Here is a 112759-nt window from a genome sequence, read left to right on the forward strand (position 1 = left end):
GCCGAGTCGCTCCGCGACGCACAGCAGACGCGCGACGACGTCGCTGTCGCGCTCGCCGATCCGGCGGCCACCGCCCGGCTGGTCGCATGGCTGCCGCTGGTCGCGATCGTGCTCGGCGTCGCTCTCGGGTTCGATGTGATGACGAGTGTGACCCAGCCCGCGGGCATCGCCTGTGTCGTCGCTGGGTTCGCGCTCATGCTCGCCGCGCGGCGCTGGAGCAGGCGTCTGGTCGATCGGGCGCAGCCCCCGGCGACGCTCCCCGGCGTCTCGTCCGACACGGTCGCGATCGCGCTGTCGAGCGGGGCTTCGGTGGAGCGCGCACTCGCCGTCGTCGTGGCATCCGGGGGAGGCGACCCGGATGACGTCGTGCGCGACGTGCTCGCGCTCTCGCAGCGCTCCGGCGCCCCCGCGGTCGAGCTGTTGCGAGCGGCCGGTGCCGACAGTCGGCGTCGCGCGCGCACCGACGGGCGCCTCAGCGCCGCTCGGCTGAGCGCGCGGCTGCTGCTGCCGATGGGGCTGTGCACCCTGCCGGCTTTCTTGCTGCTCGGCGTGGCGCCGATGCTGCTGTCGGTTCTCGCCGGCTCCGCGCCGGCTCTGGCGAGCCGATGAGCGCGCCTCGTCCGTCCGTGCGTTCGCGCCTCCGTTTTCCGATCGTGCCCGCCCCGTCCGCAATCCTGCGCAAACCGAAGGAGTCGTCATGACCATCCGCACCCCGAACGCCCCGGCCGACCGCCGCGGGTTCCCGGACCTGCCCCCGCTCACACGCCGCCGTGCTGCCGCGCTGTTCGACGACGAGGACGGCGCGGCCACCGCCGAGTACGCCGTCGCGACGATGGCGGCCGTCGCCTTCGCCGGCCTGCTCGTCATGATCATGCGATCCGATGAAGTGCGCGGCATCCTCACCGATCTCGTCCGGCGTGCGTTGACGGTGGCGTGAGCGTGCGTGGCGATGACCGCGGGGCGGCGGCCGCCGAGTTCGCGGTCGTCGTCCCCGCCGTCCTGCTCGTGGTCGCCCTCGCGGCCGGGACCCTCGCCGCCGCGGGCCGTCAGGTGCGACTCGAGCAGGCGGCGGCGCAGGCAGCCCGGCTCTCCGCGCGCGGCGAGGCGGATGCCCGCGTCGCCGGCATCGTCTCGACCGTCGCCGGGGGAGCGGTCGATGCCGTTTCCATGGAGGGCGATCTCATCTGCGTGACGGTGTCGGCTCCGTTGGGGCTCGCGGTGCCGCTGCCCGACCTCACGGCGCGCTCGTGTGCCCTCTCCGGGGGTGGCTGATGTCGGGCGTTGCCGCGGTGGCGGGCGTGCTGGGCGTGACGGCGGTCCTCGCCGTCGCCGGATCGACGATGAGCGTCGCTGCGATCGGCGCAGCGCGCGCCGCCGGGGCCGCGGATGCGGCGGCGCTTGCCGCGGCCGACACGGTGTCGGGAGGTGTGTCCGGTGTGCCCTGCGACCGCGCCGCCGAGGTCGCCGTCGCTGCCGGGGGCAGCCTGTCGGCATGTGACGTCGACGGACCCGTGGCGACGGTCCAGGTGAGTGTCGGCGTCGGAGTCCTCACCGCGAGCGCCCGAGCGCGCGCCGGCCCCGACCCCGCCGCGCGGGACCCGTGACATCGCCGGCGTCGCGAACCGGGTGACGACGTGACCGTCGACTCGAGCGCGAGGACGTGCGCTTACGACCCAGCGGCCCCCTCCGGAACGGAGAGGGCCGCTGCGCGATCGTCGGGTGATCAGCGTCGTGCGGTGGCGCGACGGCGGCGCGCGACCAGCACGCTGGCTGCGCCGGCGAGGGTGAGGGCGAGCGCGGCGAGCCCGATTCCTGCGGGAACGGTCGCATCCGACCCCGTGGAGGCGAGTGCGCGTCCGCTCGTCGTCGTGCTTGCCGTGGACGAGTCAGCGCTGCCGGCGTTCGCGCCGGATCCGCCGGTGTTGCCCGCTCCGGCGCCGGTGGAGCCCGTGCCCGCGCCCGAGTCGCTCGCCGGCGTCGGGGTGAAGCCGACGCTCGCGACCGTCGTGCCGTTGAAGGTCACGACCGCCGTGTGCGCCTCGATCGAGAGGTTCTTCGGCAGTGTCACCGTCGCCGAGAACGCACCCGAGCCGTCGGTCGCGGCAGTGCCGACGACGGTCGGTGTCGAGTGGATCTCGAGGGCGAAGCCGGTGGTCGACGGGGCGAGGCCCTTCGCGGTGAGGGTGACGGTGGCGCCTGGGTGCAGATCGCCCGTGATCGTGACGGTGCCTGCGTGCTGTGCGGGGTCGTTCACGGTGACCGCGGTGGACGGCGAGACCGCCGAGACCCCGACGGAGTTCCGCGCCACGACGGTGGCGGCGTAGTCGCCGGGAGCGACGTCGAAGAACGTGTACGACGTCTCCGTGCTCGCCACCTTCGCGACGATCCCGCTGCCGAGCGAGACCGTGTAGCCCGTCAGGGCCGAACCGCCCGACTCGGGCGCGGTCCAGGTGACGGTCACCGCACCTCCGGTCGGAGCCGACCCGATCTGTGCCGCCGTCGGAGCCGCCGGTGTCGCCGGTGCGATGGTGGTCGGCAGACCGTGCGTCGTGCGGTACTGCGTCATGTAGGCGAGCTTGCCGGGCTTGCTGTCGGAGTACGGCTTGATGAGCTTCGCCCACTCGCCCTTGTCGGCCTTCTTGCCGTCGTTCCAGGCCGTCAGCACGCTCAGGTCGCCGGCGGTGTAGCCCGACTGAGTGTCGACCACGGTGCTCTTTCCGAGCGCGACCTGGGCTTCGGAGATCTGCTTGACGAGAGCGACCGAGGCATCCTGGTCGTTCTGGTTCCAGCGCAGCACCGGAATGTCTGCGCGGGTGCGCAGCCACGAACCCCAGTAGAACTCCTGGAAGGGCACGTCGCCGTCGGCGGTGTAGCCGATGTCGCGGGCGAAGTAGAGGATGCTGCGGTAGCGGTCGTCCTGGAAGTTCTTCAGGCCCACGCTGGTCGGCAGCTGAGCCGGCGTGATCGGGTTGCCGTCGACGTCGCGCAGCCACGTCCACTTCTGCGCGGTCATCGCTGCCCAGAAGTCGCCGTCGGAAAGACCCGAGAGGTTCCCGAGCACACGCAGGCGCACGTGCACGTCGGGACCGCTGTCTTCGAAGAACGAGGTGAGGGTGTGGTGGCCGTCGGTGAGGTACAGCACGCCCTTCGGTCCGATCACCACGGTTTTCATCGGTTCGATGGTCGCGGCGGTCTCCGACCCGACCGGCACCGTGCAGGTGAAGGTCGAGGGAGTGAGCAGCGTCGGTGTGGTGGTCTTCGACACGGCGGCGACGCCGCCCTGACCGTTGGCCTCGCACCAGTCGTCGAACTTCTTGTTGTTCGCGTCTTTCGACAGTTGCGTGTCGTAGCGCCCGAGCTTGTAATAGACCTCGTCGTAGCCGAGCGACGGCTGCGTCGGGTGCACGTCGCCGATCCGCACGTCGAGCAGCGAGTCGACCGGGGCGCACAGGGCGCGTGCGTCACCCGAGACGCAGCTCGGATCTTTCACGTCGGTGGGAGTGGACGCGGCGGATGCCGGGGCGGCGAGGGCCACGGAGGCCCCGACCGCGAGGATGCCGATGAGGGCGGACGCGAGGGCGCGCGGCGAACGAGGGAGGGGCACGGTGTCTCCAAGCACGGGTAGAGGCAGGTCGGTGTCGATTGTCGGATCGCGCGCGTTCCAGCAGGTGGCTTCCCGGTGAACGCGGAATGAACGGGCGTGAGTGCCGCCGCGACACGCGGCCGACGAGATGCCCAGAGCGAACCGACGGCACCTCACAGGCTCCTCCCCTGTGACACGTGTGTATGGTGTGCAACGAAGAAAGGACGCCACGTGGCTGCTGTGAAGACTCCTGCGGGCAAGAAGCTCGTGATCGTCGAGTCGCCCACGAAGATGCGCTCGATCCAGGGATACCTGGGCGACGGGTACGAGGTTCTGAGCTCGGTCGGGCACATCCGCGACCTCGCCGACAAGAAGGACATCCCCGCCGAGCTGAAGAAGACCTCGGTGGGCAAGTACTCCATCGACATCGAGAACGGCTTCACTCCTCTCTACGTGGAGAGCGAGCGCGGCAAGAAGACGGTGGCCGAGCTCAAGCGCGCGCTGAAGGGCGCCGACGAGCTCCTGCTCGCCACCGATGAAGACCGCGAAGGCGAGGCGATCGCCTGGCACCTGCTCGAGGCGCTGAAGCCCAAGGTGCCCGTCAAGCGCATGGTCTTCCACGAGATCACGAAGGATGCCATCCGCGCCGCCGTCGACAACACGCGCGAGCTCGACCTCGCCCTGGTCGATGCGCAGGAGACCCGGCGCATCCTCGACCGGCTCTACGGCTGGGATGTCTCGGACGTGACCCGCCGCAAGGTCGGGCAGGGCACGTCCGCCGGCCGTGTGCAGTCCGCCGCCACCCGCCTCGTCGTCGACCGCGAGCGCGAGCGCATCGCGTTCGTCTCCGCCGGCTACTGGGACGTCGAGGCGCTCGCCTCGCCCACGGGGCGTGCCGCCGCGGACGGCTTCAGCACACGCCTCGCGCGCCTCGACGGTGCGCCGCTGGCGCGCGGCACCGACTTCGACGACGCCGGTCAGCTCAAGAAGGCCGTCGTCGTGCTCACCGAGGCGCAGGCCCGCGAGCTGGTCGCCGCCCTCGAGGCCGCGGCCACGGCATCCGTCGTCTCGGTCGAAGCGAAGCCCGGTACCCGCAGCCCCAAGCCCCCGTTCACGACCTCGACCCTCCAGCAGGAGGCGGGACGCAAGCTCTCGATGAGCGCCAAGCACGCCATGGGCGTCGCGCAGCGGCTCTACGAGAAGGGCTTCATCACCTATATGCGCACCGACTCGACGGCGCTGTCGACGCAGGCCGTCACTGCGGCGCGCACGCAGGCCGTCGCGCTCTACGGCGATCGCGCCGTGCCGGCGAACCCCCGCAGCTACCGCAACAACAGCAAGAACGCGCAGGAGGCGCACGAAGCGATCCGCCCGTCGGGTGACACCTTCCGGACGCCGTCGTCGGTGGCATCCGAGCTCGACCGCGACGAACAGCGTCTGTACGACCTCATCTGGAAGCGCACCGTCGCCTCGCAGATGTCGGATGCCAAGTACGAGACCACCACGGTCACGCTCGAGGCCGACGCCGCGGGGCGCGTGGCGGCGTTCACCGCGTCGGGCACGGTGTACACGTTCAAGGGCTTCCTCGAGGCGTATGAAGAGGGCCGCGACGAGAAGCGCACCGACGATCACAAGGCCGACGATCAATCGCTCCCCGCGCTCGCGGTCGGCGATGTGCTGAACCTCCACGACATCGAGCCCAAGGGGCACGCGACGAGCCCCAAGCCCCGGTACACCGAGGCCTCGCTCGTCAAAGCGCTCGAAGAGAAGGGCATCGGGCGCCCCTCGACCTTCGCGAGCATCATCGACGTCATCATCAACCGCGAGTACGTCACGAAGCGCGGTCAGGCGCTCGTGCCGAGCTGGCTCGCCTTCAGCGTGGTGCGTCTTCTCGAGGAGCACTTCGCCGACCTCGTCGACTACGACTTCACGGCTGCCCTCGAGGACGACCTCGATGCCATCGCGCGCGGCGAGCAGCAGCGTGTCGAATGGCTGCAGGAGTTCTACTTCGGCTCCGACGGCCACGTCGGACTGCGGAACATCCTCGACAACCTCGGCGAGATCGACGCGCGTGAGATCAACGCGACCCGCATCGGCGACGTCGCCACGCTCCGCTTCGGTCGTTACGGCCCGTACCTCGACGTGCCGAACGAGGACGGAACGACCCGCATCGTCAACGTGCCGCGCGAGCTCGCGCCCGATGAGCTGACGCCCGATAAGGCGCGCGAGCTCATCGACGCTCCCGTCGCGGGCGATCGCGTGCTGGGGCAGAACCCCGAGACCGGGCGAGACATCGTCGTGAAGGACGGGCGGTTCGGTCCCTACCTCGAAGAGGTGCTGCCGCCCGAGCCGGAGCCCGAGCCCGCCCCCGAACCGGTCGAGGGGGCGCCGAAGAAGCGCGTCGCCAAGAAGAAGGTCGAAGCTCCCAAGCCGCGCCGTGCGTCGCTGTTCAAGAGCATGTCTCCCGAGACGATCGACCTCGACACGGCGCTGAAGCTGTTCTCGCTGCCGCGCACGGTGGGAGTCGACCCCGAGACCGAGACGCCGATCACCGCACAGAACGGCCCGTACGGCCCCTACCTGAAGAAGGGCACCGACTCGCGGTCGCTCTCGAGCGAAGATCAGATCTTCGACATCACGCTCGATCAGGCGCTCGAGATCTACGCGCAGCCGAAGTACGCGAACCGCGCCGCGACCTCGCTCAAGGAATTCGAGGCCGACCCCGTCAGCGGCAAGCCGATCCGCATCAAGGACGGCCGCTTCGGGGCCTACGTCACCGACGGCACGACGAACGTGACGATCCCGCGCGGCCAGACCGCCGACGACATCACGTTCGAGATCGCCGTGCAGATGCTGGCGGACAAGCGTGCCAAGGGCCCGGCCCCCAAGCGCACGACGCGTCGCACCTCCACGACCGCCCGCAAGCCCGCCGCCAAGAAGTGACCGCGGCCGGCGTGCCGGACGCGGCACCGACCCCGGATGCCGCGCCGGCGGGTGGCCTCTGGGTCACCTTCGAGGGCGGCGACGGCACGGGCAAGACCACCCAGGCGACTCTGCTCGAGACGTGGCTGCGCGAGCAGGGGCGCTCGGTCGTGCGCACGCGCGAGCCGGGCGGGACCGAGGTCGGGGTCCTGATCCGCGACATCGTGCTGCACCACCGCGGCGAGGTCGCCCCACGCGCCGAGGCGCTGCTGTACGCGGCGGATCGCGCCCACCACGTGGCGACCTTCGTGCGTCCCGCGCTCGAGCGGGGCGACGTCGTCATCCAGGATCGCTACCTCGACTCGTCGGTTGCGTACCAGGGGGCGGGGCGGGTGCTGGATGCCGGCGAGATCCGCGATCTGTCCCTGTGGGCCGCGGAGGGTGCGCTGCCGGATGTCACCGTGCTGCTCGACCTCGACCCGGCATCCGCTCGTGCCCGGCTCGATGCCGCGGACAAGCCGTTCGACCGGCTCGAGGCCGAGAAGAGCGAGTTCCACGAGCGCGTGCGCGCGGCGTTCCTGCATCTTGCCGACGCCGAGCCCGCCCGCTACCTGGTGCTGGACGCCGCGCTTCCCGCCGACGAACTCGCCGCCGCGATCCGCAGCCGGGTCCTCTCGCACCTCTCCTGATCCGCGCGCCGTTCGCGTCCGGGGGAGAGGGAGGTGTCGGTGCGGGCACGTAGGCTGGGGGACATGATTGCGGACGCTCCGGTCGCCGCCGGGGAGAACTCCCGGGCGGCGCTTCCGTGGGGCGAGGTCTGGGGCCAGGACGACGCGCTGGCCCAGCTCGAGGCCGCCGCGAGCGATCCTGCGCAGCTGGCCCATGCCTGGCTCATCACAGGGCCCGCGGGCTCGGGCCGGTCCACCCTGGCATCCGCCTTCGCGGCGGCCCTCATCGCCGAGCCGGGCGACGAGGCGGCGATGCGGCAGGTGCTCGCCGGCACGCATCCCGACCTCACGGCGCTGCGCACCGAGGGCGTCATCATCTCGATCAAGGACGCCCGATCGCTGGTCGAGCGCTCCTACTTCTCGCCGTCGCTGGGTCGCTACCGCGTCATCGTGATGGAAGATGCCGACCGTATGGTCGAGCGCACCTCCAACGTGCTCCTGAAGGCTCTCGAAGAGCCACCGGAGCGAACCGTGTGGATCCTCTGCGCCCCCAGTGAGGCCGACCTGCTGCCGACGATCCGTTCGCGCGTGCGCACCCTGCGCCTGCACGAGCCGGACGTGCCCGACGTCGCCCGGCTGATCGTGGCTCGCACCGGCGTCGACGAGGCGACCGCCGAGCAGGCCGCGCGCCTCTCGCAGCGTCACATCGGCATGGCGGTGCGTCTGGCGACCGACGCCGACGCGCGAGCGCGACGGGAAGAGACGCTGCGCGCCGTGCTCGCGGTCCGCGGCGTCGGTACCGCGGTCGAGACGGCGGCACGCATCGTGCAGCTCGCCACCGACGATGCGAAAGCGCTGACGGCGGAGCGCGACGAGGCGGAGCGCGAGTCGCTGCGGCGCACACTCGGCATCGCTCCCGGCGCCGCCGTGCCCCCCGCGGTGCGCGGACAGCTGAGCGCGCTCGACGACGACCAGAAGCGGCGCGCGACGCGCAGCCTGCGCGACGGCCTGGATCGCATTCTGACCGATCTCGAGTCGATGTTCCGCGACACCCTCATGCTGCAGTTCGGACAGGGCGACGACCTCATCAACCGCGAGCTCGCGACCGAGATCGCGGCCCTCGCCGCCGCGTGGACGCCCCAGCGCACCCTCGTCGTGCTCGATCAGATCTCGGCGACCCGCACCAACCTCGAAGGCAATGCCGCGCCGGCGCTCGCTCTCGAGAGTCTGATGGTGACGGTCGCGAGCGGAAGGACCCCGTGAACGCTCTCCGACGCACCCTGACGGCCGTCGCGGCGCTCGCCGTGACGGCGACGATGCTCTCCGGATGCCTCTACGCCGCCATCCCGCCGGAATCGGCGGCCTCTCCGGCCGCGAGCCGCGAGCCGGACGTCGACGGAGCGCCGGCCGGGTTCGAGGACCTCTACGGGCAGCAACTGGATTGGTCGCCGTGCTCGGGCGTGGGGTCGGGCAGCTTCGACTGCACCACGGTGACCGCTCCGCTGGACTGGAACGACCCGAGCGTAGGCACGATCGATCTCGCCGTGATCCGCCGTGCCGCGACGAACGGCGACGCGATCGGGTCGCTGCTGACGAACCCGGGCGGCCCGGGCGCGAGCGGCTACGACCTCATCGCGAAGTCGGCGTCGTACGCCGTCGGCTCGGCGCTCTCCGACGCCTACGACGTCATCGGGTTCGACCCGCGCGGCGTCGGGCGTTCGACGGCGGTGCGCTGCTTCGACGGCGCGCAGATGGACTCCTATCTGTTCGACATCCCGAGATCGATGCGCGGCACGGATGCCTGGCGCACCGAGCTCACGGGGCGCAACAAGGCGTTCGCCGCCGCGTGCGACGCGAACTCCGGAGGCATCCTCCCGTACATCACGACCGACAACGCCGCGCGCGACATGGATCTGCTGCGCGCCGTTCTGGGTGATGCGAAGCTCAACTACCTCGGCTACTCGTACGGCACCTTCCTCGGCGCGACGTACGCGAAGCTGTTCCCCGAGCGGGTCGGTCGGCTCGTGCTCGACGGTGCGATCGACCCGTCGGTGTCGGGTCTCGACGTCGGCACCACTCAGGCGATCGGTTTCGAGTCGGCCCTGCGTGCCTACATGGCGGACTGCCTGGCGGGATCGAGCTGCCCGTTCTCCGGTACGACCGATCAGGCGATGGCAGGCCTCGCAACGCTGCTCGCGAACGTGGATGCCCGGCCCCTGAAGGCATCCGACGGGCGGCTGCTGGGTGCCGATTCGCTCATGACGGCGATCGTCGCCGCGCTCTATTCGCAGGACAGCTGGAGCTTCCTCACGAGCGCGCTGTCCGACGCGCTGTCCGGAAAGGCCGACACCGCATTCCGACTCACCGATTTCTACTACGCGCGCGACGGCGCCGGCATGTACAGCGACAACTCCACCGAGGCCTTCCGTGCCTACAACTGCATGGACTACCCGGTCGACACGTCGCAGGCCGACAAAGATGCTGCGACCGCGCTGATCGCGCAGAAAGCTCCGACGATCGCGCCGTACTGGGACGGCGTCGACCCGTGCGAGACGTGGCCCTACCCGCCCACGGGCGTGCGCGAGCGCATCACGGCCGACGGGGCGGCGCCGATCGTCGTGGTCGGTACGACGAACGACCCCGCCACGCCCTACGCATGGTCGGTATCGCTGGCGCAGCAGTTGTCTTCGGGCGTCCTCGTCACTCGCGAAGGCGAGGGGCACACGGGGTACAACAAGGGCAACTCATGCGTCGACGCCGCGGTGGAGGACTATCTGCTGGACGGCACCGTGCCGCAGAACGGGTTGACCTGCTCCGAATGATCGGTCTCGGACGGCTGGGCTCGATCGCCCCGCCGGGAGCGCGGTGGGGCCGGCCGGGGAACCGCCGCGTGCGTCGCCCGGACGTCGAGTCGAGTCGCGGTCAGCGGCGCAGGACCCGGCGCGCCAGCGTGTTCCCGACGAACTGGACCGCCTGCACGATGATCACGATCACGAGCACGGCCGACCAGGTCACCCACGGGTTGAACTGCTTGGAGCCGTAGTTGATCGCGAACTCGCCCAGGCCTCCGGCCGAGACGGCGCCGGCGATCGCCGTCATGTCGACGAGGGCGACGACGACGAACGTGTAGCCGAGGACGAGGGGACCGAGGGCCTCTCGTGGGATCAGTCGGAAGAGGATGCGCGAACGGCTGGCACCCGCGGCCCGCGCCGCCTCGATGATCCCCGGGCGCACGGTCAGCAGGTTCTGCTCCACGATGCGGCTGATCGCGAACAGAGACGCGATCGTGATCGCGAAGATCGCGAACGGCACGCCGGTGCCGGGAACGCCGATGCCGCGGGCGATCGGCTGCAGCGCGAGCAGCAGGATGATGAAGGGGATGGGGCGGAACGTGTTGACGACGACGTTGAGGACGCCGAACACGACGCGATTCGGGAAGAGGCTTCCGGCGCGCGTCGCGTAGAGCGCCATCCCGAGGACCAGTCCGCCGATGCCGCCGAGAACGAGCGCTCCCGAGGCGACGACGAGCGTCTCGATCGTCGCCTCCCACATCACGGGGAGAAGTTGGATGAGCCTATCCACGGGTGTCCTCCTCGGTCAGGGATGCCATGGCTGAGGCGGCGGCGATGGCACGCGCGACGGCATCCGCGTCGCCCGTGACGGCGAGGGTCAGGTGTCCGAAGACGCGCCCGCGAACGTCGTTGATGCCCCCGTGGATGACTTCGACGCGCACACCGTGGGCCGCGAGGGCCGCGAAGACGTCGGCCTGGGCGGAGGTGCCTTCGCGCATGTCGAGGGTGACGATGCGGCCGGGGTGGCGTTCGCGGAGTACGGCGAGATCGTCCCCCGAGGGGACGTCGTCGATGATGCTCGACACGAAGCGGGCGGTCGCGGGCTGCTGCGGTGCGGAGAGGATGTCGAAGACGCTGCCCTCTTCGATGATGCGTCCGTGCTCCATCACGACGACACGGTCGGCGAGGGTGCGGACGACGTCCATCTCGTGCGTGATGACGAGGATCGTGATGCCGAGCTCGGCGTTCACGCGCTGCAGCAGGGCGAGGACCTCCTGCGTCGTGTCGGGATCGAGGGCGCTCGTCGCCTCGTCGGCCAGCAGGATGCGCGGGCTCGTGGCGAGCGCGCGTGCGATGCCGACGCGCTGCTTCTGGCCGCCCGAGAGCTGTTCGGGATAGCTGCGCGCCTTGCCGGCGAGGCCGACGAACTCGAGCAGCTCGGTGACCCGTGCGCGGATCTCGGCGCGGGGACGACCGGCGACTTCGAGGGGGTAGGCGACGTTGCCGGCCACGGTGCGCGAGTCGAACAGGTTGAACTGCTGGAAGATCATGCCGATGTCACTGCGCAGGCGCCGCAGCTCGTGCTCGCCGAAGCGTGTGATGTCGCGTCCGTCGATCTCGACCGACCCCGACGTGGGCGTCTCGAGGGCGTTCACGAGGCGCAGCACCGTCGACTTGCCGGCGCCGGAGTAGCCGATGATGCCGCAGATCTCGCCCGCGGCGATCTCGAGTGTGACGTCGTCCACGGCCACGACGGGCGGAGCGCCCTTCGAGGGCGCGGGGAAGGCTTTCGTCACGCCGCTGAGGCGGATGAGGGTCATGGCATGTGTTCCTTCGCTGACGCGCGGATGCGGCCCGCTCCGTGGAACGGGCCGCATCCGCGGATGCTCACTTGTGAGCGCGGATCTCGTCCTCGGTCTTGGTGAGCGAGGCGACGAGATCGGAGACGGGCGTCGTGACGAGCACGGCGCTGCCGCCGGATGCCTTCAGCACGCCGTCCTGCACGTCCTTGGTCTGCTGGTAGATGTCGACGAGCTTCTTGTACGTCGGGTTGTCGGCGTCCTTCTTCTTCGCGGCGAAGATGTTGACGTAGGGGAACGCCGAGGCGGAGGTCGGGTCGTCCTGGGCGAGGCGCTGATCGTCGGTGAGGCCGGACTTGGCCACGAAGTCGTTGTTGACGACGGCGCCGGCGTAGTCGGGCAGCGACGAGGCGGTGAAGTCGGCGGCGACGGCCTGGACCTTGACCTTCGAGCTCGGCTCGATGTCGGCGACGGTGGAGAAGATCGAGCCGCCGTCCTTCAGCGAGATGAGGCCGGCCGACTGCAGGACGAGCAGTGCACGCGCCTGGTTGGACTCGTCGTTGGGGACGGCGACCGTCTCGCCCGACGGGATGTCGGCGGCGGTCTTGTACTTCGTGGAGTACAGGCCGAGCGGGTAGATGGCGGTAGCGCCGATGGGCTGCAGGTCATCGTTCGCGGCGACGTTGTAGGTGGCCAGGTAGATGATGTGCTGGAACTGGTTCAGGTCGAGCTCGCCCGCCGACAGAGCGGGGTTCGGCTGGTCGTACGAGTCGAAGTTCACGATGTCGACGGTGATGCCCGCCGCGGCGGCGGCCTTCGTGTACGTCTCCCAGTAGGGGTCTCCGGCGCCGACGACGCCGATGCGGACGGTGCCCGATGCGGCCCCGTCGCTCGAGGACGGGTTCGTGGTGCCTGACGCGCAGGCGCTGAACAGCAGGGCGAGGGGGACGGCCAGCGCGAGCGCAGCCAGGGTCTTCTTCTTCGACATGTGATGCTCCTTGGTTGTGTGGGCACCGCACAGCGCAGAAGCGGATTCCTCCGGCGACCCGCGCTCGCCTCATCGCGGTGCCTCCTCGACGCTACGGGGGAGGGGCGCTCGGTCCGAATCGAGGGTGTAACACGGCGACGCGGACGGACGAGACGTGCGTGGTTCGCGGCATCCCCGTCGACCCTGTAGGATCATTCATCGTGCATGGCGCTCGCGTCGCACGCCGCCCTAGCTCAGTCGGCAGAGCATTTCACTCGTAATGAAAAGGTCAAGGGTTCGATTCCCTTGGGCGGCTCGGTAAGAAGAAGGGTCCCGGACGGGGCCCTTCTTCGTTTCTGTCGTGGTGGCACCTCGCCGCCGGGAGTGTTCAGCGGGCGCCTGGATAGACTGGCGCCGCCATGTCCGCCTCTTCGCCCGCCGTCGTCGATGCCCTCATCGAGGTGTTCACCTGGGTGGGGCTCGGCGGGGCGTTGGCGCTCGGCGTCGTCGCGGTGATCGCATGGGCGGCGGACGGTTCGTGGCTGCCGGCGGATGCCGTCGTCGATCGTGACGAGGGTCGGACGTACGTGCGCTGGTTCGATGCGGACGGTGATGCCAACAGCGCGGTCGCGAGTCCGGCCGACGCCGCGACTCTGGAGGGGCGCGAGACGGCGCTCATCTGGTATCGACACGGATGGACAGGGCGCATGCGCCTGCACCGGCGGTCCGCCGGGCTGCGGATGCTCGTGCTGTCGGCCGGGGGCATGCTGGCTCTCGGTGCGCTGTGTCTGATCGCCGGGTGGGTGCTGTACTTCGCGCGAGGCTGAGCCCGCGGCGAAGGTCGGGCCGAACATGGCTTCCATGACGGGCATATAACTAGATAAGCTAGCGACATGACTTCTCGTGTCGACACCCCCACGCGCTGGCTGCGCATCGGCATCCCCGTGCTGCTCGTTCTCATCTGGCTCGTCGGCGGGTCGATCGGCGGCCCGTACTTCGGCAAGATCGACGAGGTCGCCACGAACGACCAGTCGAGCTTCCTTCCGTCGTCCGCCGAAGCCACGAAGGTGCAGGAGCGGCTGACCGAGTTCACCGGCGGCGACACCCTGCCCGCCGTCGTGGTCGTGACCGGCGACGGGGCGCTGACGGATGCGCAGCGCGCCGACATCGGCGAGCTCGCCACCGCGATCGGCGTCGTGCCGGGTGTCGGCGAGCTCTCGCCCGCGATCCCTTCGGAAGACGGCGAAGCGGTGCAGCTGTTCGTCCCGATCTCGACGAGCGGCGACGTCGCCGACACCGTCGCCGAGGTGCGTGCTGCGGTCACGGATCACCTCGCCGACGGGCTGCACGCATGGGTCACCGGGCCCGCGGGCTTCACCGCCGACCTCGTGAAGGGGTTCCTCGGCATCGACGGGCTGCTGCTCGCCGTCGCGCTCGGCGCCGTGTTCGTCATCCTCGTGATCGTCTACCGCTCGCCGCTGCTGCCGGTGCTGGTGCTGCTGACCTCCACCTTCGCGCTCTGCGTGGCGCTGCTCACCGTGTGGTGGCTCGCCAAGGCGGGAGTGTTCGTGCTGAACGGTCAGGTGCAGGGCATCCTGTTCATCCTCGTGATCGGCGCCGCGACCGACTACGCCCTGCTCTACGTCGCGCGCTTCCGCGAGGCGGTGGGGCAGGGAAGACCCCGATGGGATGCCACGAAGAAAGCCTGGCGCGGCGCGTTCGAGCCGATCCTCGCCTCGGGCGGCACGGTCATCGCGGGGCTGCTGTGTCTGCTGCTCAGCGACCTCGCGACCAACCGCGCCCTCGGTCCCATCGCCTCGATCGGCATCGTCTTCGCCGTCCTGTCGGCGCTCACGTTCCTGCCCGCGCTCCTCGCCCTCGTCGGTCGCGCTGCGTTCTGGCCGTTCGTGCCGAAGCCGGGTGTCGTCGGTGACCCGGGCGATGCCGCCGAGGCGCTCGTCACCGATCCGAACCGGCCTGTTCGCGGGCTGTGGGCGCGGCAGGCCCGCCTCATCGCCCGGCGCTCGCGCCCGGTGTGGATCATCACGACGATCGTGCTGCTCGTGGCATCCGCGGGAATCCTCCAGCTGAAAGCCGACGGCGTGCCGCAGAGCGACCTGGTGCTCGGTGCCTCCGAGGCGCGCGACGGTCAGGACGTGCTGGGCCAGCATTTCGCCGCCGGCTCGGGCAGTCCCGCGTACGTCATCGTTCCCCAGGACCGGGTCGCGTCCGCCGTCACCGTGCTGCAGGATGCCGCCGGCATCGCCTCGGTCGCGGCGACCGCCGCGGGGTCTCCCTCGGGACAGGCCGCCGTCTCGGTCGAGAGCGGCCTGCTCGTGTACCGCGCGGCCGGCGCGCCCGGCGGTGCCGCCCCCGAACCCACCGTCGTGAACGGCGACGTGCTGCTCGTGGCGACCCTCTCGGATCAGGCGGATTCGCTCGCCGCCGAGAACACGGTGCGATCCCTGCGGGCGGAGTTCGCGTCGCAGCTGGGCGACGGGGTGGCCCTCGTCGGCGGTCCGACGGCGATCGACCTCGACACGAACGACACCTCGATCCGCGACCGCACGGTGATCATCCCGGTGATCCTCGGCGTGATCCTGCTGATCCTCATGCTGCTGCTGCGCGCTGTGATCGCGCCGGTGCTGCTGATCCTCAGCGTCATCCTGTCGTTCGGTGCCGCGCTGGGGGTGAGCGCCGTCGTCTTCAACGGCGTCTTCGCCTTCCCCGGGGCCGATCCGGCGGTGCCGCTGTACGGGTTCGTCTTCCTCGTGGCGCTGGGCGTCGACTACAACATCTTCCTGATGTCGCGCGTGCGGGAAGAGTCGCTGCGCCACGGAACGCGCGCCGGCATCCTCCGCGGTCTCGTCGCGACAGGTGGGGTGATCACCTCGGCAGGGCTCGTGCTGGCCGCGACGTTCGCCGCCCTCGGGGTGATCCCGATCCTGTTCCTCGCTCAGCTCGCCTTCATCGTCGCGTTCGGGGTGCTTCTCGACACGTTCGTCGTGCGCTCTCTGCTGGTGCCGGCGGCGGCATACGACCTCGGCCGCGTCATCTGGTGGCCGTCGCGGCTGGCGCGCGCCGAACGCGCAAACCCTGTGTCGGAGGGGGAGTCGCGGCGTAACCTCGGGGTATGACCAGGGCACTTTTCATCGTGGACGTGCAGAACGACTTCACCGAGGGCGGCGCGCTCGGCGTCGACGGGGGTGACGCGATCGCAGCCGGCATCACCGCGCACCTCGCCGTGCATGCGGGGGAGTACGACGTGATCGTCGCCTCGCGCGATTGGCACGATCCGGATTCCGACAACGGCGGCCACATCGTCCTCGACGGTGCCCCCGACTTCGTCGACACCTGGCCGGTGCACTGCGTCGCCGGCACGCACGGTGCCGACTACGACCCGGGTCTTCGGACGGATGCCGTGACCCACCATGTGCGGAAGGGGCAGGGCGTTCCCGCGTACTCGCTGTTCGAGGGGACGACCGAGGCCGGCGAGCGGGTGGCCGACATCCTCGCGGCGCACGGTGTCACCGAGGTCGACGTCACGGGCATCGCGACCGACTACTGCGTGCGCGCGTCGGCACTGGATGCCGTGGCCCACGGCATCCGCGTGCGGGTTCTCACGGATCTCGTCGCGGGCGTCGCGCCCGCCTCGTCGGAGCGTGCGCTCGCCGAACTCGCCCACGCCGGCGCCGAGCTGGCGGGTGCCGCGTGAGCGCGCCGGCGGGGTGGTACCCCGACCCGCAGAGCGGCGGCGCGGTCCGCTGGTGGGACGGTGCGCAGTGGACGGTTCACGCGCCGCAGGCGACAGCGCCGGTCGCATCCGGGGGATGGGTGGCGCCCGCTCCAGTGCGGGTCGACACGAACACCGTCTGGATCTGGCTGGCGATCGTGGCATCCGTGCTGCCGCTCGGGGGACTCTTCTTCATCGACTGGAACGGCTACATGAACACGATCATGCTGCCGAGCGCCACGCACAACTCCGGGGCATTCGTGTCCGGCATCGTGCAGTGGCAGGTGCGGATGCTGCTCATCTCGGGGCTGAGCTGGCTGTGGATGGGTGTGTTCATCCTGTTCTCCTGGCTTGACTGGAGGGAGCTCCGTCGCCGCGGCGTTCCGCTGCCGTTCTCGTGGGCCTGGTCGTTCTTCGCCCTGCTCGGCGGGGGCGCCGCGGTCTACGTGATCGGTCGCACCGTCGTGCTGAAGCGACGCACCGAATCGGGCGGCTGGGCGCCGCTGTGGGTGTGGATCGGCGCCACCGTGCTCAGCTGCGTCATCGTCACCGTGTGGATGGTCTCGGCGTTCGAGGCGATGATGGCGCACATGATGAGCATCTACTCCTGACCGGGCCGCGCCACGACGCTGCTCGCTGCGACGGGTGGCAGGAGGGCGTCGCGTCCGGCATCCACCCGCCACGCGCCGCAGGCGTCACAGTGGACGTAGAGGACCCACCCCTCCGAGGTCGCGTGGCGCGAGCGGGTGCTCCAGGCGTGCTCGTGGTCTCGCTCGTGAGAGGGGGCGAGTGGATGCCGGTCGGTGAGGCTGTCGAGTGAGGTCATGAGCTCACGATGATGTAATGGTCTTATGCATCTCAACCCTTACGGCGAATATGCGGTGCTTCTGGCCGCCTCGCTCGCCAACGACTGGCCGCAGGACCGCGATGCCATCGTCGACCGCACACGTAAGCACGGGATGACGATGGAGTTCACGGCGGCGGCGGACGACCATCGGCGGGTGCGCCGAGTCGTCGACGAGTGGCTGACCGTCGTCGACGCGCAGGATCCGCACGAGCGCGCCCGCCTGCTGAACCGGCACATGGTGGCCGCCGCCGCGTACCCGAGGCTCACCGATCACGACGACGAGGGCTGGCATCTGCACTATCGCGACGACGACGCCACCTCCCTTCCGGCGGTGCTCGCCGCGGTCTTCAGCGTCGGGACGGCGCTGCATCTGACGACCCGCGGGATGCAGCGGCTTCGCCGTTGCGCCGCCGGCGATGATCCGGGTGACCCGTGTTCCGCGGTGGTCGTCGACGTCACCCGCAACGGACGGCAGCGCTACTGCTCGGTGCGGTGCGCCAACCGCGCGGCCGTGCGGCGACACCGGGCGCGGAATGAAGAGGACTCTCGGCAACGCTCGATCGGACGGGCTCGATAGGATCATCGACCATGACGAGAGATGGACGGCCCTCCCGGTTCAAGGAGACACGTCTGATGTCCGGGCCCCACAACACCTACCTCGAGGGGTGTGACGAGGCGAAGGCGTTCGCGCGCCGCCTCACCTGGTGGCTCAACGGCGAGGGTGTCTCGGTCGGCAGCAACTACGTCGTCGACGTTCACCTCGACACGGCCCTGGCGCCGAACACCGTGCAGGTCGGTCCGGTGGGGCGCGGCGCGGATGACTGGCAGACGCGCGAGGTCACGGTCGGCGTTGAGCCCGATTCGTCGCCGGCTGACGCCGATCGGATCGCGATTGCGGCGATCACTCTCGGGGTCCGTGCGCTCGTTCCCGATCACGCGCCGCGGGTCGACGAGGCGGCGCACATTGTCGGGGAAAGCGGCGAGCGATGCCGCTTCCTCCACCGCGCCAAAGAAACCACGAAAGAGATCGTCGAGGTCACCTCGACGATTGCGGCACGGCCGCATCCGAGCCACGTGTTCATCGCCGTCACCGACAAGGCGACCGGGCTCTACCGCGAGAGCCCGCCGATCGCGGTCACCGTGTGGGATGACGCCGTCTACCTCGCGGGCAAGATCCGGCGGACGCGCACCGGCGTCGCGATCGATGCGCGCAACGGCTACCCGGCGCAGCTCGTCGCCGCAGCCACGGGCCCGCTCGAGTGGACCATCGACGAGCTCGTGCCGACCGAGCGCCCGCTGACCTCGTCGCTTCTCGTGTGGCGGTGAGCGCGCTCCGTCTTGAGGGGGAGGTGCCCGCGGATCCGGCGGCTTAGCGTCGAGAGATGGACATCTCGTCAATGATCATGGGCGCGTCGATCGCGTCCGTCGCATGGGTCGCGTTCGTCCCCTGGACGAAGCTCAGGCGGCTGAAGGAACTCGACGAGCGCGACGCCCGCACGAAAGGCGAGTGACTGCGCTGCGGTCGGGCATCGATGGGTCAGGCGCTCAGCGGCTGGATTGTGCTGATCGGCGTTTCGGTACGGGCGAGCGCGAGGTCGTAGCCCTCCTGCAGTCGGAGCCAGAACTGCGGTGTGGTGCCGAAGAACGCACCTAGGCGCAACGCGGTGTCCGCCGTAATCGCCTGCTTGCCGCGGACGATCCGCGAGACGCGTGCCTGATCGACGCCGATGCGCTTGGCGAGCTCGTACTGGCTCAGCCCGAACGGCTCGAGAAACTCCTCCAGCAGGATCTCACCCGGCGTCGAGAGATCGTCAGTGATAGTCGATGAATGCGACATTGTTCGCTTCCCCTCCGTCCCAGTCGAAGACCAGTCTCCATTGGTCGTTGACCCGGATGCTGTACGTGCCCGCCCGGTCGCCTTGCAGCTTCTCGAGGCGGTTTGAGGGTGGGATCCTCAGATCGTGGAGCTCCGCTGCCGCCTCGAGCATTTGGAGCTTGCGCACCAGACGCCTCCGGACGTCGGGTGGCACGCGTCGCGGTGCTGGACCACCGAGCCAGTATTCCTCGATGTCCCGATCCGCAAACTTCACACCGCCATACTAGCGTAGCGCGCAAGTATTGAGGAGGGGGCTGACGGGGCGGTCAGCCAGCACACGAATGATGATCCCTAAACGGGCAGCGCCCGATGAGGGGGCGGTCATGAGCGCTCTGAGCACCACCGTCGATGGATTGTGTGGCTGTCGTCGCGTGCGCGATGCAGATCGCGACACGAGCTGACGCTCGAGGTGCTTTGCACGGTCCTAAGATTGCGGACTACGCGGACCCGTGAGGACTACTGATCGATGCGCGTCGGGGCCTCTCGGCTTCGCCGCTGCCAGCGCGCGCCGTCTGCGTCGGTGAAATGAATCAAACCGCGATTCTCGTGGGCCTCCGCCGCGATCGGGGCGGCAGCGCCCGTAATCGGCACGTTGATCTGATTGCGCTGATGTTCGCTCAGGACGGGCGATTTCCCGATCCCCGTGGCGTCGTGATGCCCGGCGAGAATCGCCGACACCTCAATGTCGTAGATGGGTCGATCGCTGCCGTTGTGGAAGCTCACGGTCACGTACGCGTCGTAGCCATTGTGTGCGTAGCCCGCCGCCTCCACAGTGACCGCGCTCGCCTGCCGCTTCTCCCGCTCCTCCGTCGCGGCCTGGAACGAAGCCGGGTCTGCCCCGAGTCTTGTTGACAGTCGGGGTTTGGGGTGATCAGGCCGCTTCTGCGTCCTTGTAGATCATCTCAAACTCGGCGGGGGTGAGTTTGCCGAGGCCGCGCTGCCGGCGCCTTCGGTTGTACTTCGTTTCGATCCAGGTGACGATCGCGAGGCGGAGATCGGCGCGGGTGTCCCAGCGTCTCGTGTTGAGTACGTTCTTCTGGAGGAGACTGAAGAAGCTCTCCATACTCGCGTTGTCCCCGGCGCCGTAGGATCTGCCCATGGAGCCGACGAGCCCGTTGTTGCGGAGCAGGTTCTGGGTGCGTTTCGCGCGGAACTGGCCGCCTCTGTCGGAGTGGCAGATCGTGCCGTCAGGTGAGCGCAACGCGATCGCGTTGCGCATCGCCGCGCGGGCGAGAGATGACTTCATGCGGGTGTCGATGGAGTAACCGACGATCTTGTTCGACCAGACGTCTTTGATCGCGCAGATGTAGAGCTTGCCTTCTCTGGTCGGGTGTTCCGAGATGTCCCAGAGCCAGACCTTGTTCGGCCCGTCGGCGATGAACTCGTGCCGGATGACGCCGTGCTCGTCGACGACCGCGAGGAGGTCATCATGCGGCGCAGGTCCCGTGCTGCCGGGTTTGCTGCGCTTGCGGTGGTGCGACGCGTGGATGCCCGCGATCCGGCAGAGTCGGTGCACCCGGTTCTCGCTCGCGGAGATCCCGTGCTCGGACTCGAGCTCATCGGTGAGGAACCTGTAGCCGAGCGTGACGTCGTCGGCATGGAGGTCGTAGAGCACATCGATCAGGTGCGCGTCGTCCCAGTCCCGCTGGGAGACCGGGTCTTTGAGCCACTGGTAGTACCCCTGCCTGGACAGGCCGAGGACCCGCAACGCCACCGCGACCGGCACCCGCACGGGAGCACCGGCCGCAGCCATCTCGTGGACGAGCGGGAAGACTATTTTCCCGGCAGGTTCGCCTGCGACAGATACGCCGCGGCCCGCCGCAGCACCTCGTTCTCCTGCTCCAACAACCGGATCCGCTTATTCGCCTCACGCAGCTGCTTGCGCTCGTCGTCGGTCAGGCCGGCACGCTTGCCGTCCTCGACGTCGGCCCGCTTCATCCAGTTGCTCAACGAGCCTTCGGAGATACCGAAGTCCTTCGCGATCTGCGCCAGCGGCGCCTGACCCTTCCGGGCCACGGCCACGACATCATCGCGGAACTCTCGGGGATAAGGCTTTGCCACAAGAACATCCTTCCAGCGAGGACGAATCCTCACAGTTCAGATGTCAACCAAACTCGGGGCAGACCCAACGCGTCGCGGAGATCGGCGCCACGCCGTCGATCGGCACGGTCGGCGACAGCTATGACAACGCCCTGGCTGAGACGGTGAACGGCTACTACAAGGCCGAACTCGTCCGCGGACCCGCACGCTCGGGGCCGTGGAAGACGGTCGAGGACCTCGAGCTCGCGACCCTCGGATGGGTGCACTGGCACAACACGCAGCGCCTCCACGGGTACCTCGGCGACGTGCCGCCAGTCGAGTTTGAGAACGCATTCTATGCTGTCCCCAACGGCCGCAATCTGCTGGTCGGAATCAAATAGCGCGAGTCTCCATCAGACCCAGGGCGCTTCAAACATGTCGACACGCGCCGCCGCGTGCATTCGACGCGTTGAGAACCGCTCAGATGTTGTCAAACGGTTGTCACGGAGAGTTGTTCTCGAACACCGAATCGCTGCGATACCAGTGATTTCACGGGTTCTGAGGCAAAAAAGCGGTGGGCCCCGTGGGGCTCGAACCCACGACCCGCGGATTAAAAGTCCGATGCTCTACCGACTGAGCTAGAGGCCCCAAGAGTTCCAGAATACCGGTGCGCAGGCGTCGCGGAGCAACGTGGTGCACACAGAGGCGCGGCCGCCGACGTCTCACGTCGACGGCCGCGCCGTCCTCGCAGCTGATCCCGTGGCATCCACAGGACCAGGGTGGGATCACTGCTGGGGCATTAGCACCGTGTCGATGAGGTACACGGTCGCGTTGGCGGTCTGCACGCCACCGCACAGCACCTTGGCGCCGTTGACCATCAGGTTGTCGCCCGAGCCGGTCACGTCGACCTGGCCGCCTTCGACGGTCTTGTGCATGCCGGCGATCTTCGACGGCTCGATCTGGCCGGGCACGACGTGGTAGGTCAGGATCTTCGACAGCGTCGCGCTGTCGGTCTTCAGCGAGTCGATCACGGCCGGGTCGATCTTCTTGAACGCGTCGTCCACCGGCGCGAACACGGTGAACTCGCCGCCGTTGAGGGTGTCGACGAGGTTCACCTGGGGGTTGAGCTGGCCGCTGACAGCCGAGACGAGCGTCGTGAGCATGGGGTTGTTGGATGCCGCGACCGCCACCGGCGACTGCGACATGCCCTCGATCGAGCCTGCGCCGGTGGGAACGGCCTTCGCGTAAGCGGCGCAGGCGGAGCCGACGAGGTTCGCGGACGGGTCGTTTGCCATCGCCGACGGCGACGACATCGGCGTCTCCTTCTCCATGGCCGCGGGGCTCGACGACGTCGGCGACGACATCGACCCCGAGCAGGCGGACAGTGCGAACACGCCGGCGATCGTCAAGGTCAGAGCTGCGGTGATCTTCTTCTTGGTGCTGAGCATGATGCCCTCCGTTGATCGTGGACCGCGGGTGCGGCCTCGAGTCTTGTTCGGAGAGGTGCGCCGATCGGATGGGACGATCTTCGAGATTTTCTTGGACGGGCATCCGATCTGCCCGTCGACTCGGGGCTGCATAAAGAGGAGTGCGGTCGGCACGCGAGAGCCGGAGATTCGCGTGTACCGAGGATCGAGCGCTGTCGAGAACAATCCGATCCGGCGTCCGTCGCGAATGACTCCCGACAGAGACGAGGAGTCCATGGACGTCATCATCATCGGCCTGCTGGGCGGGCTCATCACGGGGATCTCGCCGTGCATCCTGCCGGTACTGCCGGTCATCTTCCTCACCGGGGGAGCGCAGTCCGCCCGGTTCGACCGCTCGTCCGGGACGGGCGGCGGAGGATCTGCGGCGCCCCTGCCGGCCCGCCGCAGCCGCCCCTACCTCGTGATCGCGGGCCTCATCCTGAGCTTCACCCTGGTCACCCTTGTCGGCTCGCTCGTGCTGGGCCTTCTGAACTTGCCGCAGGACGTCATCCGCTGGGTCGGCATCGGCGTGCTCGTCCTCATCGGCATCGGCCTACTGCTCCCGAGGTTCGAGCAGCTGCTCGAGAAGCCGTTCCAGTGGATCCCGCGCCGCGAGGTCGCCAACGGCGGCAGCGGCTTCGGGGTCGGCCTCGCTCTCGGTGCGGTCTTCGTGCCGTGCGCCGGGCCGGTGCTCGCCGCCATCATCGTGGCCGGCGCGACCGGCCGCATCGGACTCGACACGGTGCTGCTCACCGCCTCGTTCGCAATCGGCGTCGCGATCCCGCTGCTGGTCTTCGCCCTCGCCGGGCGCGGTGTCGTCGAACGCATCCGCGCCTTCCGCACCCGCGAGCGGGGGCTGCGGATCGCAGCCGGTGTCGCGATGCTGGCGCTCGCCGGCGGTCTCGTCTTCAATGTGCCGCAGCAGTTGCAGCGACTCCTGCCGGACTACACGGCCCAGCTGCAGCGCGACCTGACCGGCAACGAGGACGCCTCGCGCGCACTGGGCCTCGGCGGCCTCGTCACCGACGAGAACCGTTATCTCGACAAGTGCACGAACGGTGCCGACGAGCTGCAGTCGTGCGGCACGGCCCCGGCGATCCGTGGCATCCAGCAGTGGCTCAACACCCCCGACGGAGCTCCGGTCGACCTCGCGCAGCAGCGCGGCAAGGTCGTGCTCATCGACTTCTGGGCCTACTCGTGCATCAACTGCCAGCGATCGATTCCGCACGTGGTCGCGTGGGACAAGGCCTATCGCGACGCCGGGCTCGAGGTCATCGGCATCCACTCACCCGAGTACGCCTTCGAGAAAGACCCCGGCAACGTCGCCGCCGGCACCAAGGACTTCGGCATCACCTACCCGGTCGCCCTCGACAACAACCTCGCGACCTGGACCGCTTACCGCAATAGCTATTGGCCGGCGCACTACCTGATCGATGCGCAGGGCACCGTGCGGCACATCTCGTTCGGTGAGGGCAACTACGCGGCGACCGAGAAGATGCTGCGCGAACTGCTGCAGCAGGCGAACCCCGGTGTCACCCTGCCGGATCCCACCGAGGTCGCCGACGACACGCCGCAGACGGGAACCCTCACCCGAGAGACGTTCCTCGGGTCATCGAAAGACGTCAACTTCGCCGGACCCGGCGCGTACTCGTCGGGCGAGAACACCTTCTCGTACCCCGCCGACCAGCCGTCCGACACGTTCGCCCTCGACGGGCGCTGGAACGTGCAGACCCAGTTCGCGACGCCGGCAGGGTCGGATGCCGCGGGCATCCGTCTCAGCTATCGAGCGGCCCAGGTGCAGATGGTGCTCGCAGGCGAGGGAGCGGTGACCGTCCGCGCTCAGGACGGCACCACCACGACCATCGATGTCTCGGGAACGCCTCGCTCGTATCGGATCGCCTCGTCGAACGACATCACCACGGGCATCCTCGATGTCACGGTCGGCACCGGAGTCCAGGCCTACTCGTTCACCTTCGGGTGAGCGTCGGTGCGACAGGAGGTGCATCATGCGGCATGCTGTGAAGGATGGTCATCGACGGTGTGGAAGTGAACGAGCAGTCGCCAGCGCGCGATCACGCCGGCGACCTGCTCGTGCGGATCGCCGCGGGGGACCAGGGCGCGTTCGCCCAGCTCTACGACATGCTCTCGTCGCGCGTCTTCGGACTCATCCTGCGCGTCCTCGTCAACCGCGCGCACAGCGAGGAGGTGCTGCAGGAGGTCTTCCTCGAAGTGTGGCAATCCGCTGCGGCGTTCGCTCCGAACAAGGGGCAGGGGAGGACCTGGGTCATGACGATCGCGCATCGGCGGGCCGTCGATCGGGTGCGCTCCGCGCAATCCAGCGCGGAGCGCGACGAGAAGGCGGGACTCAGAGAACTCTCCACCCCGCAGGAGGATGTCGCGGAGCAGGTCGAACTGCGCATCGAGAGCCGGCGCGTCGCCCGTGCCCTCGAGGCCCTCACCGACGTGCAGCGCGAAGCGCTGACCCTGGCATACTTCGGCGGCTACAGTCAGAGCGAGATCGCCGCACTCACGGGAGCCGCTCTGGGGACGATCAAGACGAGGATGCGTGACGGACTGTCGCGCCTGCGCCAGGAGATGGGGGTGATGTCGTGAACGTGCATGAGTTCGCCGAGCTGTCGGCAGGACACGCCCTGGGCGCCCTCTCCGATGACGACGAGCGCGCCTACCTCGATGCGCTCGTCGAGCACCCCGAGTGGGCCGCGATCGCCGCATCCGACGATGAGACCGCCGCCGCGCTCGCCGAGGGCGTCGCGCCCGTTGCGCCGCCGCTCGCGCTGCGTTCGAAACTGCTCGCCGCGATCGCCGTCTCGGCGGACGAGGCCTCGGCGCCGGAAGGTGGGGCCGCGCGGGGCGAGGACGAGGTGGCGTCGGACGTCGCGGCCGGGGACGCGGCGACGGTCGTGATTCCTGGGGGTCCTGGCGGTTCTGCGGACTCGGGTGCTGCTGCGGACTCGGGTGCTGCTGCGGGCGTGCTCGGTGCGGGTGCGGGAGTGCTGGGTGCGGGCGTGCTGGGTGCGGGAGTGCTGGGTGCGGCGGATGCCCCGACACGCGCGGTCCCGGCCGATGCGGACCAGGGCGCGGTCTCGGGCACGGAGCCAGGCGCGAGCTCGGGACTGGATGTTGCCTCGGTGGACGGTGGCGAGATCGCGAGCTCCGCCGTGGAGACCGAGTCTTCGAGTGGGGTGACGCCGCCGCGCGAGGAGACGGGGACGTCCATGCTGCGGACGGCGTTCAGCGCCGTGGACGATGCCGACGACGACGCGGTCTCACCGGCATCCGATACGTCGTCGGTGACCGCCTCTCCTCCCACGGAGGTCGTCCAGGCCATCGAACGCCGCAACTGGAGTCGCGGTCTGTTCGCCCTCGTCGCGTCGATCGCGCTGCTGGTCGTGATCGGCTGGGGTGCGGGGTCGGTCGCGAACGTCTGGCAGCGCCCGCCGGCAGTGTCGGCGCTCGCGCAGATCGAGCAGGCATCCGACGCAGCGTCGGCACAGGCGACCTTCGACGGTGGTGTCGCGACGCTGCACTGGTCGTCGAGCGTCGGAAAGGCCGTCGTCGTCGCGCGCGGCCTTCCCGCCATCGATGCCGATCGCACGTTCGAGCTCTGGTACATCCGCGGTGAAACGCCGATCCCCGCTGGCACATTCGATGCGTCGGGAACCTCGACGACGGCGCAGCTGAGCGGCGACATGCAGCCCGGCGACACCATCGCCGTCACGGTCGAGCCGAGCGGAGGCTCGCCCGACGGTAGGCCGTCGACCGCACCGGTCTTCGCCATCGCCACCGCCTGAGCGGCGGGGGCCTGGCCTGGGGTGGGCAGTGTGGTTTCTTGGGGTCGGTGGGGCGGTGGGTCATCCGTTGCCAGCCGTGTCCCACTTTCTGTCGCTTGAAGGGTGTCTGAGCGGCAGAAAGTGGGACATGCGCCGCGAATGGTGGGACATGGCTGGCGGCGATGGTTCGTCGCCCTGGGCCCCGCGCGACGCAGGCATCCCACCTCTCACCTATGTCCCAGAATCTGTCGTCGAAGGTGCGCGGCGGCGACGGCTAGTGGGACATGCCATGCGGAAAGTGGGACATGCTCTGCCGATAGTGGGACATGGTCTCCCGCCGGTGCGGAAGTGCTGGGACAAGCTGCGGGCGCAGGCATCCCCGCACCCCGGCTGTGTCCCAGAATCTGTCGCGTGCGAGGGCCATGAGCGACAGAAAGTGGGACATGTCTTGCCGATAGTGGGACATGTTCGGCAGCGCCCCGCATCGGCGCCACAGCGGCGCCACCGCCAGCGTGGGGTCAGGCGTCGGTGGATGCCTCGGTGAGGCCGAGCACGTCGAGCAGCCACGCGAGCTCGAACGCCCGCTGGTGCCACGCGTTGTAGCGGCCCGACACGCCGCCGTGGCCGGCGACCATCTCGCACTTGAGCAGAGCGTCCGCGCCGACCGCGCGCAGGCGCGCGACCCACTTCGCGGGCTCGACGTAGTACACCCGGGTGTCGTTGAGCGAGGTCGCGGCGAGGATCCGCGGGTACTGGACGCCCTCGCGGACGTTCTCGTACGGGGTGTACGACTTCATGTACGCATAGACGTCGGGGTCGTGCAGCGGGTCGCCCCACTCGTCCCATTCGATGACCGTCAGCGGCAGCGACGGGTCGAGGATCGTCGTCAGGGCATCCACGAACGGCACGTCGGCGAGCACACCCGCGAACAGCTCGGGCGCCAGGTTCGCGACCGCGCCCATCAAGAGGCCGCCCGCCGAGCCGCCCTCGGCGACGAGCCGCTCGGGGGCGGTCACGCCGGTGTCGACGAGGTGGCGGGCGACGGCGACGAAGTCGGTGAAGGTGTTGCGCTTGTGCTGCAGCTTGCCGTCCTCGTACCACTGCCGACCGAGCTCGCCGCCGCCGCGCACGTGCGCGATGGCGAAGACGACGCCGCGGTCGAGCATCGACAGCCGCGCGACCGAGAAGCCCGGCTCGATCGAGTGCTCGTACGAGCCGTAGCCGTAGAGGTGCACGGGGCGGGCGACGCCTTCGCCCGGTGCGCCGAACGAGCGCTTCCAGACGAGCGACACCGGCACGCGGGTGCCGTCGGATGCCACCGCCCACTCGCGCCGCTGGTCGTAGTCCGCGGGGTCGTAGCCGCCCTGCACCGGCTGGCGCTTGCGCAGCAGGAACTCACCGGTCGCGACCACGTAGTCGTAGACCGTTCCGGGAGTGACGAACGATCCGTACCCGAGGCGGATGACCGGTGTCGCCCATTCGGGATTGCCGCCGGCGCCGGCGGCATAGAGGTCTTCGTCGAAGTGCAGCTCGTCGACGCGCCCCGTCTCGTAAGAGAGGATCCCGAGTCGGGCGAGACCGTCGCGGCGGTACGAGACGACCCCCCAGTCGCGGAAGGCCGACACGTCGAGCAGACGTCGCCCCGGCTCGTGAGCAAGGATGACCTCGCGCTGGCCCTGCGGGTCGGATGCCGAGACGCGCACCAGCTCGAAGTCGAGCGCGCCGTCGTTGTGGACGACGTACAGCACGTCCTCGCCGTCCACGATCGCGTGGGTCGTCGAGTACTCGACGCCCTCGCGGCGCGGCCAGATCGACCGGGGCTCGGCGCGCAGGTCGGATGCCGGGACGAGGTACTCCTCGGTGGTGATCGACGACCCCGCCTCGATCACCAGGTACTGCTCGCTGCGGGTGAAGCCGGCGCCGACCCAGTACCGCTCGTCGGGTTCGTGGAACAGGCGCACGTCGGCGGAGGCATCCGTGCCCACCTCGTGCAGCCACACCGTGTCGGGCCGCCACGCGTCGTCCACGGTGGTGTAGACCACGAACCGGCCGTCGGGTGAGAAGCAGGCGCCGGCCGCGGTGCCCTCGACGATGTCGGCGAGATCGTCGCCGGTCGCGAGGTCGCGCACCCGCAGGGTGTAGCGCTCGTCGCCCTCGACGTCGACGCCGTAGAGCAGGAATGCGCCGTCCGTGCTGACGTCGAAGCTGCCGAGCGAGAAGAACTCGTGCCCCGCGGCCTCGACGTTGCCGTCGAGCAGGACGACCTCACCGGGCACGTCGACACCGGGGGTGAGAGAGGGTGGGGTCCAGTCGTCGGCCGAGGCGAGCGGCGCGCGGCAGTGGATGCCGTACTGCTGGCCCTCGACCGTGCGTCCGTAGTACCACCACGCACCCTGACGGGTCGGCACCGATAGGTCGGTCTCGAGCGTGCGCGCGCGGATCTCGTCGAAGATCCGCTGGCGCAGCGGCGCGAGGTGCGCGGTGCGCTCCTCGGCGTACGCGTTCTCGGCCTCCAGGTGCGCGATGACCTCGGCGTCGTCCTTCGCGCGCAGCCACTCGTACTCGTCGACCACCTCGTCGCCGTGATGTGTGCGGACGGTCGGGCGGACGGCGGCGACGGGGCCGCCGATTTCGGCGATGCTCACCTCTCCACGCTAGTCGACCCACGGCGGGTGACGCCGTGTTCTCACGCCGCATCGGCGTCGTGCGCAGGTCGTGCGATGTGCGAGGATTTCTCTCGTCCGGTTGCCGGACCCTGAACACACGGTGAACTCTTCGTTCGCACCGCCGATCCCATCGGCATCCCCATTCGATACCCGACGGAAAGCGACCCGTGGAAACCGCTGCCCTCATCGTCGTCCTGGTGATCGCGCTCGCGCTCTTCTTCGACTTCACCAACGGCTTCCATGACACCGCCAACGCGATGGCGACCCCGATCGCCACAGGAGCGCTGAAGCCGAAGGTCGCCGTCATGCTCGCGGCGAGCCTCAACCTCGTGGGCGCGTTCCTGTCGACCGAGGTGTCGAAGACGATCTCGCACGGCATCATCCGCGAAGACCAGATCACCCCCCTGGCCTTCCTGCCGATCATCTTCGCCGGCCTCATCGGGGCCATCACCTGGAACATGCTGACCTGGCTGCTGGGCCTGCCCTCCAGCTCGTCGCACGCCCTGTTCGGCGGGCTCATCGGCGCGACGCTCGTCGGCGCCAGTCTGCAGGCGATCGACTTCGGCATGGTGCTGAGCAAGGTCGTGCTGCCCGCCCTGATCGCGCCGTTCACGGCGGGGGTGATCGCCTTCCTCGTGACGCGACTGGCGTACGCGCTGACGCGTCGCTACGACGACAAGCCCGACGGGCGCGACGGATTCCGCTGGGGGCAGATCTTCACGTCGTCCCTCGTCGCGCTCGCCCACGGCACCAACGACGCCCAGAAGACGATGGGCGTCATCACGCTCGCCCTCATCACGGCGGGCTGGCAGAACGCGGCGCACGCCGATCCGCAGCTCTGGGTCATCCTCGCGTGCGCGTTCACGATCGCGCTCGGTACCTACATGGGCGGCTGGAGGATCATCCGCACGCTCGGCAAGGGGCTGACCGACGTGAAGCCCGCTCAGGGCTTCGCCGCCGAGACCTCCACCGCCGCCACGATCCTCGCCTCGAGCGCGCTGGGCTTCGCTCTGTCGACGACGCAGGTCGCATCCGGCTCGGTCATCGGCTCGGGACTCGGCCGTCGCGGATCGACGGTGCGCTGGCGCACCGTCGGGCGCATCACGATCGGCTGGGTGCTGACGCTTCCGGCGTCCGCCGCCGTGGGCGCGGGCGCGGCCCTCGTCGTCGTGTGGTTCGGACAGTGGGGCATCCTCGTGGACGCGATCATTGCGGTCGTGATCATCGTCGCGCTCTTCCTGCGCTCACGGCGCAGCCACGTCGACTCCTCGAACGCGATGAGCGAAGTGGCCGACTCCGGCCTCGCGGTCAAGGTCACGCGGAACCCGCCGCCCACGCTCCGGCAACGGGCCGCGCGGCGTGCGGCCGAACGTGCCGACGCGCAGCGCAAGGGAGGATCGCGATGACCGTGCACGTCGATTGGACGGCCTTCGTCCAGGTGTTCGGCGCGGCGCTGGCCGGTGCCGTGCTCGTCGTCGGGTTCTATGCGCTGGGGCTGCGGATGCTGGTGCGTGCGGGCCGGGCGCCGGTGGTCGCGCCGGCGGAGTTCCCCGACGCCATCACCGTGATGACCGACAAGCAGATCCGGCGCGCGGCGAAGGCAGCCGAGAAGGCCGCCCGCAAGAGCCCCCTCAGTGACGGGCAGAAGCGCCTGGCGCTCGTCGCGGCGTACGGGTCGTTCGGGCTGTGCGGGCTCGCCGTTCTCGGCGGGCTGCTGCTCATCGTCGTGCGCTGAGTTCCCGCGCTGAGTACCCGCGCTGAGCCCCCGTGTCGCGGCGTCAACGCCGGAGGTGAGGGCGTCGGATGCCCGGCGTAGGCTCGACTCATGTCGACACCGTCGCCCGAGCTTCGACCGCAGTTCGGTGTGTACCCGCCCGCGCGCCGCGTGATCGTGCACCTGAGCGATACGCATCTGCTCGCCGCCGGTCGGCGGCTCGGCGACCGCTACGACACGGAGGCCAATCTCCGGGCGACGCTCGACGCCGTCGAGCGCACCGGCATCCGTCCCGACGCGCTCGTGTTCACCGGCGACCTCACCGATCTGGGCGAGCCCGAGGCCTATTCGGCTCTGCGTCGCGCGGTCGAACCGGTCGCCGATCGTCTGGGCGCGCCGATCGTGTGGGTCGCGGGCAATCACGACGAGCGTCCCGCGTTGCGGGCGAGACTTCTCGACGGCCTCGCGAGCGACGAGCCGGTGACGGGCGTGTGGGACCTCGGCGGCCTGCGGCTCATCGCGCTCGATTCCACGGTGCCCGGCTGGCACCACGGCGACCTCGACGACGAGCAGCTCGCGTGGCTGCGCGGCGTCCTCGCCGTGCCGGCGCCGCTGGGCACGATCCTCGCATTGCACCACCCGCCTGTGCCAAGCCACATCCCGTTCTTCGACATCCTGGAACTCCGGCGACAAGGCGCCCTCGCCGACGCGATCGCGGGTAGCGACGTGCGGGCGATCCTCGCAGGGCATCTGCACTACTCGACATCGGGCACCTTTGCGGGCGTGCCCGTGAGCGTCTCGTCGGCGACCTGCTATTCGATGAACCTGCAGCGGCCTCCGCACGAGGTCAATGGCATGGATGCCGGTCAGTCCTTCCACCTCGTCCACGTCTACGACGACACGATCACCCATGCGGTCGTCCCCGTCGTCGAGGCGGAGACGGCCGAGTTCTTCTCGGCGGAGTGGGTGGAGCGGATGGCGGCGCTCAGTCCGCAGCAACGGCTCGAGGCGTTCTCGCGCAAACGCTGACGCGGCATCGGGCGCCCGCCTTGACTTCGAGCGCGCTCGAAGTTCTACCGTGAAGGCATGACCTTGATCCACGACGGCGTCTCGATCGCCGAAGCCGCCGAAGCCACCGGCGTCTCGACGCACACGCTGCGTTATTACGAGCGCGCCGGGCTCATGCTCGTCCCCATCGACCGCGCGTCGTCCAGCCACCGGCGCTACACCGACGCCGACCTCTCGTGGGTGCGCTTCGTCGCGCGTCTGCGTACGACCGACATGCCGATCGCGCGCATCCGCCGCTACACCGAGCTCGCCCGCCAAGGCGAAAGCACGATCGCCGAGCGGCGCGAGCTGCTCGTGCAACACCGCGAGCAGGTACGCGCGCAGCTCGAGACCGTTGCCGCGAGTCTTCGCGCCATCGACCACAAGATCGACATCTACGACAAGGAGATCACCCACTCATGAAGACCACGACTCTCGGCTCCTCGGCATCCATCGAGGTCGGACGCGTCGGCCTCGGGCTGATGGGCATCAGTGCGTTCTACACCGGCGCGGGGCAGGACGACGCCGACGGGGCGCGCACCATCCTCGGCGCCCTCGACCGCGGAGTCACGCTGCTCGACACGGCGGAGATGTACGGCCCGCACACGAACGAGGAGCTTCTGGGCAGGACCCTCGAAGAATCGGGGCGGCGCGACGATGCGGTCATCGCGACCAAGTTCGGCATCCGCCAGGGTGGGCAGGGCGATCGAGTCCTCGACGGCTCACCCGAGAACGTCCGGCGTTCGGTCGAGGGGTCGCTGCGGCGCCTGCGCACCGATCGGATCGACATCTACTACCAGCACCGGATGGACCCCGCTACGCCGATCGAGGAGACGGTGGGCGCCCTCGCCGAGCTCGTCGCCGAGGGGAAGATCCGCGGGTACGGCCTCTCCGAGGCCTCCGTCCCCACGATCCGTCGCGCCCACGCCGTGCACCCCGTGACCGCGGTGCAGACGGAGTACTCGCTGTGGACCCGTGACCCCGAGGCCGAACTGCTGCCGGCGCTGAACGAGCTCGGCATCGGGTTCGTGCCCTACTCGCCCCTCGGCCGGGGGTTCCTCACCGGCACCATCCGTTCGCTGGATGCGCTCGACGGCGACGACTTCCGCCGCAGCAACCCGCGGTTCGCGGACGGCGCGCTGCAGGCGAACCTGGCGATCGTGGACGCCGTGGAGACCGTCGCCGCGGAGGTCGGCGCGACCTCCGCCCAGGTCGCCCTGGCGTGGCTGCTGGCGCAGGGGGAGCACATCGCCCCGATCCCCGGCACGCGCAAACTCTCGCGCGTGGAGGAGAACATCGGAGCCGCGGAGCTCTCGCTCACCGCGGAGCAGCTGGCCGCGCTCGGCGCGGTGGGCTCGCCGGTCGGCGAGCGCTACGCGGACATGTCGTCGATCGACCGCTGACCCGCACCTCCGACACGCACGCCCCCTCCGCCGAGACATTCCTCGGCGGAGGGGGCGTGCGTGTGCGACGTACACGGCGTACAGCCGGGACCGAGGTCGACGCGGGTAGGCTCGGGGCGACCACCCGAGGCGACGAGACCCACAAGGACTGCACTCATGGCACTGGACGCAACGACGCGAACCGAGACCGATTCTCTGGGATCCATGGAGATCCCCGCGGATGCCTACTGGGGCATCCACACCGCCCGCGCGCTCGAGAACTTCCCGATCTCGATGCGACCCATCTCGGTGTACCGAGATCTCGTCACGGCGCTCGCGATGGTCAAACAGGCATCCGCCCGCGCCAACCGCGACATCGGCGTGCTCGACGCCGACCACGCCGACCTCATCGACAGGGCCGCGCAGCGCGTCATCGACGGTGAGTTCCACGACCAGTTCGTCGTCGGGGTCGTGCAGGGCGGGGCCGGCACGTCCACCAACATGAACGCGAACGAGGTCATCACCAACATCGCGCTCGAGATGGCCGGGCACGAGAAGGGCGACTACGGCTTTCTCTCGCCGATCGACCACACCAACCGTTCGCAGTCGACGAACGACGTCTACCCAACCGCCGTGAAGATCGGTCTCAGCCTCGACCTCGTGAGCCTGCTCGACGAGCTCGACCTGCTGCGGCAGTCGTTCATGGGAAAAGCGGTCGAGTTCCACGACATCCTGAAGATCGGCCGCACCCAGCTGCAGGATGCCGTGCCGATGACCCTCGGCCAGGAGTTCCACGGGTTCGCCACGACGCTCGGGTACGACCACCAGCGCCTCACCGAGAACGCGAACCTGATGTTCCAGATAAACATGGGTGCCACCGCGATCGGCACCGGCATCACGACCCACCCCGCCTACGCGCCGGCCGTGCTCGCGCACCTGCGCGCGATCACGGGTCTCGACCTCGCTACCGCCGACGACCTCGTCGAGGCCACCAGCGACACCGGATCGTTCATGTCGTTCTCGTCGACGCTGAAGCGCAATGCGATGAAACTCTCGAAGATCTGCAACGACCTGCGCCTGCTGTCGTCGGGCCCGCAGGCCGGGCTCGGTGAGATCAACCTGCCCGCGCAGCAGGCGGGGTCGAGCATCATGCCCGGCAAGGTGAATCCGGTGATCCCCGAGGTCGTGAACCAGGTCGCGTTCTCGGTCGCCGGCGCCGACCTCACCGTCACGATGGCGAGTGAGGCCGGGCAGCTGCAGCTGAACGCCTTCGAGCCGATCATCGCGCACTCGATCTTCCAGTCGATCACCTGGATGCGCCGGGCGATGCGCACGCTGCGGGTCAACTGTGTCGACGGCATCACCGCCAACCGCGACCGTCTGGGTGCGATCGTCGGATCGTCGGTGGGGGTCGTGACCGCCCTCACTCCGTTCATCGGCTACGCGGCATCGGCGGCGCTCGCGAAGACCGCGCTGCTCACGCATCGCAACGTCGGCGATCTCGTCGTCGAGGCCGGGCTCATGTCGCGCGAACAGGTCGACAAGCAGCTCTCGCCGGCACGACTGTCGGGGCTCGAGGCGATCACGCAGGCCATCCCCGTCGTGCAGCCCGCCGAGAACCTCGTCGAGAGCTGACGGCGCGGCCACTGGCCCGCGCCGCGCGGTCGCGCTAGCGTCGGAGGGCCGGAGTCACCGGCGCCAACGCACTCCAGGAGGCCGACATGACCGACCCCAACACCCCGGGCCAGAACCCGCAGCCGACGCCCCCGACCCCGCCGGCATACGGCGAGTACGCCACGACGCCGCCGGCGGCACCGGATGCCGCGGCACCCGCGTACAGCGCACCGGCGTATGCGTCGGCGCCCGCCTACAACGGCAACGGTGCCCCCGGTGCCCCGATCCCGGGGAAGACTCTCGGCATCGTGGCGCTCATCGTCGCGATCTTCTTCAACGTCATCGGCCTGATCCTCGGCATCGTGGCGCTCGTCCAGAGCAAGAAGGCCGGCCACAAGAACGGGCCCGCGCTCGCGGCGATCATCGTGGGTGCGGTTCTGTTCGTGATCGGCGTCATCGTGCTGATCGCCGTCATCTCGTGGTTCGCGACGTCGGGCGCCGACCTCGTCACCCAGGTCAACGCGTGCCTCGACGACCCGTCGGGCTCGATCGTGTACCAGGGCGTGACGATGTCGTGCCAGGAGGTCCTGGAGCGCTCCAACCGCTGAGCCCCGCTCCATCCCTTTCGCCGAGCCGCTGCATCTCGGGCCGCCCTGATCCGGCGTTCCGAGACGTGGCGGCTCGGTCGTTCCGCCGCGGTCCCGCGAAGGGGGCGGTATGCCCGGGGGAGGGAATCAGCCGAGGATGCGGCAGTGCGTCGTCAGAGCGCCGATGCCGTCGACCCCGACGGTCACCGTCGAGCGGTCGCGCAGGAAGATCTGCGGATCACGCGAATAGCCCGCCCCGCCCGGGCTGCCGGTCGAGATGAGCGTTCCCGGCAGCAGCGTCGCCGAGCGGGAGAGGTGCGAGACGAGCGTCGCGACCGACCGGATCATCTGGCCGGTGCTGGCATCCTGCACCGTCTGCCCGTCGACGACCGCCCAGATGTGCAGATCCTGCGGGTCGGGGATCTCGTCTGCGGTGACGATGACCGGGCCGTTCGGGGTGAACCCGTCGAACGACTTGCACCGTGACCACTGCGCCTCGGAGAACTGGATGTCGCGGGCGGTGATGTCGTTGACGACGGTGTACCCCCACACGTGCGAGAGCGCATCGGAGATCGACACGTCTTTGCCGCGGCGGCCGATCACAACGCCGAGTTCGGCCTCGTAGTCCACTGCCTCGCTGAGGGTTCGCGGCCACGTGGTGGTCTCGTCGTGCGCCGACAGTGAGTTCGGCCACAACGTGAACACGGTGGGCGCGGTGTCGGCCTTCAGCCCCAGCTCGCTCGAGTGGGCCGCATAGTTGAGCCCGATCGCGAGGACGATCGGGGGAGCGTCGACCGCGGGTCCGTACGTGAGGCCGGCGAGCGGTACGCCCGGGGCCGCTGCAGAGCTCGACCGCACCCGCTCGAGCAGGGCGTCTCCGCCGTCGATGATGGCCTGCAGACGCCGAGGTGCGCCCTCGAAGAGGCTCCCGACCGCGATCGCCTCGTCGTCACGGATGACGGCGAGCTCGAACATCGTCGATTCGGGCAGGCGAACGTGGGCGAAACGCATTCGACCAGGGTAGTGGGTGCACCCCCGCCGGCGGCCGAAGCAGTCTTTGTGGTCTCGCAGCCGCACGCGCGGCGCGGGACGATCCGCGGATCGACGCGTTCCGCGGCTTTCAGGGGTTCGGGATCTGCGGCGCCGTGCGCACCGGACGGGCGTCGTCCGCGGCATCCACCGATCGCAGTCCGACCGTGATCAGCAGGATCGCGAGCCACAGTTCGAAGGCGAACACGGGCACCGCGGCCACGGCGGCGACGGCCCCGCTGAGCGGGATCACTCCCCAGAGCTGCGCCAGGTTGCTCGACAGAACGACACCGCCGCCGAGGGCGCCGAGCGCGGCCAAGGCCCGAGGTACCGCCCGGGTGTCCCACAGCAGCCATCCGAGCACGATCGTGTTGACGCTGATGACGAGCCCCTGGCCGACGAGGAACGCCGCCGCATGCACGGCCTCGGCGGGCGCGCTCCACGCGTCGCCTCCGCCGGCCAGCAGGGTGGCGAGCAGCGGCAGCGCGCCGGTGAGGATGACCGATGCCTCGACGCCGCGCAGCGCCGCGAAGGTCGCGGCACGTGTTGGCGCCGCTCTGCGCAGCATCGTCCACACCAGGATGCCGGTGCCCACGCATCCGATGGCGAGGGCGAACTCGAGGGTCACCCCGAGCGCCGTTGCGTCCGAGCGGAAGGCGGCCACGGCGGCGACCGAGCTCACGTGAGTCGTCAGGTACAGCACGCCGGCGGCGCGCGCAGAGCGGAGTAAAGGCGCGGACATGTCGGCTCCTCAGATCAGGTATACGGCGTATGCCGTCTGCTTCGGATGCTAGGTGTACGGTGTATACATGTCAACCCGAGCGGCTCGGATGCCACTGGATGCCGCCCGCATCGTGCGGGTCGCCGTCGAGCTGGCCGACGCGCACGGCCTCGAGGCGGCGAGCATGCGCGGCGTGGCCGAGGTGCTCGGCGTGACACCGATGGCGCTCTACAAACACGTCGCCGACCGGTCGCAGCTGGTCGACGAGATGCTCGATCTGGTGGTCGCCGGCATCCGCCCGACCCCGTCGGACGCGAACTGGACGACCGCCGTGCGCTCCCGCATCCTCGCCGCACGCGACGTGCTCACCGCGCACCCCTGGGCGCGCGATGCGATCGAGACCCGGACGCGCGCGACGCCCACCGTGCTCGCGCATATGGATGCCCTCATGGCGGCGATGTTCGACGACGGCCTCTCGGCCGACCTCGTGCACCATGCGATGCACGCGCTCAGCACGCGGATGTGGGGATTCACCCGCGACGTCCTGCCGACACCGCAGCCGCCCGCGGACCCCGTGGAGCGCGCGCAGGCCATGGCCGAGTTCGCCCGGGTCTACCCGGCGATCGTCCGCATGGCGACGACATCGCCGCACGCGGGTGACGCCTGCGACGACGACGCCGAGTTCCTCTTCGCCCTCGATCTGCTGCTCGACGGTGTCGACCGACTCCACCGGTCGGGATGGACGCGGCCCCGAGCGGGGCGCCTCTAGGCTGAAGCGCATGAGCTCCCTGCCGCCGCTCGCGCAGCCCGTTCAGAGTCCGCCGGCACCCATCGCGCCTGCGCCGGTGTCGCCGGCTCCGCTCGGGCTGCCGACGCCCGACCGTCGCGGTCGAACGGCGCCGGTCTGGCTGTTCGCGGTGCTCATCGTGCTGCTGATCGGGCTCGTTGCCTACCTTCTGACCTTCCTCGGTGTCGTCGCCTCGGTCGTCGGCATGATCCTCGCCCTCATCCCGCTCGCGGGCGTGCTGTGGGCGGTGCGGATCGTGGACCGCTGGGAGCCCGAACCGGCCTCTCTCGTCGTGTTCGCCGTCGCGTGGGGCGCGATCGCCGCCGTCGCCATCGCGTTGGGTGTGGACGTGCTGCTCGGCATCGTCCTGCCGGGCGTGGCCGACGACGGAATGCGCGACGCGCTGTCGTCGGTCGTGCAGGCGCCACTGGTGGAGGAGTTCGCCAAGGGCCTCGGCGTGTTCCTCGTCTTCGTGTTCGCGCGGCGGTCGTTCGACGGGCCGGTCGACGGCGTCGTCTACGGGGCGCTCGTGGCCGCGGGGTTCGCGTTCACCGAGAACATCATGTACTTCGCGACGAGCCTTATCGAAGGAGGGCCCGCCGAGACGGCGTTCACGTTCCTGCTGCGAGGCATCCTCTCTCCGTTCGCGCACGTCATGTTCACTGCGGTGACGGGCTACGCGATCGGCCGAGCAGCCCGCTCCGGTGCCGGCGTCGGTCGTGCGGCCCGCATCGGGCTGGCGGGCATGGTCGGTGCCGCCCTGCTGCACGCCCTCTGGAACGGCTCGGCGCTGTTCGCCGACTTCTTCCATCTGTACGCCACGCTGCAGGTGCCGCTGTTCCTGGGCTTCGTCGCCGGCATCCTCGCGCTCCGCCGCGAAGAGGCGCGACTGACCCACGACCGCCTCACCGAGTACGCGGCGGCGGGCTGGTTCACCGCCGCGGAGGTCGACATGCTCGCCACGCCGTCGGGCCGGCGTCGGGCGATCGCCTGGGCGCGCACGCTGCCGGGTGGTCGCGCGCCGCAGATGCGTGCGTTCATCCGTGAGGCGACCGCCCTCGCCGCCGCGCGCCAGCGCACGTGCACGGGGCGCGATGCGGGGTCGGTCAGCGACGAGCGGGCGTCGCTGTCGGGCGCCTGCGCCGCGCGTGCCGCGGTGCTGGCACAGACGGCGTCGCACGGCATCCCTTGACACCCCCGTCTCCGCGGGGACACAATGGTGGAAGAGACCAACTCAGCGCTCGGGAGACACGCAGGCATCGCCGCGGCACCGGGCGCTGAGTCTTTGTAGATCGGACGTTGGAGCTGTGCGCCGGGGGCGTGGTGCCCGTCGTTCACCTCCGCGTCACGGGCATCCGTGCTTGGATGGATGCCATGACTGAAGAGCGCACCAAGCCCGAATTCGACGCGCCGACCGGCCCCGCGCCCGAGGAGCTCGTCATCCGCGACATCGTTGTGGGCGACGGCGCCGAGGCGAAGCCCGGCGACACCGTCACCGTCCACTACGCCGGCGTCGAGTACGAATCCGGCGAGGAGTTCGACTCGTCGTGGGGTCGCGGCGAGTCCATCCAGTTCCCGCTGCGCGGCCTCATCCAGGGCTGGCAGGACGGCATCCCGGGGATGAAGGTCGGCGGCCGCCGCGAACTCGTCATCCCGCCCCACCTCGCCTACGGGCCTGCCGGGGGGCACTTCCTCGGCGGGAAGACGCTGATCTTCATCATCGATCTGCTCGCCGTCGGCTGAGCCCCGCAGAAACTTTTCCATTCGCGGGAATGGATTTCGAGGGCGTGCGTTGCACTCTCGCGAACCGCTTCCCCGTCACGAAGGACAGAACATGACCGACTCCACCTCGACCGTCGAGATCCCCGGCTACAAGGCCGGTACCTGGGTGCTCGACCCCGCGCACAGCGAGGTCACCTTCACGGTCCGTCACATGATGATCTCGAAGGTGCGCGGCGTCTTCGGCGTCAAGAGCGCGACCATCGAGGCGGGCGCGAACCCCCTCGACACGCGCGTGACGGCATCGGTCGACGTCGCCTCGATCGACACGAAGGACGAGGCACGCGACAACCACCTGCGTTCCGCCGACTTCTTCGACGCCGAGACCTACCCGACGATCGACTTCGCGTCGACCGGCGTGCGCTACGAGGGTGGCGACTTCCTCGTCGACGGCGACCTGTCGATGCACGGCGTGACCAAGCCCGTCACCTTCACGCTCGAGTTCGGCGGCTTCGGCACCGACCCGTGGGGCAACTACAAGGCCGGCGCGACCGCCACGACCGTCGTCAACCGCGAGGACTTCGGTCTGACCTGGAACGCGGCGCTCGAGACCGGTGGCGTGCTCGTCGGCAAGGACGTCACCATCACGCTCGACCTGCAGGGCTCGATCCAGGCCTGAGGCCTTCTGTCCCGACGGGGGTGGATGCTGCTGCGGCGGCATCCACCCCCGTCGTCGTTCCGGTGAGTCTTGCGGATGCGGCTACGGCTGCGGGTTCGCGGCGTCGTACGCGCGGAAGCGCGGGTGCAGTCTCACGAGCACCCCGACGAGGCCGACGATGATGAGGCCGCCGACGAGGGAAGGCACCCAGAGCGCGGTGAGGGTCGCGAGGGTGCCGGCGTAGAGCGCGCCGACGCGGGGTCCGCCGGCCACGACGACCATGAAGACGCCCTGCAGGCGTCCGCGCATGGTGTCGGGCACAGCGGACTGCATCATCGTCGACCGGTAGATCGCGCTGACATTGTCGGCCGCCCCGGTGACGGCGAGGGCGAGCATCGCGACCGCGATGAGGATGACGTTGGCGTGCGCGGTATCCACCGTCGCTGGTGCGAACCAGCCGAGCTGCGCGGCGACGAGCACGAGCCCGAAGACCGTCGTCGCGATGCCGAAGACTTGGATCGCGCGCGCGATCCCGAGTCCGTGACGACGCACCCGACCGATGGGCCCCGAGAACAGGCTCGACAGGAACGCGCCGGCCGCGATCGACGCGGTCAGCACGCCGGTCGTGATCGGTCCGCCGCCCAGCAGCACCGCCCCGATCGCCGGGAAGAGGGCGATCGGATGCCCGAAGGTCATCGCGATGATGTCGAGGATGTACTGCAGGCGGATGTTGGGTGCCCGCCGCAAGAAGCGCATCCCGTCGCGCAGCGACTCGAGTCCGGGGCGGACGATCTCGCCTTCGGGCCGGATGCCGGGAAGAGTCCACAGTCCGAGGAAGAGCGTCGTCATCAGCAGCACGTCGGCGGTGTAGGTCCATGCGTAGCCGGTGAACGCGACGAGCACGCCGGCGAGGGCGGGGCCGGCCATCACCATGATCCCGACGGTGATGCCCTGCAGCGCTGCGGCGGCGGGCAACAGGTCGCGGGGGAGCAAGCGCGGGGTGATCGCCGACTTCGTTGCCCCGACGATGGAGTTCGCGGCCGAGTTGATCGCGCTGAGCACGAACAGCCACGCGACGCTCTCGATCCCCGCCCACGCGAGGGCCGCGAGCAGCAGCGTCGACGCGAAGGTCACGGATGCCGCGAGCAGTGCCACGGTGCGGCGGTCGAAGGCATCCGCCAGCATTCCTCCGTAGAGGCCCGCGACGATCATCGGCACGAGCCCGGCGACGGCGACCATCGAGACCGCGAAGGTGTCCTGGGTGAGCTCGTACACGTGCAGCATGACGGCGACGATCGTCAGCTGGCCGCCGAGGCCGGCGAGCGTCGACCCGATCCACAGGCGCGTGAACGCCGGGCTGACAGAGAACGGGCGCAGGTCGATGAAGTGGTCACGGCGCAGCCGGGGCAGACGCCTCGGCGCGCTCATCGGTCGACCTCGATGCGCTTGATGCGCGACGCGTGCCCGCGCAGGATCGTGACATCGCGGGGAGGCACCTCGAAATGCGCGGCGAGGGTGCGGACGACGGCATCGTTCGCGGCGCCGTCGACGGCGCGCTCGCGGACGAAGACCGTGAGCGCCGCGTCGTCCGAGGCATCCGTTTCGACGAGCGGACCCTTGCGGCTGCCCGGCTTGACGCGGATCGTGTATTGCACCCGTCGAGCCTACGGCTCCGCCCGGTCGCCGAGGTCGTCGCGGGGCTGGTAGACTCGACCGGTTGCCGTTGGATCGGCCGCGGATAAAGAGAGCCCACGCATCAAGCGTCGGGCGCCGCGCAACAAGCAGAGAGGGGATCACCTATGGCACTGGAAGCAGACGTCAAGAAGGCGATCATCGAAGAGTACGCGACGCACCCCGGTGACACCGGATCCCCCGAGGTGCAGGTCGCGATGCTGACGCAGCGCATCAAGGACCTCACCGAGCACCTGAAGGAGCACAAGCACGACCACCACTCGCGTCGTGGTCTGTTCCTCCTCGTCGGTCAGCGTCGTCGCCTGCTGGGTTACCTGCAGGACATCGACATCAACCGCTACCGTTCGCTCATCGAGCGTCTGGGCCTGCGCCGCTAAGCACCGCGCGCCAGCGTTCAATCGCGCAGAACATTCTTGGAGAGCCTCCCCACGGTGTGGGGAGGCTCTCGTCGTTCTCGCCTGCGTCGGGCTCGGGCATCCGCCTCGCTCACGCGCGGTAGCGCGAGAACAGGCGATCGTGCGAGAACAGGACGATCGCGGAGTGGGACGTCCTGTTCTCGCCGGACGTCCTGCTTTCGCCGACGGATGCCAGGTGTACGGATGCCCGGCCGGCGGATGCTCCCGGCCGGTGGGGATGCCTCAGGCGCGGGCCGCGAGCAGGTCGCCGTGCCAGCGCTCGGCCACGTCGGGGTGCGCGCGCAGGCGGGACTTCAATGCGTTCTCGCCGTACAGCGCGTGGATCGGGTTGGTCGGGTCCTGCGTGACGCCGCGGGCCTGGGCGGCGATCTCCGCCGGTAGGTCGATGAGCGGCAGGCGCGAGTCGAGCGCCGGGTTGAAGAAGTACGGCACCGAGATGCGGTCGCCCGGAAAGCGCGGTGACACCACCCGGTGGTTCGTCGCGATGAGATATCCACCGGTCGCGTACTCGAGCATCTCGCCGATGTTCACGACGAACGCCCCCGGCACCGACGGGGCATCCACCCACTCGCCGTCCCGCTGCACCTGCAGGCCGCCTTTGCCGGGCTCGACCCACAGCAGCGTGAGGACGCCGGAATCCTTATGCGCGCCGACGCCCTGCTGGGGCTCGGGTTCGCGCGACCCGGGGTAGCGGACGATCTTCAGGAGCGTCGCCGGCTCGCCGAAGTGCTCGTCGAAGTACGACTCGGGGGCACCCAGTGCCAGTGCCCAGGCGCGCAGCAGCTTGCGCGAGACACCGGCCAGGTGCTCCTGCCATTCGGTGGCGACCTCGCGCAGTTCGGGCTGGGCGTCCGGCCACAGGTTCGGGCCGATGAGGCGGGCGTAGTCCGGGGCATCCGGAGCATCGATCGCGTCGCGCTCCGGGCCGATGTCGATCTGCTCGCGCCAGTCGACCTCGCCCTGCGTGCGCTCACCGCCGACGCGGGTGTAGCCGCGGAAGTGCGGGCTGTGCACGTTCTCGATCGCGAGCTTGTCGGCCTCGGGCAGGTCGAAGAACGCCCGCGCCGTCCGGTGCAACCTGCTCTCGAGCTCGGGCGTGACGCCCGTGCCGGTGAGGTAGAAGAATCCGACGTCGTGGGTGGCGGCGCGCAGGGCGTCGCGGAAGCGTGCGGCCTGCGCGGGCCCACGATCGAGGTCGGACAGGTCGAGGACGGGCAGGTTCGGCTCGGACATGCGACGAGGCTAGAGGGATGCCCGGCCTTCGTGCCGAGTGTTGCGCCGGATTACCGGGCGTCTGTCGAGTGCGGGTGTCGCCGCCGCCGGTCCTCGCGCCTGTTCGGTGGCTTCGCAGGCCGCGGGAATAGCCTGGACGACGGCGCGTTACATCAGATACATTCATCTGCATGGAATGGATGCCGCGGCATCCGGAAGGCGAAGATCATCGTGAGCGAGACCACCACCGGTCAGGCCGGTACCCCCGACGCTGCCGGCCTGACGCGGCAGATGCAGTTCGGCATCATGACGGTCAGCGACATCACGCAGGACCCGACGACCGGGCGCACCCCCAGCGAGGCCGAGCGCATCCGCGCCTCGGTCGAGATCGCGAAGCACGCCGAAGAGGTGGGGCTCGACGTCTTCGCCCTCGGCGAGCACCACAACCCGCCGTTCTGGTCGTCGTCGCCCACGACGACCCTCGCCTACATCGCCGCGCAGACCGAGAGCCTCATCCTCTCGACCTCGACGACCCTCATCACCACTAACGACCCGGTGAAGATCGCCGAGGACTACGCGATGCTGCAGCACCTGTCGGGCGGCCGCATGGACCTCATGATGGGCCGCGGCAACACCGGGCCGGTCTACCCCTGGTTCGGCAAGGACATCCGTCAGGGGCTGCCCCTCGCGATCGAGAACTACGCCCTGCTCCACAGGCTGTGGCGTGAGGACGTCGTGGACTGGGAGGGGAAGTTCCGCACACCGCTGCAGGGATTCACCTCGACCCCGCGGCCACTCGACGGCGTCGCGCCGTTCGTGTGGCACGGGTCGATCCGCACCCCCGAGATCGCCGAGCAGGCCGCGTACTACGGTGACGGCTTCTTCGCGAATAACATCTTCTGGCCGGCGGAGCACTACCAGCGCCTGATCGGGCTGTACCGCCAGCGCTGGGAGCACTACGGGCACGGCGCTCCCGAGACGGCGATCGTGGGCCTGGGCGGCCAGGCGTTCATGGCGAAGAACTCGCAGGATGCCGTCGCGCAGTTCCGCCCGTACTTCGACAACGCCCCGGTGTACGGCCACGGGCCGTCGCTCGAGGACTTCAGCCAGATGACGCCGCTGACCGTCGGCTCGCCCCAGCAGGTGATCGACCGCTACGCGGGCATGCGCGACCTCTTCGGCGACTACCAGCGCCAGCTGTTCCTCATGGACCATGCGGGCCTGCCGCTGAAGACCGTGCTCGAGCAGCTCGACTTCCTCGGCGGCGAGGTCGTGCCGGTGCTGCGCAAGGAGCTCGCGAAGGACCGCCCCGCGAACGTGCCCGACGCGCCCACCCACGCCAGCCTTGTCCGCGCCACGTACGGCGACGGGCACTCGCGTCAGGCCACCCCGCGCGCCAACCGCGGTGACAACCTCGCCGGCCCGTCGCCCTACCAGGACGCTCCGGCTGCCGCCGGGGCCGCGTTCGGCGCCGCGGCGATGGGCGGTGCGCGATGACCGCCGTGAGCGCCCCGCGGCGCATCGCCGTCGTCTCGGCGGGGCTGTCGAACCCGTCCTCGACCCGGATGCTCGCCGACCGCCTGGCGGCCGCGACGATCGCCGAGCTCGCCGCGAAGGGCATCGACGCGACCGTCGACACCATCGAGCTGCGAGACGTGGCGCACGACATCACCAACAATCTGCTCACCGGCTTCGCTCCGCCCGCGCTCGAGTCGGCCATCAACACGGTGGTCTCGGCCGACGCGCTGATCGCCGTGACGCCGATCTTCTCCACGAGCTACTCGGGGCTGTTCAAGTCGTTCATCGACGTGCTCGATCCCGACGCGCTGACCGGGATGCCGGTGCTGATCGGCGCGAACGCCGGTACCGCCCGCCACTCGCTCGCGATCGACTACGCGATCCGGCCGCTGTTCGCCTACCTGCACGCCGAGGCCGTCTCGACGGGCGTGTTCGCGGCATCCAGCGACTGGGGATCGTCGGCCGACCAGGTCGCGCCCCTGAGCTCCCGCGTGGACCGCGGCGCCCGCGAGCTCGCGGACGCCGTCGCGCGCCGCGAGCCCGCCGGCAGTGCCGATCCGTTCGATCCGGCGAACTACCTCGGCGAGGGGCGCAGCTTCGGCCACCTGCTCGGAGGGCTCGCGGGGGAGTAGGCGCTCTTCTCGAGGCGGCGCGCCCGGAGGTTCAGGCTCCGGGCGCGCCGTCTTCGTCATCTGCGGCGCCGACGGTGCGGAGGCGAGGTGCCGAAAAAGAGTGGGTTGTGCCGCACCTATGGTAGCGATAACATCGTGCCGAACCGGGGTTGGACCACGCCGGCCCGGGCACGAGCGCACGTCGAGCCGCGTCGGGCGACGCCAGCCAGAGCGGCTGCCGCGTCGCCTCTGCGGTGTGCCCGGGCGCCACCGCGCGACCACTCACCGAGGAGTTGAACATGACAACAACGTCACCGCCCCCATCGCCCCTGAGATCCCGCCGACGCGCGGGGATCGCCGCGCTGAGCATCGGGGCGCTGATCTGGTCCGCCCTCGCGGGGGCCGCTTCTCCTGCCCAGGCCGCGGGCACGGTTCCCACCGACGGGCTCATCGCCCAGTACGCCTTCAGCCAGACCTCCGGATCGACGGTCCCCAACACCGCGACCGGCAGCGGCCGCGTCGGGGATGCCACGGTGCGCAACGGTACGGATGCGCTGTGGAACGGCGACTCCCTCACCTTCATCGGCGGGGCGAAGTCGAGCACGACGGCGAACTGGGTGGAGCTTCCCGCCTCCATCCTCAGCGGCAAGAACTCGGCCACCATCACCACCGAGGTCGCGATCGACGCCTCGATGAAGTCGGCCTTCAACTTCCTGTGGAACATCGGCAACAACTCCAACGGGTCGTACTACTTCACCTCCGTCCGCGACAGTCCGCGCACCGCGATCACGACCAGCTCGGCCGGCGGCGAGGCCAACGCACGCTCCAGCCAGGCGCTCGACGCGAACCGGTGGTACAGCCTGACCTCCGTGATCGACGGCGACGCCGACACCATCTCGTTCTACGTCGACGGGGTGCTGGTCTCGACCGGACGCACGACACTGTCGCCCGCGTCGATCACGGATCAGTCGCTCAACGCCATCGGGCGATCGCCCTGGCCCGACCCCTTCTTCCAGGGCAAGGTCTCGACCTTCCGGGTCTACGACCGGGCGCTCCAGGCGAGCGAGGTCAAGGCGGTCTCCGACACCGACGCCGCGCTGCACGCCTCGTCGTTCCAGTCGAGCGTCCAGACGATCCTCAACTCGGTCAACCCGCTCACCATCGAGGTCGAGAAGCCCCGCCTGCCGGACTACAACGGCGCGGTGACCTGGTCGTCGACCGACCCCAACCTCGTCGTCGGCAGCGACGGCCGCCTCGCGACGGCCGCGGTGCCGCGTGCGGGTGAGCCTGACAAGACCGGCACGGTCACCGCCACCGTCCAGGTGCGCGGGGTCAGCGCGACCAAGACCGTGTCGTTCCGCCTCAAGGCGCCTGCGGCGAGCTCGGACACCTGGGGGAACCCCATCGTCCAGACCATCTACACCGCCGACCCGGCGCCGCTCGTCGTCGGCGACACGATGTACGTGTACACCGGTCACGACGAGGACAACTCCAACACGTATGTCATGAACGACTGGCACGTGTACTCGAGCACCGACATGGTCAACTGGACCGATCGCGGTTCACCGCTGAGCGTGTCGACCTTCGCGTGGGCACGTTCGGATGCCTGGGCCAGCCAGACGATCGAACGCAACGGCAAGTTCTACTGGTACGTGACGGTGACCGAGGCCGCCACGGGGCAGCGGGCGATCGGCGTCGCCGTGGGCGACACCCCGGTCGGTCCGTTCCGCGATGCCATCGGCAAGCCGCTGATCTCCCGCAGCGAGATCGATCCGACCGTGTTCATCGACGATGACGGCCAGGCCTACCTGTACCAGGGCAACCCCAACCTGTGGTGGGTCAAGCTCAACGAGGACATGATCTCTCTCGGCTCCACCCCCGAGCAGATCCCGCTGACCCACGAGGGCTTCGGCACCAAGGCCTCCGACCCGACCAAGACGGCGTACCAGGAGGGACCCTGGGTCTACAAGCGCAACGGCATGTACTACAACGTGTTCGCCGCGTCGTGCTGCTCGGAGTACATCGCGTACTCGACCTCACCGACGCCGACGGGCCCGTGGACGTTCCGCGGCACGATCATGCCCAGCCAAGGCCGCTCGTTCACGAACCACCCCGGCATCGTGGACTTCAAGGGCAAGTCGTACTTCTTCTACCACAACGGCGCGCTGCCGGGCGGCAGCGGGTACGGGCGCTCGGTGTCGATCGAGGAGTTCACCTACAACGCCGACGGCACCATCCCGACGATCAACATGACGACGGCAGGGGTGTCTCAGATCGCGCCGTTCGACCCGTACACGCGCCAAGAAGCCGAGACGATCTCGTGGGAGTCCGGCGTCGAGGTGTCGCCGACGACAGGCGGCGGTCTGCACGTCAGCAGCATCGACAACGGTGACTACATCCGCGTCCGCGGTGCCGATTTCGGATCGGGAGCGTCGAGCTTCACGGCACGCGTCGGCACGACCGGCGTGGGCGGAACGATCGAGGTCCGCCTCGGCAGCCGCACCGGCACGCTCGTGGGCACCTGCACCGTTCCGGCCGGAACGGCCGGGTCGACGCAGTGGGTCGACATCGACTGCCCGGTCGCCGGAGCGACAGGCAAGACGGACGTGTTCTTCGTGTTCCGCGGCGGCTCGGGTGAACTGTTCACCTTCGACTCGTGGCAGTTCGCGGCACCGCCCGCACTCACGGTCAGTGCCACGGCGGAGACGCGCTGCGTCGCCGGCAAGGTCGTGCTGGTGCCGCAGGTGGGCAACGGCGAGTCCGTGGCCATCGCGGCCGACGTCACGTCGTCGTTCGGCACGAAGAAGTTCGAGAGCGTCGCCGCGGGCAAGACCGTGTCGGCAGCGTTCTCGACGCGGCGGGGCTCGATCGACGCCGGCACCGTGACGGTGCAGGCATCCGTGACGAAGGATGGGAAGACGCTCACGCGCAGCGTCGACGCCGCCTACGCGGCGAAGTCCTGCGGCTGAACGAACAACGACAGGTGGCCCGTCGCGACGGCGGCGGGCCACCTGTCGTCGCGCTACGGAGCCGTCGCCTGCTGCGCCCACGCATACGCGGTCTCGGGGCGGCCGCGACTGCCGTATCGAGGAGCGCGCTCGAGTCGTCCCTCGTCGGCGAGGTGCTCGAGGTAGCGGCGCGCGGCGACGCGAGACATCCCCAGTGCGTCGCCCGCCTCGGTCGCCGACAACGGGCCCCCGGTGCGGACCGCCTCGGCGACCCGTGCGAGCGAGGTCGCCGACAGCCCCTTCGGCGGCAGCACCGTGCGGGCCGTGGGCGTCCGCGCACTGAGGAGGGCATCGATCTCGCTCTGCGTCGCGGGACCGCTCGCGCGTTGCGCCCGCGTGCGGTAGTTGACGTACTGCTCCAGGCGTTCGCGGAAGGTCGCGAAGGTGAACGGCTTCACGAGGTACTGCGTCGCCCCGAGCGCGACCATCTGGCGGACCACCTCGGCCTCGCGCACCGAGGTGATCGCGATGACGTCGACATCCGCCGTCCGTGCACGCACGTGGCGCACGACGTCGAGTCCCGTGCCGTCCGGCATCGTCACATCCAGCAGCACCAGGTCGATGCGCTCGCGGTCGGGCGAGTCCAGGATCGCCGAGACTGCGGCGCGCGCGCCGGTGCATTCGGCGACCACCTCGAAGCCCGGCACACGGGCGACGTACGACGCGTGCAGCTGCAGCGTCAGCGCCTCGTCGTCGACGAGCAGTACCCCGATCATGCGTCCTCCGTCGGCAGGATCACCCGGAACGTCGTGGGATCGACATCGACGGTGATCGTCCCACCGACATCTTCGACGACGGCGCGCACCAGCGCGAGCCCGACTCCGCGCCCCTCGGCGCCGGCGGGCTTGGTCGTGAAGCCGCGCTCGAACATCCGGGCGCGCACCTCGTCGGTCGGTGAGGCGCCCGAGTCGCTGACGTGCAGAGCCAGCTCGTCCTCGTCGGTGCGTCGCATCTGCACGCGCACCCAGCGCGGCGGCGGACCGGCCGCCGCGGCATCCAGCGCGTTGTCGATGAGGTTCCCGACGAGGGCGACCGCGTCGATCGGCGCGAGGGTCGAGGGCGGTGCGTCCGGAGCGATGGATGCCTCCCAGGCGATGCCCCGCTCGAGGGCCTGGGACGCCTTGCCGAGCAGAAGGGCGCCCACCGTCGGATCGCCCGCGGTGTACGCCGTGACCTGATCCACGAGCAGCTGGCTCTGTTCGGCGGAGTCGGTGAGGATGCCGACGGCCTCGTCGGTGCGCCCGAGCTCCAGCAGGGCCACCGCCGCGTGCATGCGATTGCCGTGCTCATGGGTCTGGGCGCGCAGCGCCTCGCCGAGGGTGCGCAGGGACTCCGCCGACGAGAGGGTGTCGCGGATCGCGCCGGCGGGCAGATCGCCCGCCACGCGACGCGTGGCGCGACGGGCCAGAGCCGCGCCGATGATGCCCGCGGCCAGGACGATGCCGCCGACACCGATCGCGACGAGCAGCCGGGGAAGGATCTGTGCGGACACGGTGTCGAGGGTCACGCCCACCGACACCCAGCCGACGAGGCGGCCGTCCGCCTCGATCGGAACGATCGTGCGCAGAGACCGGCCGAGCGTGCCCGTCGATTCCTCGGTCAGCTGGGTCGGCTCGGTCGGGATGGTGCCGACGTACGGTCGCCCGATCTCGTCGGGATCGCGGTGCGTGACACGGATGCCGCGGGCATCCATGATCGTGACGAAATCGACCCGGGCCTCGCTCATCACCCGCGTCGCGACCGGCTGCAGGGCGTCGGACGCCGCCGCATCGTCGCCGTCGGACAGCGCCGAGGCGACTGTGGGGGAGAGGGCGAGGGTCTGTGCGACGGCCTGGGTGACGCGCTCGGCTTCGGCACGCGTCGTCCGCTGTCCGTCCCAGATCAGGAGCACCGCTGTCAGCGCGGCGACCGCGACCGCCGACAGCAGCATCGCGACGAACAGCCGCGAGGCGGCGCTGCGCCGAGTCCTCGTCATCGCTCCTCCTCGTCGTCGCGTCGGTCCGCGAACAATACGACCACAATCCGGCGCGGGCGCCCAACCCCCGCACAGTGTCTGTATCCCGCCAACGGAGGCGGCCTCGAACAACGGCAGTTCACCAGGAGGACGATATGAGAATCGCACCCACCACCACGACGCGGCTTCCGCGGCTCTCTCGCCGCCGCGGCCCGGGCAGCTGGGACAAGCACACGTGGTTGTACGTCTCGGTGATCATCGCCGTCGCGGCAGGCATCTTTGTCGGCCTCCTCTGGCCGCAGTTCGCGACCGGTCTCGAGCCCATCGGGAAGGCCTTCGTCAACCTGATCAAGATGATGATCGCGCCGATCATCTTCTGCACGATCGTCGTCGGCGTCGGGTCGATCGCCAAGGCGGCCACGGTCGGCAAGATCGGCGGTCTGGCGCTCCTCTACTTCATGGTCATGACCACGTTCGCGCTCGTGATCGGTCTCGTCGTCGGCAACATCATCCACCCGGGCACGGGGCTCAACATGGCGGGCGCGCACTACGACGCCTCCTCGCTCGAGGCGAAGTCGACGACGGAGTTCCTCATGGGGATCATCCCGACGACGTTCTTCTCGGCGTTCACCGGGGAGAGCGTGCTGCAGGTGCTCTTCATCGCCCTCCTCGTCGGATTCGCGCTGCAGAAGATGGGCGACAAGGCCGCGCCGATCATGTCGGCCGTGAAGAACCTGCAGGCGCTCGTGTTCCGCATCCTCGGCATGATCCTCTGGCTCGCGCCGATCGGCGCGTTCGGCGCGATCGCCGCCGTCGTGGGCAAGACCGGGGGAGCGGCGATCGTGAGCCTCGGCATCCTGATGATCGCCTTCTACATCACGTGCGCCGTCTTCGTCTTCGGAGTGCTCGGCGTGCTGCTGTACGCCGTGACCCGCGTCAACATCCTGTCGCTCATGAAGTACCTCGGCCGCGAATACCTGCTGATCGTCGGGACGTCCTCGAGCGAGTCGGCTCTTCCCCGACTCATCGCGAAGATGGAGCATCTCGGCGTCTCGAAGCCCGTCGTGGGCATCACGGTGCCCACCGGCTACTCCTTCAACCTCGACGGCACGGCGATCTACCTGACGATGGCGTCGCTGTTCATCGCGGCGGGTATGGGCGTGCCGATGTCGATCCCCGAGCAGATCGGCCTGCTGGTGTTCATGGTCATCGCCTCGAAGGGCGCCGCGGGCGTCACCGGTGCGGGCCTGGCGACCCTCGCCGGAGGGCTGCAGGCGTTCCGCCCCGACCTCGTCAATGGTGTGGGCGTCATCGTCGGCACCGACCGCTTCATGTCGGAGGGACGCGCGGTGACGAACTTCACCGGCAATGCCGTCGCGACCCTCCTCATCGGCACCTGGACCACGCAGATCGACCGCGAGCAGGTGCGTCGCGTGCTGGCCGGCGGCGACCCCTTCGACGAGTCGACCCTCGCCGGCGACGACCATGGGGCGGGCGCATCCGCGCCGGTCGCTCCGACTCCCGCCGCAGAGACCGCCGGCATCCGCTGAGCGCGCCGCTTTTGCCACGCATCGCCGTTCGCGTCAGCGGGCGGCGATGCGGCCTTCGCGCACGAGATCGGCGAACACGGCGAAGGGCGCCGCGGCCAGCGACGGAGGTGTTCCCTCGGCCTCGGGGTGCCACTGCACCGCCAGGATCGGAAGTGTCTCGTGCTCGATCGCCTCGACGACGCCGTCGCCCGCGACGGCCGTGGCGACGAGTCCCGTGCCGAGGTCGCGGATGGCCTGGTGATGGCCCGACGCGACCGCGATGGTCTCGCCGTCGAGCTCGGCGCGCAGGCGCGATCCCTCGACGACCGAGACCGGATGCCACGCCCACTCCAGCTCGCCGCCCTCGCCCCCCGGTGTGTGCCCGACGTCGGAGTGGGGCATGTCCTCGACGAGTGTGCCGCCGAACGCCACATTCAGCACCTGCAGACCGCGGCAGACGCCGAGAACGGGGATGCCGCGCTCCACCGCCGCGGCCAGAACGCCCAGATCGAGGTCGTCCTGGGCGGGATTGACGTCATAGCAGGGTGCGGCGGTGTCGCCGCCGTAGCGGGCGGGATCGATGTCGCCGCCGCCCGGCAGGACGACGCCGTCGAAGCCGTCGAGGTCGGTGCCCCGCACGACGACGACGTCGAGGTCCTCGGCGCGGACGAGCGCCGCGACGTCGTCGAAGATCGCGTTGGCGAGCGCGACGCGGGGGTCGGCGCCGTCGGCATCGGAGAGGCGGGCGGGCATCGCGATTCGGGGAGGCATCCGACCATTCTCCCCCCGGTCGGCCGCATCGTCCGTCGCCGGGGTCGCCGTCGCCGGGAAGCCCGGTGCCCCGTCGTCGGCTGTGACGGCGCCCGGACCGGGTGCGCCCGCGTCGTGGTGCGCGCGGCGTGAAGGCGCTCGTCGCGCAAGGACGACGTCGATCGCGACGCCCAGACCGATGGCTACGACGATCGACACGATCACCGCGAGCAGGGGAGAGCCCGGGATCAGCGCTCCGATCACGCCGCCGATCACGGCCTGATAGGTCGCCCAGGCGAGCGACGCGGTCGCCGAGATCACGAGGAACCGGGCGTACGCCATGTGGGTCGCCCCCGCCGTGAGGGTCACCGCGATGCGGGCGAACGGGATGAATCGGGCGGTGAAGACGATCACCGCGGCGTTCCGGTGCAGGCGGACGCTCGCCCAGGCGAAGGCGGTCTGCGCCCGCGCCGTCCTCATCCACCCCCAGCGGTGCAGGCCGACCAGGCGCCCGGTTCCGTACCAGAGCGAATCGCCGGTGACGGCGGCGGCACCGGCGACCGCGATGACGGCCCAGAGCGGCGGCGACCCGGTCGCGGTGGCGAGGGCGCCGAGCGCGGTGACGGCCGCCTCCCCCGGTACGACGACGAGGATCGCGTCGAGGGTGACCAGGCCGAACATCGCCAGCAGTGCCCACGGGCCCTGCGCGATGTCCGTGAGCAGATCGGTCGGAGCCACGCCCTCTGGCTACCAGGCGGCGGTGAACGAGCGCTGTCCGACGGGTGGCCGGGCGCGCCAAACGACGCGCGTGCGACCGGATGATGACCGGTCGGCGAGCATCGCGTGAAATCACGTCGCTGAGGGCATTCCGGGGCGCTGTGCAGCGTGCCGGGGCGCCACCCTGGATCCGTGCGCATCGCGATCGTCACGGAATCGTTCCTGCCTCACATGAACGGGGTCACGGGCTCCGTCCTCCATGTCTCGGAATGCCTGCGCCGCTCCGGTCACGACGTCCTCGTGATCGCGCCGTCGGCCGCGCGGGGGAGCGGAGCGGTCGCGGGCACTGACCTGGCCCACCGGGTTCCCTCGGTCGCCCTGCCGAGCTACCCGGCGGTGCGCGTCTCGGCCCCGCACTCGGCGTCGCTCGTCCGGCGTCTGCGCCGCTTCGATGCGGACGTGGTGCATCTCGCGTCACCGTTCGTGCTGGGATGGCAGGCGCTCGTCGCGGCGGACGAACTGGCGCTGCCGTCGGTCGCCGTCTATCAGACGGACGTCGTCGCGTACACGCGTCACTATCGGATGCCGCAGGCCACCGCCATCGCCGAGAAGCACGTCACCCGGCTGCATCGCCGGGCGACGCTGACGCTCGCGCCGTCGCGCGCCGCCCAGACACAGCTGGAGGAGCTCGGCGTCGACCGGCTGGCGCTGTGGGGGCGCGGCGTCGACGGACGCCTGTTCCACCCCTCGCGGCGCGACGACGCGTGGCGCGGGGCGGTGCTGGCCGGCGGAGCCCCCTCCGACGAGACCCTCGCGGAGAGTCGTGTCGTCGTCGGCTACGTCGGACGACTCGCCCCGGAGAAGCAGGTCGAAGACCTCGTCGCGCTGAGGGATCTTCCCGGCATCCGTCTCGTGATCGTCGGCGACGGTCCCTCGCGCCCGCTGCTCGAGCAGCAGCTGCCCGAGGCGCTTTTCCTCGGCCACCTTTCCGGCGACGAGCTCGCCCGCGCCGTCGCGAGCTTCGACGTCTTCGTCCACCCCGGCGCGAGCGAGACCTTCGGGCAGACGATCCAAGAGGCGATGGCTGCCGGCGTGCCGGTCGTGGCGGTCGGCCAGGGCGGGCCGCTCGACCTCGTGCGCTCGAGCATCGACGGCTGGCTCTACCGTCCCGGCGACCTCGACGACCTCCGCGCGCGGGTCGCCGACCTCGCCGGCGACCCCGCGAAGCGGCGGGCGTTCGCCGCCGCGGCGGCCGATGCCACGCAAGGCCGCACCTGGGAGGCCCTCACGACGGCCCTCGTCGGGCACTACGAGCGTGCCCAGCGCCTGCGCCGGATCGACGATGTCCGCATGGCCCGTGCCGTCCCCCGCCCGGAACTGCCCGCAGCCCCTGCCGACGAGCGCCCGGCGTGGCGCCGTTACGTCGCCCTCGGAGATTCGGTCACCGAAGGACTGTGCGACACGTCGCGCGTGCCCGAGGGGACGTACCGCGGGTGGGCGGACCGGCTTGCCCATCTGCTCGCGCACTCGGGCGGAGCGGGCAACTTCCGCTACGCCAACCTCGCGGTGCGCAGCCGCCGCGTGCAGGACCTCCTGGTCGAGCAGCTGCCGGCGGCGGTGCGGCTGCAGCCCGACCTCGTCTCGATCCTCATCGGGGCGAATGACCTCGTCGGAAGCCGACGCATCGACATCCCGGCGCTCGCCGCCGCCGTGGGGGGCGCGGTGGAGAGTCTGCAGGCATCCGGCGCGGAGGTCCTGCTCGTCACCCCGTTCCTGCCGCGTCGCCGCCCCGCGATGATCTTCGCCCGCCGCTTCGCCCGGTTCAACGCGGAGCTGCGCCGCATCGCGAGCCGCACCGGTGCGACGCTGCTCGACCTCGACTGCCACCCCGAGATCGGTGCGCTCCACCTCTGGTCGGCCGACAAGGTGCACCTGCGCGCAGCGGGGCACCGCCTGCTCGCGTACCGAGCCGCCGACGCGCTGGGGGTTCCGGATGCCGGTGCCCTGAGCGGCCTCGACGAGCTCTTCCACGCCGAGGACGAACCGCCTGTCACCGGCACGTGGCTCCGCCGCGACGCGCTGCCGTGGGTGTGGCGACGACTGCGCGGACGCACCGCGGGCGACGGCGTCTCGGCCAAGCACGACGACTACGTCGTCATCCCGGGGCCCGGCTCCCGCGACCGCGCGCGCGCCGTCTGACCGCGCGACGGCCGCTCGGCGACCGCGCGCCCGGTCAGCCGGCGCGGCGGACCGCGTCGGCGGCCTCGACGAGAGCGAGGTGCGAGAGCGCCTGCGGCGTGTTCCCCGCCTGTCGGCGACCGGTGACGTCGTACTCCTCCGAGAGCAGGCCGACGTCGTTGGCGAGCGCGCACACGCGATCGAGCAGCGCCGCGGCATCCTCTCGTCGACCTGTCGCCGCATACTGCTGCACGAGCCACAGCGAGCACGCGAGGAACGGGTTCTCGCTGCCCGGGAGTCCGTCCACCGCGCCGGCGGTCCGGTAGCGCTGCACGAGCCCCTCGGTCAGGAGCGTCTGCTCGATCCGGTCGACGGTCGCCAGCATCCGCGGGTCGTCCGCCGCGCAGAATCCCACGGTGGGCAGGAGCAGCAGCGAGGCATCCACCTCGTCGGTCTCGTCGTGCTGCCGGAACCACCCGCCGTCTGTCACCGCGTGCGCGTCGATGTCGGCGCGCACCTCGTCGCGCAGGCGCTCCCAGGTCTCGACCGGCCCCGAGAAGCCATACTCACGCACGGCGCGGATGCCTCGGTCGAACGCCGCCCACACCATCGCGCGCGAGTGGGTGAAGCGGCGCGGCTCGCCGCGGATCTCCCAGATGCCCTCGTCCGGCTCGTCGAGGCGAGCCACGACGTGCGCGAGGAGCGCCTGTTCGAGCGGCCACGAGAACTCCGACTCGCCGAGCCCCGCGTCGCGCGCGGCATGCAGCGCGACGAGAACCTCTCCGATGACATCGGCCTGATACTGCTCGGCCGCGCCGTTGCCGATGCGCACCGGAGCCGCACCGCGATAGCCGGGGAGAGAGGTCAGCTCGCGCTCCTGCAGGTCGCGCTCGCCGCCGATGCCGTAGACGATCTGCATCTGCGCCGGATCGCCCGCGATCGCGCGCAGCAGCCAGCGCCGCCAGTGCGCGGCCGCGCGCACGAAGCCGTGCGCCACGAGAGCCTGCAGGGTGAGCGCCGCATCGCGCAGCCACACGTAGCGGTAGTCCCAGTTGCGCGAACCCCCGAACTGCTCGGGCAGCGACGTCGTCGCCGCGGCGATGATCCCGCCGGTGTCGCGGTGCGTGAGGGCGCGCAGGATCAGGAGCGACCGGGCGATCATGTCACGGTGCGGGCCGGTGGCGTCGATGCGCTCGGCCCAGTGCGCCCACCAGGCGTTCGTTCGGGCGAGGGCGTCGTCGACGTCGATCGCGGCCGGCGCGGGGCGGTACGAGGGATGCCAGGTGAGCACGGCATCCTCCCGCTCGCCGGCCGCGATGCGTACGGACGCCGTGTGCACGTGGTCGTCCGCCGTGAGGCGCGGACCGCGGATGACGAGGCTGTCGGGACCGGCGATCGCGATGAGTTCGGGCTCGTCATCGGTCCCGGCCTGGCGCACCCAGGGCAGGGCCCGCGCATAGTCGAAGCGCATGCGGAGGCGATGGACGAAGACGACCTCGCCCGAGACGCCGACGATCCGCCGCACCACGTCGATCCGCTCCGGGCCGTCGGCGGCCCTGTCGGCGACGGGCAGCACGTCGTGCACCTCCGCGACGCCGCTCGAGGTCGTCCACCGGGTGACGAGCGTGAAGGTGTCACCGTCGTAGTGGCGCTCCGCGACGGCGCCCTCGTCGTCGGGGCGCAGCTGCCACGACCCCTGGTCGTCGTCGCCGAGCAGAGCGCCGAACACCGACGGCGAGTCGAACCGGGGGACGCACAGCCAGTCGATCGCCCCCTCCCGTGACACCAGCGCGGCGGTGCGGCAGTCGCTCAGCAGGGCGTAGTCCTCGATCTCAGCGGGCATGCAGGCGATTCTCGCAGGCCGCGGCGATACGGTGACCTCATGTCCGAAGACACGGTCCTCGTCGTCATCGGCGCGAACGGCGACCTCGCCTCGCGTCTGCTGCTTCCCGCTCTCGGCGAGCTCCTCGCCGACCACCCCGAGCATCGGCTGCATCTCGTCGGGGTCGGGTCATCGGGCTCGACGGATGCCCGCTGGCGGAAGATCGTCCGCACGGCCTTCACCGCGGCGGACGCCGCGGACGCGCTGGGCGCCTCGGTCCTCTCGACTCCGTACGTGCGCGCCGACGCCTCGACGGCCGACGGCATGCGGACACTCCTCGCCGCCCTCCCCGAGGGGCGCGTGGTGCTCTACTTCGCCGTGCCTCCGCAGATCGCGGCGTCCGCCTGTCGGGCGCTGCGCCCGCGCGACCTGCCGACGGGCACGATCCTCGCCCTCGAGAAGCCGTTCGGCTCCGACGAGGAGAGCGCACGAGAGCTGAACGATGTGCTGCAGGCGCTTCTGCCCGAGCGCCAGGTGTTCCGCGTCGACCACTTCCTCGGGCGATCGACGGTGCTGAACCTGCTCGGGGCGCGTTTCGCCAACCGGTTCGTCGAGCCGGTGTGGTCGGCGGAGCACATCGCCGAGATCTCCGTCCGCTTCGACGAGACCCTCGGTCTCGAGGGGCGCGCCGGGTACTACGACCGGGCGGGCGCGCTGGAGGACATGATCCAGAGCCACCTGCTGCAGGTGCTCGCGATCCTGACGATGGCGGCGCCGGCGACACTCGGCGAACGGGACGTGCGTGACGCGACCGGTGCGGCGCTGCGAGCGACGCACGTGTGGGAGGACGATCCGGTGCGCTTCTCTCATCGCGCCCGGTACACCGCCGGCGAGGCGGCGGGTGAGCAGCTGCCCTCGTACGTCGACGAGCCGGGCGTCGACCCGGCGCGAGAAACCGAGACCCTCGCCGAGGCGACCTTCGAGGTGCGCGATGCGCGCTGGTCAGGCGTGCCGATCACGCTCCGGTCGGGCAAGGCGCTGGGTGCGCCGGCGATGGAGATCGTGGCGAAGATGCGTCGTGTGCGGCACTTGCCGGAGGGATTCACCGGTCCCGAAGAGCCCGACGAACTGAGGTTCGGTCTCGGGCCCGATCGGCTGTCGCTGTCGATCAACGTCAACGGGGGGCGCGACCCGTTCGCGCTGCAGCGCGCGACGCTCACGACCGACCTCGGCGTCGGTGCCCAGCGGGCGTACGTCGATGTTCTCGGCGCCCTGCTGGACGGCGATCCGACCCTCTCGGTGCGCGGCGACGCCGCCGAGGAGTGCTGGCGGATCATCCAGCCGATCCGTGACGCGTGGTCGCGCGGCGATGTTCCCCTCGACGACTACCCCGCCGGATCGCACGGCCCCGCCTCCTGGGGTTCCCCCGGGCGGGGTGCCACCGCCTGATCCGCGGGGCGGACGGGCCCGGCTCAGCCGCTCTTGCGACGGAACTCGCGCTTCGTGACCGCGCCATGCGTGCCGTGGACCGCGGAGTCGCCGTCGAGGTGCGCCTCGCCCGTGCGCTGACGGGAGTTCTTCTTGTCGAGCGCCTCCTTGAACTTGCGTTTCATCTCATCGGATGCCGTGGTGTCGTCGGTGCTCATGGCATCCACCCTACGCACGCGTGCGCCGGCCCGACAGGCGGTCGCCCCGGCACGACGCGACGGTCGGCTGGTAGGCTCGTAGAGGATGACGTGGATTCTCCGCGCCATCCGGAGCAGGCCGGCAGGAAGCTGGTCCCCTGTGGTGGGTTCCCGTCTCGTACGGTGGCTTTCGACTGGTGGCCAGCGCTGACGCCGAGCCGGCGCCCGTGCGGCGTCGGCGCGCGTCTGGATCTGCCTGTCCCCGCTCCTTCGCACGATCTCGTGCGCGAAACGCGCGTGCGAGTCTAAACAAAGAAGGAGAGACCTCTTGGAAGGTCCAGAAATCACCGCCGCAGAAGCCGTCCTCGACAACGGCCGCTTCGGCACCCGCACCATTCGATTCGAGACCGGTCGTCTCGCGCAGCAGGCGCAGGGCGCTGTGGCCGCGTACCTCGACGAGGAGACCATGATCCTGTCGGCGACCTCCGCCGGCAAGCACCCCCGCGAGGGCTTCGACTTCTTCCCGCTGACGGTCGACGTCGAAGAGCGCTCGTACGCCGCCGGCAAGATCCCCGGCTCGTTCTTCCGCCGCGAGGGTCGGCCCTCGACCGAGGCCATCCTCGTGTGCCGTCTCATCGACCGTCCGCTGCGCCCGTCGTTCGTCTCGGGTCTGCGCAACGAGGTCCAGATCGTCATCACCGTCCTCTCCATCGCCCCCGGCGAGTTCTACGACGCGCTCGCCATCAACGCGGCCTCGCTGTCGACGCAGATCTCGGGTCTGCCGTTCTCCGGCCCCATCGCCGGTGTGCGCCTCGCGCTCATCCCCGGCTTCGGCGAGCACGCCGACCAATGGGTCGCCTTCCCGACGGCCGCGCAGGTCGACGAGGCCGTCTTCGACCTGATGGTCGCCGGTCGCGTTCTCGAGGACGGCGAAGTCGCGATCATGATGGTCGAGGCCGAGGCCACCGAGAACAGCTGGAACCTCATCAAGGGCGGCGCCACCAAGCCCAGCGAAGAGATCGTCGCGCAGGGCCTCGAGGCCTCGAAGCCGTTCATCCGCGAGCTCGTCGCGGCGCAGAACGTCGTCGCGAACACCGCGGCCAAGGAGATCCAGCCCTACCCGGTCTTCCCGGCGTACGCGCAGGAGACCTACGACTTCGTCGCCGGCCGCGCCTACGACCGCCTCGTGCCGGTCTACCAGATCGCCGACAAGGTCGAGCGTCAGAACGCCGACGACGCCGTCAAGGACGACGTCAAGGCGCAGCTGAGCGCGGCCGTCGAGGCGGGCGAGCTGCCCGCGTCGGCTCTTGCCGAGTTCTCCGCCGCCTACAAGTCGGTGACGAAGGTCATCGTGCGCGGACGCATCCTCACCGAGGGTGTGCGCATCGACGGCCGCGGTCTCGCGGACATCCGTCCGCTGGATGCCGAGGTCCAGGTCATCCCGCGCGTGCACGGCTCGGCGATCTTCCAGCGCGGCGAGACCCAGATCCTGGGCGTCACGACGCTGAACATGCTGAAGATGGAGCAGCAGATCGACTCGCTGTCGCCCACGACCAGCAAGCGCTACATGCACCACTACAACTTCCCGCCGTACTCGACCGGTGAGACCGGCCGTGTGGGTTCGCCCAAGCGTCGCGAGATCGGGCACGGCTTCCTCGCCGAGCGCGCCCTCGTGCCGGTGCTGCCCAGCCGCGAGGAGTTCCCCTACGCGATCCGTCAGGTCTCCGAGGCCCTCGGCTCCAACGGCTCCACCTCGATGGGCTCGGTCTGCGCGTCGACCCTCGCACTGCTGAACGCGGGTGTGCCGCTGCGCGCGCCCGTCGCCGGTATCGCGATGGGCCTCGTCTCCGACCAGGTCGACGGCGAGACCCGCTACGCGGCGCTGACCGACATCCTGGGCGCCGAGGACGCGCTGGGCGACATGGACTTCAAGGTCGCCGGGACGAGCGAGTTCGTCACCGCGATCCAGCTCGACACGAAGCTCGACGGCATCCCGTCGTCGGTGCTGACCGCCGCGCTGACGCAGGCGAAGGATGCCCGTCTGACGATCCTCAACGTCCTGAACGCCGCGATCGACGGCCCCGACCAGATGGCGCCGACGGCGCCCCGCGTCATCAGCGTGCAGATCCCGGTCGACAAGATCGGCGAGCTGATCGGCCCCAAGGGCAAGACGATCAACGCGATCCAGGACGAGACCGGCGCGCAGATCTCCATCGAGGAGGACGGCACCGTCTACATCGGCGCGACCGACGGCCCGTCGGCCGAGGCCGCTCGCGCGCAGGTCAACGCGATCGCGAACCCCACGAACCCGGAGGTCGGCGAGCAGTTCCTCGGAACCGTCGTCAAGATCGCCACGTTCGGTGCGTTCGTCTCGCTCCTGCCGGGTAAGGACGGCCTGCTGCACGTCAGCGAGGTCCGCAAGCTCGCCGGTGGCAAGCGCGTCGAGAACGTCGAGGACGTCCTCGGTGTCGGGCAGAAGCTGCTCGTGCGCATCACGAAGATCGACGACCGCGGCAAGCTGTCGCTCGAGCCCGTCCTCGAAGAGCCCGCCGACCAGGAGGGTTCGGCTGCGGCCAGCGAGGGCCCGGGAGACGCGCCCGCCGAGGGCTGATCCCCGACACAGACACGGATGCCCGTTCCTCCCGACTCGGAGGAGCGGGCATCCGTTCTTTCCGCCTATGTCCCCCATGTGGGGGACAAGTGGGCGCTGAACGGCCGATCGAGATCAAATCGTGATGGAAAGTTCACCGCCCGGTCGCCTCAATCCCCGGGCGTGTCCGCGCACTGCCATAGCCTCGAAGCACACGTCGGGGGACGTGTCGGTCGGCCCGAAAAGGGCCGCTCCGCGAGGAGGTGTCAGATGGGACTGTTCGGCATCGGAGCCGCGCCCGCGATGACCGACGCCGACGCGCGGATCATCCCGGACGTCGCCGCGGCGACCGAGACCGCGCACCCGTCGGCGCCGATCCCCGTCCAGGGGCCTCCCGTCGGAGCAGCCATGCGCGTACCTCTCGGTGAAACCGGATCCCGGGTCTTCCCGCTCATCCTCGGCAGTGCGGAGTTCGGGTGGCACGTCGACCTCGCCGCCTCGCACGCGATCCTCGACGCCTACCGCGATCGCGGCGGCAACGCCCTCAACACGTCGGACGGGTACGCCTCGGGTCGCAGCGAGCACATCATCGGCGAGTGGCTCGCGCGGCGCGGCGCACGCGATGAGATGGTGCTCGGCGTCCGGGTGGGCACCCACCCCGACCACGAGGGACTCGGGTCTGTGAACCTGATCCGATCGGTCGAGGCCTCGCTCACCCGCCTGCGGACCGACCGGATCGACATCCTCTACCTCGATGCCTCCACGACCCCGTCGGCGCCCCTGGAAGACACCCTCGCGACGGCGGAATGGCTGATCGAGGCCGGCAAGGTGCGCGCCCTGGGTGCGCGCGGGCTCGTGGCCTCGCAACTGGTCGAGGCCCGGATCCTCTGCTCGGCGGGGTACCCGCGGATCACGGCGCTGGATGTGCCGTACAACGTGCTGCGGCAAGGCGACTTCGACGGCGACCTGCGGCTCGTCGCGGGAGCCCAGGGCATCGCGGTGACGCCGTCGCAGGCTCTCGAGCACGGCTACCTCGCCGGTGCGCACCGCTCGCGGTCGCTGCTGGCGCCGTCCGTGCGGGGAGCCCAGCTGGCGGCGGCGATGAACCGTCGCGGAACGCGCACGCTGCGCACGCTCGACCGGATCGGTGCGGAGCTGTCGATTCCCACCTCGGCCGTGGCGATCGCCTGGCTGCTGGCGCAGCGGACCGTGGTCGCCCCGATCGTCAACGTGTTCGCCGAAAAGCACGTGCACGAGCTCATGCAGGGCGTCGGGACGAAGCTGAGCCGCACGCAGCTCGCCGAGATCGCGCGTGCCGCACAGTGACCGATGCGTCCGAGTGCCCGTGGCGCCGTCGGAGCACTGACGTAGGCTGAGGGCACCGCCCCCCGATGAGATGAGTCTGTCGTGACGCACTACCTCTACCTCGTGCGACATGGTGAGCACCTCGACGCCGAGCACGGTCTCGAGGACGGGCCTCTCTCACCGCGCGGCCGACGTCAGGCGGAGCTGATCGCCGACCGTCTCTCCGGCGTCCCGCTCAGCGCCGTCTGGCATTCGCCGCTCGAACGCGCAGCCGAGACCGCACGGACGGTGGCCGGTCGGATGCCGGCGATCGAGCCCGAGCCGTCGTCGTTGCTGTTCGACTGCATCCCGACCGGTCCCGAGCCCGACATGCCGAGCGTCTACGAGCCCTTCTTCGGCTCGTTCACCGAGGCCGACATCGACGCCGGCCGGGCGCAGATGGATGACGCGGTCGCGGAGTTCCTCGTCCGCAAGCCCGGCACCCATGAGCTGCTGATCACGCACAACTTCGTCATCGCCTGGTTCGTGCGCGAAGCGCTCGATGCGCCGAACTGGCGCTGGCTGACCATCAACCAGGCGCACTGCGGTCTCACCGTGCTGGCGCAGCGCCCCGGGCGTCCGTGGACGGTGGTGACGCACAACGACCTGGCCCACCTGCCGCGGGAGCTGCGGACGGGCCTTCCCGAGGTGCCGCCGGTCTGAGATCGGGTCAGTCGCGGTAGGCGAGGTATCGGCGGGCCGTCTCGCGCACGAGGCGAGTGATCTCGGCGGCATCCGCGGACGAGGCCACCGCGTCGTCGTACTCATCGTCGAGGGCGGCGAGGAGATCAAGCCGCCTCGAGTCGCTCTCGTGGTGGAATCGCTCGTGCACCCAGGAGGTCAGAGCGCGCTCGGTGATCTCGCCGTGGAGGGCTCGGCGGCACATCCGCTGCGCCGCGACGAGCAACGGCTCGGTGTCGGCGACATCGGCCAGCGAGAGGTCCTCCACCACACGTTCGACGAGGCGATCGATCAAATCACGGCCGTCGTCGCGGTCGATGGTCGCCAGCTCCACCAGTGCGTCGCCGTCGAGGTCGGCGACGAGGGCGGTCGTCGCGCACTCCGCCAGCAGCTCCCGCGCGTCCCACATGTCCGCCCGCCAGCATCCGATCGCCTCGACGAGAGCCGATCGCGCGAGCCGGGTGGGTTCGTTCACAGCCGCTTGCCGTACCAGCGTGTCGCGTTGGGGTTGTCGTTGTACGGCGTGATCGCGGTGAAGCCGCTGCGAGCGTACAGGGCCGCCGCGGCTTCGAGGGTGTGGTGGGTGTCGAGGACGAGTTCCGCGGCATCCCACTCGCGCGCCTGCCGCTCCAATCCCTCCAGCAACAGGCGGCCCCAGCCTCGTCCGCGCGTCGCGGGATCGACGAACAGGTGCTTCACCTCGTAGCGCGTACCCTGCGGGCCGTCGTCGATGCGGCGGATGCCGCCGCAGCCGACATCGTGCCCGTCGTCGTCCACCACGATGAGGAAGACGCCGGTGGGCGGCGTGAAGGTCGCTGCGGCGGGGAGGACGGGCTGGTAGGCCTGTCCCGTCGGAAACGCCTCGGCGCGCATCGCGAAATAGTCCTCGAGCAGCGCGCGTGCGCGGGGAGCGTCGGCGGACACGGGCTCGAGTGCGACCATGTCCTGAGCGTAGTGCGTGGCGCCGAACGCCTAGTCTGGTGGCATGACCACTGCAGAGACGACGACCCGAGTCGCGCTCGTCGGCGGCACCGGAAAGCTCGGTGCGATCATCCACGGCGTGATCGATGCCGAACCGGGCTTCGAGGTGGTCGCGGTGCTCGGCTCGCGCAGCGACCTGGACGAGATCGCCGGCGCCGACCTCGTCGTCGATGCATCGACACCCGGCGTCTCGATCGACGTCGTGCGAGCCGCCATCGAGCGCGGCCTGAACGTGCTCGTCGGCACGTCGGGGTGGTCTGCCGAGCGCATCGCGCTCGTGCGTCCGCTGGTCGACGCCTCGGGAACCGGCGCGGTCTTCATCCCCAACTTCTCGCTCGGCTCGGTCATCGGCACGGCCCTCGCCGCCGCAGCCGCCGCGCACTTCCCGTCGATCGAGATCGTCGAGACACACCGTGAGACGAAGGTCGACTCGCCGAGCGGCACCGCGGTGCGCACGGCGGAGCTCATCGCCGCCGCACGCGGCGAGGCCGGACCCGTCGAGTCGCCGTACGCCGACCAGCGTGCGCGCGGTCAGCAGGTCGCGAGCGTCCCGATCCACTCGCTGCGCCGCCCCGGCGTCATCGCCCGGCAGGAGACGATTCTCTCGGGGCCGGGGGAGTCGCTCTCGATCGTGCACGACACGATCGAGCCCGCCCTCGCCTACGCCCCCGGCATCCGCGTCGCGCTCGCCGCCGCGCGCGACGCGCGAGGAGTCATCGTCGGACTCGACGCGCTGCTCGACCTCGGGCTGTCGCGGCGATCCGAGTCCGGCCCCGACGAAGGCCTCGACGAGGGCGGCGTGCCCGGACAGGTCGCCCGCGCGACGGGCGTATGAGCGCACGCATCGGCGTCGCCGTCATGGCGGCGCTGCTGGCTCTGTACATCGCGCTGGTCGCCCAGCGCGCCTGGCTGCTGCTTGTATCGGGCCAGCCGATCGGCGTCGCCATGGGCGTCGCCCTGGTCGTCCTGCCCTCGATCGCGGCGTGGGCGCTGTGGCGCGAGCTCGCCTTCGGCCTCGGCACGCAGCGTCTCGCCCGACGGCTCGAGGTCGAGCACGGGCTGCCCGACGAAGAGCTCGATGTGCGTCCCAGCGGGCGCCCCGACCGTGCGCAGGCCGACGAACTTTTCCCGGCATACCGTCGATCGGTCGAGGAGAACCCCGACGACTGGCGCGCCTGGTTCCGGCTGGGGCTCGCCTACGACGGCGCGGGTGACCGGACACGGGCTCGACAGGCGATGCGTACCGCGATCCGGATCGAACGCGGCGCCCGCTGACCGGCGCGCCTCGGCGCCTCGGCGCGCGGATGCCTCAGCGCGCCGGGACGGCGGCAGCCACGGCATCCTCCACCGTCGGATGCGAGAACGTGAAGCCGGATGCCTCGAGCCGCTCGGGCACCACGAATGTGTCGTTCGTGAGCAGCGCCTCGGTGGCATCTCTGCCGAGCACGAGTTTCAGCCCCCACTCCGGCGCCGGCACGAGGTACGGGCGGTTCATCCGCCGCGCGAGCGCGAAGCCGAGATCGTTCGCCGTGGCGCGCGTCGGACCGGTCAGATTCACCGGGCCGTCGAGGCGCGCGTCGATGACGTGACGGATGGCGCGCACTTCGTCATCGAGTGAGATCCAGGGCCACGCCTGGGTGCCCCGTCCGATCGGACCCGACACGCCGAGGCGAGTGAGGAGGATCAGCGGCTTCAGCACCCCGCGCGCATGCACGACGGGCGCCGTGCGCAGCAGCGCCACCGGCACCGCCGACCCTGCAGCGCGAGCCGCGTTCTCCCATTCGCCGCACAGGTCGGCGAGAAAGCTGTCACCGCGGGGCGACGTCTCCGTCAGGCGCACTCCGTGCGCCGACGGGTAGTAGCCCACGGCCGACCCCGACACGAACGCCGGCGCATCATCGCCGAGCGCGCGGACGGCAGCCGCGATCGCCTGGGTCGGGGCGATCCGCGACCAGACGAGCTCGTGCTTGTATCGCCGCGTCCACGGAAAGCGTCCGATGCTCGCCCCGTTGAGTCCGACGACGGCACGGGCACCCGCCAGCACGTCCGAGTCGAGAGGCGTGCGCTGCGGATCCCACGAGACCTCGTCGGGCGCAGTCGCCTCGCGGCGGACCAGTCGGGTCACGGCGACGCCGTCACCCCGCAGCGACGCGACGAGCGCTTCGCCGATCAGGCCGGACGAGCCCGCCACGACCACCCGACCGGGATCATCAGCCAAGCGATGCCTCGAGGGTGATCTCGATGCCGGCCAGGGCGGCCGACACGGGGCATCCGGTCTTCGCCTCGTTCGCGATGCGGGCGAAGTCCTCCGCCGACAGACCCGGAACGACGGCGTTCACGTTGAGGTGCGATCCGGTGATCCCGGTGCCGGGGATGAAGGTGACCGACGCCGTCGTCTCGACGGTCTCGGGCGGGGTGCCGTTCTCGGACAGGGCGTGGGAGAGCGCCATGCTGAAGCACGACGAGTGCGCCGCCGCCAACAGCTCCTCGGGCGTCGTCACCGACGCCGAGCCTTCGCTGCGGGCCTTCCAGTCGACGTGGAACGGGCCCTGGTTCGAGCTCTCCAGCGCGATCTCGCCGGAGCCGTCGGCCAGGCTGCCCTTCCAGCTGGTGGTCGCTTCGCTCGTCACGCTCATGGCTGTCTCCTCCGAGGGATGGTCTGCGGCGCGGGCGCGCCTGGCACGAGCCTAGACGGCCGACGCGCGTCGGGGGAGGGGGTGGGGCCGTTGCGGGTCAGACCGAGGCGGCGGGGCGGAAGAACCCGATCCGCTGCAGCAGCAGGTACAACTGGCATCCGAGGCACAGCCCGAACACCGCGTTGAGAAAAGCCGCGGCGAATGCGAGGGCGGCGGCGATCGGCAGCGCCCAGGGCACACCCGCGATGTGCAGGGCGAGCCCGACGACGGTCACGACCAGCCCGACGCCCTGGGCGAATCGCGGCGGGCGCGGGTCCTCGAGCTCGCGCGGCGCCGCGAGGCGCGGCTGCAGCAGGCGGCGGTACAGCACGCTCCATGGCTGGGTGCGAGGCGCCAGTACGCCCCAGAGGAACAGCACGGCTATCACCAGCACCAGAACGAACCCGGGATCCGCGGCGCGCTGGACGATGGAGAGCGAGGGGAGCAGCCACGATCCCCCGACGAACGCGACGTCGGTGTCGGCCAGCGGCTGATAGGCGAACCAGCCGAACGACGCCGTGGCGCGTGCGGTCGAGCTCCCGATGAGCGCGAGGAACGTCGCCGCCAGCAGCAGCACCGCGGTGACGGATGCCGCGAATCGCGGCGCCCGCGGGTCGATTCCCGCCGGTCGGCGGCCGTCAGACACGGGCATCCTCTGCCGTCACGCGGGACAGTTCCAGCTCCAGTGCGGTGCGACTGGGCGTGCCGCCGAAACGGGTCTGGACGACACCGTTGCGGTCGAGGATCAGGGTGGTCGGGGTCTGCAGCACATGGAAGTGCTTGGCGATGTCGGGACGGTGGGTCAGGTCGACGTCGAGGTGCAGCACGCCCTCGCGCTCCCGCGCGATCGATCCGAGGGTACGGTGCACGCCCGGGCACCGACCGCACATCTCGGTGCTGAACTGCAGCAGAGTGGCACGTTCGCCGAGCGTGTCCGCGCCGAAGCGCTGCGGATCGACCACCTCGCCCGGGTCGACGTGGCGCGGTCGGCTCTGACGCCAGCGCACCACGACGCCGACGCCGACCGTCGCCGCGAGCAGCGCGGCGAGAAGCAGAATGGCGTCGGACAGGTTCACAGCCTTCGATTCTAACGTGCCTTGCCGGGGAGGCGGCGTGGCTTCGGACGCAGGGTGTCGCCGAGCATCGGGAGTGCGGCTCCCGGTCGCCGACGCCCGCCCTCGAACAATGTGGCGCGGGTAGCATGACAGCGTGAGCGCGCCGGCATCCGTCCCCACCCCGTATGAAGACCTCCTTCGCGAGGTGCTCGCCGACGGCGCGCACAAGGACGACCGTACGGGAACCGGCACGACGAGCGTGTTCGGCCGTCAGATCCGCTTCGATCTGTCGCAGGGGTTCCCGCTCGTCACGACCAAGCGCGTGCACCTCAAATCGATCGTGTACGAACTGCTGTGGTTCCTGCGTGGAGACTCCAACGTCGGCTGGCTGCAGAGCAACGGCGTGACGATCTGGGACGAATGGGCGGACGCGACGGGCGACCTCGGTCCGGTCTACGGCGTGCAGTGGCGCTCGTGGCCGACGCCGTCGGGTGAGCAGATCGATCAGATCTCCGAGGTGATCGACCAGATCCGCACCAACCCCGACTCCCGACGGCTGATCGTGTCGGCCTGGAACCCGGCTGATATCCCCGACATGGCCCTCGCGCCATGTCATGCCCTGTTCCAGTTCTACGTCGCCGACGGCAAGCTCTCGTGCCAGCTGTACCAGCGCAGCGCCGACATGTTCCTCGGGGTGCCGTTCAACATCGCCTCGTACGCCCTGCTGACCCTCATGGTCGCGCAGCAGACCGGTCTCGAGCCCGGCGACTTCGTGTGGACCGGCGGCGACTGCCACGTGTACGACAACCACGTCGAACAGGTGCGTGAGCAGCTCTCCCGCGAGCCCTATCCGTACCCGCGCCTGTCGTTCGCGCGGAAGCCGGACTCGATCTTCGACTACACCTACGAGGACATCGTGCTCGAGGACTATCAGCACCACCCGGCGATCCGCGCCGCGGTCGCGGTGTGAGCACCTCGCCCTCGTCGCCGGCGCCGGACGTCGTCGGCTCTCCCCGCCTCGGGCTCATCTGGGCCCAAGCACGTGGCGGCGTCATCGGCAAGGACGGCGGCATGCCCTGGAGCGTCCCGGAGGACCTCGCCCACTTCCGCGCCGCCACCACGGGGAGCCCGATCATCATGGGCCGACGGACCTGGGAATCGTTCCCGCCGCGGTTCCGGCCGCTCCCCGACCGGCGGAACATCGTCGTCACCCGCAGCTCCGAGTGGGCCGCGGAGGGTGCCGAGCGTGCCGGTTCCCTGGACGAGGCGCTCGGCTTCGCGGCATCGGCCCCTGACGCCGCGACGGTCTGGGTGATCGGCGGGGCGGGCCTGTTCGCCGAGGCGATCGGACGAGCCGACATCCTGGAGGTCACCGAGCTCGACCTCGAGGTGGACGGCGACACCTTCGCCCCCGTACGAGAGGGATGGGCCGTCGCCGGCATCGAGCCGGCTGACGGATGGTCGGTCTCACGGACGGGCGTTCCGTACCGTTTCCTGACGTTCCTGCGCCCCTGACCCTCGGGTTTCGGGTCTCGGGTCGTGACCTTTGCGTGTCGGGGCCGCGCGCACTGAGCCCCGAGCCCCGAGCCATCTGTGCGGCGCCGGCTCCCTCACCCCCCCGCGCGACGCCGTCCTGCCCACCACACTGCAGGAACGGCTGTGACTGTTGTGGCGGATGTGGCTTCCGGGTTGCGCGGACGGGGGCGGCTCCTGCGGATCGGGTGGCTCGGCGCGAAAGGACGGCGCCATCCGCACGAGGCTTGCCGCTGCATCGACCATCATGACGACGGGCGCACCCGCTTCGGCGTCGTGCCCGTCGCGCAGGCGCTCGTGCAGGCGGCTCGATGTGTCGAAAGGGAAGCCTTCTTCGTCGCCTACGAGTCGGCGTGGCGGCTCGGTCTGCTCTCGGCCGCCGACCGGGTCGAGATTCGCGCGCACCTGCCTGCGCGCCTGGCTCGGCTCGTGGTCATCGCCCGACCCGACGCCGATTCGGGACTCGAGTCGCTGCTGCGCCTGCGACTGATGGATCGGGGCATCCATCAGGACTGCCAGGTGTGGATCCCCGGTGTCGGGCGCGTCGACTTCGTGATCGGGGGCCGCGTGACCCTCGAAGTCGATGGCAGGCTCAACCACGACGGCCCGTCGCTGCGCCACAAGGACCTGTTGCGCGACGCGCACGCCGCGGCCTCGGGCTACGAGACGCTTCGCTTCGACTACGCGATGGTGGTGCACCAGTGGCCGCTCGTCGAGGCCGCCATTCTCTGCCGATGGGGAGCCGTCACCCCCACACCGCAGGAGCGCGTGTGACGGATGGGGCTGGCTGCCCCCGAAAGTCCGGCTTCGGCGCACGTGCTCCTGCGGTTCGCGTTCCCCGCACGACGGATGCGGGGCGGATCGCCGGTCGCCGCCCGACTCGGCGCGATTCGCGCAGATGGACGCGTTCGCGCGCCACCCGAGCCGGTAGCCTGGGTGTCATGACGCACTCGGGCAACCCCTTCGGACAGGTCCTCGTCGCGCTGGTCACTCCGATGACCGCCGAGGGAGAGGTGGACTGGCCCGCCGTCGAGAAGCACATGGACGACGTCATCACCGCGGGCGCCGACGGCATCGTCGTCACCGGCACGACGGGCGAGACCTCCACGCTCACCGACCCCGAGAAGCTCCGCCTCGTCGAGATCGGAAAGTCGGTCTCCGCCGGTCGGGCGAAGATCATCACCGGCGGCGGCTCGAACGAGACCGCCCACGCGATCGAGCTCTACAAGGCCAGCGAGAAGGCCGGCGCCGACGGCATCATGATCGTCACGCCGTACTACAACAAGCCGACCCAGGCGGGCATCCTGACGCACTTCCGTCTGGTCGCGGATGCCACAGACCTGCCGGTCATCCTCTACGACATCCCCGGGCGCACCGGCGTCCCGATCAAGTACGAGACGATCCTGCGCCTCGCGAAGCACCCCAACATCCTCGCGGTGAAAGATGCCAAGGGCGACTTCTCCGAGGTCAGCCGTGTGCTGAACCAGACGGATCTGCTGTATTTCTCGGGCGACGACGCGAACGCCCTGCCGCACATGGCGATCGGCGCCGCCGGTCTCATCGGGGTCACGGCGAACATCACCGCCACCCCGTACCGCGTCATGGTGGATGCCGTGAACCGCGGCGACCTCGCGTCGGCAACCGCCGCCCACAAGAGCCTCGAGCCGCTGGTGCGGGCCGTCATGACCCACGTTCCGGGCACCGTGAGCGCGAAGTACATCCTGCACGGCCTGGGCCGTATCTCCAGTCCCCGCGTCCGTCTGCCGCTCGTCGGCCCGGAGGAGTGGGAAGCTGCCCTCATCGAGGACGAGCTGGCCCTCGTCCATGGCGTCGACGGCGCCGACTTCTCGAACTTCCGCCCCGACCGCAACGCGGCCGCCGGTGGAGCGCTCCCCAAGGTGCACGGCACGACCCGCTGACACCGCACGACATCCGATCGCGGGTGCCCGAGGCATCCGAAGGAGGCATCCTATGCCCACGAACGTCTACGACCCGCCCGCCCTCGAACCGGGCACCCTGCGCGTCATCCCGCTCGGCGGTCTCGCCGAGATCGGCCGCAACATGACGGTCTTCGAGTACGACGGCAAGCTGCTCATCGTCGACTGCGGCGTGCTGTTCCCCGAGGAGCACCAGCCGGGCGTCGACCTGATCCTGCCCGACTTCGAGCCGATCAAGGGGCGACTGGACGACGTCGTGGGCGTCGTGCTCACGCACGGCCACGAGGACCACATCGGCGCGGTGCCCTACCTCCTGCGCCTAAAGAACGACATCCCCCTCATCGGCTCCCAGCTGACCCTTGCGCTCGTCGAGGCGAAGCTCAAGGAGCACCGCATCCGCCCCTACACCCTGACGGTCAAGGAGGGGCAGGAGGAGGAAGTCGGACCCTTCGACCTCGAGTTCGTCGCCGTCAACCACTCCATCCCCGACGCGCTCGCCGTCGCGATCCACACGGATGCCGGCACGGTGCTCGCCACCGGTGACTTCAAGATGGACCAGCTGCCGCTCGACGGACGGATCACCGACCTGCGCGCGTTCGCGAGTCTCGGCGAGGACGGCGTGGACCTGTTCCTGGTGGACTCGACCAACGCGGACGTGCCGGGCTTCACGCCGCTCGAGCGCGAGATCGGGCCGGTTCTGGATCAGGTCATCGCGAAGTCGCAGCGGCGCGTGATCGTCGCGAGCTTCTCGAGCCACGTGCACCGCGTGCAGCAGGTCATCGACGCCGCCGTCGCCAACGGTCGCCGCGTCGCGTTCCTCGGGCGGTCGATGGTGCGCAACATGGGCATCGCCGCCGATCTCGGCTACCTCTCGGTGCCGGAGAACGTGCTGATCGACTATAAGAAGGCGCAGGACCTGCCGGACGACAAGATCGTCTACATGTCCACGGGGTCGCAGGGCGAGCCGATGGCCGTGCTCTCGCGCATGGCGAACCTCGACCACGCGATCGAGCCCGGTGCCGGCGACACCGTCATCCTGGCATCCAGCCTCATCCCGGGGAACGAGAACGCGGTCTACCGCGTGATCGACGGCCTGACGAAGCTGGGCGCCACCGTCGTGCACAAGGGCAACGCCAAGGTGCACGTCTCGGGCCACGCGGCAGCGGGCGAGCTCCTGTACTGCTACAACATCCTGAAGCCGCGCAACGTCATACCGGTGCACGGCGAGTACCGGCACCTGATCGCGAACGCGAAGCTGGCTCAAGACACCGGCATTCCGGCGGAGAACACGATCATCGCCGAGAACGGCACCGTCGTCGACCTCCGCGACGGCGTCGCTCAGGTGGTCGGCCAGCTCGATCTGGGGCTCGTGTACGTCGACGGCTCGACCGTGGGTGAGATCACCGACGCCGACCTGAAGGACCGCCGCATCCTCGGTGAAGAGGGCTTCATCTCGGTGATCGTCGTCGTCGATTCGGCGACCGGCCGCATCATCACCGGTCCCGAGGTGCACGCGCGCGGGTTCGCCGAGGACGACAGCGTCTTCGACGACGTGAAGCCCAAGATCGCGGCCGCTCTCACCGAGGCGGCGAAATCGGGAGTGCGCGACACCCATGCCCTCTCTCAGGTCGTGCGCCGCACGATCGGGCGCTGGGTCAACCAGCGCCTGCGCCGGCGTCCGATGATCGTGCCGCTGGTCATCGAGGCCTGACCCGACATCGTGATCGGGGCGTGACACGGGGTTCGCTACGATCGGCGTCATGCCCTCGAGCTTTCGCATCCGCCCCGCCGCCCAGGCGGACGGCGCGTTCCTCGGCGACATGGTCGTCGAGGCGGCGAACTGGCGGCAGGGCGGTCAGCGACCGCGACACGAGGTGATCGGGCACCCCGAGTACCATCGCTACATCACCGGATGGATGCGACCGGGGGATGCCGGTGTCATCGCCCTCGACGCGCAGGAGCAGCCCATCGGCGCCGCGTGGTACCGGATCCTGCCGCGCACCGATCCCGGCTTCGGGTACGTGGCCACCGGCGTCCCGGAGCTGATCGTCGGGGTCCGCCCCATCTGGCGTGCGCACGGGGTCGGCCGAGCCCTGCTGCAGCGGCTGTGCGAGATCGCCCGATCGCAGGGGCACGCGCGTATCAGCCTCTCGGTCGAACGCGGGAACTACGCCCAGACGCTTTACCGCACCGAGGGATTCGCGGTGACCCAGGCCGGTCACGGGCGCGACACGATGGTCAAGCGGCTGCGCTGAGGCGTCGCGTCGCCGCGCGACGCCGTCTCGGCGTACCGACGATCGCACGCGGCGAGTGCCGCGTCAATCCGGCGTTTCGTCGGTGCCCCCGCCTACCGTGGAGTAATGGCACGATCCTCGAGCACGCCCACGAACGCCCGCGCGTCCGCGAAGGGCTCCTCGTCGCGCGCCCGCAAGCCGGAGCCGACCCCCACGCGCTACGTCGACGAGGTCGACGGCCCGGCGCCGATGGTGCGGATGTGGCTCGCTGTCGCGCATGCGACCGGGGGTATGTTCCGTGCGTTCGGGCACGAGAGCCTCGAAAAGGACCAGCGTCGCGACGGATTCCCGTTCCTGCTCGTGCTTCTCGCGATCGCCGGCGCGATCGTGGAATGGTTCCTCATCGGCACCGACGTCGGCACGACGATCAGCGCCTACACCGTGGGCCTGCTGATCGGGCGCGTCGCGTTCATCATGCCGGTGCTCCTTCTGCTCCTCGCCGGCTGGCTGTTCCGGCATCCTCCGTCCGTGCACGACAACGGACGGATCGGCATCGGGTTCGGTCTGTTCGTCCTCTCCGTCGCCGGCATCTGCCATGTGGCCGGCAACCGCCCCCAGCCGCGCGACGGTGCTCCGGGGCTGAGCCCCGCCGGTGGTCTGTTCGGGTGGATGCTCGGCGAGCCCTTGAGCTTCCTCACCCCGATCGGCGCGTATGCCGTTCTCGGCATCCTCGCGTTTCTGAGCGTCCTCATCCTCACGAAGACCCCGCCGAACCGCATCGGACGGCGTCTCGGTGATCTGTACGCGTGGATGTTCGGTGCCGAGCGACCTGAGCCGGCACCGGCGACGGCTGCCGCGGCGACGGGGCCGACGGTGGCCTTCGACGTTGACGACGCCGACGCCGACGAGAAGGATTCCGGCACGCCGTGGTGGCGCCGGAACAAGAGCGGCCGCGAGGAGGACACGGACGGCGCGCTCGGCTCGACCGACCTGACGGCTCTCCTCGATCCGAGCTCCGACGGCGGCTTCGACCAGGCGATCGCCGCGCCGCCGATGCCGCCTCTTCCCGACGCGGCCACGGAGATCATCGACCCGGTCGTGATCGAGAACGCCCGGACGGCGGCGAAGAAGGCCGACACGGGCATCCGCGAAGACAGCGGCGAGATCATCCTCGACGACGGCATCCTGCCCGGCATCTCCGCACTCGGCGACGACCACGACGGCCGTCCGCCGCAGGCCCCCTACCGCCTTCCCGCCGTCACCGCCCTCGCGCAGGGCGACCCGCCCAAGGCGCGGTCCGAGGCCAACGACCGTGTCGTGGCCGCGATCACGGGCGTCTTCGAGCAGTTCTCGGTGGATGCCCGGGTCACCGGATTCTCCCGCGGCCCGACCGTCACACAGTACGAAATCTCGCTCGGGCCCGGAGTGAAGGTCGAGCGCATCACCGCGCTGACCAACAACATCGCGTACGCCGTGGCATCCAACGAGGTCCGCATCCTCGCGCCGATCCCCGGCAAGAGCGCGATCGGTGTCGAGATCCCCAACACCGACCGCGAGATCGTGACGCTCGGCGACGTGCTGCGCTCGCAGGCGGCGACCTCGCAGACCCACCCCATGACGATCGGCGTTGGCAAGGATGTCGGCGGCGGCTACGTCGTCGCGAACCTCGCCAAGATGCCTCACCTGCTGGTGGCCGGCTCCACCGGCTCGGGTAAGTCGAGCTTCGTGAACTCGATGATCACGAGCCTGCTGATGCGCGCGAAGCCGTCCGAGGTGCGGATGGTCCTCATCGACCCCAAGCGCGTCGAACTCACGAGCTACGCCGGCGTGCCGCACCTGATCACCCCCATTATCACGAACCCCAAGAAGGCCGCCGAGGCGCTGCAGTGGGTCGTGAAGGAGATGGATATGCGCTACGACGACCTCGCGTCGTTCGGGTTCCGTCACATCGACGACTTCAACCGCGCCGTCGTCGCGGGCGAGATCCAGCTGCCCGTCGGCAGCGAGCGCGTGCTCAAGCCGTACCCGTACCTGCTGGTCGTGGTCGACGAGCTCGCCGACCTCATGATGGTCGCCCCGCGCGACGTCGAGGACTCGATCGTCCGCATCACCCAGCTCGCCCGTGCCTCCGGCATCCACCTCGTCCTCGCGACGCAGCGCCCCTCGGTGGACGTCGTGACGGGCCTCATCAAGGCCAACGTGCCCTCGCGCCTCGCCTTCGCCGTGACGAGCGTGACAGACTCGCGCGTCATCCTCGACCAGCCCGGCGCCGACCGGCTCATCGGTCAGGGTGACGGCCTGTTCCTGCCGATGGGTGCCTCGAAGGCCCTTCGCGTGCAGGGTGCGTGGGTCGCCGAGAGCGAGATCGAGAAGGTCGTCCACCACGTCAAGAACCAGGCGCGGCCCGAGTACCGCAAGGACGTCGAAGCGGTCGCCGAGAAGAAGGAGATCGACGCCGACATCGGGGACGACCTCGACCTGCTGCTGGCCGCTGCCGAGCAGATCATCTCGACGCAGTTCGGATCGACCTCGATGCTGCAGCGAAAGCTCCGCGTGGGCTTCGCCAAGGCCGGACGCCTCATGGATCTGCTCGAGTCGCGCGAGATCGTCGGGCCGTCCGAGGGGTCGAAGGCGCGAGACGTCCTGGTGACACCCGACCAGCTGCCCGAAGTGCTCGCGCGGCTGCGCGGCGATTCTCCGCCCGCCGCTTCCGCGCCCGCGGCATCCGATGGCTACGGTCCCGACGCCGTCGGCGACCAGTTCGCCGGCTACGAGGTGGTCGATGGTGACTCCGGCTCGGAGGATGCCTGGGGGCTCACCGGTCGCGACTGAGGACGTCCTCACGCACGGCGGATAGGCTCGGCACGTGGCGATCCCGAGGCAACTCCCCAACGCGATCACGATCGTGCGCATCCTGTGCGCACCGATCTTCCTGTGGATGCTTCTCGCAGACGGCGGCGCCGACGGCCCGCTGCGATGGTGGGCCGCGGCTCTGTTCATCGTCGCGATCGCGACCGATGGGATCGACGGTTATCTCGCGCGGCGTTACGAGGTCGTCACCGACCTCGGCAAGCTGCTCGATCCCATCGCCGACAAGGCGCTGACCGGGTGCGCGTTCGTGGGATTGTCGATCCTCGGCGAACTGCCCGTGTGGGTCACCGCTCTCGTGCTCGTCCGCGAGATCGGCATCACCGTGCACCGCCTCGTCGTGGCGAGCAGCCACGTCGTCGCCGCGGCGTGGATGGGCAAGCTCAAGACCGTGGCGCAGGCCGTCGCGCTGTCGCTCGCGCTCCTTCCACTGTGGACGATCGTCGGGGAGTGGATCCACGTGGTCAATGCGGCGATGATGTGGATCGCCGTGATCCTCACCGTCGCGAGCGGACTCGACTATGTCGTCACGGAGATCCGCGGCTCCCGACGCGGCGCACGGGGGGTGCGTTCATGACTCCGTTCCGGCCGATGCCCGATCTTCCCGACGGACTCGAGGACACCGACGTCTCGCACGCGCGCCCCACGGAGGCGCAGCGCCTCGTCGCCCGCTTGGGCGAGCTCGGCTGGACCGTCGGCGTGGCGGAGTCTCTGACCGGGGGGCTCGTCGTGTCCTCGATCGTGGGGGTGCCCGGCGCCTCCGGCGTGCTGCGCGGGGGAGTGGTGGCGTACGCGACGGACCTGAAGACGACCCTTCTCGGTGTCGATGAGACCCTGCTCTCCGCGCACGGCCCCGTCCACCCGCGCGTCGCGCAGCAGATGGCGGAGGGTGTGCGCCGCACGGTTGCGAACGACGGCACGAGCGCCGACGTGGGTATCGCGACCACCGGCATCGCCGGACCCGTGTCGCCCGATGGGCAGCCGGTCGGCACGGTCCACATCGGCATCGCGACGCCGCTCGGTTCGCGAGTGCGCTCCGTCCAGCTGTCCGGCGATCGGGCCGACATCCGCCTGCAGGCGACGGTGCTGGCCGTCCGGTTCGCGCTCGAAGCGCTGTGAACTCGCGGGGCGGGGATTCCCGGGGTGGGGCGGGAATAGGGCGTGTGACGGCCCTGTTACGACTCAGTGATTCCCACCCATTCCCCAGCACCCCGGGGTTAGGGTGACCAGCGAGTCCTGTACTGTTGTCCACCCGGGACGCGGTTCCACTGCCAGAGGAGGAGGCCCGACATGATCCTGGTACGTCAGGAGATCGGCGAAGTCCTGCGCGACTTCCGCCTGCAGAAGGGGCGCACCCTCCGTCAGGTCGCGGGGCGTGCGAGTGTGGCGTTGGGCTACCTCAGCGAAGTCGAGCGCGGGCAGAAGGAGGCGTCGAGCGAGATCCTCGCCTCGGTCGCCGAAGCGCTCGACGTGCCGATCTCGACGATCATGCGCGAAGTCGGTGACCGCATCTCGGTGCTCGAGGGACTGCAGGTTTTCCCCGATGTCGTCCCGGATGACCTCGTCGCCCTCGATCGCGACATCCAGCCGCAGCTGTCGCTGCGCTGACGTGCGTCGGAGCGAGTTCCATCGCGCGGTCGACGACGAGTTCGGTGCGCGCGCGACGTCGGTCCTGACGGATCTGACGCTGGGTGGTGTGGGCTACCGGACGGCGGCTCAGGCGATCGCGGACGGGGTCGATCCCCGCATCGTGTGGCGTGCACTGTGCGACGAGACCGAAGTGCCCGAATCGCGCCGCCACGGCGTCGGGCTGCTGGACCCGCGCCGCTGAGCGCACGCGTGTTGCGAACGCCGGGCGGCGTGTCGTCGTACTTTTGTTCTATGGTTGCGTAGGCTCCTGCACACGAGGGATCGCCGCGAGGTTGTCCACCGCCGCGACCGATTCGCCGACCGATGTCGGAGGTCCTTCGTAGCGTTGTTCCCGTCACGACGACACCTCCGCCTTGTCGCAGACCCTCTCCGCACGTGAGCGGGCGCGACAGCCTACAGGCGACGGACACGCGAACAGAAGGAGCACGTCATGCCATCACCCGCCGACCGCGAGAAGGCCCTCGAATCGGCCCTCGCCCAGATCGACCGGCAGTTCGGAAAGGGATCGGTGATGCGCCTCGGCAGCGACGAGCGTGCTCCCGTTGCCATCATCCCGACCGGCTCCATCGCCCTCGACGTCGCCCTCGGCGTCGGCGGTCTTCCCCGCGGGCGCATCGTCGAGATCTACGGTCCGGAGTCCTCCGGTAAGACCACGCTCACGCTGCACGCGATCGCGAACGTCCAGCGCGCCGGCGGCATCGCCGCCTTCATCGATGCCGAGCACGCGCTCGACCCCGACTACGCGCAGAAGCTCGGCGTCGACATCGACCAGCTGCTCGTGTCGCAGCCCGACACCGGCGAGCAGGCGCTCGAGATCGCCGACATGCTGGTGCGGTCGGGCGCCATCGACCTCGTCGTGATCGACTCGGTCGCCGCGCTCGTGCCCAAGGCCGAGATCGAGGGTGAGATGGGCGACTCGCACGTCGGCCTGCAGGCGCGCCTCATGTCGCAGGCGCTGCGCAAGCTCACCGGTGGGCTGAACCAGACCGGCACCACGATGATCTTCATCAACCAGCTGCGCGAGAAGATCGGCGTGTTCTTCGGTTCGCCCGAGACCACGGCCGGCGGCAAGGCGCTGAAGTTCTATGCGTCGGTGCGACTCGACATCCGTCGTATCGAGACCCTCAAGGACGGTACCGAGGCGGTCGGAAACCGTACCCGCGTCAAGGTCGTCAAGAACAAGATGGCCCCGCCCTTCAAACAGGCCGAGTTCGACATCCTCTACGGCGTCGGCATCTCGCGTGAGGGGTCGCTCATCGACTTCGGCGTGGAGCACGCGATCGTCAAGAAGTCGGGAGCCTGGTACACCTACGACGGCGAGCAGCTCGGTCAGGGCAAGGAGAACGCGCGCAACTTCCTGCTCAAGAACACCGACATCGCCGCCGACATCGAGCAGAAGATCCTGAAGAAGCTCGGCATCGGTCAGCCGAAAGAAATGGATGCCGCTCCTGCCGACGACCTGGCCGCCCGCCGCCCGGCCTGATGGACACGGCGAGCGACGGGGGCGAGCGCGACGCGCTCGCCCCCGTGATCCCGCTCTTCGGCGGGGATCGGCGGACGCCCTCCGCGACATCATCGACGCGGCCGCGTCCGAGCGACAGGACGTCGAGCTCGGACACGCCGAACGCGCTGCGCGCGGGCGCGGGCGCGGGCGTGTCGAGTCCAGGGAACGGTGCCCCGAGGCCATCGAACCCCGGGGCACCGAACCTCGGCGCGCGGAGCGCGTGGCCCTCGGGTGCGGGGCCGCGCGCCGACGACACACCGGACGGGAGCGGCACGTGGCACAACACGTGGACGGATGACCTCGTCGACGACGTCGGAACGGTCGACGAGGATGCCGTCGCTCGGGCAGAGGACGCCGAGGCCGCACTGCTGAAGCGGCTGCGCACGCGTTCCTTGTCGGAGCGCGAGGCATCCGCGTTCCTGCGGGATCGCGAGCTGGAAGACGATGCGGCCGCCCACATCGTCGACCGGATGCGCCGTCACGGCTACCTCGATGACGCGGCACTGGCCGAGCAGCTCGTCCACAGCGGCGTCGAACGCAAAGGCCAGGGCCGGGTCATGCTGATCCAGTCGCTCGGCTCGCGCGGAATCCCGCGCGAGGTCATCGATGCCGCTCTGGCAGAGCTTCCCGACGACGAAGCGGAGCGGGCACTCGAATTCGCCCGGCAGAAGGCGCGCACCATGCGCGACCTCGACCGCGACACCGCACTTCGACGCCTCTCCGGCCAGTTGGCGCGTCGCGGATACGGCGCGAATGCCCTGTCCGCGGCGCGTCTGGCGCTCGACGAGCTGAGCCGGCCGGCGCGGAGACCCCCCGCGGGCACCGTTCGCTTCGAGTGACCGCAGCGGCACGAAGTGTCGCGGGCGCACCCCGGCTCGCTCGAGCCACTCTGGAATCGGTGCGTCATCCGTGCGACCCTGAAGGCATGGAGACACGGTGCGAGCAATGCCGCGCACGACTGCGGGGTGGCGGAAACCGGACCTCGACGCGCGTCCTGTGCGACGCCTGTTACGCCGAGTTCTCCGGGTTGGCCGCCGGGTATCTGGCGGGAGGGACGGTCGAAAGTGCGATCAGCACCGCCGGCTGGGCGAAGCGGCTGTTCTCGCGACCGAAGCGTTAGGAGGACGTCGCGCGTGTGCTGCCCGGGCCTCGAGGGTGAGAACGCGTCACGTCGAGAGACGGACGCGGGCCGTGGGAGGAGTCGACGCTGCGCGACGCGTCACCCGCGCGTGCGGGATTCCCAGAGGTAGGTGATGGCGAGCCGACCCGTCTCCGGGTCGATCGTCGTCCGTGCATCGACCTCGTAGACGTCGGCGATCAGCTCCGGGGTCAACACCTGAGCCGGGGGACCGGCGGCGACGACCCGGCCCCGGCGCAGGACCACGACATCGTCGCAGAAGGTCGCCGCCAGGTTCAGGTCATGCAACGCCACGACGGTCGTGACGGGCAGGGTGGCGACGAGCGCCAAGAGGTCGAGCTGATGACGGATGTCGAGGTGGTTGGTCGGTTCGTCGAGCAGCAGTTCGCGGGGCTCTTGGGCGAGGGCGCGCGCGATCTGCGCGCGCTGACGCTCGCCGCCCGACAGCGTGTGCCAGCCATCGGATGCCTTCGCCGTCAGCTGCACCTGTGCGAGGGCATCGTCCACCGCCCGCTCGTCGCCGGCGGGGTCACCGCCCCACACCGATCGGTGCGGCGTGCGGCCGAGACGCACCACGTCGCGCACGGTGAGGTCGACTTCGGTCTCGGCATACTGTGACACCGTCGCGACCGCGCGGGCGATGTCGCGCCGGCGCAGCCCGCGCAGATCGTCCGCGTCGAGGCGCACGACTCCCGCATCGGGGCGAGCGACCCCCTGCAACAGCCGCAGCAACGAGGACTTCCCCGATCCGTTGGGGCCGAGCAGTCCGACAGTCGAGCCCGCTCGCGGGTGCAGGCTGACACCATCGACGACGAGAGCCCCGCCCCGTCGCCATGACACGTTCTCCGCGGACAGTGTCATGAGCGCGCCGCCTTCCGGCGGACCAGCAGGGCCACGAACACGGGCACGCCCACCAACGCGGTGCCGACGCCCACGGGCAGGGGCGACGGCGCGAACGCTGTGCGCGATGCGGCATCCACCCACACCATGAACAGTGCTCCGAGCACGATCGTCGCGGGGATCACCCGCGCGTGACGCGGCCCGACCAGAAGACGCGCGGCATGCGGCAGGACCAGACCCACGAATCCGATGGCGCCGGCCACGCTGACCAGGGTGGCGGTCATGAGCGCGGTGAGCACGAACAGCAACAGACGTACTCGTCCGACGTGGATGCCGAGGGATGCCGCCACATCGTCGCCGAAGGCGAAGGCATCCAGCGTCTGCGCGGATGCCCCGATGAGGACCGACCCGAGCGCGACCACCACGGCGGCGAGCACGACGTGGTTCCATCGCATCCCCTCCAGCGAACCGAGCAGCCAGAACATGACACCGCGTGTGGCATCCGAGTCGGCGAAGGCGAACACGACGAGCGAGGTCACCGCCGAGAAGAAGTGCGTCCCCGCGACGCCGGCCAGGATCACTCCCGAGGTGCCCGCGGACGCCGCCCGGGCGAGCAGCAGCACGAGAGCGAAGGCGACCAGCGCGCCCACGAACGCGCCCGCCGACAGCCCGAGCGTCCCGGCTCCGAGGCCGAGCACCGCGACGAGCACCGCTCCGGTGGAGGCGCCCGACGAGACGCCCAGGATGAACGGGTCGGCGAGGGGGTTGCGCAGAAGCGCCTGCATGACGACGCCGCACAGCCCGAGGCCGGCGCCGCAGGCGGCGGCGACGAGTGCCCGGGGAAGGCGGTCTTCCCAGACGATCGCGTTGGCCGCCGCGCGGACGGGGATGTCGGCGAGTCCCAGGTGGTTCAGCACGATGTCGCGCACGTTCACGAGCGAGACATCCGTCGGCCCGAGCGTCATGGCGACGGCGACCGACACGAGGAGGGCGACGGCGCCGCCCCCCACCACGAGCGCCGTGCGCAGACGTCCGGAACGGACGTGCGGGGTCGCTGCGGTCATCCCCGGCCCTGCTGCCGGTCCCACCAGGAACGGATCTTCTCGAGTCCGTCGACGAACCGGATCGACGGGTTCAGCTCGGCGCCGTGCAGGGCGACGATGGCGCCCGACTGGACCGCCGGGATCGTCCGGGTGAGGGGATCGCTCGTGAGGAAGGCCATCTTGTCGTCGAGACGGTCTCCGGGAAAGCGGTCACGCTGCAGGTCTCCCACGACGAGCACCGTCGGCTGCGCCGCAGCGAACGACTCCCAGCTGACGGCGGGCCAATCCTCGCTCCGGTCGGCGAAGACGTTCGTCATCCCCGTCATCGAGGCGAGCAGCTGCGCCGATCCCCGCCCGCCCCCGATGTAGGGCGTCTTGGTGTCGGCGAACCAGAATGCCACGGTTCGTCCCGTCAGATCCATGCCGTCCGTGGCCGCGGCCGCCCGGCGCTGCAGGTCGGCGATCAGGGCATCGCCGCGGCTCTGGACGTCGAAGATCGTCGCCAGTTCCCGGATCTCCTGGTAGAGCACGTCGACGGTGAGCGGGGTCGTGCGGGCGCCGGTTCCCCCGTTGATGCTCTTGCCCTGATCGCAGTCGGTCGGAGAGAGGTATGACGGGATGCCGGTCGAGGTCAGCCGGTCGCGCGTCACCACCCCGCCGTCCTTGAAGTGGCGACCGAAGGATGCCGTGACGAAGTCGGGATCGGCGCCCATGAGCACCTCGTAGGTCGGCGCATTGTCGGCGAGACGCGGGACGGCAGCATTCGCGTCCGCGAGAGACGGCAGGACGGGGTCGGTCCACGACGCCGTCCCCGCCATCCGATCCTGAAGACCCAGAGAGAGGAGGATCTCGGTCGAGTCCTGATCCAGAGACACGGTGCGCTCCGGTGCGGCGTCGATCGTGACCGAAACGCCGCAGTTCTCAAGCGTCACGGGATAGACGGTGCGGCCTTCGCCGCCGGCGCCGGTCGTAGCGACGGGAACGGGCTCGGACGCGCCGCACCCGGCCAGAACGGTCAGCGCGACGACGGTCGCGGCGACGACGATGAGCGGGCGGAAAGCGCGCGCGGCGTGTGACCCCATGGGACTCCTTCGGGTTTCCGAGCCCCGTGGATGCGGGGTGACGCAGAGGAAAGGGTACCCTAAGGTCGCTGGGCCGGAACTCCACGTTCCCGAGCGGAGGAGCACTACCTCCGGGACGGCGCCGACGCGACGCGCCAGCCGTCGAGGTCGGCATCGAGTCGTTCGGCATGCCCGAGCGACAGCCGGCCGATGCCGGCGTCATAACGCCGAGCGACGATCCATCGGCCGAGGCGCGTCTCCGTCGGTCCTCCGCCCGCGGATCGTGGCAGGTGTCCCCGGGAGCGGAGCCAGTCCGCACACTCGGCGAGCGCCGCCTCGAAGCCGGCACGCGAATGAGTGGATTCGCGCCAGCGGGGAACGGCCCGATCGAGCAGCCTCACCCGATCGTCGGACAGAAGACCGCGGCCCGCCTCCCAGCGGCGTTTCGCGAGCCACCGCGCGAGGCGCACGTCGGCCGGATCGGGCGATCCGGCCGACGGCAGGGCGCCGTCTCGGCGGCGCACCGCAGCCGCGAGCTCACCCACGGTCTGCGCGAACCGCGACGCCGTCGCAGCACTGCGCGGGGTGTCCTTCCGGTGCGCCGTCATCCATCCGCCCCCGGGTCGCTGAGAGATTCGCGGGGGTACGGGGCGCTGGGACGCCCCGCACCGACGGACGGTCGCTGCTTGGGGCCGCGGCATCGTCCGTGGCGGCACCTTCCGATGCCGCCTTCCCGCCGGCCGACGTCGGAACAACGGCCTCATCCATGAGAGTGATGTGTCCGCAGATCATGACGCGAAACCGTCGGATTCCGCGCTCTACGTCGAACGACGGCCGAGCTGGGTCTACGGCGCCGCTGCCGGGGGGTGGACCGTAGAATGAAGGCATCATGACCTCGCCGTCCGCCACTCCCACGCTGATCGCGCCCTCGGACGCCGCCGTCGCCGCTGACGGTCGCGTGCGCACCTATGAGGTGCGCACCTTCGGCTGCCAGATGAACGTCCACGACTCCGAGCGCCTCTCCGGCTCGCTCGAGTCCGCCGGCTACGTACGCGCCGCCGCCGGCGACGAAGCCGACGTGGTCGTCATCAACACCTGCGCCGTGCGCGACAACGCGGCCGGCAAGCTCTACGGCACGCTCGGGCATCTGAAGAGCCGCAAGGACAAGCACGAGGGTATGCAGATCGCCGTGGGCGGCTGCATGGCGCAGATGGACAAGGATGCCGTGCAGGCGAAGGCGCCGTGGGTCGACGTCGTCTTCGGCACGCACAACATGGGATCGTTGCCGAGTCTGCTCGAGCGGGCCCGCCACAACGGCGACGCCGAGCTGGAGATTCTCGAATCCCTCGAGGTGTTCCCCTCGACGCTCCCGACCAAGCGCGACTCGGTCTACAGCGGATGGGTGTCGATCTCGGTCGGCTGCAACAACACCTGCACGTTCTGCATCGTCCCGCATCTGCGCGGCAAGGAGAAGGACCGCCGCCCCGGCGACATCCTGAACGAGATCCGCCTGCTCGTCGACGACGGGGCGATCGAGGTGACCCTGCTCGGCCAGAACGTCAACAGCTACGGGGTCGAATTCGGCGACCGCCAGGCCTTCGGCAAGCTGCTGCGCGCGGCGGGGGAGATCCCCGGGCTCGAGCGCATCCGCTTCACCAGCCCGCATCCGGCCGCCTTCACCGACGACGTCATCGACGCGATGGCCGACACTGCGCAGGTCATGCCGCAGTTGCACATGCCACTGCAGTCGGGTTCGGACCGCATCCTCAAGGCGATGCGGCGCTCATATCGCGGCGACAGGTTCCTGGGCATCCTCGACCGGGTCCGCGATCGCATCCCGCACGCCGCGATCTCCACCGACATCATCGTCGGCTTCCCCGGTGAGACCGACGCCGACTTCGACGACACGATGCGCGTCGTGGAACAGGCCCGCTTCGCGAGCGCGTTCACCTTCCAGTACTCCATCCGCGAGGGCACACCTGCCTCGACCATGCCCGATCAGGTTCCCAAGGACGTCGTCCAGGAGCGTTACGAGCGCCTCGTCGCCCTCCAGGACCGCATCAGCCTGGAGGAGAACCAGAAGCTGGTCGGACGCGAGTTGCAGGTGCTCGTCTCGACCGGCGAGGGCAAGAAGGATGCCGAGACGCACCGCCTCACCGGGCGCGCCGAAGACAACCGCCTGGTTCATTTCGAACTGCCCGCCGGCTCCGAGATGCCGCGCCCCGGCGACGTCGTGACGGTCTCCGTCACGCACGCTGCGCCTTTCCACCTGCTCGCCGACAGCGTCGACGGCGCTGCGCTGCGAGTGCGCCGCACGCGCGCCGGTGACGCGTGGGATCGCACGCAGGCCGAGTCGTGCGGCGTGCCGTCCGTACCCCCCGCCGACGGCGCGGCCCGCAGCGTCGGCCTCGGCATCCCCACCCTGCGTCTGAACGCCTGAGCGCGCCGCGCGCTCCCGTCTCTCCGGCCCGCTCCGTATGGCACCGTCGCAGGTCCGCGATCCGCGGCGGCCCGGCTCGGGACGCCTCTGGGCGGTCGTCGGCGCCACCGGCACCGGCAAGACCGATCTTTCCTTGCGCCTCGCCGAGGCGGTGATCTCCCGTGGGCGCGGCGCCGAGATCGTCAACGCCGATGCCATGCAGCTGTACCGGGGCATGGACATCGGCACGGCGAAGCTCCCCGAGGCCGAGCGCCGCGGCATCCCGCACCATCTCTTCGACGTCCTCGAGGTGACGGATGAGGCCGCCGTCGCGGCATACCAGGACGCCGCCCGTGCGGCGATCACGGATGTCTTCGACCGCGGCGCGGACGCCATCGTGGTCGGGGGGTCGGGGCTGTACGTATCGAGCATCGTCCACGATTTCCGCTTTCCACCGCGCGACGAGGCCTTGCGCGCCGACCTCGAAGCCGAGCTCGAACGCGACGGCGCAGCCGCCCTGTACGCCCGGCTGCGGTCGCTCGATCCGGCGACGGCGGAGCGGGTCGATCCCCGCAATGCCCGTCGCCTCATCCGGGCGCTCGAGGTGCTGGGCCAGGGGGCGCACACGCACGGCGCGGTGCTCCCCGCGGCACCGGCGCTGTGGCATGAGTCCACGACCCTTCTCGGCGTCGATGTGCCGCGCACGGACCTCGTCGAGCGTCTCGACCGCCGGGTCGAGGGGATGTGGACGGCGGGGCTCCTGGACGAGGTGGCGGGGCTGCGCGAGCGGGGCCTGGAGCGCGGAGCCACGGCATCCCGCGCGATCGGGTACGCCCAGGCGCTCGCACAGCTGACCGGGTCGCTCGACGAGGGTGAGGCGATCGCGCAGACGCAGGCACTCACGCGCCGTTACGCGCGCCGCCAGGTCTCGTGGTTCCGTCGCTACGACGACCTGCGCTGGGTCGCCCCCGACGTCGACGCCGGGGCACTGGTCGACGCGGCGGTGTGATCCGCGCGTGTTCGATGCGGCAGGCACCGCGAGAGGGCGCGACCGTAGACTGAGCGCATGGCACAGACGGTCGCGTTCACGAAGGGGCACGGTACGGGCAACGACTTCGTGATCGTCGCCGACCCCGAGGGGTCCCTCGCCCTGTCCGACGATCAGGTCGCGGCGCTGTGCGATCGCAGATTCGGCATCGGCGCCGACGGCATCCTGCGCGTCGTGCGCTCCGCGGCGATCGCGGAGGGGGCCGCGACGAGCGACGCGGAGTGGTTCATGGACTACCGCAATGCCGACGGCTCCGCCGCCGAGATGTGCGGCAACGGCACCCGCGTGTTCGCGAAGTACCTCGTCGACACGGGCCTCGCGACGATCGACGACGCGCCGCTGCGCATCGGCACCCGCGCCGGCGTCAAGACGCTCACCCGCAGCGAACTCGGGTTCGAAGTCGACCTCGGGCCGTTCACGATCGACGAATCGGATGTGGTGATCCGTGCGCGCGGACTGGACGTGCCCCGGCCCGGTGTCGGCATCGACGTCGGAAACCCGCACGTCGTCGTGGCGCTCGGATCCACCGCAGAGCTCGACGAGCTCGACCTCACGGCGCAGCCGGTGCTGACCCCGGCGCCCCCGCACGGGGCGAACGTCGAGTTCGTCGTGCCCGCCGACCCGCTCGTGCGCGGCGGCGTCGGCGCGATCCGGATGCGTGTGTTCGAGCGGGGCGTCGGCGAGACCCTGTCGTGCGGCACCGGTGTGGCGGCTTCCGCACTCGCGGTGCGCCACTGGGCGGGGCCGGCGGCTCCGGACGCCTGGACCGTCGATGTGCCCGGCGGCACCCTCGGCGTCCGCGTGGTCCCGCATGCGGACGGACCGCACGTGCTGCTCTCGGGGCCGGCCGCCCTCGTGTTCTCGGGCGAGGTCGCGCTGGCCTGACGCGGCATCCGGGGCCTGCCGCCGCGGCGACTCAGTCTCCGAGGCCGGCCAGCAGCTCCGCGGGCGGAACGAAGTAGACGCCGCCGGTGAGCGCCGTCGAGGCATCCAGCAGCCGATCGTGCTTTCCGGGCGGATCGCCGATGAACATGCGCTCGAGCATCTTCTCGATGACCCACAGCCGTCGCGTGTAGCCGATGAAGTACGTGCCGAACTCTCCGCGTCCGGGTGAACCGAACGGCATGTTGTCGCGCAGGATGTCGTGCTCGACCCCGTCGTCGTCGACGATCGTGGCGAGCGTCTTGTGCGCCTTCTGGTCGGGCGCGGCCGCGTCGTCGAGTTCGACATTGTCGCTCTTGGTGCGCCCGATCACCGCTTCCTGCTGCTCGGCGGTGAGCGCCGTCCAGGCATCCATCCGATGCACGTACTTCTGCACGACCAGGTAGCTGCCGCCTTCTGCGGCGGGGTCTTCCGTGCCGACGATGGTGGATGCCGGGAGCGCGGCACCCACCGGGTTCGCCGTTCCGTCGACGAAGCCCAGGAGGTCGCGGGCGTCGAAGTAGCGGAAGCCGATCGTCTCGTCGACGACGCGCACGCTGTCGCCGAAGCGGTCGAGGAGTTGGCGCTCCAACTCGAAGCACAGGTCTCGCCGATTCGCGCGGAGGTGGAGCTGCACGTCGCCCTCGGTCGCCGGCGCCGTGTGCACCGCGCCGCGCACGTCGCGGAAGGGGTGCAGCTCGGCGGGGCGAGGAGCGCCGGTGACGGCATCCCACATGTCGCTTCCGATCCCCACGGTGCACGCGAGGGCGGCGGACAGGTCGCGGAAGGCGACGTTCTTCGTGATGTCCTCGACGCTGGAGAGCACGTCTCGGACGGTCGCGACGGCGTTTTGGGCGTCGGTCAGGGCGAGAGTGAGGAGCACAGCCGACGACGTCAGCGGGGCATCCACACGCTGCGGTTCGATCGGCACGCGGCGCTGGGCCGACCCGGCGTCACTCACCGATGATCTCGATGGGGCTCGTCGCGGGGCTGCCGTGGCGACGCACCTTGAGCACGCGGAACCCGCGGCCGGTCGCGGCCCGGGTCACGGTGTAGCCCGGGTGGAACGTCGCCGCCAGCCACCGCTGCAGCGAATCCGAACCGAGGTTGCGCTGGACGACGAGCCACGCATCGCTGCGCTCGTCGAGCCGCGGCAGCCACCGCTCCAGCAGGCCGTGCAGTTCGTTCTTGCCCACACGGATGGGTGGATTCGACCGGATCGATCGGAACGTCACGTCGCCCGGCACCTCATCCGGCAGGACCGCGGTGATGTTGTCGAGCCCCCATTCGGCGGCGTTGCGGCGCACCAGGTCGAGGGCGCGTTCGTTGACGTCCACCGCCCAGATCTGCGCGTGCGGCGCGGCGACGGCGAGGCTCAGCGCGATCGGACCCCAGCCGCACCCGAGATCGAGCAGGTGCCCTCCGGGTGGGGGAGGCGGGGTGCTGGCGAGGAGCACTCCGGTGCCACCGTCGACGTGATCGGGACTGAAGACCCCGCCAGCGGTGGTGACTTCGCCGGTGCGGCCCGAGAGGGTGACGCGGATGCGGCGGAGGTGCTCGGCGCTGGACGGAGACGCACTGAAGTAGTGGTCGCTCCCCATCCTGCGAGCGTACCCGAGCCGCACCCGCTCTCGTGCCGCTAAACTACAAGGCTCAGCACGAGAAGGAACGAATGACAGACACCACCGGCCTCACCGGCAGCAACGGCCCCGTGGACACCGACGTCCCCGAGCACACGGCGCTCGGCGCCGACCCGATCGATCCGGTCGACCGGGTTCTCGCCCGCGCCGAATCCCGGTCGGGGGTGCGGGTGTTCGGCGCCGCACAGGCGCTGCAGGATGCCGACACCGTCTCGTACGGCGACACCGACGGAGATCAGTGGGATCGAGAGGAGCGCGCGGCGTTGCGCCGTGTGCCGGGGCTTTCCACCGAACTCGAGGACGTCACCGAGGTCGAGTACCGGCAGCTGCGCCTCGAGAACGTCGTCCTCGTCGGCGTCTATCCGCAGGGCTCGCACGAGGATGCCGAGAATTCGCTGCGCGAACTCGCCGCGCTCGCCGAGACGGCCGGAGCGGTCGTTCTCGACGGTGTCCTCCAGCGCCGCCCGCATCCCGATCCCGCCACCTACATCGGCCGGGGCAAGGCCGCCGAGCTGCGGGACCTCGTCGCCGCGGTCGGAGCCGACACCGTGATCGCCGACACCGAGCTCGCGCCGAGCCAGCGGCGTGCGCTGGAGGACGTCGTGAAGGTCAAGGTCATCGACCGGACGACCGTCATCCTCGACATCTTCAGCCAGCACGCCAAGAGCCGCGAGGGCAAGGCGCAGGTCGAGCTCGCCCAACTCGAGTACCTGTTGCCGCGTCTGCGTGGCTGGGGTGACTCGATGAGCCGTCAGGCCGGTGGGCAGGTCGGCGCGGGAGGAGCGGGCATGGGCTCGCGCGGACCGGGTGAGACGAAGATCGAGCTCGACCGTCGTCGCATCCGCACGAAGATGGCGCAGCTGCGTCGTCAGCTGCGCGACTTCGCTCCCGCGCGCGAGGCCAAGCGCGCCGAGCGTCGCCGCCACACGATCCCCGCCGTCGCGATCGCCGGGTACACGAATGCCGGCAAGTCGAGCCTGCTGAATCGCCTGACCCGCGCCGGTGTGCTCGTCGAGAACGCCCTGTTCGCCACGCTCGACACCTCGGTGCGGCGCTCCGAGACATCCGACGGCCGCATCTACACGCTCACCGACACGGTCGGCTTCGTGCGGAACCTCCCGCACCAGCTGGTCGAGGCGTTCCGCTCGACCCTCGAAGAGGTCGGCGATGCGGATGTCATCGTGCACGTCGTCGACGGGTCGCACCCCGACCCGGCGGCGCAGCTCGCGACGGTCCGCGACGTCATCGGGGACGTCGGGGCGCGGGACCTCCCCGAGATCGTCGTGTTCAACAAGGCCGACCTCCTCGACGACGACACGCGCCTCGTGCTCCGGGGGCTCGCGCCGAACGCGCAGTTCGTCTCGTCGCGCACCGGAGAGGGCATCGACGAGCTCCGCGAGACGATCGAGCGGACCCTTCCGCTGCCCGCGGTCGAGATCCGCGCCGTCGTGCCGTACGACCGTGGCGACCTCGTCTCCGCGGTGCACGAGCACGGGATCATCCTCAGCCAGGAGCACGGAGCCGACGGAACGGTGCTCCACGCCCACGTCCCCGCCATCCTCGGCGGACGCCTCGCGCCGTACGCCGTCTGACGGGGCGGGCGGCGGTCGGCCCTCGCCGTGGCTCAGCCCAGCAGGGCGACGCCGAATCCGGCGACGACGGTGCGTACCTCGGCGAGGTACCGCTGGGCCTGATCGGTGAGGGGGATCGACGCGTGGTCGATCCATCCGATCTCGATGCGCTCGTCGACCTCGAGCGGGATCGCGACGATCTCGGGGTCGAGCTGGTCGCTGATGATGCCGGTCGAGATCGTGTAGCCGTTCAGACCGATCATGAGGTTGAAGATCGTCGCTCGGTCCGAGACGCGGATCTCCTGATCGCTCGACGAGGTGGAGAGGATCTCCTCGGCGAAGTAGAACGCGTTGTTGGCACCCTGATCGAAGGTGAGTCGGGGCAGTCCCTCGAGGTCGGCGAGGGTCGCACGCTCGCGGGCGGCCAGGGGGTTTTTCCGTGAGACGAAGATGTGCGGTTCGGCGACGAAGAGCGGATGGAAGGACAGGGCGTTGTCGCGGAGCAGTCGGTCGATGACCTTGCGGTTGAAGTCGTTGCGGTAGAGGATGCCGAGTTCGCTGCGGAGCGTGCGGACATCGTCGATGATGTCCCACGTGCGCGTCTCCCGCAGGGCGAACTCGTACTGCGCGGCGCCGCTGGCGCGGACCATCCGCACGAACGCATCGACCGCGAACGAGTAGTGCTGCGTGGAGATCCCGAGCAGGCGCCGCGACGGCGGTCGGCCCAGATACCGCTGCTCGAGCAGCTCGACCTGCTCGAGCACCTGCCGTGCATACCCGAGGAACTCCGCCCCGTCGGCGGTCAGACCGACGCCCCGCGCGGAGCGGGTGAGCAGAGTCCGGCCCACGCGCGACTCGAGCTCTTTCATCGCGGCCGACATGGTGGGCTGCGCGACGTACCGCAGATCGGCCGCGGCCGATATCGACCCCTCGGCGGCGACGTCGATGAAGTATCGCAGGTGCTGGAGCGTGAGTCCGCCGGATCCCTGAGCCATAGGCAGACACTATATGACGCCATAGTCCCGGCTGGTTACCCGATATCTCGATGGGGCCTGCACGATGGAAGAGGACTTTTTTGACCGAGGCCGCGCACGGCCTCCTGTTCACAGGACTGACCTCTCATGACGGACGACTTCTCGTTCAGCATCGCCACCACCCGCTTCGACGAGGACTACACGCCTGCCGAGAGCTCGCGGATCACGACGAACTTCGCCAACCTCGCCCGGGGCGAGCATCGCCAGCAGAACCTCCGGAACGCCCTGACGATGATCGACCGCAGGTTCAACGATCTCGCGCAATGGGACAACCCCGCGGGCGATCGCTACACGCTCGAGCTCGACATCGTCTCGGTGCAGTTGCAGTTCGCCGCGGACGGCGCTGATCAGCGGTTCCCCCTGCTCGAAGTTCTCGACGTCCACATCCTGGACCGAGAGACCGGAGCACGGACCCACGGGATCGTCGGGAACAACTTCTCGTCCTACGTGCGCGACTACGACTTCAGCGTGCTGCTGCCCGAGGCGGCGGCCCGCGCGAAGGAGAGCGGCGGGCCCGCCGTTCCAGAGGACTTCGGTGAGCTGCACGGGCGGCTCTTCCGAGGCTTCCTCGATTCGGACGCCTACCGCGAGCGGTTCGGGCAGCCGCCCGTGATCTGCATCAGCGTCTCGACGAGCAAGACGTATCGGCGCACCGACAACCACCACCCGATCCTCGGTGTCGAGTATCGCCAGGAGGCCTCGTCGTTGACCGACGAGTACTTCGGCAGGATGGGCCTGCAGGTGCGCTACTTCATGCCGCGCGGAAGTGTCGCCCCGCTCGCGTTCTACTTCTCGGGCGATCTGCTCACCGACTACACCGATCTGCAGCTCGCGGGCACGATCAGCGCGATGGAGAGCTTCCAGAAGATCTACCGACCCGAGATCTACAACGCCAACTCCGCAGCTCCGGCCGTGTACCGGCCGAGCCTGGAGGCGCAGGATTTCTCGCGCACGCAGATCGACTACGACCGCGTCGAGCGCAGCCAGCTCGCCCTGACACAGGGCCGGTACACCCAGGAGCACTTCATCGAGCCGCACCGCGACGTGCTCGAGCAGTGGGCCTTCGGCGTCGCGGCATCCGTCGCATGAGCGCCGAAGGATCGTCCCCGGTGCACGCCCTGCTGCCGACCACGACCGTCGGCAGCCTGCCGAAGCCGTCGTGGCTCGCGCAGCCCGAAGTGCTCTGGTCGCCGTGGAGCCTGCAGGGCGACACCCTGATCGAGGGAAAGCAGGACGCCCTTCGTATCGCCGTGCACGAGCAGACCCGCCGCGGCATCGACATCCTCAGCGACGGCGAGCAGACCCGCCAGCACTTCGTCACGACGTTCATCGAGAACCTGAGCGGCGTCGACTTCGACAAGCGCGAGACCGTCCGCATCCGCAACCGTTACGACGCGAGCGTGCCGACGGTCGTCGGCGAGGTGCGCCGGGAGCGTCCGGTGTTCGTCGACGACGCGACCTTCCTGCGTGCGAGCACGGATCGTCCGATCAAATGGGCCCTTCCCGGCCCGATGACGATGGTCGACACGCTCTACGATTCGCACTACAAGAGCCGCGAGAAGCTCGCGTGGGAGTTCGCGGGCATCCTCAACGAAGAGGCGAAGGCCCTCGAGGCCGCGGGCGTCGACATCATCCAGTTCGACGAGCCCTCGTTCAACGTCTTCTTCGACGAGGTCAAGGACTGGGGTGTCGCGGCCCTCGAGCGGGCTGCGGAGGGCCTGCGTGCCCAGACCGCCGTGCACATCTGCTACGGCTACGGAATCACCGCGAACACCGACTGGAAGGCGACACTCGGGTCGCAGTGGCGACAGTACGAGGAGTCGTTCCCGCTCCTGCAGCGCTCGTCCGTCGACATCGTGTCGTTGGAGTGCCAGAACTCGCACGTCCCGATGGACCTCATCGAGCTCATCCGCGGCAAGAAGGTCATGCTCGGGGCCATCGATGTGGCCAACGAGACGGTCGAGACGCCGGAGGAGGTCGCCGACACCTTGCGCCGCGCGCTCGCCTTCGTCGACGCCGACAAGCTCATCCCGAGCACCAACTGCGGCATGGCGCCGTTCCCTCGCGGCGTCGCTCTGCAGAAGCTGAGCGCGTTGAGCGCGGGGGCGGCGATCCTCCGCGACGAGCTCGGCTGATCGCCACACACACGGCGCGCCCTCGTCCCGACGAGCAGATCGGGGAGGGCGCGCCGTCGTTCAGTCCAGGGGCAGCGGCGGGATGCCCGGAGTGTCGAAACCGAACACGGCGCCGAGGAAGGCGACCTCTTTCTCGAGTGCGTCGACGATCGACTCGGCGCGGCGGAATCCGTGCCCTTCGCCGTCGTACAGCACGTAGGCGTGGGGCACGTGCCGCGTGGCGAGGGCATCGCGGATCGCTTCGGCCTGCGCGGGCGGCACGACGGCGTCGTCACTGCCCTGCAGGATGAGCATCGGGGCGCGCAGGCGGTCCGGATGGCTGAGCGGCGAGCGTTCGACGTAGAGCGCCTCGGCATCGGGCAGGGGCCCGATGAGCCCGTCGAGGTAGTGGGCCTCGAAATCGTGCGTGTCCTCCGCCAGCGCGCGTGCGTCACCGACGCCGTAGCGTGAGATGCCCGCGCGGAAGACGTCGGTGCGCACGAGCGCACCGAGCACCGTCCAGCCCCCGGCCGAGCCGCCTTCGATCGCCAGACGGTCCTCATCGGCTCGTCCGGCGGAGGCGAGACCCGATGCGGCAGCGGCGACGTCGTCGACGTCCACGATGCCCCACTGCCCGTCGAGGCGCTCGCGGTAGGCGCGCCCGTATCCGGTGGATCCGCCGTAGTTCACATCGAGGACTCCGATTCCGCGGCTCGTGAAGAACGCCGTCTTCGCATCGGCGATGCCGCCGACGTGCGCCGTGGGCCCGCCGTGGACGAAGACGACGTAGGGCGGCAGCTCGCCCTCGGGCGCGCGGACGTCGGGATGGGTCGGAGCGAAGTCATAGGCGTGCACCTCGCCGTGCGGTCCCGCGAAGGTCACCGGCCTTCCCACGGGCATCCAGTCGGCCTCCGGGGAGTCCGCACCGGCGACCCGGGCGACCTCGCCGTCGGCGGTCACGAGCCAGATGCCGGTGCCCTGCCGTCCCGCGCCGGAGACGAGGACGGCGCCGGGGCGGGCGTCGTCGATCGCGAGGCGCGACGACGCCGGCAGAGCGACCTGCGTGACCGTGCCGTCGGAGTCGACGATCACGAGAGCGTCGGTGCCGTTCGTGCGAATCGCGGCGAGGCGTCCTTCTCCGAGCAGGCCGTACCAGCGCTGCCCGAGCACCCACAGCCCGCCACCGGTGTCGGCGTCCGCCGGCGCGAGCGGGTGCAGCGTCGCCGATGGCCCGTCGTCGGCGCCGACCTCGACCGACCAGAGGTTCCATCGGCCTGTCGGCTCATCGATGACGACGAGCTCATCGTCCGTGCGCCACGTCGGCTGCAGGGCCGATGTCTCGCCGGAGGTGACGGCACGCGCGTCCGCGACGCGTCCGTTCTCGATCACGCCGACCCGGACCTCGGTGCGCTCCCACGGCATGTGCGGATGGTCCCACGCGACCCACGCGAGCCGCGTGCCGTCCGGGGAGAGGTCCGGCTGGGCGACGAAGTCGCTCCCCGAGACCAGTTCGGTCACCCGTGGCTCGGGGCCCTCGATCGCGATGCGCACGATCGCGCGATGGGGGATGCCGTCGGTGCCCCGCTCGAGGACGGCGAGCAGGGCACCGTGCCGCCGGCGCAGGCCGCCGTAGCGCGCCGCCGGATCCTCGGGCGTGAGTGCGCGGGGGACTCCGTCGGGGCCGAGGGCCCACACCCGCTGATCGGTCTTCTCGACGAACAGCAGGATGCCCGTCTCGGTCGCCGTCCACGCGCCGCCGCCGTACTCGTGCACCCGCGACCGTGCGCTCCACGGCGACGGCAGCACGGTGTCGACGGTGCCCGCGGCGGTGCGGCGGCGAACCGTCGTGCGGCCGCCCTCGGCGGGCAACGACTCGCCCCACCAGATCTCGTCGCCCACGAATGCCGCGCCCTCGAATCGGGGGGCGGCGGACGAGGCCCACTGCGCCGACAGCGGGGACGGCCAAGAACCGAAGGGATGCACCGAGACCATCACTCCACGCTATCCGTCGACGGCGCGTGTTCATCGCCTTTCGTGTCTGTCGCCATCCGATGCCCCGATCTCTCGGGTGCCCGGATGCCCCCTGCCTGGCCCTCAGCCCCGCTCGGTCGCGGAGTCGTCGCCGCGCTCGTCGGGGCGACGCTGCAAAAGTGCACTGAGCCACCAGGTGATCAGGAGCACGGCGAAGACCCCCGCCGCGTCGCCGAGGGTGAGCGGGCGCAGCAGAGCGAGCCAGACGATGGCGAGCACGAGAAGCATCACGCCGATCGCCGTCGGATGCCGGAAAAGCCAGGCGCCGAACGCTCCGGTGTCCAGACCCCGCAGCGCGAGTGCGCGCCGAGCCTCCGCGTTCAGCGCACCGAGGCTCATCCGCAATCGTGACGGTGTGCGCCCGCCGCTGCGCGACCACGCCAGCGCGGCCACGACGGCGCCGACGAACGCCGTGACGACGGCGGTGCGCGAGAGCGCCTCGGAGAGCAGCCCGTAGACGGCGCCGAGGCCGGCGGGGGAGAGGCCGGATCCGGACGCGGCGGTCGAGACGGCGGCCGAGCCGATCGCGATGCCGGCGACGAGCACGATTCCGCCCACCAGAAGCGCGACGCCGGCTCCGAGCAGCGCGGTCGTGCGCCGTCGTGCGAGCAGCACGCCGAGGACGAAGAGGCCGATCGTCGGGAACGGCAGCCACCACCCCGCGGCGACGACGAGGCCGTACCCCGAGCGCAGCAGCTGCAGGGACTGGCCGTCGCCGAGGACGATGACGTGATCGACCTGGGGGATGAGTCGCGCCACGCGGGCATCCCGGGCCTGCAGGCCCTGCCGCACCTGCGAGACGATCTCGCCCATCTGGATGCCGACACCGTCTTCGGTGCGGACGACGAGGCCGCCGCCATCGGAGGTCGCCGCCGTGACCAGCGCGCGATGGGTCGTGCGAAGCGTCGTCGCCCAGATCTCCGAGAACCGATCCGAGTCCACGACATCGGTGATCCCGCGCCGGACGATCCCCTCGAGCCCCGCGGCGGCGGGCTCTTTCAGAAGGTCGAGCGCCGACACGGCGCTCGCCGGCAGCCCGAGCGACGCCACCGCGTCGATGACGTCCGATGTGAGCGCGCCGAAGTCGGTCTGGGTGGTGATCGCGCGCATGGTCTCGTCGACGATCATCTGCCGAACGTCCGCGTCGGACGACAGGGGCGCGAGGGTCGCCACGAAGGCATCCTCATCGACCAGCTGCGCTCGCGCCCAGGCGCCGACGATCGACACCGGGACCAGGATCGCCGCGACGATCAGGCAGATCGCCGAAAGCCACGCGCGCCATGCGCCCACTCGCCGACGTACGGAAGGCGCGTCGCGTGGATCGGGCGCCGCGCGGTGTGCGTGCGGGCGACGCGGAGTGCGGGCAGTCACACCGACATTGTGTCGGACGGGCGCGGACAGCGCTCAGACGGCGCGCAGCACCGCCACCACCTTGCCCAGAACGACCGCCTCGTCGCCGAGGATCGGCTCGAACGCGCTGTTGCGCGGCAGCAGCCAGGTGTGGCCGTCGCGCTGACGGAACGTCTTCACCGTCGCCTCCCCGTCGAGCATCGCGGCGACGATCTCACCGTTGTCGGCGGTCGCCTGCGAGCGCACGACCACCCAGTCGCCGTCGCAGATGGCGGCGTCGATCATCGATTCCCCGCTCACCTTGAGCATGAACAGGTCTCCCTTGCCCACGAGCTGGCGGGGGAGCGGGAAGATCTCCTCGACCTGCTGGTCGGCGGTGATGGGAACGCCCGCCGCGATACGGCCGACCAGCGGCACGAGTGCCGCATCGCCGAGGGCCGGCGACAGGTCGGCCGGGTTCTCGGTCGCCGCGCCGGGCAGATCGATCAGGACCTCCATGGCGCGCGTCTTGCCGGCGTCGCGTCGCAGGTAGCCGCTCAGCTCGAGCTGGTTCAGCTGGTGCGTGACGCTGGAGAGCGACTTCAGCCCCACCGCGTCGCCGATCTCGCGCATGCTCGGCGGGTAGCCGTGCCGTGAGATCGACTGCTGGATCACGTCGAGGATCGCCAGCTGCTTCTCGCTCAGGCTCTTGCGCCGGCGTGTCTGCGGCTTCTCCATGGCGTTCTCCTCACGGATCGTCCGCCTCCGATGGATCTCTTCTTCGAATGTCGGAGGTCGGTGATGTGCTGTCGTCATCGAAACCGTATCCGGTCGGAACGGCGTCGGATGCCAGGCGTCCGCGTGTCGCTTTCGATTCGCCTCCGAGTTCGAGATCGCTTGACAGTCCGATACATCGAAGATATCTTCGGAACAGAACTTCTGACCTGATCCTCGCGTCGCGAGGTTCGGGCACGAAGATCCCGACATCCGAGGCACCGCCCTGAGGAGGGACCATGACCACCATCGACATGTCCGCACACCCCGCTCTGGCCACCCGCGTGCCCGCCACGCGGCTGCGTCTCACGACGCGCGGTCGTCGTGTCGTGGCGATGCTCGTCTCGGTCCCCGCCGCGATCGCTCTGAGCGTCGTGATCCTCTCCAGTGGCGGGGCGCTCGCGTCGAACGAGAACGGCGCACCTGCCGGTACGTTCTCCCACGTGACGGTCATGCCCGGCGACACGCTGTGGTCGATCGCGCAGGACGTCGCGCCGGGCGTCGACCCGCGCGACGTCGTGGACGAGATCGTGCGTCTGAACGCGTTGCCGTCCGGAGCCATCGAGGCCGGCGAGAGCATCGCCATCCCGCAGCAGTACGCTCCGGCGCGCTGACGCGGCGGTACGCCGGCGTGTCACCCGAAGCATCCGGCCCGCCGACACCGCTCTACGATGGGGCTGTGAGTGCGAGTCTGGATGACCTCCCCCTGAGACCCGATCTGCGCGGCCTGAAGCCCTACGGCGCACCCCAGGCCCCGCTGCCGGTGGCCCTCAACGTCAACGAGAACACCCACCCCGTCCCCGAAGACGTCGCAGACGACATCGTGGATGCGATCGCACGGGCCGTGCGCGAGGTGAACCGCTATCCCGACCGTGAGTTCACCGTGTTGCGCGAGGGATTCGCGGACTACCTGGGGCACGGGCTCGCCGCTGACCAGATCTGGGCGGCCAACGGCTCGAACGAAGTCCTGCAGCACCTGCTGCAGGCCTTCGGAGGGCCGGGGCGGACCGCTTTCGGCTTCGCGCCGACCTATTCGATGTACCCTCTGCTGACCCGGGCGACGGGGGCGGAGTACATCGCCGGCACGCGCGGCGTCGACTACACGCTCGACGCCGACGACGCGCGCCGTCAGATCGAGCAGGCGGATCCCGATCTCGTCTTCCTCTGCGCGCCGAACAATCCCACCGGCACGCCCTTGGGCCTCGACGTGATCGAGGCCGTGTACGAGGCGACCGATGGCATCGTGATCGTCGACGAGGCCTACCAGGAATTCGCGCCCCACGACTCCCGGTCCGCCCTGACCCTGCTCCCCGGTCGCGAGCGGCTCGTCGTGTCACGCACCATGAGCAAGGCGTTCGCGTTCGCGGGCGCCCGCGTCGGCTACCTCGCCGCCGATCCCGCCGTGATCGACGCGCTGCATCTCGTGCGGCTCCCGTATCACCTCAGCGGTCTCACGCAGGCGGCGGCGATCGCCGCCCTGCGGCATGCGCCGGCGATGCTCGCGACGGTCGACGAGATCGTCGCCCAGCGCGACCGCATCTCCGTCACGCTCGACGCGCTCGGCTACGAGCCGTTCGAGAGCTGGACGAACTTCGTGCTGTTCGCCGGGGTGGATGACCCCGCAGCGACGTGGCAGGCGCTCTACGACCAAGGTGTGCTGATCCGCGACGTCGGGCTGCCGCGTAGTCTGCGCGTCACGGCGGGCACCGAGGCCGAGTCGACCGCGTTCCTCGACGCGCTCGCCTCACTCGGGCCGGGCGGTGCGCACACCTGACCGCGGCCGATTCGCGCGCGCGTCGGCGGTGGGAGCAGCCCCGCGCGACACCACGGGGCATCCGTTCGCCTCGCTAGACTCAGGGCATGACCGACACCGCCCCCCGCACGGCCTCGATCCGCCGTGCGACGAGTGAGTCGACGGTCGAGCTCGAGCTCGACCTCGATGGCACCGGCCAGAGCCGCATCGACACGTCAGTGCCCTTCTTCGACCACCTGCTGACCGCGTTCGCGAAGCACTCGCTGACCGATCTCACGGTGCGTGCGTCAGGCGACACGCCGATCGACGCCCACCACACCGTGGAGGACGTCGCGATCGTCCTGGGCCAGGCGATCCGTCAGGCCCTCGGCGACAAGTCCGGGATCTCGCGCTACGGCGATGCCCTGGTGCCCCTCGACGAGGCGCTCGCTCAGGCCGTCGTCGACATCAGCGGCCGGCCGTACCTCGTGCACTCCGGCGAGCCGGCAGGCTACGAGTTCCACCTCATCGGTGGTCATTTCACGGGGTCGCTCGTGCGCCACACCTTCGAGGCGATCGCCTTCAACGCGGGGCTGACGGTGCACGTGACCGTTCTCGGCGGACGTGATCCTCACCACATCGCCGAGGCGGAGTACAAGGCGTTCGCCCGCGCGTTCCGCCAAGCGAAGGCGCTCGATCCGCTCGTCACGGGGATCCCCAGCACGAAGGGTGCTCTGTGACGGCGCCGCTGGTCGCGGTGCTCGACTACGGTTCGGGCAACGTGCACTCGGCGGTGAAGGCCCTGATCGCCGCCGGCGCCGACGCGCGCCTCACCGACGACCGTGGTCTCATCCAGGATGCGGCCGGTCTGCTGGTCCCGGGCGTCGGTGCGTTCAGCGCCGTCATGGACGCGCTGCGGGCCAGTCGCGGCGACGAGATGATCGAGCGGCGTCTGTCCGGTGGGCTGCCCGTCCTCGGCATCTGCGTGGGCATGCAGGTCATGTTCGAGCTGGGCGTGGAGCGCGGCATCGACACCCCGGGGCTCGGCGAGTGGCCTGGCGCCGTGACCGAACTCGACGCGCCCGTCCTGCCGCACATGGGCTGGAACACCGTTCGCCCGGGCGAAGGGTCGGTGCTCTTCGACGGGATCGCCGATGAGCGTTTCTACTTCGTGCACTCCTACGGCGCCCAGCACTGGACGCTGGAGCCCATGAAGCCGTTCCGTGCGCCGGTGGTCACGTGGTGCGACTACGGGGCCCCCTTCCTCGCCGCGGTCGAGAACGGCCCGCTGTCGGCGACGCAGTTCCACCCCGAGAAGAGCGGCGCTGCGGGCATTCGTCTGCTGCGCAACTGGATCTCGTCGCTGCCGCAGTCCCGGTAGTCTCTTCACGGCTCTCACCGAGCCCCGACACGCCGCGCGCCGCTCGGCCGCGCCCCACCCCTTCTCTGGAGCCATGAACGATTTCGCGTCGACCCCTGAACTGATCCTGCTTCCCGCTGTCGATGTCGCCGGCGGGAAGGCCGTGCGCCTCACGCAGGGCGAAGCCGGCTCGGAGACGAACTACGGCGACCCCGTCGACGCGGCGCTCGCGTGGGCCGAGGACGGCGCCCAGTGGATCCACCTCGTCGACCTCGACGCGGCCTTCGGCCGTGGCAACAACACGGCGATCATGCGCAAGGTCATCAAGCAGATGCGCGGCGTGCAGGTGGAACTCTCCGGCGGCATCCGCGACGACGCGACGCTCGAGGCCGCACTCGATTCGGGGGCTGCCCGCATCAATCTCGGCACGGCGGCGCTGGAGAATCCGGAATGGGCCGCCGACGTCATCGGGCGCTACGGCGACGCGATCGCCGTCGGCCTCGACGTGCGCGGGACGACGCTGGCTGCCCGCGGCTGGACGCGTGACGGCGGCGACCTGTGGCAGGTGCTCGACCGCCTCGAAGACGCCGGCTGCAGCCGGTACGTCGTCACCGACGTCACGAAGGACGGCACGCTGAAGGGCCCGAACATCGAGCTGCTGCGCGAGGTCACGACCCGCACGACCCGCCCGGTGGTCGCCTCCGGCGGGATCTCGAACCTCGACGACATCGCGGCGCTGCGCGAGCTGGTGCCGCTCGGCGTCGAGGGTGCCATCGTCGGCAAGGCTCTCTATGCGGGCGCGTTCACGCTCGCCGAGGCGCTGGATGTCGCCGCGGGCTGACGATCCGGCCGAGACGCCCGGCTCCGGCGAGGCGCACGCCTGTGCGCCCGCCGACTCGGCGGGCGTCCCCTGGGGGGGGCGCAGCTTCGAGCCGAATCCCCACGCCGGTGATGACGGCACCGCCGACCCCGGACTGCTGGCTGCGCTCTCGGCGTTCCACGCGGGGAGCGGCGACGCCGCGGCGATCGTCGAGGCGTACCGGTCGGCGCGCCTGCTGATCCCGCTGGTCGCCGAGGCGGGGGACGTGGGCGTCGCTCCGTCCGGTCATCTCGTCGACAAGACGCAGGAGCTGTCGATCGTGACCCTCGCGGCGCCCGATGGCCGCCGCGTCCTTCCGGTGTTCACCTCGGTGTCGGCGATGGCCGCGTGGGATCCGAAAGCGCGTCCCGTGCCGGCGGACGGCGTCCGCACGGCTTTGTCGGCAGCGGCCGACGACACCGAACTCATCGTCGTGGACCCGGGCTCGGAGACCGAGTTCGTTCTGCGACGGCCTGCGGTGTGGGCGCTCGCGCAAGGGCAGCGCTGGGAGAGCGCGCACCTGTCGCCGGAGGTCTATGCGGGATTGCAGGAGAGCATCGCCGCCGAACTCGGGGTGATCGATCTCTCCGTCGCCGACGGCGACCCGACCGGACGGCTGCGTGGCCCCGAGCTCGTCGTCCGTCTGCACCTCGTGGACGGACTCGAACAGAGCGCCCTCGACGCGATCCTGCAGCGCCTCGCCGCGCGGTGGGCGGCCGATGACCGCATCGCGGTGCTGGTCGACTCGCTGACCGTCAAGCTGCTGCGCGCCTGACCCCCGCGCGCTCGCCGTGGCATCCGAGCCCCGCGAAACCTCGCTTATGTCACGCAACACGCCGCAAATGCGTACACAAGGGAGGTTTCGCGGGGCTTCGAGCGCGCCGTGGGCGGCACGGGGCGGGGCGGGCTCTCGTGCGGGGGAGCGGGGGAGCGCGGGGCGGGTCAGGTGACGGGACCGGTCCACTTCTCGCCGGGGCCCTGGCCGATCGCATCGGGAATGACGGATGCCTCGCGGAACGCGAGCTGCACCGAGCGCAGCCCGTCGCGCAGCGACCGCGCGTGCATGTCGCTGATCTCCGGTGCACCCGCCGTGATGAGCCCCGCGAGGGCGTTGATCAGCTTGCGCGCCTCGTCGAGGTCGGTCTGAGCTGCGGGGTCGTCGGCGAGGCCGACTTTGACGGCGGCGGCGCTCATCAGATGCACGGCCGCGGTCGTGATGACCTCGACGGCGGGCACGTCGGCGATGTCGCGCGTGGCGGATGCTGCGGCGCGTTCCTGCTCCTCCCAGCGGGCGAGGCGCTGCGCCTCCGCGTGGTCGTGGGGATCGGGGGAGGAGGCAGTGGTGTCCACGGTTCGCTTTCTGATAGACTTCACGGGCACCGGAGTGTTCTGCTCCGGATCGAAAGTGGATCACATCCCACCCGCGCTTGCCGCTCCAGGCTACCGGGTCCCGCACTCCGCCTCGCTCGCGCGAGGTCGCCACTCGCGTGGTGCAGGGTGCAGAACGTCCAGCCGACGTCCGCGTCGTGCGGGGTGGATGTGTGAACCTTCCGCCCGTGGCACTCCGTGAGTCCCGAAGCCCCGCTTCGAGCCGCACGGCCTCCGAGGAGGCAGCCCGGTGGCATCCGACCGCACGACACAAGGAGTTCCGCATCAGCGATCCCCGCACCAATGACCGCATCCGCGTCCCCGAGGTCCGCCTCGTCGGCCCCGCGGGTGAGCAGGTCGGCGTCGTCCGCATCGAGGTCGCACTGCGCCTCGCACAGGAAGCAGATCTCGACCTGGTCGAGGTCGCCCCGAACTCGAAGCCTCCCGTGGTGAAGATCATGGACTTCGGCAAGTTCAAGTACGAGACGGCGCAGAAGGCCAAGGAAGCGCGTCGCAACCAGGCCAACACCGTGCTCAAAGAGGTGCGTTTCCGCCTGAAGATCGAGGCTCACGACTACACGACCAAGCTCAAGCGCGCCGAGGGCTTCCTGCAGGCCGGCGACAAGGTCAAGGCCATGATCCTCTTCCGCGGTCGTGAGCAGTCGCGACCCGAGCAGGGCGTGCGCCTCCTCCGCAAGTTCGCGGAGGACGTCGCCGAGTTCGGCACGGTGGAGTCCAACCCCACGATCGACGGACGCAACATGGTCATGGTGGTCGCGCCCCACAAGAACAAGTCCGAGGTCAAGACCGAGCAGAACGCCCAGCGGGCTGCCAACAAGGAGGCGGCGCGCCAGGCGCGCACCGGCTCCGGCGAGACCCCCGCGGACGAGCCCGCCGCAGCCGCGACGGCCGAGTAACCCGGCCGGGCCCGCGGCCCCACAGACTCCCGCACGTCGGGAACCACAACGAAGGATAGAGACATGCCGAAGCAGAAGACCCACTCGGGTGCCAAGAAGCGCTTCAAGGTCACCGGAAGCGGAAAGATCAAGAAGCAGCAGGCGAACCTCCGCCACAACCTCGAGGGCAAGCCCACCAAGCGCACGCGCCGTCTGACGGCTGACAAGATCCTGGCTCCCGGCGACGCGAAGGTCGCCAAGAAGCTCCTCGGCATCTGAGCGCCGACGCAGATTAGGAAGTAAGAAGAAATGGCTAGAGTCAAGCGGGCTGTCAACGCCCACAAGAAGCGTCGCGTCATCCTCGAGCGCGCCTCCGGTTACCGCGGGCAGCGCTCGCGTCTGTACCGCAAGGCGAAGGAGCAGGTCACCCACTCGCTCGTCTACGCGTACCGCGACCGTCGCAAGCGCAAGGGCGACTTCCGCCGCCTGTGGATCCAGCGCATCAACGCCGCGAGCCGCCAGAACGGCATGACGTACAACCGCTTCATCCAGGGCCTCGGCCTCGCGGGTGTGCAGGTCGACCGTCGCATGCTCGCCGAGCTCGCGGTGAACGAGCCGAAGACCTTCGCCTCGCTCATCGAGACCGCCAAGAAGGCGCTGCCGGCCGACGTCAACGCCCCCAAGGCGTAATCGCACCGCACACGGTATTCCGGCAAAGGGTGTCCTCCATTCGGGGGACACCCTTTGTTCGTAGGATGGGAGCGTGCTCGAGAACCCCCGGTCTCCGCGTGTGCGCGCGGTCGCGAAACTGACCAAACGCAGCGCCCGTCAAGAGACCGGGCTGTTCCTCCTCGAAGGTCCGCAGGCGGCTCGTGAGGCGCTGGCCTTCCGGCCCGACACCGTGGTTGAGGTGTTCGCGACGCCGGCCGCGATGGAGCGTCATCAGGATGTGCGCGATGCCGCGCAGGCGGCGGGGCTCGACATCGTCTTCACGACCGAGTCGGTGCTGGACGCCATGGCCGACACCGTCACGCCGCAGGGCATCGTCGCCGTCGCGCGGCAGTCACCGACCTCACTGCGCGACGTATTCGACGGCGCGCCGCGACTCGTGGCGATCTGCGAGGAGGTGCGCGATCCCGGGAACCTCGGCACCATCATCCGCGCGGCCGACGCCGCCGGAGCCGACGCCGTGGTCTTGACCGGGCGGACCGTCGACCCCTACAACCCGAAGGTCGTCCGTGCGACCACCGGCTCGCTGTTCCACCTGCCGGTCGTCGTCGACGTCGAGCTCGATGTCGCGGTGGCCCGCGCCCACGACGCGGGGCTACGGGTCATCGCGGCCGACGTCGGGGGAGACGATTTCCTCGCCCAGCGACGGGTTCTGGCGGAGCCCACGGCGTGGCTGTTCGGCAACGAGGCCCGGGGCCTCGAACAGTCCGCTCGCGACCTCGCCGACCTGGCGCTGCGCCTGCCGATCTACGGCCGCGCCGAGTCGCTGAACCTCGCCACGGCGGCCAGCGTGTGCCTCTACGAGACGGCTTTCGCGCAGCGCGCCGCAGGCTGATACGCCCGTTACGGCCTCATTACGATGCGGTCAAGATCCTGTGGAGAACCTCGGCGATCGCTGTGCCGTCTGTCTAGGGTGGGCGAATGGCGAACCCCACAGGCCCCGCTCCGGCGACGTCGAACATCTCCGTCCGTCGCGGCGACCCGCTCGTCGTCGTCACCGCTGTCGAGAAGCACTACGGCGACTTCCATGCCCTGAAGAACATCGATCTCACCGTCAACCGCGGTGAGGTCGTCGTCGTCATCGGACCGTCGGGCTCGGGCAAGTCGACGCTGTGCCGCACGATCAACCGGCTCGAGACGATCACGAGCGGCTCGATCACGATCGACGGCAAGGAGCTGCCAAAAGAGGGCAAGGCCCTCGCCGCGCTGCGTGCCGACGTCGGCATGGTCTTCCAGTCGTTCAACCTCTTCTCGCATCTGACGATCCTCGAGAACGTCACGCTCGGCCCGATCAAGGTCAAGGGCGTGAAGAAGGCGGATGCCGAGGCGCAGGCGAAGGTGCTCCTCGATCGCGTCGGGGTGGGCCACCAGGCATCCAAGCTGCCGGCGCAGCTCTCCGGCGGTCAGCAGCAGCGCGTCGCGATTGCGCGGGCTCTGGCGATGAAGCCGAAGGTGATGCTGTTCGATGAGCCGACCAGTGCCCTCGACCCCGAGATGATCAACGAAGTGCTCGACGTGATGATCGGCCTCGCGGAGGACGGGATGACGATGATCGTCGTCACGCACGAGATGGGCTTCGCGCGCAAGGCCGCCGACCGGGTCGTCTTCATGGCCGACGGCCAGATCGTCGAGCAGGCGACGCCGGACGAATTCTTCACGGCGCCGCGCAGCGAGAGGGCGAAAGACTTCCTCTCCAAGCTGATCACGCATTGAGAAAGATGTCCGCGCCCTGCACCGGCGCGGTCGACGAGAGATGAATACGAATCCGGAGGATCACATGCAGAAGAAGAATCGTGTCGTCGGCGCTTTCGCCGGCCTGGCCTTGGCCGCCCTCGCTCTGACCGCGTGCAACAGCGGAACCCCGGGCGCCGACCCCGGCGCCTCGGGCGGTGCGACCGACGCCGCCAACCCGTGGACGGTCGCCACCGATGTCACCCTTACGGGAAGCCCGACGTTCGACCGGATCAAGAGCGCGGGCGTCGTCAAGGTCGGGGTGAAGGAGGACCAGCCCGGGCTCGGATACCTCGACCCCGTGACCAACACGCGCAGCGGTTTCGACGTCGACGTGGCGCGGTGGATCGCGGCATCCCTCGGATTCGACGCGGACAAGATCACGTTCCAGCCGATCGCCTCGGCCAACCGCGAGCAGGCGATCGTGAACGGCGATATCGACTACTACGTCGGAACGTACTCGATCACCGACAAGCGCAAGCAGCAGATCTCCTTCGCCGGTCCGTACTTCATCACCGGCCAGGGACTGCTGGTGGCGGCGAACAACGACAAGATCACCGGTAAGGACTCGCTCACCGCCGATGAGACCGTCTGCTCGGCGACCGGCTCGACCTCGATCCAGCGGATCAAGGAGCAGACGCCCGCCAAGACGAAGGAGTACGACACCTACTCCGCGTGCGTCGAGGACCTGAAGAACGGTCAGGTCGATGCGGTCACGACCGACGAGGCGATCCTCATCGGGTACGCGGCGCAGGCGCCCGACCAGCTCAAGGTCGTCGGCGAGCCCTTCAGCGAGGAGCGCTACGGCGTCGGCATCGCCAAGGGCGACGCCGCCTTCCAGACGTTCATCAACACGATGTTCACCGACGGCGGATCGACCTGGCAGGCGATCTTCGACAAGAACCTCGGTGCGTCGGGCGTGAAGGCCACGCAGCCGAAGGTCGACGCGGCGGAGTGATCCGCCCGGTGGCGGCGCCGATCCGGGCGTCGCCACCGGCACGCGTCGAAAGACGACGACAACGATGGAAGGCGGAGCAGTGGGCGTCATCACCGACAATCTCGACCTCTGGGGACAAGCGCTCCGAGGCACGCTGGTGCTGTTCTTCGGCGGCGGGATCCTCGCTCTGGTGCTCGGATTCATCGTGGGGGCGATGCGGGTCTCGCCGATCCCCGCCGCACGCGCGGTCGGTGCGGTGTACGTCAACTGGATCCGCAACACCCCGCTGACGCTCGTCATGTTCTTCTTCGCTTTCTGTCTGCCGATCCTGCTGCGGGAGCGCGTCGACGCCACTCTGCTGGCGACGCTCGCGCTCGGCGTCTACACGGCGACCTACGTCGCCGAAACGCTGCGCTCGGGTATCAACACGGTTCCGGTCGGTCAGGCCGAGGCCGCGCGGGCGCTCGGTCTCACGTTCGGTCAGGTGATGGCTCTCGTCGTGCTGCCGCAGGCGACGCGCTCGGTCATCCCCCCGATGATGAGCGTGCTGATCGCGCTCCTGAAGAACACCACGGTCGCCGCCGGGTTCTCGGTGCTGAACCTCGGCTCGATCCGCAGCAACCTCAGCGAGCGCGGCGAGAACCAGCTCCTCACGCTGCTCTGGGTCATGGTCATCTTCGTCGTCCTCGTGTTGCTGCTCGCGTGGCTGCAGAGGGCGATGGAGCGCAAGTGGAAGGTCGCCCGATGAGCTCGGTCCTGTACGACGTCCCCGGCCCCCGCGCCGTCGCACGCAACCGCATCCTCGGTGTGGTGACGATCCTCGTCGTGCTCGCCCTTGCGGGATGGGTCGTCTGGCGGTTCGCCGTGACCGGGCAGTTCTCCGCCGACAAGTGGGAGATCTTCGGGTACGCCACGATCTGGCAGCGGCTGCTCGATGGTGCGCTCGCGACGCTCGCCGCGTTCGCATCGGCGGCCGTCGGCGCCCTCGTGCTCGGGTTCGTCCTCGCGATCGGCCGTCTGTCCGAGCATGCGTGGATCCGGGTTCCCGTGGGGTGGATCACCGAGCTGCTGCGCGCCGTCCCCGTGCTGGTGTTCATGATGCTCCTCTACTACGGACTGCCGGTGATCGGCGTGCGCATGGAGCCGTACTGGGCCGTCGTGATCGCGCTCGTCGCGTACAACGGGTCGGTGCTGGCCGAGGTCATCCGCGCCGGCGTCGAGTCGTTGCCGCGCGGCCAGAGCGAGGCCGGATACGCGATCGGTCTGCGCAAGGCGGGGGTGCTCCGCCTCATCCTGCTGCCGCAGGCCATCCGGGCCATGATGCCGGTGATCGTCGCCCAGCTCGTGGTCACCCTCAAGGACACGGCGCTCGGGTTCATCATCACCTACCCCGAACTGCTCTACGTCATCAAGCTCCTCGGCTCGAATGCGGTGTACGGATCGCCCCTGATCCAGACGGCGATCGTGGGCGGCGCGATCTACGTGGCGCTGTGCCTCGCGCTCAGCTACATCGCGTACCGCATCGAGCAGCGTACGAAGCGTCGCCAGCAGCAGCAGGCGGCTGAAGGCGGAGCGCCGCACCACCCCGTCGGCCAGGGCGGCACCGACACCGAGCTGATCGCCCTGCAATCGCGCGCCGGGAAGATCGACCCCGGCAACACCGCACAGCTCTGAGCGTCACGCGGTGCGTCCGGGCGCCCCGCCGCGCCGCCGGTAGACTCGGCTCTTGTGTCTGACGCACCCGAGATCACCCAGGACGCCGTGGATGCCGCTGTCGCCGATGCCCTCGAGGCGATCGCCGCGGCCGGGTCCACCGCCGAACTCAAAGCCGCCCGCGCGGCGCACAGCGGCGAGGCGTCGCCCCTCGCGCAGCTGAACGCCCAGCTGAGGAACGTGCCGAACGAGCAGAAGGCGGCGTTCGGCAAGCTCGTCGGCCAGGCGCGCGGCCGCGTGACCCAGGCGCTCGTCGCTCGTGAGGAAGAGCTCGCCGCAGCGGAGGACGCCGCCCGTCTCGAGGCGGAACGAGTCGACATCACGGCGATCGCGCCGCGGGGTCGCGTCGGCGCCCGGCATCCCGTCTCGCTCCTGCAAGAGGAGATCGCGGACCTCTTCGTCGGCATGGGGTGGGAGATCGCCGAAGGCCCCGAGCTCGAGCACGAGTGGTTCAACTTCGATGCCTTGAACTTCGATGTCGACCACCCGGCGCGCCAGATGCAGGACACGTTCTTCGTCGACCCGGTCGACCGACACCTGCTGCTGCGCACGCACACGAGCCCGGTGCAGGTGCGGTCGATGATCGAGCGCGAGGTGCCGATCTACGTGCTCTGCCCGGGTCGCGTCTATCGCACCGACGAGTTCGATGCGACGCATCTGCCGGCCTTCGTGCAGTTCGAGGGCCTCGTCGTCGACAAGGGCATCTCGATGGCGAACCTCAAGGGCACGCTCGACCATGTCGCGCGCCAGCTGTTCGGTCCCGAGGCGAAGACCCGGTTCCGCACCAACTTCTTCCCCTTCACCGAGCCGTCGGCCGAGCTCGACCTGTGGCATCCGACCTTCAAGGGCGGCGCGCGCTGGATCGAGTGGGGCGGCTGCGGCATGGTCAATCCGAACGTGCTGAGCGCCGCGGGGATCGATCCCGAGGTGTACTCGGGCTTCGCGTTCGGGATGGGTGTCGAGCGGGCGCTGATGTTCCGCTCGGATGTGCAGGACATGCGCGACATGGCCGAGGGCGATGTCCGCTTCAGCGAGCAGTTCGGAATGGTGGTCTGATGCGCGTCCCTCTGTCGTGGTTGCGTGAGTACGTCGAGCTTCCCGAGGGCGCGACGACCGACGACGTCTTCGCGGCGCTCGTCTCGGTCGGGTTCGAAGAGGAAGAAGTGATCGGCTTCGAGCTGACCGGCCCGGTCGTCGTCGGACAGGTGGTCTCGTTCGAGGCCGAACCGCAGTCCAACGGAAAGACGATCCGCTGGTGCCAGGTCGACGTCGGCGAGGACAACGGCGGCGTGCGCGGCATCGTCTGCGGCGCCTCGAACTTCTTCGCCGGCGACAAGGTCGTCGTGTCGCTGCCCGGCGCGGTCCTTCCCGGCCCGTTCCCGATCTCGGCGCGAAAGACCTACGGCCACGTCTCCGACGGCATGATCGCCTCGGCGCGCGAGCTCGGTCTCGGTGACGAGCACAACGGCATCCTCCGCCTCGTCGAGCTCGGCCTCGATCCCGAGGTCGGCGTCGATGCGATCGCTCTGCTCGGTCTCGACGATGTCGCGGTCGACGTGAACGTCACGCCCGACCGCGGTTACGCGCTGTCGATGCGCGGCATCGCGCGCGAGTATGCGCACGCGACCGGCGCGGTGTTCCGCGATCCCGCCGCGCACGAGTGGGACGACGTGCGCCCCGGTGCCGGGTTCCCGATCGTCGTCGACGACGCCGCGCCTCTGCGCGGACGCGTCGGCGCGAGCGAGTTCGTCGTCCGTGTCGTGCGAGGCGTCGACCCGACCCGTCCGACGCCTCCGTGGATGGTGTCGCGGCTGACGCTCGCGGGCATCCGTTCTCTCGGCGTCCTCATCGACATCACGAACTACGTCATGCTCGAGCTCGGCAACCCGATCCACGGCTACGACCTCGATCTGCTCCAGGGCGGGATCACCGTGCGCCGCGCGAGCGCGGGCGAGAAGCTCACGACCCTCGACGGCAAGGAGCGCTCGCTCAGCGCCGAG

At 69.8% G+C, this 112759-nt stretch carries 114 protein-coding genes, 2 tRNA genes and 1 pseudogene (2 of these 117 only partly in view); 78 read left to right on the forward strand and 39 right to left on the reverse strand.

The annotated features are described in order from the left end of the window. From JOE64_RS04030 to JOE64_RS04045, 4 genes are all read left to right on the forward strand, one after another. A protein-coding gene (locus JOE64_RS04030; protein ID WP_239531697.1) for a type II secretion system F family protein crosses the window boundary here: on the forward strand, window positions 1–609 show its 3' portion. Its footprint begins 348 nt before the window's first position; the window shows 609 of its 957 coding nt (coding positions 349–957); its start codon lies beyond the left edge, outside the window; it ends in the stop codon at window positions 607–609. A gap of 88 nt (window positions 610–697) precedes the next feature. Next, the gene (locus JOE64_RS04035) at window positions 698–937 is read left to right on the forward strand and encodes a DUF4244 domain-containing protein (protein ID WP_204963068.1); all 240 of its coding nucleotides are present in this window, start codon (window positions 698–700) and stop codon (window positions 935–937) included. Then, on the forward strand, window positions 934–1272 hold the full coding sequence (locus tag JOE64_RS04040) for a TadE family type IV pilus minor pilin (RefSeq protein WP_204963069.1): 339 nt from the start codon (window positions 934–936) through the stop codon (window positions 1270–1272). The genes JOE64_RS04035 and JOE64_RS04040 overlap by 4 nt, the downstream gene beginning before the upstream one ends. Then, entirely contained in the window at window positions 1272–1604 is a 333-nt protein-coding gene (locus JOE64_RS04045) for an Rv3654c family TadE-like protein (RefSeq protein WP_204963070.1), read from the forward strand. Before JOE64_RS04040 ends, JOE64_RS04045 begins: the two co-directional genes overlap by 1 nt. 119 nt (window positions 1605–1723) lie before the next feature. Here JOE64_RS04045 and JOE64_RS04050 read toward each other — a convergent pair whose 3' ends face one another. Further along, window positions 1724–3604, reverse strand: coding sequence for a ParB-like protein (locus JOE64_RS04050; protein WP_204963071.1), 1881 nt, complete (start codon window positions 3602–3604; stop codon window positions 1724–1726). 270 nt (window positions 3605–3874) lie between these two features. On the opposite strand from JOE64_RS04050, the gene topA reads away from it, so the two are divergent. From topA to JOE64_RS04070, 4 genes are all read left to right on the forward strand, one after another. Continuing rightward, window positions 3875–6526, forward strand: a complete 2652-nt coding sequence (gene topA / locus JOE64_RS04055) for a type I DNA topoisomerase (RefSeq protein ID WP_239531922.1) — start codon at window positions 3875–3877, stop codon at window positions 6524–6526. A gap of 11 nt (window positions 6527–6537) precedes the next feature. Next, window positions 6538–7194 carry a dTMP kinase gene (gene tmk, locus JOE64_RS04060; protein ID WP_204963073.1) on the forward strand — a complete coding sequence of 219 codons (657 nt, stop codon included), beginning with the start codon at window positions 6538–6540 and terminating at the stop codon, window positions 7192–7194. Between the two features lie 63 nt (window positions 7195–7257). Beyond that, the gene (locus JOE64_RS04065; protein ID WP_204963074.1) at window positions 7258–8436 is read left to right on the forward strand and encodes a DNA polymerase III subunit delta'; all 1179 of its coding nucleotides are present in this window, start codon (window positions 7258–7260) and stop codon (window positions 8434–8436) included. Between the two features lie 53 nt (window positions 8437–8489). Further along, window positions 8490–9995, forward strand: coding sequence for an alpha/beta hydrolase (locus tag JOE64_RS04070; RefSeq protein ID WP_204964955.1), 1506 nt, complete (start codon window positions 8490–8492; stop codon window positions 9993–9995). Between the two features lie 100 nt (window positions 9996–10095). Here the strand turns inward: JOE64_RS04070 and JOE64_RS04075 are convergent, their stop codons facing one another. The 3 genes from JOE64_RS04075 to JOE64_RS04085 form a co-directional block, all read right to left on the reverse strand. Next, window positions 10096–10755 (reverse strand): methionine ABC transporter permease, encoded by a 660-nt coding sequence (locus JOE64_RS04075; RefSeq protein ID WP_204963075.1) that lies wholly within the window; start codon window positions 10753–10755, stop codon window positions 10096–10098. Then, a complete protein-coding gene (locus tag JOE64_RS04080; protein WP_204963076.1) occupies window positions 10748–11785 on the reverse strand; it encodes a methionine ABC transporter ATP-binding protein in 1038 nt (345 codons plus the stop codon). Before JOE64_RS04080 ends, JOE64_RS04075 begins: the two co-directional genes overlap by 8 nt. 67 nt (window positions 11786–11852) lie before the next feature. Next, window positions 11853–12752 (reverse strand): MetQ/NlpA family ABC transporter substrate-binding protein, encoded by a 900-nt coding sequence (locus JOE64_RS04085; protein ID WP_204963077.1) that lies wholly within the window; start codon window positions 12750–12752, stop codon window positions 11853–11855. Between the two features lie 222 nt (window positions 12753–12974). Here JOE64_RS04085 and JOE64_RS04090 point away from each other — a divergent pair. The 5 genes from JOE64_RS04090 (at window position 12975) to JOE64_RS04110 (ending at window position 17075) form a co-directional block, all read left to right on the forward strand. After that, window positions 12975–13047: transfer RNA gene (locus tag JOE64_RS04090), tRNA-Thr, on the forward strand. Window positions 13048–13150: 103 nt separating this feature from the next. After that, window positions 13151–13558 (forward strand): hypothetical protein, encoded by a 408-nt coding sequence (locus JOE64_RS04095; RefSeq protein WP_204963078.1) that lies wholly within the window; start codon window positions 13151–13153, stop codon window positions 13556–13558. A gap of 66 nt (window positions 13559–13624) precedes the next feature. Beyond that, window positions 13625–15868 carry an MMPL family transporter gene (locus JOE64_RS04100; protein WP_204963079.1) on the forward strand — a complete coding sequence of 748 codons (2244 nt, stop codon included), beginning with the start codon at window positions 13625–13627 and terminating at the stop codon, window positions 15866–15868. Continuing rightward, window positions 15865–16446 (forward strand): isochorismatase family protein, encoded by a 582-nt coding sequence (locus JOE64_RS04105; RefSeq protein WP_204963080.1) that lies wholly within the window; start codon window positions 15865–15867, stop codon window positions 16444–16446. Before JOE64_RS04100 ends, JOE64_RS04105 begins: the two co-directional genes overlap by 4 nt. Further along, complete coding sequence (locus JOE64_RS04110) at window positions 16443–17075, forward strand: DUF2510 domain-containing protein (RefSeq protein ID WP_204963081.1); 633 nt, start codon at window positions 16443–16445, stop codon at window positions 17073–17075. The genes JOE64_RS04105 and JOE64_RS04110 overlap by 4 nt, the downstream gene beginning before the upstream one ends. Here the strand turns inward: JOE64_RS04110 and JOE64_RS04115 are convergent. Further along, on the reverse strand, window positions 17066–17290 hold the full coding sequence (locus tag JOE64_RS04115; protein ID WP_204963082.1) for a hypothetical protein: 225 nt from the start codon (window positions 17288–17290) through the stop codon (window positions 17066–17068). The genes JOE64_RS04110 and JOE64_RS04115 overlap by 10 nt on opposite strands. A gap of 25 nt (window positions 17291–17315) precedes the next feature. Here JOE64_RS04115 and JOE64_RS04120 point away from each other — a divergent pair, with 25 nt between their 5' ends. Genes JOE64_RS04120 through JOE64_RS14675 form a run of 3 tightly spaced genes read left to right on the forward strand, consistent with a single transcriptional unit; the run spans window position 17316 to window position 18822 of the window. Further along, the gene (locus JOE64_RS04120) at window positions 17316–17888 is read left to right on the forward strand and encodes a CGNR zinc finger domain-containing protein (protein WP_204963083.1); all 573 of its coding nucleotides are present in this window, start codon (window positions 17316–17318) and stop codon (window positions 17886–17888) included. A 56-nt stretch (window positions 17889–17944) separates the two neighbouring features. Further along, window positions 17945–18637, forward strand: a complete 693-nt coding sequence (locus JOE64_RS04125; RefSeq protein ID WP_204963084.1) for a hypothetical protein — start codon at window positions 17945–17947, stop codon at window positions 18635–18637. 56 nt (window positions 18638–18693) lie between these two features. Further along, on the forward strand, window positions 18694–18822 hold the full coding sequence (locus tag JOE64_RS14675; protein WP_271202449.1) for a hypothetical protein: 129 nt from the start codon (window positions 18694–18696) through the stop codon (window positions 18820–18822). A gap of 26 nt (window positions 18823–18848) precedes the next feature. Here JOE64_RS14675 and JOE64_RS04130 read toward each other — a convergent pair whose 3' ends face one another. The 4 genes from JOE64_RS04130 to JOE64_RS04145 all read right to left on the reverse strand — a co-directional run bounded on the left by JOE64_RS04130 (window position 18849) and on the right by JOE64_RS04145 (window position 21248). Further along, on the reverse strand, window positions 18849–19148 hold the full coding sequence (locus JOE64_RS04130) for a HigA family addiction module antitoxin (RefSeq protein WP_204963085.1): 300 nt from the start codon (window positions 19146–19148) through the stop codon (window positions 18849–18851). Next, window positions 19123–19401 (reverse strand): type II toxin-antitoxin system RelE/ParE family toxin, encoded by a 279-nt coding sequence (locus JOE64_RS04135; RefSeq protein WP_204963086.1) that lies wholly within the window; start codon window positions 19399–19401, stop codon window positions 19123–19125. The genes JOE64_RS04130 and JOE64_RS04135 overlap by 26 nt, the downstream gene beginning before the upstream one ends. A 242-nt stretch (window positions 19402–19643) precedes the next feature. Then, complete coding sequence (locus JOE64_RS04140) at window positions 19644–19916, reverse strand: hypothetical protein (protein ID WP_204963087.1); 273 nt, start codon at window positions 19914–19916, stop codon at window positions 19644–19646. A 142-nt stretch (window positions 19917–20058) separates the two neighbouring features. Next, window positions 20059–21248 (reverse strand): IS3 family transposase gene (locus tag JOE64_RS04145; RefSeq protein ID WP_204963088.1). Its coding sequence is split into 2 segments (ribosomal slippage): window positions 20059–20967 and window positions 20970–21248, totalling 1188 coding nucleotides; the frame shifts between segments, so codons are not numbered across the junction. Window positions 21249–21313: 65 nt separating this feature from the next. On the opposite strand from JOE64_RS04145, the pseudogene JOE64_RS04150 reads away from it, so the two are divergent. Further along, window positions 21314–21607: pseudogene (locus JOE64_RS04150) on the forward strand (integrase core domain-containing protein); the annotation flags it as partial. Window positions 21608–21781: 174 nt separating this feature from the next. Here the strand turns inward: JOE64_RS04150 and JOE64_RS04155 are convergent. Beyond that, window positions 21782–21854: transfer RNA gene (locus JOE64_RS04155), tRNA-Lys, on the reverse strand. A gap of 137 nt (window positions 21855–21991) precedes the next feature. Next, window positions 21992–22654, reverse strand: coding sequence for a fasciclin domain-containing protein (locus JOE64_RS04160; protein WP_204963089.1), 663 nt, complete (start codon window positions 22652–22654; stop codon window positions 21992–21994). A gap of 253 nt (window positions 22655–22907) precedes the next feature. Here JOE64_RS04160 and JOE64_RS04165 point away from each other — a divergent pair, with 253 nt between their 5' ends. From JOE64_RS04165 to JOE64_RS14780, 3 genes are read left to right on the forward strand one after another with little or no spacing between them, the layout of a single operon-like run. Then, window positions 22908–24653 (forward strand): cytochrome c biogenesis protein DipZ, encoded by a 1746-nt coding sequence (locus JOE64_RS04165; RefSeq protein WP_204963090.1) that lies wholly within the window; start codon window positions 22908–22910, stop codon window positions 24651–24653. A 44-nt stretch (window positions 24654–24697) separates the two neighbouring features. Next, window positions 24698–25285 carry an ECF RNA polymerase sigma factor SigK gene (gene sigK / locus JOE64_RS04170; protein WP_204963091.1) on the forward strand — a complete coding sequence of 196 codons (588 nt, stop codon included), beginning with the start codon at window positions 24698–24700 and terminating at the stop codon, window positions 25283–25285. Next, entirely contained in the window at window positions 25282–26484 is a 1203-nt protein-coding gene (locus JOE64_RS14780; RefSeq protein ID WP_271202603.1) for an anti-sigma factor domain-containing protein, read from the forward strand. The genes sigK and JOE64_RS14780 overlap by 4 nt, the downstream gene beginning before the upstream one ends. Before the next feature lie 497 nt (window positions 26485–26981). Here JOE64_RS14780 and JOE64_RS04180 read toward each other — a convergent pair whose 3' ends face one another. Beyond that, on the reverse strand, window positions 26982–29108 hold the full coding sequence (locus JOE64_RS04180) for a S9 family peptidase (protein WP_372432882.1): 2127 nt from the start codon (window positions 29106–29108) through the stop codon (window positions 26982–26984). Between the two features lie 188 nt (window positions 29109–29296). On the opposite strand from JOE64_RS04180, the gene JOE64_RS04185 reads away from it, so the two are divergent. The 7 genes from JOE64_RS04185 (at window position 29297) to JOE64_RS04215 (ending at window position 35494) form a co-directional block, all read left to right on the forward strand. Continuing rightward, window positions 29297–30535, forward strand: a complete 1239-nt coding sequence (locus tag JOE64_RS04185) for an inorganic phosphate transporter (RefSeq protein ID WP_204963092.1) — start codon at window positions 29297–29299, stop codon at window positions 30533–30535. Beyond that, window positions 30532–30864, forward strand: coding sequence for a peptidase (locus JOE64_RS04190; protein ID WP_204963093.1), 333 nt, complete (start codon window positions 30532–30534; stop codon window positions 30862–30864). Before JOE64_RS04185 ends, JOE64_RS04190 begins: the two co-directional genes overlap by 4 nt. 90 nt (window positions 30865–30954) lie before the next feature. After that, window positions 30955–31872, forward strand: coding sequence for a phosphodiesterase (locus JOE64_RS04195; protein WP_204963094.1), 918 nt, complete (start codon window positions 30955–30957; stop codon window positions 31870–31872). A 57-nt stretch (window positions 31873–31929) separates the two neighbouring features. Then, window positions 31930–32313: a MerR family transcriptional regulator gene (locus tag JOE64_RS04200; protein ID WP_204963095.1), complete on the forward strand. Its 384-nt coding sequence runs from the start codon at window positions 31930–31932 to the stop codon at window positions 32311–32313. After that, window positions 32310–33293, forward strand: a complete 984-nt coding sequence (locus JOE64_RS04205; RefSeq protein ID WP_204963096.1) for an aldo/keto reductase — start codon at window positions 32310–32312, stop codon at window positions 33291–33293. The genes JOE64_RS04200 and JOE64_RS04205 overlap by 4 nt, the downstream gene beginning before the upstream one ends. Before the next feature lie 156 nt (window positions 33294–33449). Then, the gene (locus JOE64_RS04210; RefSeq protein ID WP_204963097.1) at window positions 33450–34907 is read left to right on the forward strand and encodes an aspartate ammonia-lyase; all 1458 of its coding nucleotides are present in this window, start codon (window positions 33450–33452) and stop codon (window positions 34905–34907) included. An 86-nt stretch (window positions 34908–34993) separates the two neighbouring features. Beyond that, the gene (locus tag JOE64_RS04215; RefSeq protein ID WP_204963098.1) at window positions 34994–35494 is read left to right on the forward strand and encodes a DUF4190 domain-containing protein; all 501 of its coding nucleotides are present in this window, start codon (window positions 34994–34996) and stop codon (window positions 35492–35494) included. A 126-nt stretch (window positions 35495–35620) separates the two neighbouring features. On the opposite strand, the gene JOE64_RS04220 is transcribed toward JOE64_RS04215, so the two are convergent. Beyond that, window positions 35621–36484 (reverse strand): fumarylacetoacetate hydrolase family protein, encoded by an 864-nt coding sequence (locus JOE64_RS04220; RefSeq protein WP_204963099.1) that lies wholly within the window; start codon window positions 36482–36484, stop codon window positions 35621–35623. A gap of 109 nt (window positions 36485–36593) precedes the next feature. Next, the gene (locus JOE64_RS04225; RefSeq protein ID WP_204963100.1) at window positions 36594–37244 is read right to left on the reverse strand and encodes a DUF4386 family protein; all 651 of its coding nucleotides are present in this window, start codon (window positions 37242–37244) and stop codon (window positions 36594–36596) included. 67 nt (window positions 37245–37311) lie between these two features. Here JOE64_RS04225 and JOE64_RS04230 point away from each other — a divergent pair, with 67 nt between their 5' ends. The 4 genes from JOE64_RS04230 to JOE64_RS04245 all read left to right on the forward strand — a co-directional run bounded on the left by JOE64_RS04230 (window position 37312) and on the right by JOE64_RS04245 (window position 40408). Continuing rightward, window positions 37312–37992, forward strand: coding sequence for a TetR/AcrR family transcriptional regulator (locus tag JOE64_RS04230; RefSeq protein ID WP_204963101.1), 681 nt, complete (start codon window positions 37312–37314; stop codon window positions 37990–37992). A gap of 10 nt (window positions 37993–38002) precedes the next feature. After that, window positions 38003–39202 carry a PrsW family intramembrane metalloprotease gene (locus JOE64_RS04235; RefSeq protein WP_204963102.1) on the forward strand — a complete coding sequence of 400 codons (1200 nt, stop codon included), beginning with the start codon at window positions 38003–38005 and terminating at the stop codon, window positions 39200–39202. A 182-nt stretch (window positions 39203–39384) separates the two neighbouring features. After that, window positions 39385–39753: an FKBP-type peptidyl-prolyl cis-trans isomerase gene (locus JOE64_RS04240; RefSeq protein ID WP_204963103.1), complete on the forward strand. Its 369-nt coding sequence runs from the start codon at window positions 39385–39387 to the stop codon at window positions 39751–39753. 91 nt (window positions 39754–39844) lie between these two features. Then, a complete protein-coding gene (locus JOE64_RS04245) occupies window positions 39845–40408 on the forward strand; it encodes a YceI family protein (RefSeq protein ID WP_204963104.1) in 564 nt (187 codons plus the stop codon). Between the two features lie 81 nt (window positions 40409–40489). Here the strand turns inward: JOE64_RS04245 and JOE64_RS04250 are convergent, their stop codons facing one another. Together JOE64_RS04250 and JOE64_RS04255 are read right to left on the reverse strand one after the other, a co-directional pair. Further along, window positions 40490–41815, reverse strand: a complete 1326-nt coding sequence (locus JOE64_RS04250; protein WP_204963105.1) for an MFS transporter — start codon at window positions 41813–41815, stop codon at window positions 40490–40492. Continuing rightward, complete coding sequence (locus tag JOE64_RS04255) at window positions 41812–42042, reverse strand: DUF167 domain-containing protein (RefSeq protein WP_204963106.1); 231 nt, start codon at window positions 42040–42042, stop codon at window positions 41812–41814. Before JOE64_RS04255 ends, JOE64_RS04250 begins: the two co-directional genes overlap by 4 nt. A gap of 144 nt (window positions 42043–42186) precedes the next feature. Between JOE64_RS04255 and rpsO the strand changes: the two genes are divergently transcribed. Continuing rightward, on the forward strand, window positions 42187–42456 hold the full coding sequence (rpsO, locus tag JOE64_RS04260; RefSeq protein WP_005048780.1) for a 30S ribosomal protein S15: 270 nt from the start codon (window positions 42187–42189) through the stop codon (window positions 42454–42456). A 261-nt stretch (window positions 42457–42717) separates the two neighbouring features. Here the strand turns inward: rpsO and JOE64_RS04265 are convergent, their stop codons facing one another. Beyond that, on the reverse strand, window positions 42718–43728 hold the full coding sequence (locus JOE64_RS04265) for an isopenicillin N synthase family dioxygenase (protein ID WP_204963107.1): 1011 nt from the start codon (window positions 43726–43728) through the stop codon (window positions 42718–42720). 270 nt (window positions 43729–43998) lie between these two features. Between JOE64_RS04265 and JOE64_RS04270 the strand changes: the two genes are divergently transcribed. From JOE64_RS04270 to JOE64_RS04280, 3 genes are all read left to right on the forward strand, one after another. Continuing rightward, window positions 43999–45204, forward strand: a complete 1206-nt coding sequence (locus JOE64_RS04270; RefSeq protein ID WP_204964958.1) for an LLM class flavin-dependent oxidoreductase — start codon at window positions 43999–44001, stop codon at window positions 45202–45204. Beyond that, a complete protein-coding gene (locus JOE64_RS04275; RefSeq protein ID WP_204963108.1) occupies window positions 45201–45857 on the forward strand; it encodes an FMN reductase in 657 nt (218 codons plus the stop codon). Before JOE64_RS04270 ends, JOE64_RS04275 begins: the two co-directional genes overlap by 4 nt. 278 nt (window positions 45858–46135) lie before the next feature. Further along, complete coding sequence (locus JOE64_RS04280; RefSeq protein ID WP_204963109.1) at window positions 46136–48805, forward strand: family 43 glycosylhydrolase; 2670 nt, start codon at window positions 46136–46138, stop codon at window positions 48803–48805. Between the two features lie 53 nt (window positions 48806–48858). On the opposite strand, the gene JOE64_RS04285 is transcribed toward JOE64_RS04280, so the two are convergent. Both JOE64_RS04285 and JOE64_RS04290 read right to left on the reverse strand, forming a co-directional pair. Next, complete coding sequence (locus JOE64_RS04285) at window positions 48859–49560, reverse strand: response regulator (protein ID WP_204963110.1); 702 nt, start codon at window positions 49558–49560, stop codon at window positions 48859–48861. Next, entirely contained in the window at window positions 49557–50819 is a 1263-nt protein-coding gene (locus JOE64_RS04290; protein WP_204963111.1) for a sensor histidine kinase, read from the reverse strand. Before JOE64_RS04290 ends, JOE64_RS04285 begins: the two co-directional genes overlap by 4 nt. A 134-nt stretch (window positions 50820–50953) precedes the next feature. On the opposite strand from JOE64_RS04290, the gene JOE64_RS04295 reads away from it, so the two are divergent. Then, window positions 50954–52348 (forward strand): cation:dicarboxylate symporter family transporter, encoded by a 1395-nt coding sequence (locus JOE64_RS04295; RefSeq protein ID WP_204963112.1) that lies wholly within the window; start codon window positions 50954–50956, stop codon window positions 52346–52348. Window positions 52349–52381: 33 nt separating this feature from the next. Here the strand turns inward: JOE64_RS04295 and JOE64_RS04300 are convergent, their stop codons facing one another. Next, window positions 52382–53815, reverse strand: a complete 1434-nt coding sequence (locus tag JOE64_RS04300) for a gamma-glutamyl-gamma-aminobutyrate hydrolase family protein (protein WP_204963113.1) — start codon at window positions 53813–53815, stop codon at window positions 52382–52384. Between the two features lie 171 nt (window positions 53816–53986). Between JOE64_RS04300 and JOE64_RS04305 the strand changes: the two genes are divergently transcribed. Continuing rightward, window positions 53987–55993: a GDSL-type esterase/lipase family protein gene (locus JOE64_RS04305; protein ID WP_204963114.1), complete on the forward strand. Its 2007-nt coding sequence runs from the start codon at window positions 53987–53989 to the stop codon at window positions 55991–55993. A 34-nt stretch (window positions 55994–56027) separates the two neighbouring features. Here the strand turns inward: JOE64_RS04305 and JOE64_RS04310 are convergent, their stop codons facing one another. Then, window positions 56028–57815 (reverse strand): glycoside hydrolase family 15 protein, encoded by a 1788-nt coding sequence (locus JOE64_RS04310; protein ID WP_204963115.1) that lies wholly within the window; start codon window positions 57813–57815, stop codon window positions 56028–56030. 39 nt (window positions 57816–57854) lie between these two features. Between JOE64_RS04310 and JOE64_RS04315 the strand changes: the two genes are divergently transcribed. Next, on the forward strand, window positions 57855–59243 hold the full coding sequence (locus JOE64_RS04315; protein ID WP_204963116.1) for a glucose-6-phosphate dehydrogenase: 1389 nt from the start codon (window positions 57855–57857) through the stop codon (window positions 59241–59243). A 23-nt stretch (window positions 59244–59266) separates the two neighbouring features. On the opposite strand, the gene JOE64_RS04320 is transcribed toward JOE64_RS04315, so the two are convergent. After that, window positions 59267–59440: a DUF5302 domain-containing protein gene (locus tag JOE64_RS04320; RefSeq protein WP_204963117.1), complete on the reverse strand. Its 174-nt coding sequence runs from the start codon at window positions 59438–59440 to the stop codon at window positions 59267–59269. Between the two features lie 307 nt (window positions 59441–59747). Between JOE64_RS04320 and JOE64_RS04325 the strand changes: the two genes are divergently transcribed. The 3 genes from JOE64_RS04325 (at window position 59748) to JOE64_RS04335 (ending at window position 64016) form a co-directional block, all read left to right on the forward strand. Further along, window positions 59748–62030, forward strand: coding sequence for a polyribonucleotide nucleotidyltransferase (locus tag JOE64_RS04325; RefSeq protein ID WP_204963118.1), 2283 nt, complete (start codon window positions 59748–59750; stop codon window positions 62028–62030). 249 nt (window positions 62031–62279) lie between these two features. After that, entirely contained in the window at window positions 62280–63335 is a 1056-nt protein-coding gene (locus JOE64_RS04330) for an aldo/keto reductase (RefSeq protein ID WP_239531698.1), read from the forward strand. An 81-nt stretch (window positions 63336–63416) separates the two neighbouring features. Continuing rightward, the gene (locus tag JOE64_RS04335; RefSeq protein WP_204963119.1) at window positions 63417–64016 is read left to right on the forward strand and encodes a histidine phosphatase family protein; all 600 of its coding nucleotides are present in this window, start codon (window positions 63417–63419) and stop codon (window positions 64014–64016) included. Between the two features lie 7 nt (window positions 64017–64023). On the opposite strand, the gene JOE64_RS04340 is transcribed toward JOE64_RS04335, so the two are convergent. After that, window positions 64024–64509 (reverse strand): hypothetical protein, encoded by a 486-nt coding sequence (locus JOE64_RS04340; RefSeq protein ID WP_204963120.1) that lies wholly within the window; start codon window positions 64507–64509, stop codon window positions 64024–64026. Beyond that, the gene (locus JOE64_RS04345) at window positions 64506–64976 is read right to left on the reverse strand and encodes a GNAT family N-acetyltransferase (protein WP_204963121.1); all 471 of its coding nucleotides are present in this window, start codon (window positions 64974–64976) and stop codon (window positions 64506–64508) included. The genes JOE64_RS04340 and JOE64_RS04345 overlap by 4 nt, the downstream gene beginning before the upstream one ends. Before the next feature lie 43 nt (window positions 64977–65019). On the opposite strand from JOE64_RS04345, the gene JOE64_RS04350 reads away from it, so the two are divergent. Next, a complete protein-coding gene (locus JOE64_RS04350) occupies window positions 65020–65850 on the forward strand; it encodes a 4-hydroxy-tetrahydrodipicolinate reductase (RefSeq protein ID WP_204963122.1) in 831 nt (276 codons plus the stop codon). Then, entirely contained in the window at window positions 65847–66290 is a 444-nt protein-coding gene (locus JOE64_RS04355; protein WP_204963123.1) for a tetratricopeptide repeat protein, read from the forward strand. Before JOE64_RS04350 ends, JOE64_RS04355 begins: the two co-directional genes overlap by 4 nt. 34 nt (window positions 66291–66324) lie before the next feature. On the opposite strand, the gene JOE64_RS04360 is transcribed toward JOE64_RS04355, so the two are convergent. From JOE64_RS04360 to JOE64_RS04375, 4 genes are all read right to left on the reverse strand, one after another. Then, window positions 66325–67233: a TIGR01777 family oxidoreductase gene (locus tag JOE64_RS04360; protein ID WP_239531699.1), complete on the reverse strand. Its 909-nt coding sequence runs from the start codon at window positions 67231–67233 to the stop codon at window positions 66325–66327. Beyond that, window positions 67226–67651 carry an OsmC family peroxiredoxin gene (locus JOE64_RS04365; RefSeq protein WP_204963124.1) on the reverse strand — a complete coding sequence of 142 codons (426 nt, stop codon included), beginning with the start codon at window positions 67649–67651 and terminating at the stop codon, window positions 67226–67228. The genes JOE64_RS04360 and JOE64_RS04365 overlap by 8 nt, the downstream gene beginning before the upstream one ends. A 97-nt stretch (window positions 67652–67748) precedes the next feature. After that, window positions 67749–68336 (reverse strand): DUF4395 family protein, encoded by a 588-nt coding sequence (locus tag JOE64_RS04370; RefSeq protein WP_271202602.1) that lies wholly within the window; start codon window positions 68334–68336, stop codon window positions 67749–67751. Beyond that, window positions 68329–68766 carry a TlpA family protein disulfide reductase gene (locus JOE64_RS04375; RefSeq protein WP_204963126.1) on the reverse strand — a complete coding sequence of 146 codons (438 nt, stop codon included), beginning with the start codon at window positions 68764–68766 and terminating at the stop codon, window positions 68329–68331. The genes JOE64_RS04370 and JOE64_RS04375 overlap by 8 nt, the downstream gene beginning before the upstream one ends. Before the next feature lie 133 nt (window positions 68767–68899). Between JOE64_RS04375 and JOE64_RS04380 the strand changes: the two genes are divergently transcribed. From JOE64_RS04380 to JOE64_RS04440, 13 genes are all read left to right on the forward strand, one after another. Beyond that, the gene (locus tag JOE64_RS04380; RefSeq protein WP_204963127.1) at window positions 68900–69715 is read left to right on the forward strand and encodes a thymidylate synthase; all 816 of its coding nucleotides are present in this window, start codon (window positions 68900–68902) and stop codon (window positions 69713–69715) included. Then, a complete protein-coding gene (locus JOE64_RS04385) occupies window positions 69712–70260 on the forward strand; it encodes a dihydrofolate reductase (RefSeq protein ID WP_204963128.1) in 549 nt (182 codons plus the stop codon). The genes JOE64_RS04380 and JOE64_RS04385 overlap by 4 nt, the downstream gene beginning before the upstream one ends. A 144-nt stretch (window positions 70261–70404) precedes the next feature. Further along, a complete protein-coding gene (locus tag JOE64_RS04390; protein ID WP_204963129.1) occupies window positions 70405–71052 on the forward strand; it encodes an endonuclease domain-containing protein in 648 nt (215 codons plus the stop codon). A gap of 167 nt (window positions 71053–71219) precedes the next feature. Beyond that, window positions 71220–72197, forward strand: coding sequence for a 4-hydroxy-tetrahydrodipicolinate synthase (gene dapA, locus JOE64_RS04395; RefSeq protein WP_204963130.1), 978 nt, complete (start codon window positions 71220–71222; stop codon window positions 72195–72197). Between the two features lie 52 nt (window positions 72198–72249). Continuing rightward, window positions 72250–73926, forward strand: a complete 1677-nt coding sequence (locus JOE64_RS04400; protein WP_204963131.1) for a ribonuclease J — start codon at window positions 72250–72252, stop codon at window positions 73924–73926. Window positions 73927–73975: 49 nt separating this feature from the next. Further along, window positions 73976–74470 (forward strand): GNAT family N-acetyltransferase, encoded by a 495-nt coding sequence (locus JOE64_RS04405; protein WP_204963132.1) that lies wholly within the window; start codon window positions 73976–73978, stop codon window positions 74468–74470. Between the two features lie 105 nt (window positions 74471–74575). Next, window positions 74576–77281 carry an FtsK/SpoIIIE family DNA translocase gene (locus JOE64_RS04410; protein ID WP_204963133.1) on the forward strand — a complete coding sequence of 902 codons (2706 nt, stop codon included), beginning with the start codon at window positions 74576–74578 and terminating at the stop codon, window positions 77279–77281. A gap of 34 nt (window positions 77282–77315) precedes the next feature. Beyond that, entirely contained in the window at window positions 77316–77894 is a 579-nt protein-coding gene (gene pgsA / locus JOE64_RS04415) for a CDP-diacylglycerol--glycerol-3-phosphate 3-phosphatidyltransferase (protein ID WP_204963134.1), read from the forward strand. Next, window positions 77891–78436, forward strand: a complete 546-nt coding sequence (locus JOE64_RS04420) for a CinA family protein (RefSeq protein ID WP_204963135.1) — start codon at window positions 77891–77893, stop codon at window positions 78434–78436. Before pgsA ends, JOE64_RS04420 begins: the two co-directional genes overlap by 4 nt. A 171-nt stretch (window positions 78437–78607) precedes the next feature. Beyond that, window positions 78608–78925 carry a helix-turn-helix domain-containing protein gene (locus JOE64_RS04425; protein WP_204963136.1) on the forward strand — a complete coding sequence of 106 codons (318 nt, stop codon included), beginning with the start codon at window positions 78608–78610 and terminating at the stop codon, window positions 78923–78925. A 1-nt stretch (window position 78926) separates the two neighbouring features. Then, window positions 78927–79148 (forward strand): DUF3046 domain-containing protein, encoded by a 222-nt coding sequence (locus JOE64_RS04430; RefSeq protein WP_204963137.1) that lies wholly within the window; start codon window positions 78927–78929, stop codon window positions 79146–79148. 249 nt (window positions 79149–79397) lie between these two features. After that, the gene (recA, locus tag JOE64_RS04435) at window positions 79398–80450 is read left to right on the forward strand and encodes a recombinase RecA (protein ID WP_204963138.1); all 1053 of its coding nucleotides are present in this window, start codon (window positions 79398–79400) and stop codon (window positions 80448–80450) included. Continuing rightward, window positions 80450–81310, forward strand: coding sequence for a regulatory protein RecX (locus JOE64_RS04440; RefSeq protein WP_204963139.1), 861 nt, complete (start codon window positions 80450–80452; stop codon window positions 81308–81310). Before recA ends, JOE64_RS04440 begins: the two co-directional genes overlap by 1 nt. Before the next feature lie 380 nt (window positions 81311–81690). Here the strand turns inward: JOE64_RS04440 and JOE64_RS04445 are convergent, their stop codons facing one another. From JOE64_RS04445 to JOE64_RS04460, 4 genes are all read right to left on the reverse strand, one after another. After that, complete coding sequence (locus tag JOE64_RS04445) at window positions 81691–82470, reverse strand: ABC transporter ATP-binding protein (RefSeq protein WP_204963140.1); 780 nt, start codon at window positions 82468–82470, stop codon at window positions 81691–81693. Then, on the reverse strand, window positions 82467–83513 hold the full coding sequence (locus JOE64_RS04450; protein ID WP_204963141.1) for a FecCD family ABC transporter permease: 1047 nt from the start codon (window positions 83511–83513) through the stop codon (window positions 82467–82469). The genes JOE64_RS04445 and JOE64_RS04450 overlap by 4 nt, the downstream gene beginning before the upstream one ends. Beyond that, a complete protein-coding gene (locus tag JOE64_RS04455; RefSeq protein ID WP_204963142.1) occupies window positions 83510–84574 on the reverse strand; it encodes an ABC transporter substrate-binding protein in 1065 nt (354 codons plus the stop codon). Before JOE64_RS04455 ends, JOE64_RS04450 begins: the two co-directional genes overlap by 4 nt. Before the next feature lie 104 nt (window positions 84575–84678). Next, on the reverse strand, window positions 84679–85161 hold the full coding sequence (locus tag JOE64_RS04460) for a helicase associated domain-containing protein (protein ID WP_204963143.1): 483 nt from the start codon (window positions 85159–85161) through the stop codon (window positions 84679–84681). A 281-nt stretch (window positions 85162–85442) separates the two neighbouring features. On the opposite strand from JOE64_RS04460, the gene miaB reads away from it, so the two are divergent. From miaB to dapF, 3 genes are read left to right on the forward strand one after another with little or no spacing between them, the layout of a single operon-like run. After that, window positions 85443–86993 carry a tRNA (N6-isopentenyl adenosine(37)-C2)-methylthiotransferase MiaB gene (gene miaB, locus JOE64_RS04465; RefSeq protein WP_204963144.1) on the forward strand — a complete coding sequence of 517 codons (1551 nt, stop codon included), beginning with the start codon at window positions 85443–85445 and terminating at the stop codon, window positions 86991–86993. 37 nt (window positions 86994–87030) lie between these two features. Continuing rightward, complete coding sequence (gene miaA, locus JOE64_RS04470) at window positions 87031–87981, forward strand: tRNA (adenosine(37)-N6)-dimethylallyltransferase MiaA (RefSeq protein ID WP_204963145.1); 951 nt, start codon at window positions 87031–87033, stop codon at window positions 87979–87981. Window positions 87982–88038: 57 nt separating this feature from the next. Beyond that, window positions 88039–88905, forward strand: coding sequence for a diaminopimelate epimerase (gene dapF, locus JOE64_RS04475; RefSeq protein WP_204963146.1), 867 nt, complete (start codon window positions 88039–88041; stop codon window positions 88903–88905). Between the two features lie 31 nt (window positions 88906–88936). On the opposite strand, the gene JOE64_RS04480 is transcribed toward dapF, so the two are convergent. Next, the gene (locus tag JOE64_RS04480; protein ID WP_204963147.1) at window positions 88937–89902 is read right to left on the reverse strand and encodes a Dyp-type peroxidase; all 966 of its coding nucleotides are present in this window, start codon (window positions 89900–89902) and stop codon (window positions 88937–88939) included. Continuing rightward, window positions 89895–90542, reverse strand: a complete 648-nt coding sequence (locus JOE64_RS04485) for a class I SAM-dependent methyltransferase (protein WP_204963148.1) — start codon at window positions 90540–90542, stop codon at window positions 89895–89897. The genes JOE64_RS04480 and JOE64_RS04485 overlap by 8 nt, the downstream gene beginning before the upstream one ends. Window positions 90543–90613: 71 nt before the next feature. Here JOE64_RS04485 and hflX point away from each other — a divergent pair, with 71 nt between their 5' ends. After that, on the forward strand, window positions 90614–92173 hold the full coding sequence (gene hflX, locus JOE64_RS04490; RefSeq protein WP_204963149.1) for a GTPase HflX: 1560 nt from the start codon (window positions 90614–90616) through the stop codon (window positions 92171–92173). A gap of 32 nt (window positions 92174–92205) precedes the next feature. Here hflX and JOE64_RS04495 read toward each other — a convergent pair whose 3' ends face one another. Then, entirely contained in the window at window positions 92206–93147 is a 942-nt protein-coding gene (locus JOE64_RS04495) for a LysR family transcriptional regulator (RefSeq protein ID WP_204963150.1), read from the reverse strand. A 126-nt stretch (window positions 93148–93273) separates the two neighbouring features. On the opposite strand from JOE64_RS04495, the gene JOE64_RS04500 reads away from it, so the two are divergent. Both JOE64_RS04500 and JOE64_RS04505 read left to right on the forward strand, forming a co-directional pair. Further along, complete coding sequence (locus tag JOE64_RS04500; protein ID WP_204963151.1) at window positions 93274–94275, forward strand: DUF1852 domain-containing protein; 1002 nt, start codon at window positions 93274–93276, stop codon at window positions 94273–94275. A gap of 20 nt (window positions 94276–94295) precedes the next feature. After that, window positions 94296–95321, forward strand: a complete 1026-nt coding sequence (locus JOE64_RS04505; protein ID WP_204964961.1) for a methionine synthase — start codon at window positions 94296–94298, stop codon at window positions 95319–95321. Window positions 95322–95381: 60 nt separating this feature from the next. Here the strand turns inward: JOE64_RS04505 and JOE64_RS04510 are convergent, their stop codons facing one another. The 3 genes from JOE64_RS04510 to lexA form a co-directional block, all read right to left on the reverse strand. Further along, the gene (locus JOE64_RS04510) at window positions 95382–97292 is read right to left on the reverse strand and encodes a S9 family peptidase (RefSeq protein ID WP_204963152.1); all 1911 of its coding nucleotides are present in this window, start codon (window positions 97290–97292) and stop codon (window positions 95382–95384) included. A 102-nt stretch (window positions 97293–97394) separates the two neighbouring features. Continuing rightward, window positions 97395–98702 carry a hypothetical protein gene (locus JOE64_RS04515; protein ID WP_204963153.1) on the reverse strand — a complete coding sequence of 436 codons (1308 nt, stop codon included), beginning with the start codon at window positions 98700–98702 and terminating at the stop codon, window positions 97395–97397. Between the two features lie 33 nt (window positions 98703–98735). Then, window positions 98736–99398, reverse strand: a complete 663-nt coding sequence (lexA, locus tag JOE64_RS04520; RefSeq protein WP_204963154.1) for a transcriptional repressor LexA — start codon at window positions 99396–99398, stop codon at window positions 98736–98738. Between the two features lie 275 nt (window positions 99399–99673). Between lexA and JOE64_RS04525 the strand changes: the two genes are divergently transcribed. The 6 genes from JOE64_RS04525 to JOE64_RS04550 all read left to right on the forward strand — a co-directional run bounded on the left by JOE64_RS04525 (window position 99674) and on the right by JOE64_RS04550 (window position 104160). Continuing rightward, on the forward strand, window positions 99674–100048 hold the full coding sequence (locus JOE64_RS04525; protein ID WP_204963155.1) for a LysM peptidoglycan-binding domain-containing protein: 375 nt from the start codon (window positions 99674–99676) through the stop codon (window positions 100046–100048). A 65-nt stretch (window positions 100049–100113) separates the two neighbouring features. Continuing rightward, complete coding sequence (locus JOE64_RS04530) at window positions 100114–101208, forward strand: histidinol-phosphate transaminase (protein ID WP_204963156.1); 1095 nt, start codon at window positions 100114–100116, stop codon at window positions 101206–101208. Window positions 101209–101294: 86 nt separating this feature from the next. Further along, complete coding sequence (gene hisB / locus JOE64_RS04535) at window positions 101295–101906, forward strand: imidazoleglycerol-phosphate dehydratase HisB (RefSeq protein WP_204963157.1); 612 nt, start codon at window positions 101295–101297, stop codon at window positions 101904–101906. Then, the gene (hisH, locus tag JOE64_RS04540) at window positions 101903–102547 is read left to right on the forward strand and encodes an imidazole glycerol phosphate synthase subunit HisH (protein ID WP_204963158.1); all 645 of its coding nucleotides are present in this window, start codon (window positions 101903–101905) and stop codon (window positions 102545–102547) included. Before hisB ends, hisH begins: the two co-directional genes overlap by 4 nt. Before the next feature lie 73 nt (window positions 102548–102620). Next, complete coding sequence (priA, locus tag JOE64_RS04545) at window positions 102621–103367, forward strand: bifunctional 1-(5-phosphoribosyl)-5-((5-phosphoribosylamino)methylideneamino)imidazole-4-carboxamide isomerase/phosphoribosylanthranilate isomerase PriA (protein WP_204963159.1); 747 nt, start codon at window positions 102621–102623, stop codon at window positions 103365–103367. Continuing rightward, window positions 103351–104160: an SseB family protein gene (locus JOE64_RS04550; protein ID WP_204963160.1), complete on the forward strand. Its 810-nt coding sequence runs from the start codon at window positions 103351–103353 to the stop codon at window positions 104158–104160. The genes priA and JOE64_RS04550 overlap by 17 nt, the downstream gene beginning before the upstream one ends. 167 nt (window positions 104161–104327) lie before the next feature. On the opposite strand, the gene JOE64_RS04555 is transcribed toward JOE64_RS04550, so the two are convergent. Further along, window positions 104328–104735, reverse strand: a complete 408-nt coding sequence (locus JOE64_RS04555) for a DUF1844 domain-containing protein (protein WP_204963161.1) — start codon at window positions 104733–104735, stop codon at window positions 104328–104330. 302 nt (window positions 104736–105037) lie between these two features. On the opposite strand from JOE64_RS04555, the gene infC reads away from it, so the two are divergent. From infC to pheT, 10 genes are all read left to right on the forward strand, one after another. Then, window positions 105038–105670, forward strand: coding sequence for a translation initiation factor IF-3 (gene infC, locus JOE64_RS04560; RefSeq protein WP_204964962.1), 633 nt, complete (start codon window positions 105038–105040; stop codon window positions 105668–105670). A 63-nt stretch (window positions 105671–105733) separates the two neighbouring features. Continuing rightward, window positions 105734–105928, forward strand: a complete 195-nt coding sequence (rpmI, locus tag JOE64_RS04565; protein WP_204963162.1) for a 50S ribosomal protein L35 — start codon at window positions 105734–105736, stop codon at window positions 105926–105928. Between the two features lie 30 nt (window positions 105929–105958). Then, the gene (rplT, locus tag JOE64_RS04570; protein WP_204963163.1) at window positions 105959–106339 is read left to right on the forward strand and encodes a 50S ribosomal protein L20; all 381 of its coding nucleotides are present in this window, start codon (window positions 105959–105961) and stop codon (window positions 106337–106339) included. A gap of 73 nt (window positions 106340–106412) precedes the next feature. Further along, a complete protein-coding gene (locus JOE64_RS04575; protein ID WP_204963164.1) occupies window positions 106413–107213 on the forward strand; it encodes a TrmH family RNA methyltransferase in 801 nt (266 codons plus the stop codon). 86 nt (window positions 107214–107299) lie between these two features. Continuing rightward, window positions 107300–108091, forward strand: a complete 792-nt coding sequence (locus JOE64_RS04580; protein ID WP_239531702.1) for an amino acid ABC transporter ATP-binding protein — start codon at window positions 107300–107302, stop codon at window positions 108089–108091. A 64-nt stretch (window positions 108092–108155) separates the two neighbouring features. Continuing rightward, entirely contained in the window at window positions 108156–109067 is a 912-nt protein-coding gene (locus JOE64_RS04585) for a glutamate ABC transporter substrate-binding protein (protein ID WP_204963165.1), read from the forward strand. A 79-nt stretch (window positions 109068–109146) separates the two neighbouring features. Continuing rightward, window positions 109147–109794: an amino acid ABC transporter permease gene (locus JOE64_RS04590; protein WP_204963166.1), complete on the forward strand. Its 648-nt coding sequence runs from the start codon at window positions 109147–109149 to the stop codon at window positions 109792–109794. After that, window positions 109791–110720: an amino acid ABC transporter permease gene (locus tag JOE64_RS04595; RefSeq protein WP_204963167.1), complete on the forward strand. Its 930-nt coding sequence runs from the start codon at window positions 109791–109793 to the stop codon at window positions 110718–110720. The genes JOE64_RS04590 and JOE64_RS04595 overlap by 4 nt, the downstream gene beginning before the upstream one ends. A 54-nt stretch (window positions 110721–110774) precedes the next feature. Beyond that, on the forward strand, window positions 110775–111815 hold the full coding sequence (gene pheS / locus JOE64_RS04600) for a phenylalanine--tRNA ligase subunit alpha (RefSeq protein WP_204963168.1): 1041 nt from the start codon (window positions 110775–110777) through the stop codon (window positions 111813–111815). Further along, a protein-coding gene (gene pheT / locus JOE64_RS04605) for a phenylalanine--tRNA ligase subunit beta (RefSeq protein WP_204963169.1) crosses the window boundary here: on the forward strand, window positions 111815–112759 show its start. It continues 1572 nt past the right edge of the window; 945 of the gene's 2517 nt are visible here — the first part of the coding sequence; it begins with the start codon at window positions 111815–111817; the stop codon falls past the right edge of the window. Before pheS ends, pheT begins: the two co-directional genes overlap by 1 nt.

The sequence above is a fragment of the Microbacterium dextranolyticum genome, assembly GCF_016907295.1.
GTDB classification, from domain to species: domain Bacteria; phylum Actinomycetota; class Actinomycetes; order Actinomycetales; family Microbacteriaceae; genus Microbacterium; species Microbacterium dextranolyticum.

Coding starts and splice junctions, on each gene's coding strand:
- JOE64_RS04035 (WP_204963068.1), top strand. CDS start 698: ATGACCATCCGCACCCCGAACGCCCCGGCCGACCGCCGCGGGTTCCCG.
- JOE64_RS04045 (WP_204963070.1), top strand. CDS start 1,272: ATGTCGGGCGTTGCCGCGGTGGCGGGCGTGCTGGGCGTGACGGCGGTC.
- topA (WP_239531922.1), top strand. CDS start 3,875: ATGCGCTCGATCCAGGGATACCTGGGCGACGGGTACGAGGTTCTGAGC.
- JOE64_RS04065 (WP_204963074.1), top strand. CDS start 7,258: ATGATTGCGGACGCTCCGGTCGCCGCCGGGGAGAACTCCCGGGCGGCG.
- JOE64_RS04070 (WP_204964955.1), top strand. CDS start 8,490: ATGCTCTCCGGATGCCTCTACGCCGCCATCCCGCCGGAATCGGCGGCC.
- JOE64_RS04080 (WP_204963076.1), bottom strand. CDS start 11,785: ATGACCCTCATCCGCCTCAGCGGCGTGACGAAAGCCTTCCCCGCGCCC.
- JOE64_RS04085 (WP_204963077.1), bottom strand. CDS start 12,752: ATGTCGAAGAAGAAGACCCTGGCTGCGCTCGCGCTGGCCGTCCCCCTC.
- JOE64_RS04095 (WP_204963078.1), top strand. CDS start 13,151: ATGTCCGCCTCTTCGCCCGCCGTCGTCGATGCCCTCATCGAGGTGTTC.
- JOE64_RS04100 (WP_204963079.1), top strand. CDS start 13,625: ATGACTTCTCGTGTCGACACCCCCACGCGCTGGCTGCGCATCGGCATC.
- JOE64_RS04105 (WP_204963080.1), top strand. CDS start 15,865: ATGACCAGGGCACTTTTCATCGTGGACGTGCAGAACGACTTCACCGAG.
- JOE64_RS04115 (WP_204963082.1), bottom strand. CDS start 17,290: ATGACCTCACTCGACAGCCTCACCGACCGGCATCCACTCGCCCCCTCT.
- JOE64_RS04120 (WP_204963083.1), top strand. CDS start 17,316: ATGCATCTCAACCCTTACGGCGAATATGCGGTGCTTCTGGCCGCCTCG.
- JOE64_RS04125 (WP_204963084.1), top strand. CDS start 17,945: ATGTCCGGGCCCCACAACACCTACCTCGAGGGGTGTGACGAGGCGAAG.
- JOE64_RS14675 (WP_271202449.1), top strand. CDS start 18,694: ATGGACATCTCGTCAATGATCATGGGCGCGTCGATCGCGTCCGTCGCA.
- JOE64_RS04130 (WP_204963085.1), bottom strand. CDS start 19,148: ATGTCGCATTCATCGACTATCACTGACGATCTCTCGACGCCGGGTGAG.
- JOE64_RS04160 (WP_204963089.1), bottom strand. CDS start 22,654: ATGCTCAGCACCAAGAAGAAGATCACCGCAGCTCTGACCTTGACGATC.
- JOE64_RS04165 (WP_204963090.1), top strand. CDS start 22,908: ATGGACGTCATCATCATCGGCCTGCTGGGCGGGCTCATCACGGGGATC.
- sigK (WP_204963091.1), top strand. CDS start 24,698: ATGGTCATCGACGGTGTGGAAGTGAACGAGCAGTCGCCAGCGCGCGAT.
- JOE64_RS04190 (WP_204963093.1), top strand. CDS start 30,532: ATGACCGTGCACGTCGATTGGACGGCCTTCGTCCAGGTGTTCGGCGCG.
- JOE64_RS04195 (WP_204963094.1), top strand. CDS start 30,955: ATGTCGACACCGTCGCCCGAGCTTCGACCGCAGTTCGGTGTGTACCCG.
- JOE64_RS04200 (WP_204963095.1), top strand. CDS start 31,930: ATGACCTTGATCCACGACGGCGTCTCGATCGCCGAAGCCGCCGAAGCC.
- JOE64_RS04205 (WP_204963096.1), top strand. CDS start 32,310: ATGAAGACCACGACTCTCGGCTCCTCGGCATCCATCGAGGTCGGACGC.
- JOE64_RS04210 (WP_204963097.1), top strand. CDS start 33,450: ATGGCACTGGACGCAACGACGCGAACCGAGACCGATTCTCTGGGATCC.
- JOE64_RS04215 (WP_204963098.1), top strand. CDS start 34,994: ATGACCGACCCCAACACCCCGGGCCAGAACCCGCAGCCGACGCCCCCG.
- JOE64_RS04220 (WP_204963099.1), bottom strand. CDS start 36,484: ATGCGTTTCGCCCACGTTCGCCTGCCCGAATCGACGATGTTCGAGCTC.
- JOE64_RS04225 (WP_204963100.1), bottom strand. CDS start 37,244: ATGTCCGCGCCTTTACTCCGCTCTGCGCGCGCCGCCGGCGTGCTGTAC.
- JOE64_RS04230 (WP_204963101.1), top strand. CDS start 37,312: ATGTCAACCCGAGCGGCTCGGATGCCACTGGATGCCGCCCGCATCGTG.
- JOE64_RS04235 (WP_204963102.1), top strand. CDS start 38,003: ATGAGCTCCCTGCCGCCGCTCGCGCAGCCCGTTCAGAGTCCGCCGGCA.
- JOE64_RS04240 (WP_204963103.1), top strand. CDS start 39,385: ATGACTGAAGAGCGCACCAAGCCCGAATTCGACGCGCCGACCGGCCCC.
- JOE64_RS04245 (WP_204963104.1), top strand. CDS start 39,845: ATGACCGACTCCACCTCGACCGTCGAGATCCCCGGCTACAAGGCCGGT.
- JOE64_RS04250 (WP_204963105.1), bottom strand. CDS start 41,815: ATGAGCGCGCCGAGGCGTCTGCCCCGGCTGCGCCGTGACCACTTCATC.
- rpsO (WP_005048780.1), top strand. CDS start 42,187: ATGGCACTGGAAGCAGACGTCAAGAAGGCGATCATCGAAGAGTACGCG.
- JOE64_RS04265 (WP_204963107.1), bottom strand. CDS start 43,728: ATGTCCGAGCCGAACCTGCCCGTCCTCGACCTGTCCGACCTCGATCGT.
- JOE64_RS04270 (WP_204964958.1), top strand. CDS start 43,999: ATGCAGTTCGGCATCATGACGGTCAGCGACATCACGCAGGACCCGACG.
- JOE64_RS04275 (WP_204963108.1), top strand. CDS start 45,201: ATGACCGCCGTGAGCGCCCCGCGGCGCATCGCCGTCGTCTCGGCGGGG.
- JOE64_RS04280 (WP_204963109.1), top strand. CDS start 46,136: ATGACAACAACGTCACCGCCCCCATCGCCCCTGAGATCCCGCCGACGC.
- JOE64_RS04285 (WP_204963110.1), bottom strand. CDS start 49,560: ATGATCGGGGTACTGCTCGTCGACGACGAGGCGCTGACGCTGCAGCTG.
- JOE64_RS04290 (WP_204963111.1), bottom strand. CDS start 50,819: ATGACGAGGACTCGGCGCAGCGCCGCCTCGCGGCTGTTCGTCGCGATG.
- JOE64_RS04295 (WP_204963112.1), top strand. CDS start 50,954: ATGAGAATCGCACCCACCACCACGACGCGGCTTCCGCGGCTCTCTCGC.
- JOE64_RS04310 (WP_204963115.1), bottom strand. CDS start 57,815: ATGCCCGCTGAGATCGAGGACTACGCCCTGCTGAGCGACTGCCGCACC.
- JOE64_RS04315 (WP_204963116.1), top strand. CDS start 57,855: ATGTCCGAAGACACGGTCCTCGTCGTCATCGGCGCGAACGGCGACCTC.
- JOE64_RS04320 (WP_204963117.1), bottom strand. CDS start 59,440: ATGAGCACCGACGACACCACGGCATCCGATGAGATGAAACGCAAGTTC.
- JOE64_RS04330 (WP_239531698.1), top strand. CDS start 62,280: ATGGGACTGTTCGGCATCGGAGCCGCGCCCGCGATGACCGACGCCGAC.
- JOE64_RS04345 (WP_204963121.1), bottom strand. CDS start 64,976: ATGGTCGCACTCGAGCCCGTGTCCGCCGACGCTCCCCGCGCACGCGCG.
- JOE64_RS04350 (WP_204963122.1), top strand. CDS start 65,020: ATGACCACTGCAGAGACGACGACCCGAGTCGCGCTCGTCGGCGGCACC.
- JOE64_RS04355 (WP_204963123.1), top strand. CDS start 65,847: ATGAGCGCACGCATCGGCGTCGCCGTCATGGCGGCGCTGCTGGCTCTG.
- JOE64_RS04365 (WP_204963124.1), bottom strand. CDS start 67,651: ATGAGCGTGACGAGCGAAGCGACCACCAGCTGGAAGGGCAGCCTGGCC.
- dapA (WP_204963130.1), top strand. CDS start 71,220: ATGACGCACTCGGGCAACCCCTTCGGACAGGTCCTCGTCGCGCTGGTC.
- JOE64_RS04400 (WP_204963131.1), top strand. CDS start 72,250: ATGCCCACGAACGTCTACGACCCGCCCGCCCTCGAACCGGGCACCCTG.
- JOE64_RS04405 (WP_204963132.1), top strand. CDS start 73,976: ATGCCCTCGAGCTTTCGCATCCGCCCCGCCGCCCAGGCGGACGGCGCG.
- JOE64_RS04410 (WP_204963133.1), top strand. CDS start 74,576: ATGGCACGATCCTCGAGCACGCCCACGAACGCCCGCGCGTCCGCGAAG.
- JOE64_RS04420 (WP_204963135.1), top strand. CDS start 77,891: ATGACTCCGTTCCGGCCGATGCCCGATCTTCCCGACGGACTCGAGGAC.
- JOE64_RS04425 (WP_204963136.1), top strand. CDS start 78,608: ATGATCCTGGTACGTCAGGAGATCGGCGAAGTCCTGCGCGACTTCCGC.
- recA (WP_204963138.1), top strand. CDS start 79,398: ATGCCATCACCCGCCGACCGCGAGAAGGCCCTCGAATCGGCCCTCGCC.
- JOE64_RS04440 (WP_204963139.1), top strand. CDS start 80,450: ATGGACACGGCGAGCGACGGGGGCGAGCGCGACGCGCTCGCCCCCGTG.
- JOE64_RS04445 (WP_204963140.1), bottom strand. CDS start 82,470: ATGACACTGTCCGCGGAGAACGTGTCATGGCGACGGGGCGGGGCTCTC.
- JOE64_RS04450 (WP_204963141.1), bottom strand. CDS start 83,513: ATGACCGCAGCGACCCCGCACGTCCGTTCCGGACGTCTGCGCACGGCG.
- JOE64_RS04455 (WP_204963142.1), bottom strand. CDS start 84,574: ATGGGGTCACACGCCGCGCGCGCTTTCCGCCCGCTCATCGTCGTCGCC.
- JOE64_RS04460 (WP_204963143.1), bottom strand. CDS start 85,161: ATGACGGCGCACCGGAAGGACACCCCGCGCAGTGCTGCGACGGCGTCG.
- miaB (WP_204963144.1), top strand. CDS start 85,443: ATGACCTCGCCGTCCGCCACTCCCACGCTGATCGCGCCCTCGGACGCC.
- miaA (WP_204963145.1), top strand. CDS start 87,031: ATGGCACCGTCGCAGGTCCGCGATCCGCGGCGGCCCGGCTCGGGACGC.
- dapF (WP_204963146.1), top strand. CDS start 88,039: ATGGCACAGACGGTCGCGTTCACGAAGGGGCACGGTACGGGCAACGAC.
- JOE64_RS04485 (WP_204963148.1), bottom strand. CDS start 90,542: ATGGGGAGCGACCACTACTTCAGTGCGTCTCCGTCCAGCGCCGAGCAC.
- hflX (WP_204963149.1), top strand. CDS start 90,614: ATGACAGACACCACCGGCCTCACCGGCAGCAACGGCCCCGTGGACACC.
- JOE64_RS04495 (WP_204963150.1), bottom strand. CDS start 93,147: ATGGCTCAGGGATCCGGCGGACTCACGCTCCAGCACCTGCGATACTTC.
- JOE64_RS04500 (WP_204963151.1), top strand. CDS start 93,274: ATGACGGACGACTTCTCGTTCAGCATCGCCACCACCCGCTTCGACGAG.
- JOE64_RS04510 (WP_204963152.1), bottom strand. CDS start 97,292: ATGGTCTCGGTGCATCCCTTCGGTTCTTGGCCGTCCCCGCTGTCGGCG.
- lexA (WP_204963154.1), bottom strand. CDS start 99,398: ATGGAGAAGCCGCAGACACGCCGGCGCAAGAGCCTGAGCGAGAAGCAG.
- JOE64_RS04525 (WP_204963155.1), top strand. CDS start 99,674: ATGACCACCATCGACATGTCCGCACACCCCGCTCTGGCCACCCGCGTG.
- hisB (WP_204963157.1), top strand. CDS start 101,295: ATGACCGACACCGCCCCCCGCACGGCCTCGATCCGCCGTGCGACGAGT.
- priA (WP_204963159.1), top strand. CDS start 102,621: ATGAACGATTTCGCGTCGACCCCTGAACTGATCCTGCTTCCCGCTGTC.
- JOE64_RS04550 (WP_204963160.1), top strand. CDS start 103,351: ATGTCGCCGCGGGCTGACGATCCGGCCGAGACGCCCGGCTCCGGCGAG.
- rpmI (WP_204963162.1), top strand. CDS start 105,734: ATGCCGAAGCAGAAGACCCACTCGGGTGCCAAGAAGCGCTTCAAGGTC.
- rplT (WP_204963163.1), top strand. CDS start 105,959: ATGGCTAGAGTCAAGCGGGCTGTCAACGCCCACAAGAAGCGTCGCGTC.
- JOE64_RS04580 (WP_239531702.1), top strand. CDS start 107,300: ATGGCGAACCCCACAGGCCCCGCTCCGGCGACGTCGAACATCTCCGTC.
- JOE64_RS04585 (WP_204963165.1), top strand. CDS start 108,156: ATGCAGAAGAAGAATCGTGTCGTCGGCGCTTTCGCCGGCCTGGCCTTG.
- JOE64_RS04595 (WP_204963167.1), top strand. CDS start 109,791: ATGAGCTCGGTCCTGTACGACGTCCCCGGCCCCCGCGCCGTCGCACGC.